Source organism: Pseudomonas sp. GW821-FHT09D08, assembly GCF_059416305.1.
Genome location: NZ_JBWKOX010000018.1, coordinates 56543 through 157062, shown reverse-complemented (window position 1 = coordinate 157062; position 100520 = coordinate 56543). Strand labels below are relative to the sequence as shown.

Annotated in this window: 106 protein-coding genes and 1 pseudogene (1 of these 107 cut by a window edge); 50 read left to right on the top strand and 57 right to left on the bottom strand. The window is 62.2% G+C overall.

Annotated features, from left to right (window positions below):
• Positions 1 to 151: 151 nt before the first annotated feature.
• Both rhlE1 and yedA read right to left on the bottom strand, forming a co-directional pair.
• Positions 152 to 1483, bottom strand: a complete 1332-nt coding sequence (gene rhlE1, locus AC07OP_RS25150) for an RNA helicase RhlE1 (RefSeq protein ID WP_495102469.1) — start codon at positions 1481 to 1483, stop codon at positions 152 to 154.
• Between the two features lie 48 nt (positions 1484 to 1531).
• A complete protein-coding gene (gene yedA / locus AC07OP_RS25145) occupies positions 1532 to 2428 on the bottom strand; it encodes a drug/metabolite exporter YedA (RefSeq protein ID WP_092358242.1) in 897 nt (298 codons plus the stop codon).
• Between the two features lie 161 nt (positions 2429 to 2589).
• On the opposite strand from yedA, the gene AC07OP_RS25140 reads away from it, so the two are divergent.
• A complete protein-coding gene (locus AC07OP_RS25140) occupies positions 2590 to 3051 on the top strand; it encodes an Lrp/AsnC family transcriptional regulator (RefSeq protein WP_065924993.1) in 462 nt (153 codons plus the stop codon).
• A gap of 294 nt (positions 3052 to 3345) precedes the next feature.
• Here the strand turns inward: AC07OP_RS25140 and AC07OP_RS25135 are convergent, their stop codons facing one another.
• The 3 genes from AC07OP_RS25135 to AC07OP_RS25125 form a co-directional block, all read right to left on the bottom strand.
• A complete protein-coding gene (locus AC07OP_RS25135) occupies positions 3346 to 3957 on the bottom strand; it encodes a 3'-5' exonuclease (protein ID WP_495102470.1) in 612 nt (203 codons plus the stop codon).
• Between the two features lie 46 nt (positions 3958 to 4003).
• Positions 4004 to 4480 (bottom strand): NYN domain-containing protein, encoded by a 477-nt coding sequence (locus tag AC07OP_RS25130; RefSeq protein ID WP_065938345.1) that lies wholly within the window; start codon positions 4478 to 4480, stop codon positions 4004 to 4006.
• A 117-nt stretch (positions 4481 to 4597) separates the two neighbouring features.
• The gene (locus tag AC07OP_RS25125; RefSeq protein WP_065938346.1) at positions 4598 to 5341 is read right to left on the bottom strand and encodes a DUF2076 domain-containing protein; all 744 of its coding nucleotides are present in this window, start codon (positions 5339 to 5341) and stop codon (positions 4598 to 4600) included.
• A 180-nt stretch (positions 5342 to 5521) separates the two neighbouring features.
• On the opposite strand from AC07OP_RS25125, the gene AC07OP_RS25120 reads away from it, so the two are divergent.
• Together AC07OP_RS25120 and AC07OP_RS25115 are read left to right on the top strand one after the other, a co-directional pair.
• Entirely contained in the window at positions 5522 to 6181 is a 660-nt protein-coding gene (locus AC07OP_RS25120; RefSeq protein WP_065925008.1) for a DUF7847 domain-containing protein, read from the top strand.
• A 40-nt stretch (positions 6182 to 6221) separates the two neighbouring features.
• Positions 6222 to 7310 carry an endonuclease/exonuclease/phosphatase family protein gene (locus AC07OP_RS25115; protein WP_495102471.1) on the top strand — a complete coding sequence of 363 codons (1089 nt, stop codon included), beginning with the start codon at positions 6222 to 6224 and terminating at the stop codon, positions 7308 to 7310.
• A gap of 80 nt (positions 7311 to 7390) precedes the next feature.
• Here AC07OP_RS25115 and hrpB read toward each other — a convergent pair whose 3' ends face one another.
• A complete protein-coding gene (hrpB, locus tag AC07OP_RS25110) occupies positions 7391 to 9898 on the bottom strand; it encodes an ATP-dependent helicase HrpB (protein WP_495102472.1) in 2508 nt (835 codons plus the stop codon).
• 110 nt (positions 9899 to 10008) lie between these two features.
• Here hrpB and pmcY point away from each other — a divergent pair, with 110 nt between their 5' ends.
• Together pmcY and AC07OP_RS25100 are read left to right on the top strand one after the other, a co-directional pair.
• Positions 10009 to 10428 (top strand): periplasmic Zn2+ metallochaperone PmcY, encoded by a 420-nt coding sequence (pmcY, locus tag AC07OP_RS25105; protein ID WP_065938349.1) that lies wholly within the window; start codon positions 10009 to 10011, stop codon positions 10426 to 10428.
• Positions 10429 to 10437: 9 nt separating this feature from the next.
• Positions 10438 to 11331 carry a cation diffusion facilitator family transporter gene (locus AC07OP_RS25100; RefSeq protein ID WP_065938350.1) on the top strand — a complete coding sequence of 298 codons (894 nt, stop codon included), beginning with the start codon at positions 10438 to 10440 and terminating at the stop codon, positions 11329 to 11331.
• Here AC07OP_RS25100 and AC07OP_RS25095 read toward each other — a convergent pair.
• Positions 11328 to 12389, bottom strand: coding sequence for a DUF6515 family protein (locus AC07OP_RS25095; RefSeq protein ID WP_495102473.1), 1062 nt, complete (start codon positions 12387 to 12389; stop codon positions 11328 to 11330). The two genes, AC07OP_RS25100 and AC07OP_RS25095, sit on opposite strands and share 4 nt — an antisense overlap.
• A gap of 431 nt (positions 12390 to 12820) precedes the next feature.
• Here AC07OP_RS25095 and AC07OP_RS25090 point away from each other — a divergent pair, with 431 nt between their 5' ends.
• Entirely contained in the window at positions 12821 to 13300 is a 480-nt protein-coding gene (locus AC07OP_RS25090; RefSeq protein WP_003194418.1) for an Lrp/AsnC family transcriptional regulator, read from the top strand.
• Positions 13301 to 13527: 227 nt separating this feature from the next.
• Positions 13528 to 13737: a DUF2788 domain-containing protein gene (locus tag AC07OP_RS25085; RefSeq protein WP_025999909.1), complete on the top strand. Its 210-nt coding sequence runs from the start codon at positions 13528 to 13530 to the stop codon at positions 13735 to 13737.
• Here the strand turns inward: AC07OP_RS25085 and AC07OP_RS25080 are convergent.
• From AC07OP_RS25080 to AC07OP_RS25065, 4 genes are all read right to left on the bottom strand, one after another.
• Positions 13732 to 14367, bottom strand: a complete 636-nt coding sequence (locus AC07OP_RS25080; RefSeq protein WP_495102474.1) for a pseudouridine synthase — start codon at positions 14365 to 14367, stop codon at positions 13732 to 13734. The two genes, AC07OP_RS25085 and AC07OP_RS25080, sit on opposite strands and share 6 nt — an antisense overlap.
• Before the next feature lie 71 nt (positions 14368 to 14438).
• A complete protein-coding gene (amn, locus tag AC07OP_RS25075; RefSeq protein WP_024077553.1) occupies positions 14439 to 15911 on the bottom strand; it encodes an AMP nucleosidase in 1473 nt (490 codons plus the stop codon).
• 114 nt (positions 15912 to 16025) lie between these two features.
• Positions 16026 to 17681, bottom strand: a complete 1656-nt coding sequence (locus AC07OP_RS25070) for an acyl-CoA dehydrogenase family protein (protein WP_495102475.1) — start codon at positions 17679 to 17681, stop codon at positions 16026 to 16028.
• A 100-nt stretch (positions 17682 to 17781) separates the two neighbouring features.
• Positions 17782 to 20172, bottom strand: a complete 2391-nt coding sequence (locus tag AC07OP_RS25065) for a hybrid sensor histidine kinase/response regulator (RefSeq protein WP_495102476.1) — start codon at positions 20170 to 20172, stop codon at positions 17782 to 17784.
• 277 nt (positions 20173 to 20449) lie between these two features.
• On the opposite strand from AC07OP_RS25065, the gene AC07OP_RS25060 reads away from it, so the two are divergent.
• The 4 genes from AC07OP_RS25060 (at position 20450) to AC07OP_RS25045 (ending at position 23986) form a co-directional block, all read left to right on the top strand.
• A complete protein-coding gene (locus AC07OP_RS25060; RefSeq protein ID WP_027605261.1) occupies positions 20450 to 21247 on the top strand; it encodes a hydroxymethylpyrimidine/phosphomethylpyrimidine kinase in 798 nt (265 codons plus the stop codon).
• A gap of 32 nt (positions 21248 to 21279) precedes the next feature.
• Positions 21280 to 21903, top strand: coding sequence for a thiamine phosphate synthase (thiE, locus tag AC07OP_RS25055; protein ID WP_169899953.1), 624 nt, complete (start codon positions 21280 to 21282; stop codon positions 21901 to 21903).
• An 18-nt stretch (positions 21904 to 21921) separates the two neighbouring features.
• The gene (gene hemL, locus AC07OP_RS25050; RefSeq protein WP_495102477.1) at positions 21922 to 23205 is read left to right on the top strand and encodes a glutamate-1-semialdehyde 2,1-aminomutase; all 1284 of its coding nucleotides are present in this window, start codon (positions 21922 to 21924) and stop codon (positions 23203 to 23205) included.
• Positions 23206 to 23431: 226 nt separating this feature from the next.
• Entirely contained in the window at positions 23432 to 23986 is a 555-nt protein-coding gene (locus AC07OP_RS25045) for a tetratricopeptide repeat protein (protein WP_065924979.1), read from the top strand.
• 8 nt (positions 23987 to 23994) lie between these two features.
• Here the strand turns inward: AC07OP_RS25045 and AC07OP_RS25040 are convergent, their stop codons facing one another.
• Positions 23995 to 24321 (bottom strand): DUF1820 family protein, encoded by a 327-nt coding sequence (locus AC07OP_RS25040; protein ID WP_003215457.1) that lies wholly within the window; start codon positions 24319 to 24321, stop codon positions 23995 to 23997.
• A 131-nt stretch (positions 24322 to 24452) separates the two neighbouring features.
• On the opposite strand from AC07OP_RS25040, the gene miaB reads away from it, so the two are divergent.
• From miaB to lnt, 5 genes are all read left to right on the top strand, one after another.
• Positions 24453 to 25781, top strand: coding sequence for a tRNA (N6-isopentenyl adenosine(37)-C2)-methylthiotransferase MiaB (gene miaB, locus AC07OP_RS25035; protein ID WP_027605252.1), 1329 nt, complete (start codon positions 24453 to 24455; stop codon positions 25779 to 25781).
• Positions 25782 to 25995: 214 nt separating this feature from the next.
• A complete protein-coding gene (locus AC07OP_RS25030) occupies positions 25996 to 27000 on the top strand; it encodes a PhoH family protein (protein ID WP_421147320.1) in 1005 nt (334 codons plus the stop codon).
• Positions 26993 to 27451 (top strand): rRNA maturation RNase YbeY, encoded by a 459-nt coding sequence (gene ybeY / locus AC07OP_RS25025; RefSeq protein ID WP_065938357.1) that lies wholly within the window; start codon positions 26993 to 26995, stop codon positions 27449 to 27451. Before AC07OP_RS25030 ends, ybeY begins: the two co-directional genes overlap by 8 nt.
• Positions 27452 to 27493: 42 nt before the next feature.
• Complete coding sequence (locus tag AC07OP_RS25020; protein ID WP_005791724.1) at positions 27494 to 28333, top strand: CorC family transporter; 840 nt, start codon at positions 27494 to 27496, stop codon at positions 28331 to 28333.
• Between the two features lie 8 nt (positions 28334 to 28341).
• Positions 28342 to 29865: an apolipoprotein N-acyltransferase gene (gene lnt, locus AC07OP_RS25015; RefSeq protein WP_495102478.1), complete on the top strand. Its 1524-nt coding sequence runs from the start codon at positions 28342 to 28344 to the stop codon at positions 29863 to 29865.
• 74 nt (positions 29866 to 29939) lie between these two features.
• On the opposite strand, the gene AC07OP_RS25010 is transcribed toward lnt, so the two are convergent.
• Positions 29940 to 30701, bottom strand: coding sequence for a YdcF family protein (locus AC07OP_RS25010; RefSeq protein ID WP_115487517.1), 762 nt, complete (start codon positions 30699 to 30701; stop codon positions 29940 to 29942).
• Positions 30702 to 30798: 97 nt separating this feature from the next.
• Positions 30799 to 31116 (bottom strand): hypothetical protein, encoded by a 318-nt coding sequence (locus AC07OP_RS25005; protein ID WP_115487516.1) that lies wholly within the window; start codon positions 31114 to 31116, stop codon positions 30799 to 30801.
• A gap of 261 nt (positions 31117 to 31377) precedes the next feature.
• Between AC07OP_RS25005 and leuS the strand changes: the two genes are divergently transcribed.
• The 5 genes from leuS to AC07OP_RS24980 all read left to right on the top strand — a co-directional run bounded on the left by leuS (position 31378) and on the right by AC07OP_RS24980 (position 37454).
• A complete protein-coding gene (gene leuS, locus AC07OP_RS25000; RefSeq protein WP_495102479.1) occupies positions 31378 to 33984 on the top strand; it encodes a leucine--tRNA ligase in 2607 nt (868 codons plus the stop codon).
• 88 nt (positions 33985 to 34072) lie between these two features.
• Positions 34073 to 34678, top strand: coding sequence for an LPS-assembly lipoprotein LptE (locus AC07OP_RS24995; protein WP_115487514.1), 606 nt, complete (start codon positions 34073 to 34075; stop codon positions 34676 to 34678).
• Positions 34679 to 34717: 39 nt separating this feature from the next.
• Positions 34718 to 35755: a DNA polymerase III subunit delta gene (holA, locus tag AC07OP_RS24990; RefSeq protein ID WP_495102480.1), complete on the top strand. Its 1038-nt coding sequence runs from the start codon at positions 34718 to 34720 to the stop codon at positions 35753 to 35755.
• A gap of 147 nt (positions 35756 to 35902) precedes the next feature.
• Complete coding sequence (arfA, locus tag AC07OP_RS24985; RefSeq protein WP_003176285.1) at positions 35903 to 36067, top strand: alternative ribosome rescue factor ArfA; 165 nt, start codon at positions 35903 to 35905, stop codon at positions 36065 to 36067.
• A 61-nt stretch (positions 36068 to 36128) separates the two neighbouring features.
• Positions 36129 to 37454 (top strand): lytic murein transglycosylase, encoded by a 1326-nt coding sequence (locus AC07OP_RS24980; protein WP_495102481.1) that lies wholly within the window; start codon positions 36129 to 36131, stop codon positions 37452 to 37454.
• Positions 37455 to 37522: 68 nt separating this feature from the next.
• Here the strand turns inward: AC07OP_RS24980 and AC07OP_RS24975 are convergent, their stop codons facing one another.
• The 13 genes from AC07OP_RS24975 to AC07OP_RS24915 all read right to left on the bottom strand — a co-directional run bounded on the left by AC07OP_RS24975 (position 37523) and on the right by AC07OP_RS24915 (position 49977).
• Entirely contained in the window at positions 37523 to 38443 is a 921-nt protein-coding gene (locus tag AC07OP_RS24975) for a S66 peptidase family protein (RefSeq protein WP_495102482.1), read from the bottom strand.
• 139 nt (positions 38444 to 38582) lie between these two features.
• Positions 38583 to 39584, bottom strand: a complete 1002-nt coding sequence (gene lipA / locus AC07OP_RS24970) for a lipoyl synthase (protein WP_057444888.1) — start codon at positions 39582 to 39584, stop codon at positions 38583 to 38585.
• 26 nt (positions 39585 to 39610) lie between these two features.
• Entirely contained in the window at positions 39611 to 40258 is a 648-nt protein-coding gene (gene lipB / locus AC07OP_RS24965; RefSeq protein ID WP_027605241.1) for a lipoyl(octanoyl) transferase LipB, read from the bottom strand.
• Positions 40258 to 40533 carry a DUF493 domain-containing protein gene (locus tag AC07OP_RS24960; protein ID WP_027605240.1) on the bottom strand — a complete coding sequence of 92 codons (276 nt, stop codon included), beginning with the start codon at positions 40531 to 40533 and terminating at the stop codon, positions 40258 to 40260. The genes lipB and AC07OP_RS24960 overlap by 1 nt, the downstream gene beginning before the upstream one ends.
• A gap of 84 nt (positions 40534 to 40617) precedes the next feature.
• On the bottom strand, positions 40618 to 41775 hold the full coding sequence (locus tag AC07OP_RS24955; protein ID WP_027605239.1) for a D-alanyl-D-alanine carboxypeptidase family protein: 1158 nt from the start codon (positions 41773 to 41775) through the stop codon (positions 40618 to 40620).
• Between the two features lie 176 nt (positions 41776 to 41951).
• Positions 41952 to 42950 (bottom strand): septal ring lytic transglycosylase RlpA family protein, encoded by a 999-nt coding sequence (locus tag AC07OP_RS24950; protein WP_259194165.1) that lies wholly within the window; start codon positions 42948 to 42950, stop codon positions 41952 to 41954.
• Complete coding sequence (gene mltB / locus AC07OP_RS24945; RefSeq protein WP_027605237.1) at positions 42950 to 43960, bottom strand: lytic murein transglycosylase B; 1011 nt, start codon at positions 43958 to 43960, stop codon at positions 42950 to 42952. Before mltB ends, AC07OP_RS24950 begins: the two co-directional genes overlap by 1 nt.
• A 17-nt stretch (positions 43961 to 43977) precedes the next feature.
• Positions 43978 to 45081: a rod shape-determining protein RodA gene (gene rodA, locus AC07OP_RS24940; RefSeq protein ID WP_051429342.1), complete on the bottom strand. Its 1104-nt coding sequence runs from the start codon at positions 45079 to 45081 to the stop codon at positions 43978 to 43980.
• A gap of 31 nt (positions 45082 to 45112) precedes the next feature.
• On the bottom strand, positions 45113 to 47011 hold the full coding sequence (mrdA, locus tag AC07OP_RS24935; protein WP_027605235.1) for a penicillin-binding protein 2: 1899 nt from the start codon (positions 47009 to 47011) through the stop codon (positions 45113 to 45115).
• Positions 47012 to 47026: 15 nt separating this feature from the next.
• Positions 47027 to 47494, bottom strand: coding sequence for a 23S rRNA (pseudouridine(1915)-N(3))-methyltransferase RlmH (gene rlmH / locus AC07OP_RS24930; protein ID WP_003176297.1), 468 nt, complete (start codon positions 47492 to 47494; stop codon positions 47027 to 47029).
• Positions 47495 to 47503: 9 nt separating this feature from the next.
• The gene (rsfS, locus tag AC07OP_RS24925; RefSeq protein ID WP_003176298.1) at positions 47504 to 47998 is read right to left on the bottom strand and encodes a ribosome silencing factor; all 495 of its coding nucleotides are present in this window, start codon (positions 47996 to 47998) and stop codon (positions 47504 to 47506) included.
• Positions 47999 to 48067: 69 nt separating this feature from the next.
• The gene (nadD, locus tag AC07OP_RS24920) at positions 48068 to 48712 is read right to left on the bottom strand and encodes a nicotinate-nucleotide adenylyltransferase (protein ID WP_065910068.1); all 645 of its coding nucleotides are present in this window, start codon (positions 48710 to 48712) and stop codon (positions 48068 to 48070) included.
• The gene (locus tag AC07OP_RS24915; RefSeq protein WP_115487510.1) at positions 48712 to 49977 is read right to left on the bottom strand and encodes a glutamate-5-semialdehyde dehydrogenase; all 1266 of its coding nucleotides are present in this window, start codon (positions 49975 to 49977) and stop codon (positions 48712 to 48714) included. The genes nadD and AC07OP_RS24915 overlap by 1 nt, the downstream gene beginning before the upstream one ends.
• A gap of 175 nt (positions 49978 to 50152) precedes the next feature.
• On the opposite strand from AC07OP_RS24915, the gene AC07OP_RS24910 reads away from it, so the two are divergent.
• Positions 50153 to 50836, top strand: a complete 684-nt coding sequence (locus AC07OP_RS24910; protein WP_495102483.1) for a DNA-3-methyladenine glycosylase — start codon at positions 50153 to 50155, stop codon at positions 50834 to 50836.
• 25 nt (positions 50837 to 50861) lie between these two features.
• Entirely contained in the window at positions 50862 to 52178 is a 1317-nt protein-coding gene (locus tag AC07OP_RS24905; protein ID WP_495102484.1) for a bifunctional DedA family/phosphatase PAP2 family protein, read from the top strand.
• Here the strand turns inward: AC07OP_RS24905 and AC07OP_RS24900 are convergent.
• The 4 genes from AC07OP_RS24900 to AC07OP_RS24885 all read right to left on the bottom strand — a co-directional run bounded on the left by AC07OP_RS24900 (position 52172) and on the right by AC07OP_RS24885 (position 54166).
• Entirely contained in the window at positions 52172 to 52387 is a 216-nt protein-coding gene (locus tag AC07OP_RS24900) for a hypothetical protein (RefSeq protein WP_495102512.1), read from the bottom strand. The genes AC07OP_RS24905 and AC07OP_RS24900 overlap by 7 nt on opposite strands.
• A gap of 100 nt (positions 52388 to 52487) precedes the next feature.
• Positions 52488 to 53078 (bottom strand): LON peptidase substrate-binding domain-containing protein, encoded by a 591-nt coding sequence (locus AC07OP_RS24895; RefSeq protein ID WP_145336742.1) that lies wholly within the window; start codon positions 53076 to 53078, stop codon positions 52488 to 52490.
• A 21-nt stretch (positions 53079 to 53099) separates the two neighbouring features.
• Positions 53100 to 53816 (bottom strand): LrgB family protein, encoded by a 717-nt coding sequence (locus AC07OP_RS24890; protein ID WP_027605228.1) that lies wholly within the window; start codon positions 53814 to 53816, stop codon positions 53100 to 53102.
• Positions 53813 to 54166, bottom strand: a complete 354-nt coding sequence (locus tag AC07OP_RS24885; protein ID WP_253492178.1) for a CidA/LrgA family protein — start codon at positions 54164 to 54166, stop codon at positions 53813 to 53815. The genes AC07OP_RS24890 and AC07OP_RS24885 overlap by 4 nt, the downstream gene beginning before the upstream one ends.
• 165 nt (positions 54167 to 54331) lie before the next feature.
• Here AC07OP_RS24885 and AC07OP_RS24880 point away from each other — a divergent pair, with 165 nt between their 5' ends.
• The 3 genes from AC07OP_RS24880 (at position 54332) to AC07OP_RS24870 (ending at position 57282) form a co-directional block, all read left to right on the top strand.
• Entirely contained in the window at positions 54332 to 54787 is a 456-nt protein-coding gene (locus tag AC07OP_RS24880) for a MaoC family dehydratase (RefSeq protein WP_027605226.1), read from the top strand.
• Positions 54788 to 54892: 105 nt separating this feature from the next.
• A complete protein-coding gene (locus tag AC07OP_RS24875; RefSeq protein ID WP_027605225.1) occupies positions 54893 to 56611 on the top strand; it encodes a C13 family peptidase in 1719 nt (572 codons plus the stop codon).
• A 29-nt stretch (positions 56612 to 56640) separates the two neighbouring features.
• A complete protein-coding gene (locus tag AC07OP_RS24870) occupies positions 56641 to 57282 on the top strand; it encodes an oxidoreductase (RefSeq protein WP_027605224.1) in 642 nt (213 codons plus the stop codon).
• Positions 57283 to 57319: 37 nt separating this feature from the next.
• Here AC07OP_RS24870 and AC07OP_RS24865 read toward each other — a convergent pair whose 3' ends face one another.
• The 4 genes from AC07OP_RS24865 to AC07OP_RS24850 form a co-directional block, all read right to left on the bottom strand.
• Positions 57320 to 57604 (bottom strand): YceK/YidQ family lipoprotein, encoded by a 285-nt coding sequence (locus AC07OP_RS24865; protein ID WP_027605223.1) that lies wholly within the window; start codon positions 57602 to 57604, stop codon positions 57320 to 57322.
• Positions 57597 to 58226 (bottom strand): flavin prenyltransferase UbiX, encoded by a 630-nt coding sequence (gene ubiX / locus AC07OP_RS24860; protein WP_027605222.1) that lies wholly within the window; start codon positions 58224 to 58226, stop codon positions 57597 to 57599. The genes AC07OP_RS24865 and ubiX overlap by 8 nt, the downstream gene beginning before the upstream one ends.
• Positions 58223 to 59572: a UDP-N-acetylmuramate:L-alanyl-gamma-D-glutamyl-meso-diaminopimelate ligase gene (gene mpl / locus AC07OP_RS24855; protein WP_495102485.1), complete on the bottom strand. Its 1350-nt coding sequence runs from the start codon at positions 59570 to 59572 to the stop codon at positions 58223 to 58225. Before mpl ends, ubiX begins: the two co-directional genes overlap by 4 nt.
• A 73-nt stretch (positions 59573 to 59645) precedes the next feature.
• On the bottom strand, positions 59646 to 61541 hold the full coding sequence (locus tag AC07OP_RS24850; RefSeq protein WP_495102486.1) for a sigma-54-dependent Fis family transcriptional regulator: 1896 nt from the start codon (positions 61539 to 61541) through the stop codon (positions 59646 to 59648).
• A 272-nt stretch (positions 61542 to 61813) separates the two neighbouring features.
• Between AC07OP_RS24850 and exaC the strand changes: the two genes are divergently transcribed.
• From exaC to AC07OP_RS24805, 9 genes are all read left to right on the top strand, one after another.
• Positions 61814 to 63334 carry an acetaldehyde dehydrogenase ExaC gene (gene exaC / locus AC07OP_RS24845; protein WP_027605219.1) on the top strand — a complete coding sequence of 507 codons (1521 nt, stop codon included), beginning with the start codon at positions 61814 to 61816 and terminating at the stop codon, positions 63332 to 63334.
• Between the two features lie 143 nt (positions 63335 to 63477).
• Positions 63478 to 64911, top strand: a complete 1434-nt coding sequence (eat, locus tag AC07OP_RS24840; RefSeq protein WP_024077594.1) for an ethanolamine permease — start codon at positions 63478 to 63480, stop codon at positions 64909 to 64911.
• A 57-nt stretch (positions 64912 to 64968) separates the two neighbouring features.
• A complete protein-coding gene (locus tag AC07OP_RS24835) occupies positions 64969 to 66363 on the top strand; it encodes an ethanolamine ammonia-lyase subunit EutB (protein WP_027605218.1) in 1395 nt (464 codons plus the stop codon).
• Positions 66360 to 67193: an ethanolamine ammonia-lyase subunit EutC gene (eutC, locus tag AC07OP_RS24830; protein WP_065938376.1), complete on the top strand. Its 834-nt coding sequence runs from the start codon at positions 66360 to 66362 to the stop codon at positions 67191 to 67193. Before AC07OP_RS24835 ends, eutC begins: the two co-directional genes overlap by 4 nt.
• Before the next feature lie 92 nt (positions 67194 to 67285).
• Positions 67286 to 67744: a GNAT family N-acetyltransferase gene (locus AC07OP_RS24825; RefSeq protein ID WP_027605216.1), complete on the top strand. Its 459-nt coding sequence runs from the start codon at positions 67286 to 67288 to the stop codon at positions 67742 to 67744.
• A gap of 301 nt (positions 67745 to 68045) precedes the next feature.
• A complete protein-coding gene (locus tag AC07OP_RS24820; RefSeq protein WP_115487505.1) occupies positions 68046 to 68702 on the top strand; it encodes a DedA family protein in 657 nt (218 codons plus the stop codon).
• Between the two features lie 6 nt (positions 68703 to 68708).
• A complete protein-coding gene (locus AC07OP_RS24815; RefSeq protein ID WP_092488456.1) occupies positions 68709 to 69524 on the top strand; it encodes a M90 family metallopeptidase in 816 nt (271 codons plus the stop codon).
• 108 nt (positions 69525 to 69632) lie between these two features.
• Positions 69633 to 70160, top strand: a complete 528-nt coding sequence (gene ppa / locus AC07OP_RS24810; protein ID WP_003176323.1) for an inorganic diphosphatase — start codon at positions 69633 to 69635, stop codon at positions 70158 to 70160.
• 214 nt (positions 70161 to 70374) lie between these two features.
• On the top strand, positions 70375 to 71148 hold the full coding sequence (locus tag AC07OP_RS24805; protein ID WP_065938378.1) for a LexA family transcriptional regulator: 774 nt from the start codon (positions 70375 to 70377) through the stop codon (positions 71146 to 71148).
• A 446-nt stretch (positions 71149 to 71594) separates the two neighbouring features.
• Here AC07OP_RS24805 and AC07OP_RS24800 read toward each other — a convergent pair whose 3' ends face one another.
• The 9 genes from AC07OP_RS24800 to AC07OP_RS24760 all read right to left on the bottom strand — a co-directional run bounded on the left by AC07OP_RS24800 (position 71595) and on the right by AC07OP_RS24760 (position 77949).
• Entirely contained in the window at positions 71595 to 72752 is a 1158-nt protein-coding gene (locus AC07OP_RS24800; RefSeq protein WP_065924894.1) for a glutathionylspermidine synthase family protein, read from the bottom strand.
• A gap of 12 nt (positions 72753 to 72764) precedes the next feature.
• Positions 72765 to 73475, bottom strand: coding sequence for a DUF1190 domain-containing protein (locus AC07OP_RS24795; RefSeq protein WP_495102487.1), 711 nt, complete (start codon positions 73473 to 73475; stop codon positions 72765 to 72767).
• Positions 73476 to 73493: 18 nt separating this feature from the next.
• The gene (locus tag AC07OP_RS24790) at positions 73494 to 73922 is read right to left on the bottom strand and encodes a DUF350 domain-containing protein (RefSeq protein ID WP_115487500.1); all 429 of its coding nucleotides are present in this window, start codon (positions 73920 to 73922) and stop codon (positions 73494 to 73496) included.
• A 15-nt stretch (positions 73923 to 73937) separates the two neighbouring features.
• Positions 73938 to 74609, bottom strand: a complete 672-nt coding sequence (locus AC07OP_RS24785) for a DUF2491 family protein (protein ID WP_495102488.1) — start codon at positions 74607 to 74609, stop codon at positions 73938 to 73940.
• Entirely contained in the window at positions 74596 to 75630 is a 1035-nt protein-coding gene (locus tag AC07OP_RS24780; RefSeq protein WP_092488452.1) for an ion channel, read from the bottom strand. The genes AC07OP_RS24785 and AC07OP_RS24780 overlap by 14 nt, the downstream gene beginning before the upstream one ends.
• 33 nt (positions 75631 to 75663) lie before the next feature.
• A complete protein-coding gene (locus tag AC07OP_RS24775) occupies positions 75664 to 76224 on the bottom strand; it encodes a rhomboid family intramembrane serine protease (protein WP_495102489.1) in 561 nt (186 codons plus the stop codon).
• Between the two features lie 56 nt (positions 76225 to 76280).
• On the bottom strand, positions 76281 to 76979 hold the full coding sequence (locus AC07OP_RS24770; RefSeq protein WP_495102490.1) for a PspA/IM30 family protein: 699 nt from the start codon (positions 76977 to 76979) through the stop codon (positions 76281 to 76283).
• Positions 76980 to 76996: 17 nt separating this feature from the next.
• A complete protein-coding gene (locus tag AC07OP_RS24765; RefSeq protein ID WP_027605205.1) occupies positions 76997 to 77578 on the bottom strand; it encodes a YjfI family protein in 582 nt (193 codons plus the stop codon).
• Positions 77579 to 77793: 215 nt separating this feature from the next.
• Entirely contained in the window at positions 77794 to 77949 is a 156-nt protein-coding gene (locus AC07OP_RS24760) for a hypothetical protein (RefSeq protein WP_495102491.1), read from the bottom strand.
• Here AC07OP_RS24760 and ycaC point away from each other — a divergent pair.
• The 6 genes and pseudogenes from ycaC to AC07OP_RS24730 all read left to right on the top strand — a co-directional run bounded on the left by ycaC (position 77948) and on the right by AC07OP_RS24730 (position 83996).
• Positions 77948 to 78580, top strand: coding sequence for an isochorismate family cysteine hydrolase YcaC (gene ycaC / locus AC07OP_RS24755; RefSeq protein ID WP_027605204.1), 633 nt, complete (start codon positions 77948 to 77950; stop codon positions 78578 to 78580). The genes AC07OP_RS24760 and ycaC overlap by 2 nt on opposite strands.
• Before the next feature lie 93 nt (positions 78581 to 78673).
• Positions 78674 to 78805 (top strand): annotated as a pseudogene (locus AC07OP_RS24750) (DUF4172 domain-containing protein); the annotation flags it as partial.
• A gap of 86 nt (positions 78806 to 78891) precedes the next feature.
• Positions 78892 to 79134 carry an exodeoxyribonuclease VII small subunit gene (locus AC07OP_RS24745; protein WP_003176346.1) on the top strand — a complete coding sequence of 81 codons (243 nt, stop codon included), beginning with the start codon at positions 78892 to 78894 and terminating at the stop codon, positions 79132 to 79134.
• On the top strand, positions 79131 to 80018 hold the full coding sequence (gene ispA, locus AC07OP_RS24740; protein ID WP_495102492.1) for a (2E,6E)-farnesyl diphosphate synthase: 888 nt from the start codon (positions 79131 to 79133) through the stop codon (positions 80016 to 80018). The genes AC07OP_RS24745 and ispA overlap by 4 nt, the downstream gene beginning before the upstream one ends.
• A gap of 110 nt (positions 80019 to 80128) precedes the next feature.
• Positions 80129 to 82027: a 1-deoxy-D-xylulose-5-phosphate synthase gene (dxs, locus tag AC07OP_RS24735; RefSeq protein ID WP_115487494.1), complete on the top strand. Its 1899-nt coding sequence runs from the start codon at positions 80129 to 80131 to the stop codon at positions 82025 to 82027.
• Positions 82028 to 82103: 76 nt separating this feature from the next.
• On the top strand, positions 82104 to 83996 hold the full coding sequence (locus AC07OP_RS24730) for a TonB-dependent receptor domain-containing protein (RefSeq protein ID WP_495102493.1): 1893 nt from the start codon (positions 82104 to 82106) through the stop codon (positions 83994 to 83996).
• Between the two features lie 18 nt (positions 83997 to 84014).
• Here AC07OP_RS24730 and AC07OP_RS24725 read toward each other — a convergent pair whose 3' ends face one another.
• From AC07OP_RS24725 to nrdR, 11 genes are all read right to left on the bottom strand, one after another.
• On the bottom strand, positions 84015 to 84803 hold the full coding sequence (locus AC07OP_RS24725; RefSeq protein WP_495102494.1) for a cobalamin-binding protein: 789 nt from the start codon (positions 84801 to 84803) through the stop codon (positions 84015 to 84017).
• Complete coding sequence (locus tag AC07OP_RS24720) at positions 84800 to 85219, bottom strand: hypothetical protein (protein ID WP_027605198.1); 420 nt, start codon at positions 85217 to 85219, stop codon at positions 84800 to 84802. The genes AC07OP_RS24725 and AC07OP_RS24720 overlap by 4 nt, the downstream gene beginning before the upstream one ends.
• Positions 85216 to 85833 carry a GTP cyclohydrolase II gene (gene ribA / locus AC07OP_RS24715; RefSeq protein ID WP_065924905.1) on the bottom strand — a complete coding sequence of 206 codons (618 nt, stop codon included), beginning with the start codon at positions 85831 to 85833 and terminating at the stop codon, positions 85216 to 85218. The genes AC07OP_RS24720 and ribA overlap by 4 nt, the downstream gene beginning before the upstream one ends.
• Positions 85834 to 85962: 129 nt before the next feature.
• Entirely contained in the window at positions 85963 to 86691 is a 729-nt protein-coding gene (locus AC07OP_RS24710; RefSeq protein ID WP_495102495.1) for a substrate-binding periplasmic protein, read from the bottom strand.
• A gap of 64 nt (positions 86692 to 86755) precedes the next feature.
• The gene (gene thiL / locus AC07OP_RS24705) at positions 86756 to 87721 is read right to left on the bottom strand and encodes a thiamine-phosphate kinase (protein ID WP_495102496.1); all 966 of its coding nucleotides are present in this window, start codon (positions 87719 to 87721) and stop codon (positions 86756 to 86758) included.
• A gap of 18 nt (positions 87722 to 87739) precedes the next feature.
• On the bottom strand, positions 87740 to 88240 hold the full coding sequence (nusB, locus tag AC07OP_RS24700) for a transcription antitermination factor NusB (protein WP_027605194.1): 501 nt from the start codon (positions 88238 to 88240) through the stop codon (positions 87740 to 87742).
• Positions 88237 to 88713: a 6,7-dimethyl-8-ribityllumazine synthase gene (gene ribH / locus AC07OP_RS24695; RefSeq protein ID WP_003176356.1), complete on the bottom strand. Its 477-nt coding sequence runs from the start codon at positions 88711 to 88713 to the stop codon at positions 88237 to 88239. The genes nusB and ribH overlap by 4 nt, the downstream gene beginning before the upstream one ends.
• 88 nt (positions 88714 to 88801) lie before the next feature.
• Positions 88802 to 89893 carry a bifunctional 3,4-dihydroxy-2-butanone-4-phosphate synthase/GTP cyclohydrolase II gene (gene ribBA / locus AC07OP_RS24690; RefSeq protein ID WP_065924907.1) on the bottom strand — a complete coding sequence of 364 codons (1092 nt, stop codon included), beginning with the start codon at positions 89891 to 89893 and terminating at the stop codon, positions 88802 to 88804.
• A 15-nt stretch (positions 89894 to 89908) separates the two neighbouring features.
• Positions 89909 to 90571 carry a riboflavin synthase gene (locus AC07OP_RS24685; RefSeq protein ID WP_065946586.1) on the bottom strand — a complete coding sequence of 221 codons (663 nt, stop codon included), beginning with the start codon at positions 90569 to 90571 and terminating at the stop codon, positions 89909 to 89911.
• 47 nt (positions 90572 to 90618) lie between these two features.
• On the bottom strand, positions 90619 to 91755 hold the full coding sequence (ribD, locus tag AC07OP_RS24680) for a bifunctional diaminohydroxyphosphoribosylaminopyrimidine deaminase/5-amino-6-(5-phosphoribosylamino)uracil reductase RibD (protein ID WP_065942243.1): 1137 nt from the start codon (positions 91753 to 91755) through the stop codon (positions 90619 to 90621).
• Entirely contained in the window at positions 91752 to 92222 is a 471-nt protein-coding gene (gene nrdR / locus AC07OP_RS24675; RefSeq protein ID WP_027605190.1) for a transcriptional regulator NrdR, read from the bottom strand. The genes ribD and nrdR overlap by 4 nt, the downstream gene beginning before the upstream one ends.
• Positions 92223 to 92362: 140 nt before the next feature.
• Between nrdR and AC07OP_RS24670 the strand changes: the two genes are divergently transcribed.
• From AC07OP_RS24670 to trxA, 4 genes are all read left to right on the top strand, one after another.
• Positions 92363 to 92818 carry a YbaY family lipoprotein gene (locus tag AC07OP_RS24670; protein ID WP_027605189.1) on the top strand — a complete coding sequence of 152 codons (456 nt, stop codon included), beginning with the start codon at positions 92363 to 92365 and terminating at the stop codon, positions 92816 to 92818.
• Entirely contained in the window at positions 92815 to 93468 is a 654-nt protein-coding gene (locus AC07OP_RS24665; protein WP_495102497.1) for a class I SAM-dependent methyltransferase, read from the top strand. Before AC07OP_RS24670 ends, AC07OP_RS24665 begins: the two co-directional genes overlap by 4 nt.
• Positions 93469 to 93732: 264 nt before the next feature.
• The gene (locus AC07OP_RS24660; protein ID WP_495102498.1) at positions 93733 to 94755 is read left to right on the top strand and encodes an Abi family protein; all 1023 of its coding nucleotides are present in this window, start codon (positions 93733 to 93735) and stop codon (positions 94753 to 94755) included.
• Positions 94756 to 94806: 51 nt separating this feature from the next.
• Positions 94807 to 95679: a thioredoxin gene (trxA, locus tag AC07OP_RS24655; protein WP_495102499.1), complete on the top strand. Its 873-nt coding sequence runs from the start codon at positions 94807 to 94809 to the stop codon at positions 95677 to 95679.
• A 101-nt stretch (positions 95680 to 95780) separates the two neighbouring features.
• Here the strand turns inward: trxA and AC07OP_RS24650 are convergent, their stop codons facing one another.
• Positions 95781 to 96122 (bottom strand): hypothetical protein, encoded by a 342-nt coding sequence (locus tag AC07OP_RS24650; protein ID WP_495102500.1) that lies wholly within the window; start codon positions 96120 to 96122, stop codon positions 95781 to 95783.
• A 131-nt stretch (positions 96123 to 96253) separates the two neighbouring features.
• On the opposite strand from AC07OP_RS24650, the gene AC07OP_RS24645 reads away from it, so the two are divergent.
• The 5 genes from AC07OP_RS24645 to AC07OP_RS24625 all read left to right on the top strand — a co-directional run bounded on the left by AC07OP_RS24645 (position 96254) and on the right by AC07OP_RS24625 (position 100163).
• A complete protein-coding gene (locus tag AC07OP_RS24645; RefSeq protein ID WP_092358196.1) occupies positions 96254 to 96853 on the top strand; it encodes a DUF2796 domain-containing protein in 600 nt (199 codons plus the stop codon).
• 6 nt (positions 96854 to 96859) lie between these two features.
• On the top strand, positions 96860 to 97570 hold the full coding sequence (locus AC07OP_RS24640; protein WP_495102501.1) for an ABC transporter ATP-binding protein: 711 nt from the start codon (positions 96860 to 96862) through the stop codon (positions 97568 to 97570).
• 1 nt (position 97571) lies between these two features.
• Positions 97572 to 98837, top strand: a complete 1266-nt coding sequence (locus tag AC07OP_RS24635; RefSeq protein ID WP_027605183.1) for an ABC transporter permease — start codon at positions 97572 to 97574, stop codon at positions 98835 to 98837.
• A gap of 11 nt (positions 98838 to 98848) precedes the next feature.
• Positions 98849 to 99370: a DUF3299 domain-containing protein gene (locus tag AC07OP_RS24630; RefSeq protein WP_495102502.1), complete on the top strand. Its 522-nt coding sequence runs from the start codon at positions 98849 to 98851 to the stop codon at positions 99368 to 99370.
• Between the two features lie 94 nt (positions 99371 to 99464).
• Entirely contained in the window at positions 99465 to 100163 is a 699-nt protein-coding gene (locus AC07OP_RS24625) for an OmpW/AlkL family protein (protein ID WP_027605181.1), read from the top strand.
• 125 nt (positions 100164 to 100288) lie between these two features.
• Here AC07OP_RS24625 and AC07OP_RS24620 read toward each other — a convergent pair whose 3' ends face one another.
• Positions 100289 to 100520 carry the 3' end of a sugar nucleotide-binding protein gene (locus tag AC07OP_RS24620; RefSeq protein WP_027605180.1) on the bottom strand. 653 nt of this gene lie beyond the right edge of the window, so 232 of the gene's 885 nt are visible here — the last part of the coding sequence; its start codon lies beyond the right edge, outside the window; it ends in the stop codon at positions 100289 to 100291.

Here is a 100520-nt window from a genome sequence, read left to right as displayed (position 1 = left end):
TTAGCCTGTAAACCATGTCCCCGGTTAGAAATGTAAACGATGTCCCCGGTTTGTACCGGGGCAAGCCCCCTCCCACAGTTTGAATGTATTCACAGATCAAAAATGTGGGAGGGGGCTTGTCCCCGATTAGGCCATCAGCCACCCCGCAAAATCACTTCTTCTTACGCGGCCCGGTATTAAACACCGGTACCTTGCGCACCGGCTTGATCGAAGGCTCCACCGGCGCCACTTCACCACTGTCCACCCACTTGCCGAGGTTGCGCTTGCCACCACCGGATGCCTTGGGCTTCTTCGGTTTTTTCGGCTTCTTCACCACCTGACCGCTGGCATCGGTATCCGGCACGCGGTGTTCCGGCTCGAAGTCCTGTTCCATCTTGCGGGTCAAGGTCTGGCGGGTCAGCATCTCGATGGCCGACAGCATGTTGACTTCATCGGCACACACCAGGGAAATCGCCTCACCGGTGTTGCCCGCGCGACCGGTACGGCCGATGCGGTGGATGTAGTCCTCGGCCACGATCGGCAGGTCGAAGTTGACCACCAGCGGCAGGTCTTCGATATCCAGGCCTCGGGCCGCTACGTCGGTGGCGACCAGGATCTGCACTTCGCTCGATTTGAAACGGTCCAGCGCGCGTTGGCGCGTGGCTTGCGGCTTGTCGCCATGGATGCCATCAGCGTTGATGCCCAGGCCCTGCAACTTATCCACCAGCGCATCCACGCCGTTACGGGTCTTGGCGAACACCAGCACCTGCTTCCAGCGGCCTTTGCGCATCAGGTGCACAAACAGCTCCGCCTTGCGCTTCTTGTCCACCGGCACCACCCATTGCTTGACGGTGTTGGCAGCGACGTTACGCGGGCTGACTTCGATGCTCAGCGGGTCGTTGAGCATCTGCCCGGCCAGCAGGCGAATGTCATCGGAGAAGGTCGCGGAGAACAGTAACGTCTGGCGCTTTTTCGGCAGCATGCGGTAGATGTTCGCCAGCTCTTCGGAGAAGCCCAGGTCGAGCATGCGGTCGGCTTCGTCCAGCACCAGGGTTTGCAGCTGGTTGAGTTTCAGCGCGTTCTGGCGGAACAGGTCGATCAGGCGGCCCGGCGTGGCGACCAGGATGTCGACGCCCTTGCGCAGCTTCATCATCTGCGGGTTGATGCTCACGCCGCCGTACACCGCGTAGGTGGTGAGCGGCAGGTGCTGGGCGTATTCGGCAACGCTGGCGTGAACCTGCTCGGCCAGCTCGCGGGTCGGGCACAGGATCAGCGCGCGCGCCGAGTTGGCGGCGACTTTCGGCCCTTCCAGGGTCAGCAGTTGCAGCAGCGGCACGGCGAAACCGGCGGTCTTGCCGGTGCCGGTCTGGGCCGCGGCCATCAGGTCGCGACCGGCGAGCACCGCCGGAATGGCTTGCGCCTGCACCGGCGTCGGGGTCTGGTAGCCGAGCGTCTCAAGGGCGCGCAGCAAGGGTTCGATCAGGCCAAGTGTGGCGAAAGTCATGTAGTTACCGTAGGAAAAATTCAGCGCAAGGGCGTAATGCGCGGCAGTTTACCTTATTTCCGGCTTGGGCTTTCGCCACTGGGGCAGGCTGATCAACAGCACGGCGCTGATAATCACCAGCATGGCCAGGGCCTCTTCCACACCGATGGTCTCGCCGATGAACACAATCCCCAGCAAGACTGCGACGGCGGGGTTGACGTAGGCATAGCTGGTCGCAGCTGCCGGGCGTACGTGCTTGAGCAGGTACATATAGGCGTTGAAGGCGATGATCGAGCCGAACACGGCCAGGTAAGCCAGGGCCAGCCAGCCTTCCAGCGGCGGCATGGCTTGCAGGCGCTCACCGGTCAGCGCGCTGGCGATCAACAGTGTCACCCCGGCCACCAGCATTTCTGCGGCACTGGCCATAGCGCCCGGCGGCAACGGCAGGCGCCGGCTCCACACCGAACCAAACGCCCACGACGCCGCTGCAAACAACAATAAAGCGGCGCCCATGGGGCTAGACTGCAACGTGCTGCCCATGTTGAGCATGGCGATACCGATCATGCCCAGGATCACCCCGGCCCATTCCAGCCGGGTATTGCGCGCGCCCCAGAAATACCCGCACAGCAAGGTGAACAACGGCACGGTCGCCACCGCCAGCGCCGCCACGCCGGACGACACCCCAGTGTGCTCGGCCACACTCACCGCGCCATTGCCGAAGGTCAGCAGCAAAATACCGATCTTGGCAGCAGCCTTCCACTGCTCCCAGGTCGGCGCCGGCGCCCCACGCCAACGCAAAAATCCATACATCGCCGCACCCGCCAACAAAAAGCGAATACCGCCCAGCATCAGCGGTGGCCAGTATTCAACGCCGATGCGAATCACCAGGTAGGTGGAACCCCAGATCACATACAGTGCAAAAAAGGCGGCGATCAACGGTAGGGGAAAGCGACGTGTGCCAGGCATTGGGCGGCTCGAAGGCAGAGATAAGAGAGGCTTATTCTAAAAAGGCAGGCCGTTAAACATAAGTTACAAAACCTGTTTAAACCGCCAGTACACTTTCCAAAGCATGGTTATGAGGGCTATAAATCGTGTTTTCGAAAGCCATCCCCGAGTAGAGCCTTATCATGGACAAATACGACCGCATGCTCCTCAGCGCCCTGCTCGAAGACGGCCGCGCCTCCTACGCGCAACTGGCCCGCACGGTAAACCTCTCCGCCCCCGCCGTGGCCGAACGCGTGGCCAAGCTGGAAGCCAGCGGGGTGATCACCGGGTACCAGGCCAAGGTGGATTTTTCGAAAGTGGGCTTGCCGATTCAGTGCGTGATCGAACTGCGGCTGACCAACCACGGCAACCAGAAGGTCTATGACGCACTGGCCGAAATCCCGGAGTTGACCGAATGCCACCGGGTAACGGGCGATCCGTGCGTGATCATGCAAGCGGCGGTGGGCTCGATGCCGGAGTTGGAGAACCTGATCAATCGGCTGGCGAAGTTCGGGTTCAGCAAGACCTCGATTATTTTGTCGAGCGCGATAGAGCGGCGGGTGCCGTTGGGGCAGTTGGAGGTCAATGGCAAAACGGTTGCCTGATCTACCGCCATCGGGGCATGGGTATCTACACAACTTTTCAGATCCTGACAAATCTCCCTGTGGCGAGCGGGCTTGTCCCGCGTTGGGCTGCGAAGCAGCCCCAAAACCAGCCTCTACAGAGTGTCTTATACACCGCGTTCTTCTTTACTGGGGCTGCTGCGCAGCCCAACGCGGGACAAGCCCGCTCGCCACAACAGCGCTATCTGCCGGGCGTTGAGCGTTGAGCCAAAGTTGTTTAGATACCTATGTCCATCGGGAGCAAGCCCCCTCCCACATTTGAACGGCGTTGTTCTATCAGAACCCGCGATGTTTCTTCAAATGCTCATTGATCTTCGCCGCCGGCACTTTCTGCAGGGTGCACAGCAGGTCGTGGGACAGTTCACGCAAGCCATGGGTACGCCGCAGTTCCTGGGCCAGGTGCGCCGTGAGGTTGGCGGCCATTTCCGCATCCGCCAGCGCGCGGTGAGCCTGGCCGGTGTGGGGCAGTTGGGCATAGGTGTTGAGGGTGCCGAGCTTGTGGTTGGGCGCAGCCGGCATCAGGCGGCGGGCCAGCAGCAGGGAGCAGGCGAATTTTTGCAGGCGGGTGCGGCGGATCAGGCCCAGTTCGAAATCCCAGAACTTCTGGTCGAACGCGGCGTTGTGCGCCATCAACGGCGTGGTGCCGACGAATTCGTTGACTTCGTTCATCACCCGCTCGGCCGGCGGGGCGCTGCGCAGCATGGCGTTGTTGATGCCGGTGAGTTGCTCGATAAAACCGGGCACGCGCACACCGGCGTTCATCAGGCTCTGGTAGCGGTCCACGATCTGGCCACGTTCGAGGATAACCACCGCGATTTCCGTGGCCCGGCAGTGGCTGCTCGGGGTGATGCCGGTGGTTTCAAAGTCGATGACCGCTATACGTTCCAAACCTGTTCCAACTCCGTCTAACCCTTTATTTATTAAGCCGCCGTGCTTATTTGAGCAGCAACGCGCCTTCGATCGGCACGTAGCGGCTGGCGGCGCGTATCAATGAGTTGGCCGTCAGCCCCGGTACACCGTAGGCCACGGCGTCGACGCCGTGTTTGTGGATGATGCGGTCGAGCAGCATATCGAAATCGCCGTCACCGGAGGCCAGCACAATTTCGTCAACGTGGTCGGCGGCGTCCATGATGTCGATGGTGATGCCCACGTCCCAGTCACCCTTGGCCGAACCGTCGCTGCGCTGGATATACGGCTTGAGCTTCACCGTGAACCCCAGGTTGCGCAGGATCTGCTGGAACTGCTGCTGCTTGCTGTCACCGCGGTCGATGGCATACGCATAGGCCTCGACGATCTGCCCACGCGAACTGATATCAGCCCACAGGGCGGCGTAGTTGAAATGGCAGCCATAGGCCTGGCGGACGGTGTAGTAGAGGTTTTGTACATCGGCGAACACTGCAATTTTCTTCACCGCACTTCCTCATGACAGCCAGGCGCCAGGGCCCGGAAAGGGTGCCAGTATGCCAGCCACGAGAAGGTTGCCGGGAAAAATCAGACCGGGGCGGCTCAGCGCCCCGGGCCGGGAGGGTCAGACGAAGGAATCGTCGTCACCGAAGGAGGAAGAATCGTCGGAATAGTCGCTGTCGGCAAAGCTGTCCGAGGCGTTGTCGCTGCCCCAGCTGTCATTGCCGGCGAACTTCTGGTCATCGTTGCCCCAGTTGCCGTTGTCACTGGCGGGCGCCGGCTCTTCACGGATGATTTCTTCCACCACCTGCGGCTGTTGCGAGTTGTGGTTGAACAGGCTGCTGATGCCTTCGGCCAGCAACACACCACCGGCCACGCCCGCGGCGGTTTTCATCGCGCCACCGAGGAACCCGCTGCCAATGGGGGCAGCGGCCGGTTGCTGCGGCTGCTGATAGTTCTGTTGCGGCGCTGGCTGGCCAAAGGACGGCCGCGCCGGTTCACGCCAGCCGCCGCCGGAAGAGGCCGGAGCGCTCTGGGCCGGTTGCGGGTCACGGGAACCGCCGCCAAAGATGCTCGACAGGAAACCACCGCTGCTCGCCGGGGCCGGTTGCGCCGACTTGGCCCGCTGCAACTCATCCTGCAATTGCTGTATCTGCTGCGCCTGTTGCTTGTTCTGCGCGTCGAGACTCTTGAGCGCGTGTTCCTGCACCAGGATCGACTGGGTCATGTAGTACCCGGCGGCCGGTTGGCGAGTCATATGCTCCTTGATCCGCGCTTCTGCTTGCGCATCGCGCGGGGCTGAGTCCGTTTCGGCTTGCTGCAACCGTGAAAACAGTCCATCGATCAGGGTTTGCTCTTCGCTGTTCATGGCGACCTCGTTAGATTGCCGGTAGAAATCGTGGCCTTGCCTGTGATCAGGCCAGGTGCTTAACCGTTATGGGGGTGTTACGAGTTGTTTCAATGGTCTTTACTCAAGGTTTACATTTGCTTACCGCTGGCCATGATCGGTTAAAGTGTTGCCCTTGCTTTCAGGCCTGCGATGAACCCGATGAATCCGTTAGACGTATTGCGCGACTCCTTCCGTTTTACCCGAGGCAACCTGGGCGCAATCGTCCAACTGTGCCTGCCATTGGTGATCCTCGAAGCCCTGCTGCAACAGTTGCTCGACCACACGCTCGGCGCGGATGCGTTCCCCGGCTATAGCGTGGTGGTGGGTTTGCTGGTGTACCCGCTGTACACCGGTGCCTTGATCCTGTTTCTCGACGCGCGCACCCGTGGCGAGTCGCCGCGCACCAAGGACATCTGGGCCATGGCCCTGACCCTGTGGCCGCGCTTCGCCCTGCTGACCGCCATGAGCACCCTCCTGATTTTGCTGGGCCTGTCGCTGTATTTCCTGCCGGGCCTGTGGCTGATGGTGGTGTTGGCGTTCGCCGAGTACCTGCTGGTATTGCGCGGCATGCCGGCGCTGGAGGCGATGAAGGAAAGTTTGCGCCTGACCCGTGGGCATTTCTGGCGAATCCTGGTGTGCCTGCTGTGTGTCATGACGCCCCTGTGGCTGCTCAAGGGCGCCAGCGTCGCGGCCTATCCCAACCCCGCGCCGTTGCTGGGGCTGTTGATGGACAGCGCCCACAGCTTCCTGCAACTGTTCACCAGCGTGGTGCTGTTCCGTTTATTCATGCTGATCGGTGGCGATGCCGACGCGCGGTGATATGCTCCACGCCACTCCTGAAACGCCATAAGCCGAGCCGATGACCCGTTTATTGCGCATCACCCTGCTGGGCCTGCTGATCGTCGCAGGCCTGCTGACGGCCCTGATCTACAGCCTGACCTGGCGCCCCGCCGCCAAGGAGACCCTGCCCGTCAGCTGCGTCGCGCCCCGTGCGCCAACCCTGTTGCCCGGGCAGGCGCTCAAGGTCATGACCTGGAACGTGCAATACCTGGCCGGCAAGAACTACGTGTTCTGGTACGACACTGCCGACGGCAGCGGCCCGGACGATCGCCCCACCGTAGAGGATATGGCCGCCAGCCTCGACGAAGTGGCACGGGTGATTCGCGACGAACAACCCGACATCCTGCTGTTGCAGGAACTCGACGAAAACGCCAAGCCTTCCCACTATCAGGACCAACTGGCGCTTTTGCAGGAACGCCTGGTCGACCTCTACCCGTGCAGCGCCCAGGCCTTCGACTGGAAAGCCGACTTCGTGCCCGACCGGCATATCTTCGGCAGCGTCGGCCGCAAGCTGGCGACCCTGAGCCGCTACCAGATCGAACACGCCGAACGCCTGCAATTGCCGGCGCCGGAGGCCAATATCATCAGCCGCCAGTTCCAACCCAAGCCGGCCTTGCTGCTGACCTACCTGCCGCTGAGCGATGGCGGCCAACTGGCGGTGCTCAACACCCGCCTGGATGGCGACGCGCCGGGGCGCAGTGCGGTGCAGGAGCAGGTGCAAACGACGGTGAAGCTGCTGGACAAGTTCGAAGGCCGTGGCACGCCCTGGCTGATCGGCGGGGATTTCAACCTGCTGCCCCTGGGGCAATTCCTGCGTTTGGAGGCGGGTAAGCGCGGGCAGTATTCGCCGGACAGTGAGCTGCATTTACTGTGGGACAAGTACCCGATGATCCCGAGCAACAGCCAATCCAGCGGGATTGATCGTGAGAAATGGCTGACGTACTTTCCCAATGACCCGAGCATCGACGGCCCGGATCGCACCGTCGATTACCTGTTCTACAGCCCGCGGATCAAGCGGGTGGAGGCGAAGGTACGGCAGGAGGATACGTTGCGTATCTCCAACCATCTGCCGGTGATTGCGCGTTTCCTGTTGCCCGCCGCGCAATAACCCACACAACAGGATTAATGTGGGAGGGGCGGTGAGACGATTCGACTTGCCCCCCTCCCACATTTGAATCTCTGCCACGCTTACTTCCGGGGTTTGATCCGCGCGGTCGGCTCGGCTATCAGCGGATCATCCGGCCAGTAATGCTTGGGATACCTGCCCTTCAGATCCTTCTTCACTTCGGCGTAGGTACTGCGCCAGAAGTTCGCCAGATCCTGGGTCACCTGCACCGGCCGCCGTGCCGGGGACAACAGGTGCAACTTCACCACCTGGCGCCCGCCGGCAATGCGCGGGGTGTCGGCCAGGCCGAACAGTTCCTGCAAGCGCACCGCCAGGATCGGCGGCTGTTCGCTGTAGTCCAACCGCACCGATGAACCCGATGGCACCTTCACATGCTGCGGTGCCAGTTCGTCCAGGCGCTGGGGCAGCGGCCAGGGCAGCAGGTTGTGCAGGTAGCTGGAGATATCCAGGTTGGCGAAGTGACTCAGGCGCGAGACTTTGCCCAGGTAGGGCATCAGCCAGTGCTCCAGGCTGGCGAGCAAGGCGCTGTCGCTGACGTCGGGCCATTCGTTGGTGTTGCCGGCGTCCAACTGGCGCAGCAGCAGGACGCGGGATTGCCATTGGCGCAGTTCCGGGGTCCAGGGTAATAGCTCCAGGCCTTTGCGCCGCACCAGGTTGACCAGCGCCTGGCTGCGCGCGGCTTCGTCGAGGCCGGTGAGCGGTTCGCGGCTGAGCACCAGTTCACCGACTTTGCGCTGGCGTTCGGCGCGCAGCACGCCTTCGCGCTCGTCCCAGTCCAGTTGATCGACGTTGCGCACTTGTTCGGCGAGGACCGTGTCGAACAGCGTCGGGTCAAAATCTGCCGCGAGGTAGATGCGTTCTTCGCGCTGGCCTTGGCGGCTGCCGAGGTCGGCGATCACCAGCCATGGCTGTTTCATCAGGCTGTCGGCCTCGGCGAATAATGCCGCGCGGCCATTGGCCAGGCGATATTCGGCACCCCCGGGGCGACGTTGCTGGGCGACACGGTCCGGGTAGGCCAGTGCCAGCAAGGCGCCGAGCCAGCGCGGGTGGTCGGGGTCGGCCACCGGCCGGGTCGCCTGGCCTCTCAAATAACCACGGTATTGCCGCGCCAGTTGCTTGGCGCATTGCACGCCGCCTTGAGTACCGCGCGCACGCTCTTCACCGGACATCAGCGCCAGGCGGCTGTGCAAATCCGCGCCGCCACCGCGCAAAATATCGCGCTCGCCCAACAGTGCCGCGACATCACAGGCCGTGGCCGCCAGCCCCAGGTCCTGCCCGCGCAACAGCAAATGGGCGATGCGTGGATGGGCCGGCAACTCGGCCATCTTCTGGCCATGTGCCGTGAGTTTTTCGTCATTCAAGGCCCCGAGGCGTACCAGCAAATCCTGGGCCTGGGCATAGGCGGCGGTGGGTGGCACGTCGAGCCACACGAGCTGCGTGGGCGTGACGCCCCAGCGCGCCAGCTGCAAGGCCAGGCCGGCGAGGTCTGCGGCGAGGATTTCCGCACTGCCATACGCGGCCAGCCCTTCATGCTGGTCTTCGGACCACAACCGATAACACACCCCTGGCTCCAAGCGCCCGGCCCGGCCCGCGCGCTGGGTGGCGCTGGCGCGGGAGATGCGCTGAGTGTCGAGGCGGGTCATGCCGCTGCCGGGGTCGAAACGCGGCACCCGCGCCAACCCGGCATCGATCACCACACGCACGCCATTGATGGTCAGGCTGGTCTCGGCGATGTTGGTGGCGAGCACCACTTTGCGTTTACCGGCCGGTGCCGGATCGATGGCCGCGCGCTGGGCGTTGAGGTCCAGCTCGCCATGCAGCGGGCAGAGCAACACGTCAGGGCTGTGCCCCAGGGCGTCGGCCAGTTGCTGATTGACCCGGCGAATTTCCGCCTGGCCCGGCAGGAACACCAGCACGCTGCCGGTTTGGTCATGCAAGGCTTCGAGGATGGTTTGCACCACGCGCGGCTCGATAAATTCACCGGCCTGGTGCGGCCGCCCCCAGCGCATCTGCACCGGGAACATGCGCCCCTCACTGCGCAGGATCGGCGCGTCGTCCAGCAGGCTGGCCAGACGCTCGCCTTCGAGGGTGGCGGACATCAGCAGGATTTTCAGCGGTTGCTCGTCGCGAAACAGGTCGCGGCCGTTCAGGCTCAGGGCCAGTGCCAGGTCGGCGTCGAGGCTGCGCTCGTGGAATTCGTCGAAGATCAGCAGACCGACACCGTCCAGTGCCGGATCGTCCTGCAAACGACGGGTGAGGATGCCTTCGGTGACCACTTCGATGCGCGTGTTGGGCCCGACCTTGCTGTCGAGACGGATGCGATAGCCGACGGTTTCACCGACTTTCTCCCCCAGTTCGCTGGCCAGGCGTTCCGCGGCGGCGCGGGCGGCCAGGCGCCGGGGTTCGAGCATCAGGATGGTCTGCCCGGCCAGCCAGGGCTCATTCAACAAGGCCAAGGGCACGCGGGTGGTTTTACCGGCGCCGGGCGGCGCTTCCAGCACGGCTTCATGGCGATTCGCCAAGGCGTCACGCAGGGCGGGTAAAACATCATCGATCGGCAACGAATTCATACTGGCTCCAAAGCAGAGCGGCGAGTATAACGGCGAACTGCCGGATGCCGACGCTGGTCTCAATGGCAGTGCTATATAGTCCCGTATCAACCGTGTTCAGGAGAGCCTCCATGCGTATCGCTTCCCGTGTCATCGGCGGTGTCCTCGCCGTCACCCTGCTGAGCCAACTCACCGCTTGCGGGTCGATTTTCTACCCCGACCGCCGCGGCCAGATCGACGGCAAGATCGACCCGACCATTGCCGTGCTCGATGCCGTTGGCCTGCTGTTCTACGTGATCCCTGGCCTGATCGCGTTCGGCGTCGACTTCGCCACGGGCGCGATCTATTTCGAACCCGGCAAGACCGCCCAGGTCGACCCGGAAAAACTCCACGAAGCCATCGGCGCCGACGGCAAGGTCGACAACGCCAAGCTGCAAAGCATCATCCAGAAGGAAACCGGTCGCACCCTGCCGCTGGACGACCCACGCATGATCCAGTTCAAGGGCAGCGTGCAACAACTTGCGCTCCTGGGCCTGAAACCCGCCGCCTAAGGAACGTTTATGACCAGCAGTCCCGAACACGCCCGGCTGTTGCGCCTGGCCACCCGCGCCTCGGTGGGCGTGGCCTGTGCGTTGATCGTCACCAAGGCGATTGCCTGGTGGCTCAGCGGCTCGGTGAGCATGCTCGCCGGGTTGACCGACTCACTGCTCGATGGTGTGACCTCGCTGCTGAACCTGCTGGCGGTGCATTACGCCCTGCGCCCGGCCGATGACGATCACCGTTACGGCCATGGCAAGGCGGAGTCGCTGGCGGGCATGGCCCAGGCGCTGTTCATTGGTGGCAGTGCGGTGTTGATCGCCTTGCAGGCCTACGAGCGCCTGCAGCATCCGGAACCGGTTGGCGCGCCGTGGCTGAGCATCGGGGTGATCGTGTTTTCCCTGGTACTGACCGTGGCGCTGCTGATGCTGCAACACCGGGTTGTGCGCGAAACCGGCTCCAATGCCGTGCGGGCGGACTCGTTGCACTACCGCTCGGACCTGCTGCTCAACGGCAGCATCCTGGTGGCGCTGGTGCTGGCGGGCATGGGCTTTCATCAGGTCGACGCCTGGTTCGGCCTGGGCATCGCTGCCTACATTTTGTGGAGCGCGATCCAGATCGCCAGGGAAAGCTTTGCGGTGTTGATGGACGAGGAACTGCCGCCGGACGTCAGCCAGCACATGCTGGAACTGGCGCGAGGCGTACCGGGGGTGTTGGGTGCCCATGACCTGCGCACGCGCATCTCCGGCAACCATTGGTTCGTGCAGTTGCACCTGGAACTGCCGGGGGAGTTGACGCTGTCAGTGGCCCACGGCATCAGCGACCAGGCCGCCGATGCCATTCACGCAGCCTACCCGCGCGCCGAAGTGCTGGTGCACGCCGACCCACGGGAAGTGGTCACGGGCGCCAAGGCCTAGTACTGCACCTGATACCCGCGACTGCTCAGGCAGTTGCCCTGGGCCTGGCGGTAGGTTTGCACCACCGCCGGGTCAGGGGCGTAGGTGACGGCCTGCGGGTCGAAGCCGCTTTGTTGCACCGCCCAGCGATAACAGTCGTAACCGTCCTGCTGCACTTGCGCCGGTGACTGCCCGTTGGCGGGATAGGCCACCACGTCATAACCATTGCCTTGCGGTGCTGGCTGCGGCGCCGGCACTTGCGTCGGCGGTTGCACCACCACGTATTGCTGGGTGCTTTGTTCGTAGGCGTAGTAGGCGCCGGCGGCCAGGAACAGCAGCGAGCCACCTACCCACACTTCGCGCGCATAGTCCGGCAGGTAATGCACGCGGATGCCATACGGCGGCGCCACGACCACATAGCGCGGGCCTTGGGGGCGGTACCAGTAGCCGCCGGAGAAGAAGTAATCCTGGCCACGGTACGGCACCCGGTAGTTGCGGTCGGGGAAGCGGTCGACGACATAGCCAGGCCGATACTGGGGGCCGGGGCCCCAGCCGTTGCCATGGCCGTCGGGGCGACCTGGCCAGCGGTTATCGTTGGGATGCCCGTTGTAGCCCGGCCGCGAACCTGGGCCGCCGGCCTCCCAATTGCGGTTATCGTCGTTGCGTCGAGGAATGTCACGGTAGTAACCCTGACGGGGTTCCTGGGTCTGGCGCACGGTATCGGGGCGACTCTGGATCGGCAGGTTATTCGCAGGCTGCGGGGCTGGCCGAGGCTGTTCGGCACCTTGCGGGCGACCTTGCCACTGCCCGCCACCGTGGGGCGGTTGCTCGGCACGATCAAAATGCGGGTTCTGTGGACGTGGCTGATTGTTTTCCGGCCGGGGTTGAGTGTTCTGGGGCTGCGGGCGCGGTTGGTTATTTTGCGGGCGCGGTTGTTCGTTACCTTGACCTTGCCGACCACCCTCCGGCCCTCTTTCATGCTGGCCGCCACCCTCAGGGCGCGGCTCGTCGGCCATCACTTGCGTGCCGACGGTGACCATCAGCAAACCTACACCTGCCATACGCCAGATGCGCTTCATGCTATTCCTCACTGCGGATAAGGGCCTGGAAGGTCCGGCCTCATAGATGAGACTGGAAAAGCCTCGCCCGGTTCTGAGACAGGTTATCAGTCACAAGAACAATTTTCTTAAGGCAAAAGAAAAGGGGTGACCCGTCGGCCACCCCTTGAGAACTTCGTCCATGCTCAACGCTTTTGACGTTGGCTCACCTCACGCCGTCTTGTGGACAGTGTGCAGCCTGGAGGCCGGCTCGACCCTGCTGGGGTGGCGGCCGCAGCAAGCCTGATTGGGCGAGCTGCTGTGGACTGTTGTCCAGGCGGTGATTCTGTTGATAACGATACAGGCCAGAGCCGGACAGATGATTGCGAAGATTGCGTCAATAAACAGTGCTTGCGCAATTTTTAACCCTTCATGGATAATTCACCGCAATAGTTACGACAAAGGCCAACCCAATGAGCAAGCTTGACCGATACGACCTGAGTATTTTGGCGGAATTGCAGCGCGACGCGAGGATCTCCAACCAGGAGTTGGCCGAGCGTATCGGCCTGTCGCCTTCGCCCTGCTCGCGCCGGGTCAAGCAGTTGGAGGACGACGGCTACATCGCACGCCAGGTCGCCCTGCTCGACCGCAAGATGCTCGGCCTGAGCCTCACCGCCTATGTGCTGATCGGCATGGACCGCCACACCCCCGAGCGTTTCGAGAACTTCGAAGCGGCCATCCGCACCCTGCCCCAGGTGCTGGAATGCAGCTTGGTGACGGGGATGGATGCTGACTATCAGTTGAAAGTGGTGGTGCCGGACATGGACCACTATCAGAAACTGCTGCTGGGCCACCTCACCCGGATCGAAGGCGTGACCAGCGTGCGCTCGAGCTTTGTGCTGAACCAGGTGCTCAACAGCACCGAGCTGCCGCTGACCCACCTGCGCACCTGATCTCATGAACAATGAAGATCAAATGTGGGAGGGGGCTTGCCCCCGATGGAGTATCAGTCACCAGATACACAGCCTGACACACCGCTATCGGGGGCAAGCCCCCTCCCACATTTGGCCTGTGTTTCAACAGTGAAGCCTGCGTGCGACGCACCGACGCAGGTCAATGTTGCGCCTGTGACGCTGCCGTATACTTGCCGCTTGCCCCGTTGGAAGAGCCCATGAACAACATCGACCCCGCCCTGTTCGAAGAATGGATGATGACCGGCCTGGTCACTATCCTGATCATTTTCATGGGCTTTATCGTCTGGGACCTGGCAAAGAAATCCAAGGCCGGGCGCTTTGGTTCGTTCATCCTGTTTTTCGTACTGGGCCTGGGCGTGGCCGCGTTCATCATCAAGAGCGTGGTGATCGGCCTGATCGAATCCGGCGCGTTATAAACGCGCCGGCACTTCCTTCCATTGGCCTTGGTCCAGGCCGTCGATTGTCCAATCGCCGATACGCACCCGCACCAGGCGCAAGGTCGGCAGGCCCACGGCGGCGGTCATGCGCCGAACCTGGCGGTTACGCCCCTCTCGAATCACCAGTTCAAGCCAGTACGTCGGTAGGTTTTTGCGAAAGCGCACCGGCGGGTTGCGTGGCCATAACGCCGGTTCATCCAGACGCCGGGCCTCGGCGGGCAAGGTTTTGCCGTCGTTGAGCTCTACGCCGTCGCGCAGGCGTTGCAGCAATGCTTCGGTGGGTTCGCCTTCCACCTGCACCCAGTAGGTTTTCGCCAGCTTGTGCTTGGGGTCGGCAATACGCGCCTGCAACTGGCCGTCGTTGGTCAGCAACAACAGACCTTCGCTGTCACGGTCCAGGCGACCTGCCGGGTAGATGCCGGGGACGTCGATAAAGTCCTTGAGCGTCGCGCGCCCGCCTTCGTCGCTGAACTGGGTCAGCACATCGAAGGGTTTATTGAACAGGATCAACTTCGGCTCGGCCGGCGGCGCCTTGGCAACACGGCGCGCGGCAGAATACGGAGGTTTCACGCCAGGGCGGCGCGAATCGGGACGGGTGGGACGGGACATGGCAAAGGAACATCTAACGGTCAGGACCGACAATGCTAGTGGCCTGACCGCTAAATGACCATCCCAACCGCTTAGCGGAACGGCGGCTCGTCGAAGCTGCGCAGTTTGCGCGAGTGCAACGAGTTGAGTTCGGTGCGCAACAGGTCCACCGCCTCGATGCCGATCTTCAAGTGCTGGCTGACCGCACGTTCGTAGAACGCGTTGGCCGAGCCCGGCAGCTTGATCTCGCTGTGCAGCGGCTTGTCCGACACACACAACAACGTGCCGTACGGTACGCGCAAGCGGTAGCCCTGGGCAGCGATGGTGCCGCTTTCCATGTCCACCGCCACGGCGCGCGACAGGTTGATCAACGGCCGTTCCTGGGCCCAGCGCAGTTCCCAGTTGCGGTCGTCGTAGGTCAGCACGGTGCCGGTACGCAGGCGTTTTTTCAGTTCTTCGCCTTTCTCACCGGTGACATTCGCCGCCGCCTGCTGCAAGGCCATCTGCACTTCGGCCAGGGCCGGGATCGGGATGTTCGGCGGTACCACCCGGTCGAGAATCCCATCGCGGCGCATATAGGCGTGGGCCAGTACGTAGTCGCCGATGGTCTGGGATTGGCGCAGGCCGCCACAGTGGCCAATCATCAGCCAGCAATGCGGACGCAGCACCGCCAGGTGGTCGGTGATGTTCTTGGCGTTGGACGGGCCGACACCGATGTTCACCAGGGTCACGCCGTGGCCATCGCTGGCCTGCAGGTGATAGGCCGGCATCTGGTAGCGGTGCCACACTACGCCGGCGGCAATCGCCGAGGCTTCGCCGTGGTCCATGCTCTTGTCGATGATGACGTTGCCCGGCAGCACCATGCGGATAAAACGCGGGTCGCTGCGCAGTTGTTCCAGGCCATGCAGGATGAACTGGTCGACATAGCGGTGGTAGTTGGTCAGCAGGATCCACGGCTGCACATGGCGCCAGTCGCTGCCGGTGTAATGCACCAGCCGACGCAGGGAAAAGTCCACGCGGGCCGCATCGAACAGGGCCAGGGGCAGCGGGTCGGTGTTTTCCCAGTCGTAAAGGCCATCGGCGATGCCGTCGGTGGCGGCCGACAGGTCGGTGCTGGGGAACACGCGCGCCAAGGTCGCGGCGGTCACACCGGAGCCGGCCAGTTCGTCGCCCTGCTCCACCACGTACGGATAAGGAATGTTCTGCTGGCTGACGCCCACTTCCACGGTCACGGTGAAGTCGTGCATCAGCGGCACCAGTTGTTCCAGCAAATACTTACGGAACGCCGCCGGATGCGTGACGGTTACGCTGTAGGTCCCAGGTAACTGGACCTTGGCATACGCCCGGGTAGTCTGTGGGACTTCGCCGTGGCAGTGGTAAGTCAGGCGCAGTTCCGGGTAGCGAAACAGCGCGCGTTGTTCGGCGTCGGGTTCGACGCGGTCCTTGAGGTATTGCTTGAGGGCTTGATTGAGCGCGCCGGTAGCCCGCTCATGCAGGGCCGCCAGCCGATCCACGGCTTCTTCGGCGGTTTGAACGACAACAAAAGCTTCGGTCACGGTAAGCATCCTGTGTTCTGACTTGCAGGCCTTTATCTTGCCTGTATCCCTGTCAGACGCAAACCTTGAATTGGAGTGCCCTCTCAAGATGGCTGCAAGCCCCTTCCCACATGTGGACCGTGTTTATTCAGATACATTGGGGCTTGAGCGCGCGACGATGGCCCCGACATCGACGCCACGTGGCAAGGTGCCGTAGACGCGGCCAGACGACTGGCCCAAACGGCTGGCGATAAAACCATCGCTGACCGCCGCATGACCGGCCTCCAGCAGCAACTTGGCCTGTAGCGCCACGGCAATATCTTCGGTCAACTGCCGCGCGCGGTACTGGATGTCCTGGGTGTCCATGAACGCCGACTTCAGGTGTTCGATCTGCCGTGCCAGTTGCCTATCGCCATGCCCGTCACCGAGTTCGACAAACAGCGCTTCCAGCACGCCGGGCTCCTTGGACAGTGCGCGCAGCACGTCCAGGCATTGCACATTGCCGGAACCTTCCCACGTCGAATTCACCGGCGCCTCACGGTACAGGCGCGGCAGGATGCTGTCCTCCACGTAGCCCGCGCCGCCCATGCATTCGGCGGCTTCGTTGATCATCGCCGGGGCGCGCTTGCAGATCCAATACTTGCCCACCGCCGTTACCAGCCGAGCGAACTTGGCTTCGCGCTCATCGCCCAGGTTGTCCAGGGCGCAGCCCATGCGCATGCTCAAGGCCAGCGAGGCTTCGCTTTCCAGGGCGAGGTCGGCCAGCACGTTTTGCATCAGCGGCTGCTCGCTGAGCACACGGCCACCGACCCGGCGATGAGCACAGTGATGGCTGGCCTGGGTCAGCGCCTGGCGCATCAAGGCGCTGGAACCGACCATGCAATCGAAACGGGTCATGGCAACCATCTCGATAATGGTGGGCACGCCACGCCCCTCTTCACCGATCATCCAGGCCAGGGCCCCACGAAACTCCACTTCACTGGACGCATTGGAGCAGTTGCCCAATTTGTTTTTCAGGCGCTGGATATAGAACTCGTTGCGGGTGTCATCCGGGCGGTGCCGGGGCAGCAGGAAACAGGTCAGGCCTTTGTCGGTCTGGGCCAGGGTCAGGAAGGCATCGCACATCGGCGCGGAGCAGAACCACTTGTGACCGACCAGTTCATAGGCTTGCCCGGGCCCGCCGGCGCCCACCGGATAGGCGCGGGTGGTGTTGGCGCGCACGTCGGTGCCGCCCTGCTTCTCGGTCATCGCCATGCCGATGGTTGCACCGGCCTTGTGGGCAATGCCGACATTGCGCGGGTCATAGTGGGTGCTGAGGATTTTCGGCAGCCAGGTCTGCGCCAGGTCCGGTTGCAAGCGCAGGGCCGGGACGCAAGCGAAGGTCATGGTCAGTGGGCAGCCGGTGCCGGCCTCAGCCTGGCTGTGCAGGTAGGTCAGGGCAGCACGCGCCACGTGGGCGCCGGACTGTGGATGGGCCCACGGCAGCGACGGCAGGCCATGCTCGACCGCGGTGCCCATCAGCTCGTGGTAGGCCGGGTGAAACTCCACCAGATCGATGCGATGCCCATACCGGTCATGGCTGCTGAACACCGGTTTGTTCTGGTTGGCCAGGAACCCGGCCGCCATCAGCGGCCCGCCGGCCAACGCCCCGTAGGCATCGATGCGCGCCTGCGCCCAGCCGGCGCCAAAGCGCCGTGACCAGTCTTGCAGGGGCACGTCGATGCGGTACAGATTGGTGCCGTCCAGGGAGGGCGGCTGGTTGGTGACGTCGTGGGTTTCGGCGAACTGATGCAGGTTCATGACGGGCCTCCTGGAAAAAAGGCCTTGTCGAATGCGCACCTCCCCATAAAGGCGCAGATCGATTGAGGCCGGTTTTTTCAGTTAAGCACCGTCATCCGGGTTAAAAAAGTGGCATACGCGCCGAATGCCCGGCGCTTTCGCCCTCGAGCGCGCTCAACAAGTGGCGCTCCAGTACCGCCTGCAACGCCTCGAAGCGCACCGGCTTGGCCAGGCGGTCGGTGATGCCGATGCCATGACCGCGCTCGCGCTCGGACGTATTCAGCGACGTACTCAAGGCGATCACCGGCAATTCACCGCAGCCAGGCAGTGCACGGATCTGACAACACAACGAGAAGCCGCCTTCGGGCACATCCAGCAAGACCGCGTCGAAGCTTTGCCCCTGCAAGGCCGCCAACGCCGCCGAGCCACTGTCCACGATTTTCACCCGGTAACCCAGCTTGAGCAACATGCCGCGCACCACCAACTGGCCGACGCTGTTGTCATCCACCAGCAATACCGCGCAATCCTGGGGCGCGCGTTGCCGGCCGGGCGCCGGTTTTGCTTCCGGCGGCACCGGGCTGACGTTCACGTCCAACTGGAAGCGGCTGCCCTTGTGCGGCTCGGAATGATGGGTAAGGCGTCCGCCCAACAGCTCGATCAATTGCCGGCAGATGGCCAGGCCGATACCCAGGCCGCCGTATTCGCGGGTCATGGAGCCATCGAGCTGGAAAAAGCGCTGGTACAAGGTCGCCTCGTCAAGGAAGGCGAAGCCAATACCGGTGTCGGTCACAATGAAGCTCAGGCGCACGTCGCCATCACTGTGAGGCACACCCACCACCCGCAGGCGCACGGAACCTTCGCGGGTGAACTTGAACGCATTGTCCAACAGGCAATCCAGGCACTGGAGCAGTTTGTCGGCGTCGCCCACCATGCGGTCCGGCAGCTCATCGGCCACATCAATGGAAAACGCCAGGCCTTTGCCTTGGGCACTGGTGGTGAATTGCTGGCGCAAGGTGTCGAGCACGCCCCGCAGGCTGAATACCCGAGGCTGGGCACTCAGGCGCCCGGCCTGCAATTCGGTGAGGGTGAGGATGCCATTGACCATGCGCATCATGTCCCGTGCCGAACCGGCGGCCGTTTGCTGGTACTGCGCCAGGTCGTCGTCCAGCGGCACCGTTTGCATCAGCTCAAGGGAGCCGATCACACCGTTCATGGGCGTGCGCAGTTCGTGGGTCAGCGTCGCGAGGAATTCATCCTTGAGACGGTTGCTGCGGGCCAGTTGCTGGTTGAGCACTTCGAGCTTCTGGCTGGCATCGAACAGGATCTGCGCCTGCTGCTCACGCATGGCATTGATACGGTCGGCGAGGGCCAGGGATAACAGCGCCACTTCAATTGCCGAGCCGATCTGGCTGGCGTACATGGTGAGGAACACATTGGGCAAGTAGCCCAGCACCATCAGCGTGTTCACCACGCCACCCAGCAGGAACGCCGACCAGGCGATGATGAAATACCGCGCCACTCGCTGGCCGCAGTACCAGGCCTTGATGGCGGCGACGAAGATGGTCACGGTGAATACCAGCGCCAGGCCGGTCGCCAGGCGCAAGGCCAGGGCGTAGCTGGTCAGCAGCGCCAGCGCCATCACTGCGCCGCCGCACACCGCCAGTGCCAGCAAGAGCCGGTTGAGCCAGCGGCTGTGCTGCGCGGTATGCAGGAAGCTGCGGGCAAACAGGCTGCCGAACAGCGCCGCCGAACCGATCAGCAACGGCACCGCCGCATTCGCCCACCACGGGTTGTTCGGCCAGAAGTACTGCACGGCCACGCCATTGACCGACAGCTGGTACAGGCCAAACGAGGCGATATAGAGGATGTAATACAGGTAGCTGGTGTCGCGCACGCTCAGGTAGATGAACAGGTTGTAGACCAGCATCCCCAGCAGGACGCCATAGATCACCCCCAGCACCGACAGGCGCAGCGGTTGTTGCTCCAGGTAAGCGGTGCCGGCCCAGAGCGTCAACGGCGCCTGTATCGAGCCCTCGCTTTGCAGGCGCAGGTAGAGCGTTTGCTGCTGGTCGGGCACGAAATTGAGCTTGAACAGGTAGTTGCTCTGGCTGACCTCACGGCTGGAAAAAGGCAGCGCACTGCCGGTACGGCTGGCCAACCGATAGTTGCCGGTGCCATCGTTCTGGTACAGGTCCAGATGATTCAGCGGCGGGTAAGCCAACTCCAGGAACCAGGTGCGGGGGGCACGGGGGTCCTTGGCCACGTAATGCAGGTCGACCTTGAGCCAGAACACCGAGCGCGAATAGCCGGCGTTGAGGGTGGCTTTGTCATGGTGCTTGAATTGAGCGGCGTAGGCGGGGGAGCTTACTTCGGCGATGGTGAGGGCATCGGTGGGGTCTTCGAGCACTTGCATGGCTCGGCCCAGCGGCAGGCTTCGGGTGTCCTGGTTGAACTCGATGGCGCTGGCGAGCATCGGTAGCCCGCACAACAATAAGATCAGCAAATAGCGCATGCGAGCCCCAGCGTGGCCTGTCCGGTTATGTCAAAAGCCCCCCATTCCTTTTGAGAAGACGTACACCGGCGGTACAGTTAAGTTGTTTGAATCCACTTTAGCATAGCCGCTAAAGGCCATTGGACACCATTGAAATAATTTTTTGAAAGGCTCTAGAACAAGGCTTTCAGAGCGTTTTCGCAGCCGAGCACACGCCAAAAAAGCGGCGTTTGCGCGACAACATTCAACCATCGCCCGAAGGCCCCGCCAAAAGCGTTTGGTGGTAAGCTCGCGCACCATGAATATCTACAGCTCTCGCCCCGTTGTCCTCTGTCTCTCCGGCCATGATCCCAGTGGTGGCGCCGGCTTGCAGGCAGATATCGAAGCCCTGCTCGCCCAAGGCTGCCATGCGGCCCCGGCCGTCACTGCCCTGACCGTGCAGAACACCGTCAATGTCAGCGATTTCCGCGTACTGGACCGTGAGTGGGTAATGGCCCAGGCCAATGCCGTCCTCGGTGACTCCGACGTGGCGGCGGTCAAGCTGGGCATGCTCGGCTCCACCGCGATGGTCGACACCGTGGTCGAACTGCTGCAGGCGCACCCGCACCTGCCGGTGGTGTGCGACCCGGTGCTGCGCGCCGGCGGCGGTGGCAGCCTGGGCAAGGACGAAGTCGGCTACGCCATGCGCGAGCGGCTGCTGCCGTTATCGCTGATCGCCACGCCGAACCTGCCTGAAGCCCGCATCCTCGCCGAACTGCCCGAGGGCACCGCCGACGAATGCGCCGCGAAGCTGTTGCCGTTCATCAAGCACCTGTTGATCACCGGCGGCCATGGCGATGAGCATGAAGTGCACAACCGTCTCTACAGCCGTGATGGCACGCGCCAGACCTTTACCTGCCAGCGTCTGCCCGGCAGCTATCACGGTTCGGGCTGCACCCTGGCCAGCGCCCTGGCCGGACGGATCGCCCAAGGCGAAGGGCTGGTGAGTGCGGTGCAGTCGGCACTTAACTACACTTGGCGCACCCTGCGTGATGCCGAACAACTCGGCCAGGGCCAGTTCGTACCGCGCCGGCTGCCGCTGGATTTCTGCTCGTAACTATCTGCTCTTAACAGCAAGAGGCCTGCCCGATGAAACTACGTGGCCTTTACGCCATTACCGACAGCCAACTGTTGGCCGGCAAGTTCCTCGCCTACGTCGAAGCGGCATTGGACGGTGGCGTGACCCTGCTGCAGTACCGCGACAAAAGCAGCGACGAAGCCCGGCGCCTGCGCGAAGCGGAAAAACTGCGGGAGCTGTGCTCGCGCTACAAGACCCAGCTTATTATCAATGATGACTTCGACCTGGCCGCGCGCCTGGGCGTCGGCGTGCACCTGGGCCAGACCGATGGCCCCCTGACGCCGGCCCGTGCGCTGCTCGGTTCCAAGGCGATCATCGGCGCCACCTGCCACGGCCAGATCGAACTGGCCGAACAGGCAGCAAGGGAAGGCGCCAGTTATGTCGCCTTCGGCCGCTTCTTCAATTCCAACACCAAGCCGGGCGCTCCGGCCGCCACCGTTGAAATGCTCGCCGAGGCCCGCAAGCGCCTGCATGTGCCGATCTGCGTGATCGGCGGCATCACCCTGGAAAACGCCGGACCGCTGGTGGCCCAGGGTGCCGACCTGCTGGCCGTGGTCCACGGCCTGTTCGGTGCCGACAGTACCCAGGAAGTCACGCGCCGCGCCCGCGCCTTCAACGCATTAATCAAATCCTGAATTCAGAGAGCCCTCACCATGTCTCGTTCCGAAACCCTGTTTGCCGATGCCCAGAAACACATCCCCGGCGGTGTGAACTCCCCCGTGCGTGCGTTCAAAAGCGTGGGCGGCACGCCGTTGTTCTTCAAGCATGCCGAAGGCGCCTACGTCATCGACGAAGATGACAAGCGCTACGTGGATTACGTCGGCTCCTGGGGCCCGATGATCCTCGGCCACAGCCACCCCGACGTGCTGGACGCCGTGCGCAGGCAACTGGAGCACGGCCTGTCCTACGGCGCGCCGACCGCCATGGAAACCGAGATGGCCGATCTGGTCTGCAGCATCGTGCCGTCGATGGAGATGGTGCGCATGGTCAGCTCCGGCACCGAAGCCACCATGAGTGCGATTCGCCTGGCCCGTGGTTTCACCGGCCGCGACAGCATCATCAAGTTCGAAGGCTGCTACCACGGCCATTCCGACAGCCTGCTGGTCAAAGCCGGTTCCGGCGCGCTGACCCAAGGCGTACCCAGCTCGGCAGGCGTACCGGCAGCGTTCGCCAAACACACCCTGACCCTGCCGTTCAACGACATCGGCGCCGTCGAGCAGATGCTCAGCGAAGTCGGCCAGGACGTAGCGTGCATCATCGTCGAGCCGGTGGCCGGCAACATGAACTGCGTGCCACCCGCCCCGGGCTTTCTGGAAGGCCTGCGCGAACAGTGCGACAAGCACGGCGTGGTGCTGATTTTCGACGAAGTGATGACCGGCTTCCGCGTTGCCCTCGGCGGCGCCCAGGCGCACTACGGCGTCACGCCGGACCTGAGCACGTTCGGCAAGATCATCGGGGGCGGCATGCCCGTGGGCTGCTTCGGCGGCAAGCGCGAAATCATGCAGCACATCGCGCCGCTGGGCCCGGTGTACCAGGCCGGCACACTCTCGGGTAACCCGCTGGCCATGGCGGCCGGCCTGACCACCCTGCGCCTGATCAGCCGCCCGGGCTTCCACGCCGAGCTGACCGACTACACCACCCGCCTGCTGGACGGCCTGCAACAGCGCGCCGACGCCGCCGGTATCCCGTTCGTGACCACGCAAGCGGGCGGCATGTTTGGGCTGTACTTCAGCGGTGCCGATGACATCGTCACCTTTGATGATGTGATGGGCAGCGATGCCGACCTGTTCAAGCGCTTCTTCCACCTGATGCTGGAGGGCGGCGTGTACCTGGCACCGAGTGCCTTCGAAGCCGGCTTCACCTCGATCGCCCATGGCGATGCCGAGCTGAAACTGACTCTGGATGCCGCCGAGCGCGCCTTCGCCGCCCTGAAATAAGCCGGAGCAAAAACCTGACGTCGCTGTGGGCGGCGTCAGATTTGCTACTTTGCCTACAGGGATTTCCTTATTTTTCCGAGAATTTACCTGCGATCCGGCAGATAACTTGCCTAAGCAGCAGAAAAACGAGTAAAGACTTTGTAAGCAGAGGCCTGCTTATTTCATAATGCGCGCTTATTGGATCCCCCGAGGATCCGCGCGCCCCGTCAGAGGTAAGTCGATTCCCATGAAACGCACCGGCCGCACCCTGGTACTGGGCTGCCTGTTGCTCCTTCAGCCGCTGCTGGCACATGCCCAGGCAGGCGGCAACTCGTTGTTAATCCCAGCGATGGGTCGTTGCACCCTCAATACCCAGCCGGACAGCCAGGCCGAAGCCCTGAGCGCGTGTCAGAAACAGGCCGACGGCGGGGATGCGCAGGCGCAATACGAGTTGGGCGAGTACTACCACGACAGCAAGAACCCGGCCCGTGATCTCAACAAAGCCTTGAGCTACTTCGAGAAAGCCTCGCTGCAGGGCCACGCCCAGGCGCAGTTCCAGCTCGGCACCATGTTCTTCAAAGGCGAAGGCGTGCCGGCCAATAACGTCCAGGCCTATATCGTGCTGAAAATGGCCGCGGTCAACGGCGCCGAAGACGCGCTGGACACCGCCGACGAAGTCGCCGAGCACATGCAACGCGATGAATTGGAAGTGGCCACCCAGGTCCTGGGGCAGATTTTCCGCAACTACCTGCTGGAGCTGCAGAGTGCCGATGGGCGCTCGCCCTTCTCACCCCTGCCCTGACACCCAGCCTATTTCTCAGGCATCGGCATCGGAAACGGCATGACATTGCTCATGCCCCGGGCTTCGCTGATTTTCGGCGTGCCCAGGCGCTCGACTTCGTCGATGCGCACGATCGAATGCATCGGCACAAAACTGCGCACCACGCCTTCGAACTGGGCCTTGAGCTTTTCCTCGCCCGGGTCGACGACCAGCTGTGTGCGCTCGCCAAAGACGAACTCTTCCACTTCCAGGAAACCCCACAGATCACTTTGATAGATCTGCTTGGCGTACATTTCGAACACCTGGCCCTGGTTGAGGAAAATCACCTTATAGATTGGAGCTTCACGTTTGGTCATGGTGGGTGAGGAACACATGGGGGATATAAAAGAGGGCGCGAACTATAGCATGGCACCCGATGCACAGTGCTAGGAACCGATGGGCATGCCCCCTATAATGCGCGGTTCTTTACCACCAGTTGACGATTCCCATGGCCAAGAAGCTTTATATCGAAACCCACGGTTGCCAGATGAACGAGTACGACAGCTCGCGCATGGTCGACCTGCTGGGTGAACACCAGGCCCTGGAAGTCACCGCCCGCGCCGAAGATGCCGACGTGATCCTGCTCAATACCTGCTCGATCCGCGAGCGGGCCCAGGACCGTGTGTACTCGCAGCTGGGCCGCTGGCGCGAATTGAAACTGGCCAACCCGGACATGGTGATCGCCGTCGGCGGTTGCGTGGCCAGCCAGGAAGGCGCCGCGATCCGCGACCGTGCGCCGTATGTCGACGTGGTCTTCGGCCCACAGACCCTGCACCGCCTGCCGGAAATGATCGACGCCGCACGCATCACCAAGCTGCCCCAGGTCGACGTCTCGTTCCCGGAAATCGAAAAATTCGACCACTTGCCTGAACCGCGCATCGACGGGCCGAGCGCCTACGTGTCGGTGATGGAAGGCTGCAGCAAGTACTGCACCTTCTGTGTGGTGCCCTACACCCGTGGCGAAGAAGTCAGCCGGCCGTTTGACGACGTGCTCGCAGAAATCATCCACCTGGCCGAAAACGGCGTGCGCGAAGTGACCCTGCTGGGCCAGAACGTCAACGGCTATCGCGGCCTGACCCACGACGGGCGCCTGGCTGACCTGGCGGAGTTGATCCGCGTGGTCGCTGCGGTGGATGGCATCGAACGCATTCGCTACACCACCTCGCACCCGCTGGAATTCTCCGACAGCCTGATCCAGGCCCATGCCGACGTGCCGGAACTGGTCAAGCACCTGCACTTGCCGGTGCAGTCGGGCTCGGACCGCATCCTCTCGGCGATGAAACGCAACCACACCGCCCTGGAATACAAATCCAAACTGCGCAAATTGCGCGCAGCGGTGCCGGGCATCTGCATCAGTTCGGACTTTATCGTCGGCTTCCCTGGCGAAACCGAGAAAGACTTCCAGCAGACCATGAAGCTGATCGAAGACGTCGGTTTCGACTTCTCCTACTCGTTCGTCTACAGCCAGCGCCCCGGCACCCCGGCGGCAGACCTGTTGGATGAAACCCCGGAAGCGCTGAAAAAAGAGCGCTTGAACGCGCTGCAACATCGCCTCAACCAGCAGGGTTTCGAGATCAGCCGACAAATGGTCGGTTCGATCCAGCGCATCCTGGTCACCGACTACTCGAAAAAAGACCCTGGCGAATTGCAGGGCCGTACCGAGAACAACCGGATCGTCAACTTCCGTTGCGATAATCCAACATTGATCGGTCAGTTTGCCGATGTGCATATCGATGCGGCGCAACCGCACTCGCTGCGCGGCTCGCTGGTGCAATAAACCAAGTTTCTGTAGGAGCGAGCTTGCTCGCGAAAAACCTGAGGGCACCGCGTATATTCAGGCTGCACGCGTTATCGTTGACGTTTTTCGCGAGCAAGCTCGCTCCTACAGAATCGCCGTCAGCCAATATGCTCCGTTTAAGTGCTTTCGCACCCGGCGTGCTGGCGTTATCCTCTCTTTCACCTAAACAGCCAAAGGGCGGCTAAAAGCAACCTTGAACGCACCCATAGCAGAACCCCATCGTTTTCTCCTCGAGCCCTTTGAGGCTCGCCGTTTCGCCAACCTGTGCGGACAGTTCGACGAGCACCTGCGCCTGATCGAACAACGCCTGAGCATCGAGATCCGCAATCGCGGCAATCAGTTCGAGCTTATTGGTGAACCCCAACACACCACGTCTGCAGAAAACCTGCTGCGCCGTCTCTACCGTGAAACCAAGGGTAGCGAGCTGTCGCCGGAAACGGTGCACCTGTACCTGCAGGAATCCGCCGTGGAAGACCTGGCCAACAACCCGGTGGCCGAAGCCAGCGTGGCCCTGCGTACCAAAAAAGGCATGATTCGCCCGCGCGGCTTGAATCAGCAGCGCTACGTCAAGGAAATCCTCGGCAACGACATCAACTTCGGCATCGGCCCCGCCGGTACCGGCAAGACCTACCTGGCCGTGGCCTGTGCGGTCGACGCCCTGGAGCGCGAACAAGTACGCCGCATCCTGCTGGTGCGCCCAGCGGTCGAGGCCGGTGAAAAACTCGGCTTCCTGCCCGGCGACCTGGCCCAGAAGATCGACCCGTACCTGCGCCCGCTCTACGACGCGCTGTACGAGATGCTCGGCTTTGAATACGTGGCCAAGCTGATCGAGCGCCAGGTGATCGAGATCGCCCCGCTGGCCTACATGCGCGGCCGCACCTTGAACAACAGCTTCATCATCCTCGACGAAAGCCAGAACACCACCGTCGAGCAGATGAAGATGTTCCTCACCCGGATCGGTTTCGGCTCCACCGCCGTGATCACCGGTGACGTCACCCAGGTCGACCTGCCCAAGGGCACCAAGTCCGGCCTGGCCCAGGTGATCGAGGTGCTCAAGGACGTGCCGGGTATCAGCTTCACGCACTTCATGCCCAAGGACGTGGTCCGCCATCCGCTGGTGCAGCGCATTGTCGAAGCCTACGAGCGCTTCGACCACCGCGATGACGCAGCGGCCAAGGACGTTCGCCGCGATGCTTGAGCTTGACCTGCAGCTGGCCACCGAAGCCCCCGCCCCCAGCGAAGCCCAATTCCGCGAGTGGTGCGCCCTGGCCCTGCGCCAGCGCAGCGCCGACTCGGAACTGACCATCCGCCTGGTGGACGAGCCCGAGGGCCGCGAGCTGAACCACACCTGGCGCCAGAAGGACTACGCGACCAACGTGCTGTCGTTTCCCGCCGACGTACCCGATGAGTTGCTGGATATCCCCCTGCTGGGCGACCTGGTGATCTGCGTCGAGGTGGTCGAGCGTGAAGCGAAGGAACAAGGCAAGGAACTTGAGGCCCACTGGGCCCATCTAGTCATCCACGGCTGCTTGCATCTCTTGGGTTACGACCATATAGACGATGAAGAAGCCGAGGAAATGGAAGCACTGGAACGAACGTTGCTTGCAGAATTGGGTCACCCGGATCCATATGCAGACGACGAAAACTGATCAACACTCAACTGTCACATCAAAGGATTTAGAGTAATCGCTATGAGCGAAGACCGATCGAGCAACGGGCAAAAGTCATGGCTGGGTAAACTGACCCAGGCTTTTGCCCACGAGCCGAAAAACCGCCAGGAGCTGCTGGAGCTGCTGCGCGAGGCCCACCAGAACAAGTTGCTGGACAGCGAAGCGCTGGCCATCGTCGAAGGCGCCATCCAGGTGGCTGACCTGCAGGTTCGGGACATCATGGTCCCGCGCTCGCAGATGATCAGCATCAAGGCGACCCAGACCCCACGGGAATTCCTCCCGGCCGTGATCGACTCGGCGCACTCGCGCTACCCGGTGATCGGTGAAAGCCATGACGACGTCATGGGCGTCCTGCTGGCCAAGGACCTGCTGCCGCTGATCCTCAAGGAGAACGGTGACAGCTTCAACATCAAGGACTTGCTGCGTCCGGCCACCTTCGTGCCTGAATCCAAGCGCCTGAATGTGCTGCTGCGCGAATTTCGCGCCAACCACAATCACATGGCCATTGTGATCGACGAATACGGCGGCGTGGCGGGCCTGGTGACCATCGAAGACGTGCTGGAACAGATCGTCGGCGACATCGAAGACGAACACGACGTCGAAGAAGACAGCTATATCAAGCCGCTGCCCAGCGGTGACTTCCTGGTCAAGGCGCTGACGCCGATCGAGAACTTCAACGAGTTCTTCGACAGCGAATTCTCCGACGACGAGTTCGACACCGTCGGTGGCCTGGTGATGAGTGCGTTCGGGCACCTGCCCAAGCGTAACGAAACCACCGAGATCGGCGCCTATCGCTTCCGCATCCTGAATGCCGACAGCCGCCGCATCCACTTGATTCGCCTGACACCTATTGCCCGCTAAGGATTGATATGCAGCGCCTAACCCGCCCCGGCTGGCCCGGTAACCTGCTGGCCGTGGTGGCCGGCGCCATCACCACCCTGGCGCTGGCGCCGTTCGACCTGTGGCCATTTGCACTGGTCGCGGTCGGATTGTTTTATATCGGGCTGCGGGAACTGACGCCGCGCCAGGCCCTGGGCCGTGGCTGGTGCTTCGGGTTCGGCCTGTTTGGCGCCGGCACCAGCTGGATCTACTACAGCATCCACCACTTCGGCGGCGCTTCGGTGCTGCTGGCGGGGTTCCTGATGCTGTTGTTCACCGCCGCCATTGCCTGGTTCTTCGCCCTGCCCGCGTGGCTGTGGGCGCGCTGGTTGCGTCGCAATGAAGCGCCGTTGGCGGATGCGCTCACGTTTGCCGCGTTGTGGGTCGGCCAGGAAGCCTTTCGCGGCTGGTTCCTCACCGGATTCCCGTGGTTGTATTCCGGTTACAGCCAGCTCGACGGCCCCCTCACCGGCCTGGCGCCAGTGGGCGGGATGTGGCTGATTTCCTTTGCCCTGGCACTGACGGCGGCCCTGCTGTGCAACCTGCCACGCCTGCTGGCCGGCAAACGCAACGGGTTTATCGGTGCCAGCCTGGTGTTGCTGGTAGCGCCCTGGGCCATCGGCCTGGCACTCAAGCATCATGCCTGGACCACGCCCTCCGGCGCGCCGCTGAGCGTTGCCGCGATCCAGGGCAACGTCGAACAAAGCATGAAATGGGACCCGGAGCAGTTGAATGCGCAGCTCGCGCTGTACCGCGACATGAGCTTCAGCTCCAAGCCGGTCGACCTGTTGGTGTGGCCGGAAACGGCGGTGCCGGTGCTCAAGGAGTCCGTCGAGGGCTACCTGGGGATGATGGGCAAGTTTGCGGCCGACCGGCACACCGCGCTGATCACCGGCGTGCCGATTCGCCAGGAAGTGCATCACCAGAAGCGCTACTTCAACGGCATCACGGTGGTGGGTGAAGGTGACGGTACCTACCTCAAGCAAAAACTGGTGCCGTTTGGCGAGTACGTGCCGCTGCAGGACATGCTTCGCGGCCTGATTGCCTTCTTCGACCTGCCCATGTCGGACTTCGCCCGTGGCCCTGCCGACCAACCGATGCTGCAAGCCAAGGGCTATCAGATTGCGCCGTTCATTTGCTACGAAGTGGTGTACCCGGAATTCGCCGCCGGCCTGTCAGCCCAGAGCGACCTGCTGCTGACCATCAGCAATGACACCTGGTTCGGCCGCTCCATCGGCCCCTTGCAGCACCTGCAAATGGCGCAGATGCGTGCGCTGGAGGCTGGCCGCTGGATGATCCGCGCCACCAATAATGGCGTGACCGGGTTGATCAACCCGTTTGGGCAGATCACCGTGCAGATCCCGCAGTTCGAACGCGGCGTTCTCTACGGCGAAGTGGTGCCTATGCACAACCTGACGCCGTACCTGCAATGGCGCTCGTGGCCGCTGATCATCGTGTGCCTGGCGCTGTTTGGTTGGGCGTTGTTGGCAGGCCGGATGGCCAAAACCGTTTAACAGCCAACGCGAAACAAAATGTGGGAGGGGGCTTGCCCCCTCCCACACTTTGATCTGCATTTTAATCAGCAGGGTTATCGATAGAACAACCGGTAGCCTAGCTGCCCCACCGCTTCATTGATCAACTGCCCGCTCTGCCACACCGACTTGAACTCCGGCATCCAGCCGCCCAGCGGCCGGGCGTTGTCCACGCCGAGGAACCCCACCGGCGCCGGTACCACGGTGAAGCCGGCCTTTTCAAAACTCCACACCGACCGCGGCATGTGCCAGGCCTGGGTCACGACCACCACACGCTTGATGCCCTCGGGCAATAGAATCCCGGCACTCATCTGCGCGTTTTCCCAGGTGGTGCGGCTGCGTTCTTCCTTCCAGTGCACAGCAACGCCGAAGTCATCCTGCATCGACACCGCCATCAACTGCGCCTCGCTGGGCGGCGTGCCGTAATGCAGGCCACCGGTGGTCAGCACCGGCAGCCCGGAGGCCTTGGCCAGTCGCGCGGCATACCGCTGGCGCTCCAGGCCGATACCGGTCGGCTGATCAGAACCCCAGGCCGGGTCGCCGCGCTCGCGTCCCGAGCCCAGCACCACAATGGCATCGGCGCGCTGGGCCAGGGTCGACCAGTCTTCACGGGCCAACGGTGGTTCGGTCTCCAGGGCACGTGCGCCCCACTCCACCGCCACCGGCAGGCTGATCAACCACATGCCGCCAAACCCGAGGGCAAAGCAGCAGCCGGCCAAACGGGGGCGGCTACGACGAAACCACCAGGCAAGGGCCAGCAGCAGCAAGAGAATGCCGGGTGGCAGGAGCAGTTGTTTGATGAAATAACGAATAGGCATCGGGCATCTCCATAGATGCCCGAAGCCTAAGGTGTAACGGGGTTTAGCGACAATCTTTACAGTGACATGGCACGATGATGTGTTCCTGGGGAGTGAACTACTTGAAGCGGGCGGACCGGAGCCTTTCCGGGCCACGACCGGCCGACAAGTCCTTGAGCCACACCACCTTGGCTGAGTGCGTAGGCTCTTTGGCTGGCGGGGTTGCCACCCAAGGAGGCGCACTGCGCCTATTACGTTCCAGGTAAGCTTTGATCAGTTCCAGCTCCGCACGGCTCAAGCCGCGCAGTTCCAACTCGACGGGCCGTTCATCACGCAATCGGCCCGCGGTCCTCGCTGCATCCAATGCACGACCCAATCGGTCGATCAGTCCTTCGTAGATTTCCGGTTTCGTTGCGATTCGCTGCGATTCAACCATCCCCTCACCTCATTGAAGAAAGACTTGCTCCCCAATAAACAGCGTAGTCCCCGTGGGTGCGCCTGCCCGGCGCCGCGACAGACGGCCCTTGCCGCGCAATCAGGGTTTCCCTCGATAGAGTGGGGTCATGTATGCTACGGCGCTTCCTGTAACTCCACTTCCCGCAGGGTTTGGGCACGGACGCGCCGCTTTTTGGTGTCGAACAACCTGAACGTTGCACCGAAGAGGATTAGGCCACCCCTATTCAGTTCAAAAGTAGCCATGCACGAACAATATCAGCCCCGTGAAATAGAAAATGCCGCCCAAACCTTCTGGGACGAGCAAAAGTCCTTTGAAGTCAGTGAACAGCCAGGCAAGGAGACGTTCTACTGCCTGTCGATGTTCCCTTACCCCAGCGGCAAGCTACACATGGGGCATGTGCGCAACTACACCATCGGCGACGTCATCTCCCGCTACCAGCGCATGCAAGGCAAGAACGTCCTGCAACCCATGGGTTGGGACGCCTTCGGCATGCCGGCGGAAAACGCCGCGATGAAAAACAACGTGGCCCCCGCCAAGTGGACCTACGAAAACATCGCCTACATGAAGACCCAGCTGCGCAGCCTGGGCCTGGCGGTGGACTGGTCCCGCGAAGTCACCACCTGCAAGCCGGATTACTACCGTTGGGAACAGTGGCTGTTCACCCGCCTGTTCGAAAAAGGGGTGATCTACAAAAAAAGCGGCACCGTGAACTGGGACCCTGTCGACCAGACCGTCCTCGCCAACGAACAGGTGATCGACGGTCGCGGCTGGCGGTCCGGCGCGCTGATCGAAAAGCGCGAAATCCCGATGTACTACTTCAAGATCACCGCCTACGCGGATGAACTGTTGTCGAGCCTCGACGATTTGCCGGGCTGGCCTGAACAGGTCAAGACCATGCAGCGCAACTGGATCGGCAAGTCCAAGGGCATGGAAGTGCAGTTCCCCTACAACGTCGACTCCATCGGCGAAGCAGGCGCACTCAAAGTCTTCACCACCCGTCCGGACACCTTGATGGGCGCGACCTACGTCGCCGTGGCCGCCGAGCATCCGCTGGCTACCCAGGCCGCACAGAACAATCCTGAGCTGCAGGCGTTCATCGCCGAATGCAAAGGCGGCAGCGTGGCCGAAGCCGACGTCGCCACCCAGGAGAAAAAAGGCCTGCCGACCGGCCTGTTCGTCGAGCACCCGCTGACCGGCGAGAAGTTGCCGGTATGGGTCGCCAACTACGTGCTGATGCACTACGGCGATGGCGCAGTAATGGCTGTGCCGGCCCACGACGAGCGCGACTTTGAATTTGCGGTCAAATACAACCTGCCGATCAAATCCGTGGTCCGGACCAGTTCGGGCGACACCAACCCGGCCCCATGGCAGGACGCTTACAACGAGCACGGCACGCTGATCAACTCCGGTGAGTTCGACGGCCTGGACTTCGCCGGCGCCTTCGACGCCATCGAAGTGGCACTGATCAAGAAGAACCTGGGTGCCTCGCGCACCCAGTTCCGCCTGCGCGACTGGGGCATCAGCCGCCAGCGCTACTGGGGCTGCCCGATCCCGATCATCCACTGCCAGACCTGCGGTGACGTACCGGTGCCGGAAGACCAGTTGCCGGTCGTCCTGCCGGAAGACGTGGTGCCGGACGGCGCCGGTTCGCCATTGGCGCGCATGCCCGAGTTCTACGAATGCAGCTGCCCGAAATGCGGCGCGCCGGCCAAGCGTGAAACCGACACCATGGACACCTTCGTCGAGTCCTCGTGGTACTACGCCCGCTACGCCTCGCCGCACTATGAAGGCGGCCTGGTGGAAAAATCCGCAGCCGACCACTGGTTGCCGGTGGATCAGTACATCGGCGGTATCGAACACGCCATCCTTCACCTGCTATACGCGCGCTTCTTCCACAAGCTGATGCGCGACGAAGGCCTGGTGAGTTCCAACGAACCGTTCAAGAACCTGCTGACCCAGGGCATGGTGATCGCCGAGACCTACTATCGTCGCGAAGCCAATGGCGCCTACACCTGGTTCAACCCGGCGGACGTCGAGCTTGAGCGCGACAGCAAGGCCAAGGTCATCAGCGCCAGACTGATCGCCGACGGCCTGCCGGTGGAAATCGGCGGCACCGAGAAGATGGCCAAGTCGAAGAACAACGGCGTCGACCCTCAGTCGATGATCGACCAGTTCGGCGCCGACACCTGCCGCCTGTTCATGATGTTCGCCTCGCCGCCTGACATGAGCGCCGAATGGTCCGATTCCGGCGTCGAAGGTTCGCACCGTTTCCTCAAGCGCGTCTGGCGCCTGGCGCACGCCCATGTCAGCCAGGGCCTGCCGGCCAAGCTGGACGTGGCGTCGTTGAGCGACGAGCAGAAACTCATTCGCCGCAGCACCCACCTGGCCATCAAGCAGGCCAGCCAGGACGTGGGCCAGAACCACAAGTTCAACACCGCCATCGCCCAGGTGATGACGCTGATGAACGTGCTGGAAAAAGCCCCGCAAGCCACCGCACAGGATCGCGCACTGGTACAGGAAGGCCTGGAAACGGTCACCCTGCTGCTGGCGCCGATCACGCCGCACATCAGCCACGAACTGTGGAGCCGCCTGGGCCATAGCGACGCGGTCATCGATGCGCGCTGGCCGGTACAGGATGACAGCGCCCTGGTACAGGACACGCTGCAACTGGTGATCCAGGTCAACGGCAAACTGCGCGGCCAGATCGACATGCCCGCCAGTGCCAGCCGTGAAGAAGTCGAAGCGGCCGCACGGGTCAACGAGAACGTGCTGCGCTTTACCGAAGGCCTGACGATCCGCAAAGTGATCGTGGTGCCTGGCAAACTGGTCAATATCGTCGCTAGCTAATCGGATCGGGCGTGGGGCTCGAGCCCTGCGCCGAACAAAGCCTTCAGGGCCTCGATAAGGCCCACATGGTTTCAAGGGGAGCAACAAAATGATCAAACGCAATCTGCTGGTTATGGGCCTTGCCGTACTGCTGAGCGCTTGCGGCTTCCAGCTGCGCGGCACCGGCACCAATGACCTGACGATCAAGGAACTGGACGTCAGCGCTCGCGACGCCTACAGCGAGACAGTGACCCAACTGCGCCAGGTCCTGGAAAACAGCGGCGTGCACGTCTACACCGGCGCGACCTACAAGCTGTTCCTGGCCAACGAGAAAGAAACCCAGCGCAACCTGAGCTACGCCAGCGCCGGGCGTGCATCCGATATCGAACTGAGCACCGAACTGAACTTCGAGATCCAGGGCCGCGACCATCTGCCGTTGATGGGTGACAAGATCCAGATACAGAAAGTCGTCAGCCATGACGGCAACAACCTGGTGGGCTCGGATTCCGAAATCATCCAGGTACGCAAGGAAATGCGTCGCGAGCTGGTGCAACGCATGGTCCTGCGCCTGTCGCTGCTCACCCCACAACAGCTCGAAACCTTGCAGCAACGCGCTGACGATAAGGCCAAGGCCGATGCCGACGCGCTGAAAGCAGCGAAAGAGTACGAAGACAACACGCCGAAACAATCGCCTGTTGAAGTCCCTGTCGAGTAAGCCAGACGGGGCGCCCCTGGCGCCCCGTTCGCCCTGCCTATGAAACTCGCCCCCGCCCAACTCGCCAAACACCTGCAAGGTGGCCTCGCGCCTGTCTACATCGTCAGCGGTGATGACCCGCTGCTGTGCCAGGAAGCCGCCGACACCATCCGTAGCGCCGCACGCCAGCAAGGCTTCGATGAACGCCAGGTATTCAGCGCCGACGCCAGTTTCGACTGGGGCACGCTGCTGCAAGCCGGTGCAAGCATGTCGCTGTTCGCCGAAAAACGCCTGCTGGAGCTGCGCCTGCCGTCGGGCAAGCCCGGTGATAAGGGCGCGGCTGCACTGATGGAATACTGCTCGCGGCCCGCCGAAGACACGGTGTTGCTGATCAGCCTGCCCAAGCTCGACGGCAGCGCGCAGAAGACCAAGTGGGGCAAGGCCCTGGTGGAAGGGGCGCAGACCCAGTTCATCCAGATCTGGCCAGTGGACAGCAATCAGCTGCCGCAATGGATTCGCCAACGCCTGTCACAGGCGGGACTGTCCGCAACACAGGATGCAGTGGAGCTGATCGCCGCGCGGGTCGAAGGCAACTTGCTTGCCGCTGCCCAGGAGATCGAAAAGCTCAAGCTGATGGCCGAAGACGGGCAGATTACCGTCGAGACCGTCCAGGGCGCCGTGGCAGACAGTGCACGTTTTGACGTGTTCGGGCTGGTGGATGCGATCCTCAACGGCGAGCCCGCCCATGCCCTGCGCATGCTCGAAGGCCTGCGTGGCGAAGGTGTGGAGCCACCGGTGATTCTCTGGGCCCTGGCCCGGGAGCTACGGGTATTGGCCAATATTGCCCTGCAATACAGCCAGGGCACGCCGCTGGACAAGTGCTTCAGCCAGGCGCGACCACCGGTGTGGGACAAGCGCAAACCCCTGATGAGCAAAGCCCTGCAACGGCACTCGGCGCAACGCTGGGCGCAGCTGTTGCTGGAAGCGCAGCGCATTGATGCACAGATCAAGGGCCAGGCGGCGGGTTCGCCGTGGATGAGCCTGAGCCGTTTATCGCTGTTGATGGCCGGTCAGCGCCTGACATTACCAGCGGAATAAGCCTGATTTCCAAACACCACAGAACCCATGTGGGAGGGAGCAAGCCCCCTCCCACATTTTTGAGTGCGTTTACAATTCATGGGCTTTACAGCGACCTGACTTCGGCAGATTATTTGCGCCGCACCTCCCCTATCAAGAGCATCGACCATGAGCAAAAAGCCATCCAAGCATGGCCCCAACAAGGCCAAATCCATCATCGCCCAGCCACTGTTCCGCAGCCGTCAGGAACGCGCCGGCAAGGGCAAAGGCAGCTACCGCCGCGAAGCCTTCCAGTCTAATAGCTGGGAGGCTTCTTACTTTCTGGCCGCCTGAAGGCAAGCGCCCCTCTGGCATGATAAGGTCTGTGCCTGATTTGTAATTCCTGGACCTGTGCATGCCCTCTTGTCTTTCCCGTCGTTGGCACCTTCGCCAATTGATCGCTGCCTCCAGCCTCATTCTGCTTGTCGCCTGCGCGGAAAAACCCACCGCCGCCGATGCCCAACCCTTGCCGAAGCTCCAGACCGCCCCCGTGGTGGCCCCTGCCGTCGTAGCCCCGCTGGCCGTGGACAATCTCGACATCCAACCAACCCAGACCTTTGCTGAATGGCAGGCCGGTTTTCGCGCGCAAGCCCTGCAAGCCGGCATCACGGCCGACGTTTTCGACACCGCATTCGCCAATGTCACCCCCGATATGGCGGTGATCCGCGCCGACCGCAGCCAGCCGGAGTTTTCCCGCCCTGTGTGGGAATACCTCGACGGTGCCCTGTCGCCCGTGCGCGTACGCAATGGCCAGGCACTGCTGGTCAAGTACGCTGACATCCTGCAAAGCATCGAGCAGCGTTATGGCGTCGACCGCCAGGCGCTGGTCTCGGTATGGGGCATGGAAAGTAACTTCGGCCAGTTCCAGGGCAATAATTCGGTGATCCGCTCCCTGGCGACCCTGGCCTATGAAGGCCGTCGCCCGGCCTTTGCCCAGGCGCAATTGCTGGCGGCGTTGCAGATCATCCAGCACGGCGACATCGCCGCCGACCAGATGAAGGGCTCCTGGGCCGGGGCCATGGGCCAGACCCAGTTCATTCCGACCACTTATAACACCCACGCGGTGGACTTCGATGGCGACGGTCGTCGCGACATCTGGAACAGCCCGGCCGACGCCCTCGCATCGACCGCGCACTACCTGCAAAGCTCCGGCTGGCAGAAGGGCCAGCCGTGGGGCTTTGAAGTCAAGCAATTGCCGGCGAACTTCGACTACGCCCTGGCTGACGGCGGCGTGCGCAAGAACATTGCCGATTGGATGAAACTGGGCATTCAGCTGCCACCGGGCGCGAGCATGCCGCCGAACGTCGACCAACTGTCCGCTGCCCTGCTGCTGCCGGCAGGCTACCGTGGCCCGGCGTTCCTGGTGCTGGATAACTTCCGTGCGATCCTCAAGTACAACAACTCGTCGTCCTACGCACTGGCGGTGGGCCTGTTGTCGGAGCGCTTTGGCGGCGGCGGTGTGATCCGTGGTGACTGGCCCAAGGATGAGCTGCCGCTGAGTCGCTCCCAGCGCATTGATCTGCAGACGGCGTTGAGCGCCAATGGTTATGACGCGGGCAACCCGGATGGGATTATCGGCGCCAATACGCGCAAGGCGATTCGGGCCGCACAGCAGGCGCTGGGCTGGCCGGCGGATGGGTATCCGACGGTGAAGTTGCTGGAGTCGCTGCAAAACCGATAGATCCGCGTATGGCGACTGCCGCAATCGGGGGCAAGCCCCCGATTGCGGTTTAGCAAACGCCAGCAGATTCAGGACCTGAAGACCACATCCTGCTCCAACACCACCCGCTGCTCCCCCGCATCCAGTCGTACCAAGGCGCCCATGGGCAGCGTCAGGTTCGGATCGCAATGCCCGCTGCGCCAGCCGGCCAGCACCGGTATGCGCAATGGCTCGAACGTCTGCGTCAGCAAGCGCTCCAGCGCCACGTTATCCACACCCGCCACATCCCCGACCAGTACACCGGCGACCTGGGCCAACTTGCCCGCCAAGCGCAGGTGGGTCAGCAGACGGTCGATGCGGTAGATCGGCTCGTTGACGTCTTCGATAAACAGGATGATGCCTTCTGCGTCGATTTCGTATGGCGTGCCCATGACCGCCGCAATCATCGACAGATTCCCCCCCAGCAAGCGCCCACAGGCAATGCCAGGCTCGATCGTGGTCAGCGGGTACGCCACCGGGTGCGCAAGCACGCTGCCGGCGCCCAACTGGCCGCGCAGAAGGCTGAACAATGACGACTCGGTAGGAGGTTGCTTGCCGCCGAGCAGGTCGGCGTTGAGCATCGGGCCGTGAAAGGTCACGAAACCGGCGTAACGGTTGATTGCCAGGTGCAGGGCGGTGATATCGCTATAGCCGACGAACGGCTTGGGATTGGCACGCAGCAGGTCGAAATCCAGCGCGTCGAGCAGCCGTGGCGTGCCGTAACCACCGCGCAGACACAAGATAGCGTCGATATGCGGATCGGCAAAAGCCGCGTGCAGGTCACGCAGGCGCACGGCATCGCTGCCGGCGAGGTAGCCGTCGCGCTCATAGACACCGGGGAAAATTCGCAGATCGTAGCCGCGCGTGCGCATCCATTGGCCGGCCTTTTCAACGTCCAGCACGGCGGGGCCGGCGGGGGCGATCAGGGCGATGGTGCCTTCAGAACGAAGGGCTGGAACGGCAGCGGTCATACACAACTCTCCCTAACTAACGCGGAGCGAAATGTGGGAGGGGGCTAACCCCCGATAGCGGTGGATCAGCCAGCACATGTAGCGACTGACATACCGCAATCGGGGGCAAGCCCCCTCCCACACTGGGTCTGAACCCCGATCAGGAAACCAGGCTAGCCTTGACCAGCTTGGCCTGCTCATCGGCGTGGTACGAAGAACGTACCAGCGGGCCCGAGGCGACGTTCTTGAAGCCCATCTTGTAGCCTTCCTCAGCGAACCAGGCGAAGGTGTCCGGGTGCACGAAACGCTGCACCGGTAAGTGGCTGCGCGACGGTTGCAGGTACTGGCCCAGGGTCAGCATGTCGATGTCGTGTTCGCGCATGCGCTTCATGACTTCGATCACTTCTTCGTCGGTCTCGCCCAGGCCGAGCATCAAGCCGGACTTGGTCGGGATGTGCGGCATCATCTGCTTGAATTTCTGCAGCAGGGTCAGCGACCACTGGTAGTCCGAACCTGGACGCGCAGCCTTGTACAGGCGAGGCACGGTTTCCAGGTTGTGGTTGAACACATCCGGCGGCTCGGCAGCGGTGATTTCCAGCGCGACGTCCATGCGGCCACGGTAATCAGGCACCAGGGTCTCGAGCATCACGTTCGGCGACAGCTTGCGGATTTCGCGGATGCAGTCGGCAAAGTGCTGGGCACCGCCGTCGCGCAGGTCGTCACGGTCAACCGAGGTGATCACAACGTATTTGAGTTTCAGGTCGGCGATGGCGATGGCCAGGCTTTCCGGTTCGTTGACGTCCAGTGGCTTCGGCCGGCCATGACCGACGTCGCAGAACGGGCAACGACGGGTGCAGATGTCACCCATGATCATGAAGGTGGCGGTGCCGCCGGAGAAGCATTCGCCCAGGTTCGGGCAGGAGGCTTCTTCGCACACGCTGTGCAGCTTGTGCTTGCGCAGCAGGGCCTTGATACGGTCGACTTCCGGCGAAACCGGGATGCGCACGCGGATCCAGTCGGGCTTCTTCGGCAACTCGGTGGTCGGGATGATCTTGACCGGGATGCGTGCAACCTTCTCGGCGCCGCGCAGCTTGACGCCGGCTTCCACCTTGGCACGCGGGGCCGGGGCCGGACGCTCGGTGATGTCCAGCGTCGGGATCATGGTTTGCACTGCATCAGTAGTCATAATCAGTCGATTCCGCCCGTGAGGGTCGTCTGCTCAGCATAGTCGAGGTGTTTGACGAGCTGCGCACGCAGCCGGGCACTTACCTCGGCAAATTTAATCGGTGTGGCGTGGTCGCTCAGTTGGGTCATCGCCAGCCCGGCATAACCGCACGGGTTGATGCGCCGGAACGGTGCCAGGTCCATGTCCACGTTCAGGGCCAGGCCATGAAAGGAACAACCGTGGCGAATGCGCAAACCGAGGGAGGCGATTTTCGCGCCGTCCACATACACACCGGGTGCATCGGGCTTGGCCGCGGCGCTCACGCCATAACTGGCCAACAGCTCGATCAGGCAAGCCTCCATGCGGCTCACCAGGTCGCGCACGCCAAAACCCAGCTTGCGCACGTCCAGCAGCAGGTACGCCACCAGTTGACCGGGCCCATGGTAAGTCACTTGGCCACCTCGGTCGACCTGCACCACCGGAATATCCCCCGGCAGCAGCAGATGTTCGGCCTTGCCGGCCTGGCCCTGGGTGAACACCGGTGGATGTTCCACCAACCAGATTTCGTCGGGCGCCGAAGTACCGCGTTCATTCGTGAACCGCTGCATGGCGTGCCAGACGGGCTCGTAGTCCATCCGGCCGAGCTCGCGAAAGCCCAGGACCTGTGACATCACAGCACCATGTGCACGAAGCCGGTGGCCCGCAGTTCGCTATTGATGTCGTAGAGCTGGTCTTGACCGGTCGCAACGATGTGCAACTGGATCGTGGTGTACTTACCGTTGGTGCTCGAACGCTCGTCCACCCGGTTGTCATTGATCGTCGCGTGTTTACGCACGATATCCAGGATTCTGTCTTTGTTGCCTACACCGGTATCGCTGATCACCTTGACGGGATAATCCGTCACCGGGAATTCGATCTTTGGCGCCTTTACTTCTTTATCGGTCATGGCAGAACGGCCTCGTAAGCGGTAAGCCGTGGCGACGGCAAAGCCCCGCGTCGGATCAACGCGGGGCTTTGCAGGTGCACACAATCAGTTGAACAAGCCGTAGAAGAATAGACGGATGCTATCCCACACGCGGCGGAAGATACCACCTTCGTCGACGGCGTCCAGCGCGATCAGGTCGGCGCTGTGCACCACCTTGTCGTCCAGCTTGACTTCGACTTTACCGATCACGTCGCCCTTGGCGATTGGCGCAACCAATTGCGGGTTCATGGTCATGCTGGCGGCGAGCTTTTTCAGCTGGCCTTTAGGCATGGTCAGGGTCAGGTCTTCAGCCAGGCCGGCCTTGACTTGCGAGGTCGCGCCTTTCCACACCGGCGCGGTCGCCAATTCAGCACCCTTCTGGTAGAAGGTCTGGGTTTCGAAGAAGCGGAAACCGTAGGTCAGCAGTTTTTGCGTCTCGGCCGCACGGGCCTGCTCGCTGTTGGTACCGAAGACCACGGCGATCAGGCGCTGGCCATCACGTACCGCGGACGACACCATGCAGTAGCCGGCTTCGTCGGTGTGGCCGGTTTTCAGGCCATCGACAGTCTTGTCGCGCCACAGCAACAGGTTGCGGTTAGGCTGCTTGATGTTGTTCCAGAAGAATTCCTTCTGGGAGTAGATCGCGTAGTGCACCGGGTCGACACGAATGATCGCGCGCGCCAGGATCGCCATGTCGTGAGCCGACGAGTAGTGCTCAGGGTTTGGCAGGCCGGTCGGATTCATGAAGTGGCTGTTGGTCATGCCCAGGTCGGCCACGGTTTTGTTCATCATGTCGGCGAACGCGTCTTCGCTGCCGGCGATGTGCTCGGCCAGGGCGACGCTGGCGTCGTTACCGGACTGGATGATGATGCCGTGCAGCAGGTCGCTCACAGTGACTTGCGAGCCGACCTTGATGAACATCCGCGAACCGCCGGTACGCCAGGCGTTTTCGCTGACGGTCACCGGGTCGTTTTCGCCGATCTGGCCGCGACGGATTTCCAGGGTCGCGATGTAGGCGGTCATCAGCTTGGTCAGGCTGGCCGGTGGCAGGCGCTGGTCACCGTTACTCTCGACCAGCACGTTGCCACTGGCGGCATCCATGAGGACCCAGGACTTGGCGGCCAGTTGCGGTGAAGCCGGTACCATTTCAACCGCCCAGGCGGCCGGGGTGATGATCAGCGAAAGAAGCAGGCACGTGCGTTTGGCTAAGGTGGTGATGTTCATCCGTCTCTCGAAATTGCTTATGGAAACTTGCCCTCGCGGGCAAAACTTATTCAGACAGCCCGCTACCAGACTGTCACGTGTTCGGTTGCCCGCTCACCCCTTGCCCCTGGGTTTTATTGTTCAACGAGCCAACAACCAGGGTCCAGGCCCGCATGCGAGCCTCAACCATCAATTTATTATTCGGCAGTGACCACGCTGGGTTGCCCCAGGTTGGCCAGGCGCACGCTGTTCTGCACTTGCGCAACCTCGCTCGGCGAACCGATCGGGCCCATGCGCACACGGTGCAGGGTTTGCTGGTTACGCACGATGGAGCTGATGAATACCGGCGCGCTGACCATGCTGCTGAGCTTGGACCTTAACAGTTCTGCCGCATCCGGGTTGGCGAAAGCCCCCACTTGCAGGTATTGCCCGCCCGCAACCGAGGCGCCCGGTGCTGCATGGGGCACGACCACCGTATCCGGTGCGTGCTGCTGCGGTGGCGGTGTCCATTGTTCGATCTTGCCGGTGGATGCCGTCACTTGCGGCTGCGCACTCTGCGGCTCGTTGAGCATCAACGGCGCGGGCTTGCCACGCTGGGCCCAGTACTGCGCCGGATCGATGCCTTCTACCTTGACCCGCGCGGTACCGGTTTCGGCATAGCCGAGTTTTTTTGCGGCGGCGTAGGACAAGTCGATAATGCGATCCGAATAGAACGGCCCACGGTCGTTGACCCGCAGGATCACCGTGCGGTTGTTGTCCAGGTTGGTCACGCGAACATAGCTGGGCAGCGGCAAGGTCTTGTGGGCCGCGCTCATGCCGTACAGGTCATAGACTTCGCCGTTGGCGGTGTTCTGGCCGTGGAACTTGGTGCCATACCAGGACGCCGTGCCGGATTGCACGTAGGTCTTGGAGTCCTGCAGCGGGAAGTAGGACTTGCCCAGCACCGTATAGGGGTTGGCCTTGTACGGGCCGGTGTGCAGGGTCGGCGTGGCGTCCGGGATCTTCGACACGTCGACATCCCACCACGGTGCGCCATCTTTGTGCGCGCGGTTGATGTCCAGCCCTGGCTGGGAACGCACCGCGGTGCCGCCGGACTTCTGTACCGGGCCACGGCTGGTGGAACAACTGACGACGAGCAGGGACAACGCGGCGAACGCCACCAGCTTGAGCGGTTGATTGAACGGCGATGCCCGCATTACTTGTTGCCCCGTGCTTGGACCAGCATGTCTGACAGCTGATGCACGGCCATGGCGTACATCACACTGCGGTTATAACGCGTGATTGCGTAGAAATTCTTCAGGCCCATCCAGTATTCAGGGCCGTTTTCACCTTCGAGTCGGAATGCCGTCACCGGCATATCGTCGCGTGGCGCATTCTGACTCGACCAGCCCAGCGCCCGCAACTCCCCGACGGTCTTGGCCGGCTCGATACCCTGGGTCAGGCCTTCATCGGCACGCTCCCCGCTGACGTCGGCGCGGATCACCACCGGCTCGCCACCGACCCAGCCATGGCGCTTGAAGTAGCTGGCCACACTGCCGATCGCATCGTCCGGATTGCTCCATATATTGATGTGCCCGTCACCGTCGAAATCCACCGCGTAGGCGCGAAAGCTGCTCGGCATGAACTGCGGCAAGCCCATCGCACCGGCGTAGGAACCCTTGAGGGTCAGCGGGTCGACCTGCTCTTCACGGGCCAACAGCAGGAACTCACGCAGTTCCTTGCGGAAAAAGTCGGCGCGCGGCGGGTAATCGAAGCCCAGGGTCGACAAAGCGTCGATCACCCGGTAACTGCCGGTATTGCGCCCGTAGAAGGTTTCAATACCAATGATCGCAACGATGACCTGGGCCGGCACGCCGTATTCCTGCTCGGCGCGGGCCAACACGGCCTCGTGCTGGCGCCAGAAGTCCACCCCCCGGGCCACCCGGGCGTCGGTGAGGAACATCGGACGGTATTCCTTCCACTGTTTCACGCGCTCGGCGGGGCGAGAAATCGCGTCGAGGATCGCCTGCTTGCGCTGGGCTTCGCGGAACACGCCCATCAGCTGTTCACCGGCGAAGCCGTAGTCGCGGGTCATTTCACCGACGAATTCGGCGACCTGGGGTGAGCCATCGTAGTCACCGGCCTGCGCCTCGTGCGTTGCCCCCAGCAGCCCGATCAGGCCCATCCAGGACGCATGCCGAGTCGCCCAGCCGCGCATTACTTGCATTGACATCTTCACCTTATTCAAACCTGTGCGATCCACTTGCGATGCGTATGAATCGACATCAAAACCCCAAACGCTGACAGCAATGTCACCAGCGAAGTTCCGCCGTAGCTAATGAACGGCAACGGCACCCCAACCACCGGCAGCAGGCCACTGACCATACCGATGTTGACGAAAACGTAAACAAAAAAAGTCATGGTCAGGCTGCCGGCGAGCAATTTGCCGAACAGCGTCTGCGCCTGTGCGGTAATCACCAGGCCACGACCAATCAATAGCAAATAGATCAGCAACAACGCGCAAATGCCCACCAGGCCGAACTCTTCGCCCATCACCGCAATGATGAAGTCGGTGTGGCTTTCGGGCAGAAAGTCCAAATGCGACTGGGTGCCGAGCAGCCAGCCCTTGCCAAATACACCGCCGGAACCGATGGCCGCCTTCGACTGGATAATGTTCCAACCGGTGCCGAGCGGGTCGCTTTCGGGATCCAGGAACGTCAGGATCCGCTGTTTCTGGTAGTCGTGCATAAAGAAGAACCACATGGCCACGGCCACCGGCACTGCCGCCGCCAGCACGCTGAGGATCCAGCGCCAGCGCAGCCCGCCCATGAACAGCACGAACGCACCGCCGGCCAGGATCAGCAGCGAAGTACCGAGGTCCGGCTGGCGCACGATCAGCACAAAGGGGATGCCGATCAGAATCAGGCTGATCCCCACATGCTTGAGCTGCGGCGGCAAGGTGCGCTTGGACAGGTACCAGGCGATCGTCGCCGGCATCAGGATTTTCATGAATTCCGACGGCTGGAAGCGAATCACCCCCGGAATGTTGATCCAGCGGGTCGCGCCCATGGCGTTGTGGCCCATGACGTCCACCACCACCAGCAGCAACACCCCGGCCACATAGCCAAGCGGCACCCAGCGCGCCATGAAACGCGGCTCCAGCTGGGCGATCACCACCATGGACAGCAGGCCCAGGCCAAACGACGAAGCCTGCTTGATCAGCAAGTCCCAGTTCTTGCCGCTGGCCGAATACAGCACGAACAGGCTGCCGGCCGCCAGGGTCAGCAGCAGGATCAGCAACGGGCCATCAATGTGCATGCGCTGCAACAAAGTCGCGCGGCGACGCATCACATCCTCGCTGGAGAGGATGCGGTCAAAATTACTCTTCACTGGCCGTAACCTCTGGGGTTGAAGGGGGGCCGCCATATTCGGGCTTGAGCCTGCCGTCGTCGGCCAGCAACCAGGCGTCCATCACCTGGCGCACCACAGGCGCCGCCACACCGGAGCCGGACTCGCCGTTCTCGACCATCACCGCCACCACGATTTTCGGGTCGTCGGCCGGGGCAAAACCCACAAACAAGGCGTGGTCGCGGTGGCGTTCCTGGACCTTGGAACGGTCGTACTTCTCGCCCTGCTTGATCGCCACCACCTGGGCGGTACCACTCTTGCCGGCGATACGGTATTGCGCACCGATCGCCGCCTTGCGCGCGGTACCGCGTGCGCCGTGCATCACCTGCTGCATGCCGTGGTTGACCTTGGTCCAGTCGGACGGGTCGCGCAGTACGATGTCGGGGATCGGGTTTTCATCCACAGGCTTTTCGCCTTCGATGGTCCGGGCCAGGTGCGGACGGTTCCAGATGCCTTTGTTGGCCACCAGCGCCGTGGCCTGGGCCAGTTGCAAAGGCGTGGCCTGCATATAGCCCTGGCCGATGCCGAGGATCAGGGTTTCGCCCGGGAACCATGCCTGGCGGCGGGTCGCACGCTTCCACTCCCGCGATGGCATCAGGCCAGGGGATTCTTCGAACATATCCAGGGAGACTTTCTGACCGAGGCCGAACTTGCCCATGTAGGCGGACAAGCGGTCGATCCCCAGCTTGTGGGCCAGGTCGTAAAAATAGGTGTCGTTGGAACGCATGATCGCGGTATCCAGGTCGACATAGCCGTCACCGGTACGGTTCCAGTTGCGGTACTTGTGGTCGTAGTTGGGCAGCATGTAGTAGCCCGGGTCGAATACCCGGCTGGAAGCCGTGACCACGCCCGCGTCCAAACCGGCAATCGCCACCGCCGGCTTGATGGTCGAACCCGGCGGGTACAGGCCGCGCAACACGCGGTTGAACAGCGGCCGGTCGATGGAGTCGCGCAACTCGGCGTAGGCCTTGAAGCTGATCCCGGTCACGAACAGGTTGGGGTCGAAGCTCGGCTGGCTGACCATGGCCAAGACTTCGCCGGTCTTCGGGTCCAACGCCACCACTGCACCACGCCGGCCGCCCAGGGCCATCTCGGCCGCTTCCTGCAGCTTGATGTCCAGGCTCAGCACAATGTCTTTGCCCGGCACCGGGTCGGTACGCTTGAGCACCCGCAGCACACGGCCGCGAGCGTTGGTCTCGACTTCTTCGTAACCCACCTGGCCGTGCAGTTCGGGCTCGTAGAAACGCTCGATGCCGGTCTTGCCGATATGGTGGGTGCCGCTGTAATTGACAGGATCGAGGCTTTTCAGCTCTTTCTCGTTGATCCGCCCCATATAGCCGACGGAGTGGGCAAAGTGCGGCCCTTGGGGATAGTGGCGCACCAGTTGCGCCACCACTTCCACACCCGGCAGGCGGAACTGGTTCACCGCGATCCGCGCAATCTGCTCTTCGGTCAGCTCGAACAGGATCGGCACCGGTTCGAAAGGCCGACGCCCCTGCTTCATGCGTTTCTCGAAGATCACCCGGTCTTCCGGGGTCAACTGCAGCACCTCGACGATGACATCGAGGACCTGCTGCCAATCGCCGGAACGCTCACGGGTCATGCTCAGGCTGAAGCTGGGCCGGTTATCCGCCACCACCACGCCATTACGGTCGAAGATCAGCCCACGGGTCGGCGGAATCGGCTGCACATGCACGCGGTTGTTTTCCGACAGCGTGGAGTGGTAGTCGTACTGGATCACCTGCAGGAAATACAGGCGCGCAATCAGCACCCCGATCAGCGCCACCACCATGATCGCGCCAAACACCACCCGCGCGCGTACCAGACGTGCGTCTTTCTCGTGGTCCTTGATGCGGATCGGCTGGGTCATCGGGAGGGGCGCAGATTATTTGTGGTAAGGGTGCCCGGACAGAACTGTCCAGGCGCGATACAGCTGTTCACCGATCAGGATCCTTACCAACGGGTGCGGCAGCGTCAGCGCCGACAGCGACCAGCGCTGGTCCGCCCGCGCGCAGACTTCCGGCGCCAGCCCTTCGGGGCCGCCGACCATGAAATTGACGGTGCGCGAGTCCAGGCGCCAGCGATCCAGTTCCACCGCCAATTGCTCGGTGCTCCAGGGTTTGCCGTGCACTTCAAGGGTGACGATGCGCTCGTTGGGGCCGACCTTGGCCAGCATGGCTTCGCCTTCCTGACGGATAAAGCGCGCCACGTCGGCATTCTTGCCCCGGGTGTTGAGCGGTATCTCCACCAGTTCCAGCGACAGCTCGGCGGGCAGACGCTTGGCATACTCGTGCCAGCCTTCTTCCACCCACTTGGGCATGCGTGAACCGACAGCAATCAGACGCAGGCGCACAGCCGTTCCTTATTCCTGGTCTTTGTTGAGCTTGTCGAAGTGCGCGTGGCCCACTTCCGGGCTGTGGTGCTTGCCATCGGCGGCACGGCTCTGCTCGGCGCCTTTCCACAGACGCTCCAGGTCGTAGAACTGGCGGGCATTGCTGGTCATCATGTGAACGATCACGTCGTCCATGTCCAGCAGCACCCAGTCGCTGTCGCCCTTGCCTTCTTCACCCAGTGGCTTCACGCCTTGGGCTTTGACGGCTTCGCGAACCTTGTCCAGCATCGCGCCGATCTGGCGGTTGGAGGTACCGGTGGCGATGATCATGAAGTCGGTGATGCTCTGCTTGTCGCGAACGTCCAGGACCTGGATGTCCTGGGCCTTCACGTCTTCCAGGGCGGCAACGGCGACTTTCACCAACTCTTCGCCAGCCAGTTCCGGGCCAACGTGGGCTTCAACCGGCAGCGGGGCGCTTTTGAACGTGCCTTTGCGTTTTACTTTGCTTACGTCTTTGTTCGTCATAAAAAACTCGTTTTGCTCATATGTTCGGGCGCTCGCTGCACGAGTGTTCGTGCGTTCAAGCGCGCCTTTTCAGTTCGACGCACGGTAAAGCCCGTGCGCATCGATGTAGGCCAGGACCGCGTCAGGCACCAGGAAACGTACCGACTTCCCGCTGGCCAGCAGTTGACGGATCTGGGTGGCGGACACCGCAAGCGGGGTCTGCCAGACGAATGCAATATTCCCGTTCGGCCCGGTCAGGGCCAAGGGGTCACTTACCGACCGCGCGGCCAGCAGGTTGCGCAAGGCATCCGGCGGTTCGCTGTCGGCATCCGGGCGTTGCAAAACCAGGATGTGGCAGTGCTGGAGGAGTTCCTCCCAGCGATGCCAAGAGGGCAGGCCGCAAAATGCGTCCCAGCCCAAAAGCAGAAACAACTGGTCATCCGCGGCCAACTCGGCGCGCATCAGCTCCAGGGTGTCGACAGTGTAGGACGGTTTATCGCGCTTGAGCTCACGATCGTCCACCACCAGCGGCGGTATGCCTTCTACGGCCAGGCGCACCATTTCCAGGCGCTGCTGCGGCGACACCTGCGGGGTATCGCGATGGGGCGGCCGGAAATTAGGGATCAGGCGCAGCTCATCCAGCGCCAAGGCATCCGCGACTTCCAGGGCACTGCGCAAATGGCCGATGTGCACGGGGTCGAAGGTACCGCCGAGCAGCCCGATGCGTTTAGCCATCAAGTGCGCACATGACCGTCGCCGAACACCACGTACTTCTCGCTGGTCAGGCCTTCCAGGCCAACCGGGCCGCGTGCGTGGAGCTTGTCGGTGGAGATGCCGATCTCCGCCCCCAGGCCGTACTCGAAGCCGTCGGCAAAGCGCGTCGAGGCGTTGATCATCACCGAAGCGGAGTCCACTTCGGTGAGGAAACGCCGGGCATCGCTGAAATGCTCGGAGACAATGGCGTCGGTGTGCTTGGAGCCGTATGTGTTGATGTGTTCGATGGCCTGGTCCAGGTCGTCGACGATGCGGATCGACAGGATCGGCGCCGTGTACTCGGTGTACCAGTCCTGTTCGGTGGCTTCGATCACGTCCGCGCCCAACAGCGCACGGGTGCGTTCGCAACCGCGCAGTTCCACGCCCTTGTCACGGTAGATGGCAGCCAGCGGCGGCAGCACGCGCTCGGCGATGCCGACGTGCACCAGCAGGGTTTCCATGGTGTTGCACGGCGCGTAGCGATGGGTCTTGGCGTTGTCGGCGATGCGGATCGCCTTGTCGATGTCGGCGGCGATGTCGATGTACACGTGGCACACGCCGTCCAGGTGCTTGATCACTGGCACCTTGGCATCGCGGCTGACGCGCTCGATCAGGCTCTTGCCACCGCGCGGCACGATCACGTCGACGAATTCCGGCATGGTGATCAGCGCGCCGACAGCGGCACGGTCGATGGTTTCCACCACTTGCACCACTTCGGCCGGCAACTCGGCCACGGCCAGGCCCTGCTGGATGCAGGCGGCGATGGCGCGATTGGAATTGATCGCCTCGGAACCGCCACGCAGGATGGTGGCGTTACCCGACTTGAGGCACAGGCTCGCGGCGTCGATGGTCACGTTCGGGCGCGACTCATAGATGATGCCGATCACGCCCAGGGGCACGCGCATCTTGCCGACCTGGATACCGGACGGCAGGTAACGCATATCGCGAATTTCACCGATGGGGTCAGGCAGCTTGGCGACCTGACGCAACCCTTCGATCATGTCGTCGATACGTGCCGGCGTCAGCGCCAGGCGGTCCAGCAAGGCGGGCTCGAGGCCATTGGCGCGGCCATTGGCCAGGTCCAGTTCGTTGGCGGCAGTCAGCTCGGAGCGCGAAGCGTCCAGAGCATCGGCGGCGGCCAGCAGGGCACGGTTCTTCTGCGCAGTGCTCGCACGGGCGATCAACCGCGAGGCCTGACGGGCAGCGCGACCCAGGCGGGTCATGTAGTCAAGAACGGACTCAGTCATGGTCAGGGAGTCTTGGCAAAGAGGAAAGCGGCAGATTATAGCTGTGACGCCGCCCGACTGACAGCGGTGAGGGGCGGATGGTCGAAATGAACTGTAAAAACCTGGGGTTCAGCCGTAATTAAGGTGGGAGTTGTTATTATTCCGTCACATTTAGCCGTATTAACCCCAGGCCACCATGCCCAGTTCTTCGCCCCAACTCCCCGCCAGCGCCCTGCCCGACAGCTTCTTCGACCGTGACGCGCAAATACTCGCGCGAGATTTGCTTGGAAAAGTCATCCGCCATCGCGTCGGCGATAGCTGGCTTTCGGCGCGAATTATTGAAACCGAAGCCTATTACGTGGCCGAAAAAGGCAGCCACGCCTCACTCGGCTACACAGAAAAGCGTAAGGCTTTGTTTCTGGATGGCGGGCATATCTATATGTACTACGCCCGTGGCGGCGATTCGCTGAACTTCAGCGCGCAGGGGCCGGGCAATGCCGTGCTGATCAAATCGGCCTATCCCTGGGTCGATGAGACCTCCGGGCCCGCCAGCCTGGCGCAGATGCTGCTGAACAACCCGAATGCCGACGGCAGCCCCCGCGCGTCGCAGAAGCTGTGTGCCGGCCAGACGTTGCTGTGCAAGGCGCTGGGCCTGAAGGTGCCGATGTGGGATGCCAAGCGCTTTGATCAAGAAGGGCTCTATGTCGAAGACGTCGGCCAGACACCGACACAGATCATCCAGACCACCCGCCTGGGCATCCCCAGCGGCCGTGACGAGCACTTGATGTACCGCTTCGTCGATGCTGGCTATGCGCCCTACTGCACGCGGAACCCGCTGCGCCGGGGCCAGGTCGAAGGCCGCGACTATTTCCTGATTTGAATCTGTGGCGATGGAGTAACGATTTATGGGCCAATGGCTCGATAGCATTACCGGCTGGCTGACCCTCAACCCGCAATGGCTGGCGGCGGCGGTGTTTATCGTCGCGTGCGTGGAATGCCTGGCCATTGCCGGGCTGATCGTGCCGGGCACGGTGCTGCTGTTTGCCATTGCGGCAATGGCTGGCAGCGGCGCCTTGTCCCTGAGTGAAACCCTGCTGCTGGGGTTCCTGGGAGGCTTGTTGGGCGACGGGGTTTCCTACTTCCTGGGCCGACACTTCCATCAGAACATCCGCCGCCTGCCCGGCCTGCGGCACCACCCGGAATGGATGAGCGGCGCGGAAACCTACTTCCACAAATACGGCATCGCCAGCCTGCTGGTGGGACGTTTCATCGGACCATTGCGGCCAATGCTGCCGATGGTGGCCGGGATGTGCGACATGCCGTTCCCGCGTTTCGCCCTGGTCAGCCTTCTGGCGGCAGCCGGTTGGTCGGTCGCCTACCTGCTACCAGGCTGGGCAACCGGCGCTGCGTTCCGCCTGCCATTGCCGGAAGGGTTCTGGCCTGAGGCGGGGGTTGTTACAGCCTGCCTGGCAGCCATGCTGGGACTGAGCCTGCACACCAGCGTGCGCGGCCATCGTCGCGCGACCTTGTGGATAGGGTGCGCCAGCCTGACATTATTGATCGCTCTGTTTATCGGCTATACCCACCTGGATGACTTTGACCAGGGCCTGAGCGCGCTGGTACAGGAACATCGCAGCCCCTGGCTGGACCACACCATGGTGATGGTGACCCAACTGGGTGAGTTCAAGAAAATGTTCTTCGCCAGCGCCGTATTCACCGGGTTGCTGCTAGTCGCGCGGCAATGGCGTCATGCCGTGTTTGTCGGTGCAACACTGGCCGGGGCGGCGGTGATCAATACCGGGACCAAACTGTTTTTCGCCCGTGGCCGCCCGGAAATCCTCACCGACCCATTGACCAGCTTCAGCATGCCCAGCGGCCACGCCTCCGGTGCGTTTGCGTTTTTTCTGGCGTTGGCGGTGCTGGCCGGTCGCGGACAACCCACGCGCCTGCGCCTGACCTGGATGTTGCTGGGCTGTATTCCTGCGGCCTTCATCGCACTGTCACGGGTCTACCTCGGCGCCCATTGGCCCACCGACATCCTGGCTGGCACGCTGCTGGCAATGACTGTGTGCGCATTCAGCCTTACCGTCTGCCAGTACCGCAGCCCACTGCCGCCGATGCCGCAGAAGGCCTGGTGGCTGGTATTACCCGCGGTGGTGGCGGTGCTCGGTTTCATTGCCTTTACCGGCACCCCCCACGCGCTGCTCAGGTATGCCTATTGACCCTGGGCCGGACCGAGCCAGTCAACGGGTGCGGAGCGGCGTTCAATACACCGCTCGCGTCGTTCCAGCAACATCTCATCCGCTATTTCCGCGGCGCGTTCAGCGATGTATTCCGGACCGCGCTTGGCGTCCAACCGCAGCAATTGCACGGCAATATTGCCAAAAAAAGCGTCCCAGGCTGCCTGCTCCGATTGCGCTAGCCGAATCATGCTCATCCCCGATCATTGTTGAGTGATCGGCGACTATTTCAGCCCTCGCACCGGGAGCAGCGAAGAAACGTCTGAACGTGGTGCAGGACTGATCCGAAACTCAGGTGAACAACTCCCCCTGAAGCTCATCGAGCAGCATCTGGATCGCATCCAGCCGCTGCTGCGGGTCGTCGAGTTGCAGCAGGTCGATCTTGTCGGCCTCAGTGAACGGCAAGAGATAAGCCAGTTGATTGCCCAAGGCTTGCTGGCCATCGGCGTGAGTGCCCATGTCCAGCGACGCGACCATCGGGTGTTCGGCCAGGGCCTGGAGCAAGGCCAGCAGGTCGGCATCCTCTTCTTCCAGCGCCTGGTCCGGCAGTTCTTCCAGCCATTGCACCTCGGCCACCAGCAGCTGGTCCTTCTGCACGCCGGCGTCTCGCACGCGGAAGCGCCGCCCGCCTTCGACGCGAATCCCCAGCAGGCCGTTGTCCTGCTGCTTGAAGTCGCGAATCAACGCTTCGCAGCCGATCAAGGCATAGCCATCCGGGGCCATGCCCACCTCCTTGCCATCGAGGATGCACACCACGCCGAAGCTTTCGCCCTTTTTCATGCAGCGGCTGATCATGTCCAGGTAGCGCGCCTCGAACAGTTGCAGGTCGAGGGTGCAGCCAGGGAACAGCACAGTATTGAGGGGGAACAGCGCCAGACTCATAAAGGCTTCCTTAAACCCGGTTTAAACAATCACTGACACGGCCAGCGGCAGGAATACCGCTGTGGCTACGCCCATCAGACTCATGGCCAGCGCCGCAAAGGCGCCACACTCTTCGCTTTCCTGCAGGGCCACCGAGGTGCCGACGGCGTGGGCAGTCATGCCCAGCGCCATACCGCGCGCCTCGGGACTGTGCACCCCAAGACGCGAGAGTAACGCCGGGCCAACCATCGCGCCCACCACCCCGGTAATCAGCACAAACACCGCCGCCAAGGCTGCCACACCGCCGATCTGTTCGGCCACCAGCATGGCAATCGGCGAGGTCACCGACTTCGGTGCCATGGTCATCAACATCCTGTGTTCGGCGCCGAACCACCAGCCCAGCAGTACGCACAGGCCGGTGGCCAACACGCCGCCTATCACCAGCGTAGTAAAAATCGGCCAGAACAATTGCCGAATCCGCCGCAGGTTCAGATAGAGCGGCACCGCCAGGGCCACCGTCGCCGGGCCCAGCAGGATCCCCATGATCTCCGTGCTCTTGCGGTACTCGGCGTAGCTCAGGCCGCACGTGAGCAACACGCCGATCACCAGCAGCATGGAGACCAGCACCGGTTGCAGGAAAATCCAGCGGGTTTTCTCGAAACCCGCCAGCACCAGCTGATAGGCGCCCAGGGTGATCCCGATACCGAACAGCGGGTGATGAATCACCGCCGTCCAGGCGCCGTGCCAGTCGAAGATCATTGATCCTGCTCCTTGCGCTTGACCATGCGCTCCATCAACAGCCCGACAAAGCCCATGGCGATCACCAGCGACAACACCAGTGCACCGACGATGGCCCAGAAATCGGCGGCAATATCCCTGGCATACACCATCACCCCCACCGCCGGCGGCACCAGCAGCAACGGCAAGTAGCGCAGCAGGCTGCTGGCCGCCAGGCTCAGGGGCTCGCCGACTTCGCCACGCCACACCAGGTAACCGAGCATCAACAGCAGGCCGATGATCGGCCCCGGCAGTACCGGCAGCAGCAAATGATTGATCGCCGTGCCGATCAATTGAAACAGCACCAGCCATGTCAGACCACGTAACAGCATCCGTCCTCTCCCCCCTCAAGACCCGCCCGCATTATAAGCATGCCCGCCCTATGCTCCGGCATTCGCCAAAAGCATGGTGGGTTGACCGGGCTGGTTGGCCATGATGATCTACATTGGTTCTCTGTACCCCATAACAACAGCACCGATGAACCAAGGAGAGACGCAATGCCCTATGTACCCGTAGCGCAGCTCAAAGATTATGTCGGCAAGGAACTGGGACGTTCCGAATGGCTCACCATCGACCAGGCACGTATCAACCTGTTCGCCGAGGCCACTGGCGATCATCAGTTCATCCACGTCGACCCGGTCAAGGCCGCGCAAACCCCGTTCGGCAGCACCATTGCCCACGGTTTCCTGTCGCTGTCGCTGATGCCCAAGCTGATGGAAGATATCCTGATCGTGCCCGAAGGCCTGAAGATGGCCGTCAACTATGGCCTGGACAGCGTGCGCTTTATCCAGCCGGTGAAAGTCAATTCCAAGGTGCGCCTGAACGTGACGCTCACCGACGTCACCGAGAAAAAGCCCGGCCAATGGCTGCTCAAGGCCACCGCCACCCTGGAAATCGATGGCCAGGAAAAACCCGCTTACGTCGCCGAGTCGTTGTCGCTCTACTTCGTGTAAGCCCATCCCTGTGGCGAGCCACTGAAACTCGCCACAGGGTATGTAAATTTATGTATGAATCTCGCAGCTGCGGCATACTCGGCGCTCAATTATCCGGATCCCGCTATGCGCCCACTCGCTCCCCTTGCCCTTGCCCTGTTGCTCACCGCTTGCGGAGACGGCGAATCGCTGTTGCCGCCCGATGCGCGCCTGCCCGATGGCGGTCGTTACCGGGGCGATGTGGTCAATGGTCTGCTGCAAGGCCAGGGCCGCGTGGATTATCCCAACGGCAGCTGGTACGCCGGGCAGTTCGACAAAGGCCAGTGGCACGGCCAGGGCGAATGGCATGGCAGCAACGGCGAAGTCTATAAAGGCCAGTTCCAGCAAGGTCTGTTCGATGGCCAGGGCAGCCTGACCACGGCCGGCAGCCACTATGTGGGCGGGTTCAAGAACGGTCGGCGCAACGGCGAAGGCACCCTCAAAGAAGGGCAGATGACCTATCGCGGCGAATTCAAGGACGACCAGTATTCCGGCCTCGGCCGCCTGGAACTGGCGGATGGCAGCCAGTATCAGGGCCAGTTCGCCCACGGCAAGCCGAACGGTGAAGGCCAGCGCAATGACGACAGCGGCAACCAATTCAGCGGCCACTTCGTCGACGGCCAGTTGGAGGGCAACGGTACATTCAACAGCGCCGACGGCGACATCTATGTCGGCCAGTTCAAACAGAACCAGCTCAACGGCAAGGGCCGTTATGAAAACGCCGATGGCGACGTGTGGATCGGCCAGTTCAAGGAAGGCGCCCTGAGCGGCAAGGGCGAGCTGATCGGCGTGGATGGCAGCCACTACGTCGGCCAGTTCAGCGACTGGCGCTTTACCGGCGAAGGCCGCCTGAACCTGACTGACGGCAGCTTCTATATCGGCGGCTTCGACAGCGACAACTATCAAGGCCGCGGCACCCTGGTACTCACCGACGGCACCGTGCAGGCCGGTACCTGGGTCAACGGCATGCGCGTGCGTGATGCCGACGGCAAGCTGTTGCCCGACCCGCTGGAAATCGGCGTACTGGCTCAGGGCCGCCTGCTGGACACCGCCCTCGCCGCCGTGCCCGCCTCCACCTCGGCCGTGGAGCTGTACACCCTGGCCGTGGCCGGCGACGGTAAACAAAGCGTGTTCCTGCGCGAAGCCGATTACGTCAGCAATATGCTCGCCACCCGCTTCGGCGCCCGTGGGCAGATCCGCCTGGTCAACCACCGCGACCATATCGCCGACCGACCACTGGCCACCCGCGAAAGCCTGCGCCGGGCCGTGCAGACCCTGGCCGAGCGCACCGGCCCGGAAGACCTGGTGTTTATCTACATGACCAGCCACGGCACCCACGAACACGAACTGGTGCTGGACCAACCGCGCATGGAGCTGGCCGACCTGCCCGCCGATGAACTGGCCGCCGTGCTCGCGCCGCTGAAAAACCGCGACAAGATCGTGGTGATTTCAGCCTGCTACTCCGGCGGCTTCATCCCGGCGCTCAAAGACGAACGCACCCTGATCATGACCGCCTCGCGTGCCGACCGCGTGTCCTTCGGCTGTTCCGAAGAGGCCGACTTCACCTACTTCGGCGACGCCCTCTTCGCCCAAGCCTTCAACCAGACCGACGATTTGCAGCAAGCCTTCAAGCTGGCGCAGCTGCATGTGAGCGAACGCGAACAGGCAGACAACTTCGAAGCATCCGAACCGCAGATCTGGGCCCCCAAAGGCGTGATCGCCCATTGGCAATTATTACGCAAACAGCAGGCACGAAAGGCGCTGGAAAGCGTCTCAATGAATAGCAAGGAAGCCAAAGGCAACTAAGCTGTAACGTGTAACGAGGGGGAAACACCATGTACCTGACACCTCAGCATATCCTGCTCGCTGGCGCCTCTGGCCTGACCGGCGAACACCTGCTCGACCGCCTGCTCAACGAACCCACCGTGACCCGCGTGCTGGCGCCCAGCCGCAAGCCGCTGGCCGAGCATCCGCACTTGGAAAACCCGGTGGGCGACCCGGCGGTGTTCCTGCCGCAACTGAGCGGCCAGGTGGATATTGCCTTCTGCTGCCTGGGTACCACCATCAAGAAAGCCGGTTCGGAAGAAGCTTTTCGTGCCGTCGACCTGGATATGGTCGTGGCCTTTGCCAAGCGCGCGCGGGAGATGGGCGCGCGGCACCTGATCGTGATCAGTGCGATTGGCGCCGACCCGAAATCCTCGGTGTTCTACAACCGGGTCAAAGGGGAAATGGAACAGGCACTCAAGGCCCAGGACTGGCCGCAACTGACCATCGTGCGGCCTTCGTTGCTGCTGGGGGAACGGCTGGAGCCCCGCTTGGCCGAGCAACTGGCCGGGCCGCTGTCACGGTTGATTCCGGGGAAATACCACGGCATTGAAGTCTGCGAACTGGCCCGGGCCATGTGGCGCCTGGCGCTGGAAGAGCAGGATGGGGTGCGGGTGGTGGAGTCGGACGAACTGCGCAAGCTCGGTAAGTAAGGCCTCCCACATTAGTTTTGTGGTGCCCAGGTCAGCGCTAGAGCCCGCCCGTGGCGTTAAATCCCACACCGAGCACCGTCAACACTGACAGCGGCAATAAAAGCGTGTCGAGCAACGCGCTGGCCGGCAGGTCGACGCCGGGATAGCTGGGCGCCTCGGCACCGAACCGGTCCTTGGCGCAGCAACCTCCGTTCATTGCATACAAATCCAATCGCGTGCCGGCATACACCACCGGCGCGCCGGGCTGCGCGGCGTCCAGGGTCCGCGCGGTGGCGCAGCCGGCCAGTTGCAGCGCCAGTATCACCAACAGCGCCTTATTCATCGCTGCTCAAATGGTGTTCGCCCCAACGCGGCAGCATGTCCTGGGGGATATTCAACAGATTGAGAATGCGCGCCACCACGAAATCCACCAGGTCATCGATGGTCTGCGGCTGGTGATAGAAGCCGGGCGACGCCGGCAGGATGGTCACCCCCAGGTTCGACAGCTTGAGCATGTGCTCCAGATGAATGCTCGAGTACGGCGCCTCGCGCGGCACGAGGATCAACTGGCGACGCTCCTTCAACGTCACGTCGGCGGCGCGTTCGATCAGGTTGTTGCAAGCGCCGGTAGCAATCGCCGACAGCGTACCGGTGGAACACGGCACCACGACCATTGCCGCCGGCGCACCGGAGCCCGAAGCCACCGGCGACATCCAGTCTTCCTTGCCGTAGACCTTGATCTGTCCCGCCGCCGCACCGGTGTACTCGGTGAGGAAGGCTTGCATCATCTGCACCTTGGCTGGCAGCGCGACATCAGTCTCGGTGGCCATCACCAACTGCGCGGCCTTGGAGATCAGAAAGTGCACCTCACGGTCTTCACGCACCAGGCAATCGAGCAGGCGCAAGCCATAGGGCGCGCCGGATGCGCCGGTCATCGCCAGGGTGACGCGCTCCGGGCCACTCATTTCAGGGCCTCGGCCAGTTTGCCGTGCAAGCCGCCGAAGCCGCCGTTGCTCATCACCACCACATGGGTGCCAGGCTTGGCCTGGTGCTTGACGAACGCAATGATGCCCTCGATGGAGTCACAGACTTTCGACGGCACCGTGCACTGCGCCGCAATCGCCGGCAGGTCCCAGCCCAGGTTGGCCGGGGCATACCACACCACCTGGTCGGCATCGTTAACGCTTTCCGGCAGGCCGTCGCGGTGTGCGCCGAGCTTCATGGAGTTTGAGCGCGGCTCGACAATCGCAATGATCGGGGCATCGCCAACGCGTTTGCGCAGGCCGTCGAGGGTGGTGGCAATGGCCGTCGGGTGGTGGGCAAAGTCGTCGTAGATGGTAATCCCATTCACGTCGGCGACCTTTTCCATACGGCGCTTCACGCTCTTGAATGCGCTCAATGCAGCAATGCCCATGGAAGGCACCACGCCCACATGCCGCGCGGCCGCCAGGGTGACCAAGGCATTGGCGACGTTGTGCTGTCCAGTCATGTCCCATTCGACGATGCCTTGCGCCTCGCCGTCAAACAGCACTTCAAACCGGGAACCGTCTTCACTGAGCAACTTGACCTGCCATTGCCCACCCGCACCGGTGGTTTGCACCGGGGTCCAGCAGCCCATCTCGATCACGCGTTGCAAGGCCGGCTCGGTGGTCGGGTGGATGACCAGGCCTTCGCTCGGAATGGTGCGTACCAAATGGTGGAACTGCCGCTCGATGGCCGCCAGGTCGGGGAAGATGTCAGCGTGATCGAACTCAAGGTTGTTGAGGATCGCCGTGCGCGGGCGGTAGTGGACGAATTTGGAGCGCTTGTCGAAAAACGCACTGTCGTACTCGTCGGCTTCGATCACGAAGAACGGCGTATCACCCAGGCGCGCCGACACCGAGAAGTTCTGCGGCACGCCGCCGATCAAGAAGCCCGGGCTCATGCCCGCGTGTTCCAGCACCCAGGCGAGCATGCTGCTGGTGGTGGTCTTGCCGTGGGTGCCGGCAACGGCCAATACCCAGCGACCTTGCAGCACATGGTCGGCCAGCCACTGTGGGCCGGACACGTAAGGCAAGCCTTTGTTGAGCACGTATTCGACCGCCGGATTGCCCCGGGACATGGCATTGCCGATCACCACCAGGTCCGGCACCGGGTCGAATTGCGCCGGGTCGTAACCCTGGGTCAGCTCAATGCCCTGGGCCTCGAGTTGCGTGCTCATGGGTGGGTAAACATTGGCATCGGAGCCCGTTACGTGATGGCCCAGTTCTTTGGCCAGAACCGCCATCGAACCCATGAAGGTGCCGCAAATACCAAGAATATGAATGTGCATAGTCGACCTCGTAAACATCGAGGCAGGTTAGCGCAGGGGGGCGAAAATCGCACTCTTTAGCTGTAGGACCGATCTATGGAGCCGCCCGTGCAATGCCGTGCCGGCGCAGCTTTCTATACAGCGTGTTACGGCTGACACCCAGCTGCTCCGCCGTATGGGTCATGTGCCAGCGTTGTTGCTCCAGGGCCGTGAGCAGGGCGAGTCGCTCGGCGTCGCCCAGGGGCGACTCTGCAAGCCTGGCCTCGGCCACTGCTTGCGGCCGTGCCTGGCGAATCAACGCGGGCAAATCCTCAAGGCCGACCCGCCCGTCGTCGCACAGCGCCGCCAGCGTACGCAACACCGTGCGCAGTTGCCGGACGTTGCCGGGCCAGGGGTAGGTCAGCAGCGCCGAGCGCGCCGCCGGGTCGAGTTGTAGACTCTGCCCGCCCGCCTCCTGCGCCAGCAGGAAATCCAGCAACTGAGGCTTATCGCTGCGTTCACGCAACGCTGGCAAACCGACTTCCAGGCCGTTGAGGCGGTAATACAGGTCTTCCCGAAAACTTCCGTCCTGCACGCGCTCCAGCAAATTCCGGTGAGTCGCGCTGATAATTCTGACATCAACCGCCTGGGGCTCACCGCCGATGGGCACCACCATGCGGTCCTCCAGCACCCTTAACAGGCGCGTCTGCAGCGCCAACGGCATATCGCCGATTTCATCGAGGAACAGCGTACCGCCGTCGGCCTGCTGCAACTTGCCCTGCATGCCGTCCTTGCGCGCGCCGGTAAAGCTGCCGCCGCGATAGCCGAACAGCTCGCTTTCGATCAGGCTTTCCGGGATGGCTGCGCAGTTGAGGGCAACGAACGCCTTGTCGGCACGCTGGCTGGCGTGATGCACCGCCTTGGCGAAGGCCTCTTTGCCGGAACCGGTTTCGCCGTTGATCAGCAAGGGTACATCGCGCTCGAATACCCGCAGCGCTTTGCGGAAGTCACTCTGCAGCGCCGGGTCGCCCAGGCAGATACTGGCCAGGCGCACGGGCTCAGGCTTGGCGATGGGCGCGGGCACACTGCGCGATTGACCACGCAAGGCCGCGAACAAGTGCCGGCCATCCCGCGTGCGCAATGGCCAACTGGCGGTGGCATTGGCACTGGCGCGACCGAGCAGTTGGTCCAGGGAACACTCGAACAACGCCTCCACCGGTTGCCCCAGCAACCCGCCACGCACCTGCCCCAGCAGGTTGAGTGCGCTCTGGTTGACGGCACATATCCGCCCTTCGCCGTCAAACGCCAACAACCCTTCGCTGAACAGGCCCACCGACTCGGCCTGCAGGTGAAAGCGCAGCAGCCAATGGTTTTCGAAGTGACGCAGGAAGTAGCAACTCTCGATCATCTTCGCCGACAGGTTGACCAGCGCCATGGTGTGGAACTGGCTCTGGCGCGACACCTCCTCCCGGGCCGACGACACGTCCAGCACCGCCAAAAGGTCGCCGTGGGGGTCGAACACCGGGCTCGCCGAACAGGTCAGCCCGGTGTGGCGCCCACGAAAATGTTCATCGCGATGAATGGTCAACGACTGGCGTTCCACCAGGCAGGTGCCGATGCCGTTGGTGCCCTCGCACGCTTCGCTCCAATCGGCACCGAGCCACAACCCGGCGCGTTCGAAAATCTTGCGCTCGGACGGCGCCGTGACACAGTTGAGGATCACCCCACGGGCATCGGTCAGCAGCACCGCATGGCCCGCGCCCGACAGCTGCTGGTGCAGGCTGTTCATCTCGCTGCCGGCGATATGCAGCACCTGTTGCAGGCGCTCGCGGCTTTCCAGCAGACGGCCGTGCTCAAGCACCGTAGGGGCGATGGTCTGGGCAGGATCGAGGTGGTAGTCCTCCAGGCAGCGCAGCCAGGATCGGGCGATGGACGGGTCACTCGACGGGTCGCGCCCACGGGCCACAGTGAGGACTTGCTGGGCATGGCGACTGAAATGATCGTTGTGCATGTTCTTATTATTCTCCCTGCGTGAGAGCCCCCAGCATCCCCCAGGCACCCAGCCAATGCAATCCCGGACCGACTCGCCGGTCACGGTCTGTACCGTTTATGGCACAAACTGTCACAGCGCCTGTACCACCCGTGTCACAGCAATGCCTTGCAACAAACCCCAAGCCCTTGATTTTCCTGGCCTGCAAAGCAGTGGCCCAACCTTTGCTCTACGCTTTATCAAGCGCTTGCGCGCTGCACTCCAATAAACATAAAAGCCAGGAGATACCCACCATGCGTTACGCACACCCCGGTACTGAAGGCGCGATCGTTTCGTTCAAGGCCAAGTACGGCAACTACATTGGTGGCGAATTCGTTGCCCCGGTCGATGGCAACTATTTCACCAACACCTCGCCGGTCAACGGGAAGCCTATCGCCGAATTCCCGCGCTCCACTGCCAAAGACATCGACAAGGCGCTGGACGCCGCCCACGCTGCCGCTGACGCCTGGGGCAAGACCTCGGCCCAGGACCGCTCGCTGGTGCTGCTGAAAATCGCCGACCGCATCGAACAGAACCTCGAACTGCTGGCCATCACCGAAACCTGGGACAACGGCAAGGCCGTGCGTGAAACCCTCAACGCCGACATCCCCCTGGCCGCCGACCACTTCCGCTACTTCGCCGGTTGCATACGCGCCCAGGAAGGCACCAGCGCCGAGATCAACGAACACACCGCGTCCTATCACTTCCACGAGCCGCTGGGCGTGGTCGGCCAGATCATCCCGTGGAACTTCCCGCTGCTGATGGCCGCGTGGAAACTCGCCCCGGCCCTGGCCGCCGGCAACTGCGTGGTGCTCAAGCCTGCCGAGCAAACACCGCTGGGCATCAACGTGCTGCTGGAAGTCATCGGCGACCTGCTGCCACCGGGCGTGCTGAACGTGGTGCACGGCTTCGGCAAGGAAGCCGGCGAAGCCCTGGCCACCAGCAAGCGTATCGCCAAGATCGCCTTCACCGGCTCCACCCCGGTGGGCTCGCACATCATGCATGCGGCGGCCGAGAACATCATTCCGTCGACCGTCGAGCTGGGCGGCAAGTCGCCGAACATCTTCTTCGCCGACATCATGAAGGCCGAACCGTCGTTCATCGAAAAAGCCGCCGAAGGCCTGGTGCTGGCGTTCTTCAACCAGGGCGAAGTGTGCACCTGCCCATCCCGTGCGCTGGTGGAAGAGTCCATCTACGACGACTTCATGAAAGTGGTGATGAAGAAAGTCGAGCAGATCAAGCGCGGCGACCCGCTGGACACCGACACCATGGTCGGCGCCCAGGCGTCCGAGCAGCAGTTCGACAAGATCCTGTCCTACCTGGAAATTGCCAAGGGCGAAGGCGCGCAATTGCTCACCGGCGGCAAGGTCGAGCAGCTCACCGGCGATATGGCTGGCGGCTATTACATCCAGCCGACCCTGCTCAAGGGCACCAATGAAATGCGCGTGTTCCAGGAAGAAATCTTCGGCCCGGTGGTGAGCATCACCACCTTCAAGGACGAAGCCGAAGCCCTGGCGATTGCCAACGACACCGAGTTCGGCCTGGGCGCCGGTGTGTGGACCCGCGACATTAACCGCGCCTACCGCATGGGCCGCGCGATCAAGGCGGGCCGCGTGTGGACCAACTGCTACCACCTGTACCCGGCGCATGCCGCGTTTGGCGGTTACAAGAAGTCCGGCGTGGGCCGTGAGACCCACAAGATGATGCTGGATCACTACCAGCAGACCAAGAACCTGCTGGTGAGCTACGACATTAATCCGTTGGGCTTCTTCTAACTAACCCCTCCCACAGTTGAAATGCACTCAAATGTGGGAGGGGCTTGCCCTCTCCCACACTTAGCTCTCCACAAGTACTTGCCAATTGCATTCGGCACACAGAGGCCGAGTTAAAAAACAATAACAATGAAAGGTACTTTCCCATGCCTAGCGAACCGACTGGATCTTCTGTCGACTTCGAAAAAGTCGACTCCCAATACTTCCAACAACGCGAACTGAAAAAAGGCGCCGCCGGCTGGGTCCTGCTGGTTGGCCTTGGCGTTGCCTACGTCATCTCCGGCGACTACGCCGGCTGGAACTTCGGCCTGGCCCAGGGTGGCTGGGGCGGGATGTTCCTCGCCACATTGCTGATGGCCACCATGTACCTGTGCATGTGCTTTTCCCTGGCCGAACTGTCTTCCATGATCCCCACCGCCGGCGGTGGCTACGGTTTTGCCCGCAGTGCCTTCGGGCCCTGGGGCGGGTTCCTGACGGGCACCGCCATCCTGATCGAATATGCCATCGCCCCCGCCGCCATCGCGGTGTTTATCGGCGCCTATTGCGAGTCGCTGTTCGGCATCGGCGGCTGGATGATTTACCTGGCGTTCTACATCATCTTTATCGGCATCCATATCTTTGGCGTCGGCGAAGCCTTGAAGCTGATGTTCGTGATCACCGCCATCGCCGCGATTGCGCTGGGCGTGTTCCTGGTGTCGATGGTGCCGCACTTCAATGTCGCCAACCTGCTGGATATTCCGGTGACCGAGGCCAAGGGCGCCAGCACCTTCCTGCCATTCGGCTATGTCGGCGTGTGGGCGGCGATCCCCTATGCGATCTGGTTTTTCCTCGCCGTAGAGGGCGTGCCCCTGGCCGCCGAAGAAACCAAGAACCCCAAGCGCGACCTGCCCCGGGGCCTGATCGGCGCCATTGTGGTGCTGACCAGCTTTGCCCTGTTGATCCTGGTGATCGCACCGGGCGGCGCGGGCACCTATGCGCTGGTCAAATCCGGCAACCCGCTGGTGGAAGCGCTGGCGCTGTCCTATGGCGGTTCGACCTGGATGGGCAGTTTCGTCAACCTGGTCGGCCTGGCCGGCTTGATCGCCAGCTTTTTCTCGATTATCTACGCCTATTCGCGGCAGATCTTCGCCTTGTCCCGTGCCGGCTACTTGCCGCGCAAACTGTCCCAGACCAATAAGAGCAAGGCCCCGGTACTGGCGCTGGTGATCCCCGGGATTATCGGCTTCGGCCTGTCGCTGACCGGCCAGGGGGACTTGTTGATCCTGGTGGCGGTGTTTGGCGCGACCATTTCCTACGTGCTGATGATGGCCGCGCACATCACCCTGCGCATCCGTCGCCCCAAAATGGACCGTCCTTATCGCACGCCAGGCGGCATCTTCACCTCCGGTGTCGCCCTGGTACTGGCCTGCGTGGCCGTGGTGGCGGGTTTTCTGGTGGATCCACGGGTGGTGATTGGCGCTGCGATCATCTATGGAGTATTAATTGCTTACTTTGCTTTCTACAGCCGGCATCACTTGGTAGCAGGCACGCCCGAAGAAGAATTCGCCGCGATCCAGGCCGCAGAGGCCGCCTTGCACTAACTGCCGTAAACCTCGACGCGGGTTCCTCTCCTGCCCGCGTCGTCAAGGAGACACTGTATGGCAAGCTTTTCCCACGCGGTCGGTGCACAGACCTACCGCTTCGACAGCCTCAAGGACGTGATGGCCAAGGCCAGTCCCGCCCGCTCCGGGGACTTCCTCGCCGGCGTTGCCGCGCAGAACGACGGTGAGCGGGTGGCGGCACAAATGGCCTTGGCCAATATTCCGCTCAAGCACTTCCTCGAAGAAGCGCTGATCCCCTATGAAAGCGATGAAGTCACGCGGCTGATCATCGACACCCACGACAAGCAGGCTTTCGCCGTGGTCAGCCACCTGACCGTCGGCGGCCTGCGCGACTGGCTGCTCAGCGACGCCGCCGATGAACAATCCCTACGCGCATTGGCGCCGGGGCTGACACCGGAAATGGCCGCGGCCGTGTCCAAGATCATGCGCGTGCAGGACCTGGTCCTGGTGGCGCAGAAGATCCGAGTGGTTACCCGGTTTCGCGGCACCCTGGGCCTGCGTGGGCGCCTGTCGACCCGCCTGCAACCCAACCACCCGACCGACGAACCGGCGGGCATCGCTGCGAGCATTCTCGATGGCCTGCTTTACGGCAACGGCGACGCCATGATCGGCATCAACCCGGCCACCGACAGCATCGCCTCGATCTGCGCCATGCTGGAGATGCTCGACGCAATCATCCAGCGCTACGAAATCCCCACCCAGGCCTGTGTGCTGACCCACGTCACCACGTCCATCGAAGCCATCAACCGCGGCGTGCCGCTGGACCTGGTGTTCCAGTCGATTGCCGGCACCGAGGCGGCCAATGCCAGTTTCGGCATCAGCCTGAGCGTACTGCAGGAAGGTTACGAGGCGGGTTTGAGCCTGAACCGGGGCACCTTGGGCCAGAACCTGATGTATTTCGAAACCGGCCAGGGCAGTGCCTTGTCGGCCAACGCGCACTTTGGCGTCGACCAGCAAACCTGCGAAACCCGCGCCTATGCGGTGGCCCGGCATTTCAAGCCGTTTCTGGTCAACACCGTGGTCGGCTTTATCGGCCCCGAGTACCTGTACAACGGCAAGCAGATCATCCGCGCCGGCCTTGAAGACCACTTCTGCGGCAAGCTGCTGGGCGTGCCCATGGGCTGCGACATCTGCTACACCAACCACGCCGAAGCCGACCAGGACGACATGGACACCCTGCTGACCCTGTTGGGTGTTGCCGGGATCAACTTCATCATGGGCATCCCCGGCTCCGACGACATCATGCTCAACTACCAGACCACCTCGTTCCACGACGCCTTGTACGCTCGCCAGACATTGGGTTTAAAGCCGGCGCCGGAGTTTGAACAGTGGCTGGCCAAAATGGGCATCTTTACGCAAGCCGACGGCAAGGTGCGCTTCGGCAACAGCCTGCCACCGGCGTTTCGCCACGCCCTGGCGCAATTGGGATGAAGGAGCCGCCTGTGCAACTCGACCTGCCTGAAAACCCGTGGCTGGAACTGCGCCGCCTGACCCCGGCGCGAATTGCCCTGGGCCGCACCGGCACCAGCATTCCCACCAACGCCCAACTTGATTTCCAATTTGCCCACGCCCAGGCACGGGACGCGGTGCACCTGCCCTTCGACCACGGCGGCCTGAGCAGTCAACTGGCCGAACGTGGGCGCGATAGCCTGTTGCTGCACAGTGCCGCAACCGACCGGCACAGCTACCTGCAACGTCCGGATCTGGGGCGGCGCCTGAGTGACGAGTCGGCCCAGCGCCTGCGGGATTACGCGGCTGCGCATCCGGGCGGCATGGACCTGGCAGTCGTGGTGGCGGACGGTCTGTCGGCGCTGGCAGTGCATAAACATACGCTGCCATTTCTGACGCGCATGGAAGAACAGACCCACGCCGAAGGGTGGTCCTTGTCGCCGGTGATCCTGGTGGAGCAGGGCCGCGTGGCAGTGGCCGACGAAATCGGGCAACTGCTCGGCGCCAAGATGGTGGTGATCCTTATCGGTGAACGGCCGGGGCTCAGTTCGCCGGATAGCTTGGGCCTGTACTTCACCTACAACCCCAAGGTCGGCCTCACCGATGCCTATCGCAACTGCATCTCCAATGTACGTTTGGAAGGACTGAGCTATGGCATGGCGGCCCATCGCCTGCTGTACTTGATGCGAGAGGCGTGTCGCCGGCAGCTGTCGGGGGTCAACCTGAAAGACGAGGCGCAGGTTCAGACCCTTGAATCCGACGACCCGGACCTGATGAAGGGCAATTTCCTGCTCAGCCCACCCACCGACTGATCCCGGCACGATTGCGCTTTTTCGCGCCTTTAGGCAGCATCAAGTCACGGCCGCTCGTGTGGTCATACCCCATTTGGAAGTTGAGGCCTGGCATGCGGATTACTCAAGCGACCCTGGAACACCTGGACCTGTTGACCCCGTTGTTCGTCAAGTACCGCGAGTTCTACGGGGCCCTGCCCTTTCCGGATTCGTCACGGGCCTTCCTGGAAAAGCGCCTGCGCCGCAAGGAGTCGGTGATCTACCTGGCCCTCGCCGATGACGACGACAAACGCGTGCTCGGGTTTTGCCAGCTTTACCCGAGCTTTTCCTCGCTGTCGCTTAAACGCGTGTGGATCCTCAACGACATCTATGTGGCCGAAGACGCGCGCCGGCAACTGGTGGCGGATAACCTGATGCGCACGGCGAAGAAAATGGCCAAGGAAACCCACGCGGTGCGGCTGCGGGTATCGACCAGCAGTGATAACCAAGTGGCGCAGAAGACGTACGAGTCCATCGGGTTTCGTGAAGACACCGAGTTCAAGAACTACACCTTGCCGATCAGCGAAGACTGACGCCCTGACACCATGGACACCTTGTGGGAGGGGGCTTGCCCCCGATGGCGGCTAGTCAGTCAGACTATTTATAACTGACCCACCGCTTTCGCGAGCAAGCCCGCTCCCACATTGAATTTCTGGCGATCTTCAGACCTCACGCCACGACATCCCCCGCTACAAAACCAACAGGCTTTTCACCTCTCAATCCGTATAATGCGGACCTTTCAGGGTTGTAAGAAACACTACATACACGTGTAGCCTTATTACCCGAGCTTCCGCACAGGCCTGCCGAGTCGGGCCGTTCACACAGGTGCCATCCATGGATTTCAACCCGCTCGACCTTATCCTGCATCTCGACGTGTACCTCGACATGCTGGTAACCAATTATGGTCCGTGGATATACGCCATTCTGTTCCTGGTCATCTTTTGCGAAACCGGCCTGGTGGTCATGCCGTTCCTGCCGGGTGATTCGCTGCTGTTTATCGCCGGTGCGGTCGCTGCAGGCGGCGGCATGGACCCGGTATTGTTGGGCGGGCTGCTGATGCTGGCGGCAATCCTCGGCGACAGTACCAATTACGTGATCGGGCGAACGGCGGGAGAACGCCTGTTCAGCAACCCGAACTCGAAAATCTTCCGCCGCGACTACCTGCAAAAAACCCACGACTTCTACGACAGGCACGGCGGCAAGACCGTGACCCTGGCGCGCTTCCTGCCGATCCTGCGCACCTTTGCGCCGTTCGTCGCCGGCATCGCGAAAATGCCCTATGCACGGTTCTTCGGTTTCAGCGTGCTGGGCACCATCCTCTGGGTCGGCGGCCTGGTGACCCTGGGCTACTTCTTCGGCAACGTGCCATTTATCAAGAAAAACCTCTCGCTGCTGGTGGTGTTCATCATCCTGCTGTCGCTGGTGCCGATGATCATTGGCGTGTTCCGCAGCCGCTTTGGTCGCACGTCTTCAGAAGCCAAGCCGCAGTAACCTGGCATGTGGTCCCTCAGCGCCTGGCGGCGCCGGCGCCTGCTGGCCAAGCACCCGATTGCCGATGACACCTGGCAGCGGGTGCGCGACCACCTGACCTTCCTCGACGGCATCAGTGCCGAGCAGGACCAGTGGCTGCGCGAAGCCTGCGTGGTGTTCCTCGCCGAAAAACACCTCACCGCCCTGCCCGGCGTCGAGCTGCACCAGGAACAACGCCTGCTGCTCGCCGCCCAGGCGCAATTGCCGCTGATGAACCTGGGCGACCTCGACTGGTACCAGGGTTTCCATGAAATCGTGCTGTACCCCGACGACTTCCTCAGCCCCCAGCGCCATCGCGACAGCAGCGGCATCGAACACGAGTGGGACGGCGAACACAGCGGCGAGGCCTGGCAGCAAGGCCCGGTGATTCTTGCCTGGCCCGGCGTGCTCGCCAGCGGTCAGTGGGAAGGCTACAACCTGGTGATCCACGAACTGGCCCACAAGCTGGACATGCTCAACGGCGACGCCAACGGCCTGCCGCCGCTGCACCACGACATGCGCGTGCAGGAGTGGGCCAGCGTGATGCAGGGTGCTTATGACGACCTCAATCGCCAGCTGGACGCCAACCCCGACGCCGAGACGGAGATAGACCCGTACGCGGCGGAAAACCCGGCGGAGTTCTTTGCGGTCACCAGCGAATATTTTTTCAGCGCCCCGGATTTACTCGTCAATAGTTATCCACAGGTGTACGCCCAACTCAGCCGCTTTTATCGCCAGGATCCCTTGGCCCGCCTGACCCGACTGCAAGCGCACGACCCGCGTTATCAGCCGCAAGGCGAATGACCGTACGACGTCTGGCGCATGGCATCGCCGTCAGAATATGCCTATAATCGCCGCCACTTTTAGGCCAATCCGGCCATGTCATATGGCCAACTACGGGGGCAACGCCCAATGAGCTACAGCAAGATTCCGGCTGGCAAAGACCTGCCGAACGACATCTACGTCGCCATCGAGATTCCGGCCAACCACGCGCCGATCAAATACGAAATCGACAAAGACAGCGACTGCCTGTTCGTTGACCGTTTCATGGCCACCCCGATGTTCTACCCGGCCAACTACGGTTTTATCCCGAACACCCTGGCCGACGACGGCGACCCCCTCGACGTGCTGGTCGTAACCCCTTACCCGGTTACCCCAGGCTCGGTCATCCGCGCTCGCCCAGTCGGCATCCTGAACATGACCGACGACGGCGGTGGCGATGCCAAAGTGATCGCCGTGCCACACGACAAGCTGTCCCAGCTGTACGTGGACGTGAAGGAATACACCGACCTGCCGCCACTGCTGCTGGAACAGATCAAGCACTTCTTCGAGAACTACAAAGACCTCGAAAAAGGCAAATGGGTGAAGATCGACGGTTGGGGCAACGCAGACGCCGCCCGCGCCGAAATCATGAAGTCGGTCGCTGCCTACAAAGGCTGATACCGGCTACTCATTGCCTCGGCAATTGAAAAAGCCCCGATTACTCGGGGCTTTTTTTGTGGGAAAAATTAAACTCAAAGTTCAACACCTTAAAAACTTAGTTTAATTCAACTTAAAATCCGAAGTAACGAGCTACAACTAAGCAAAAACCTACAGACCCAACTCAACGCATGGTTTATTTGATGTATTTTTCCGGCCAGTAAACTCTGCGTTTATGAATACATCAGGTGATCGCTTAAAAGCGCTATTACGGGAAGTTCATCTTTCCGCTTCCGACTTCGCCAAGAACCGTGGTGTCACACCTCAACACGTGAACAACTGGTTCAAACGCGGTGTACCCATGGGCCGACTCAACGAGATCGCAGAACTGCTGTGCATCTCCAGCCGTTGGCTACGCACCGGCGAAGGCCCCAAACACCCACCGGCCAACTTCCTGCTGGAAGGCCCCGGCACCAGGAAAGGACTCCTCACCCGCGAAGAAACTGGCAAATACCTCACAGGCCCCGCCTGCCGCCCGGAAAAAATCGACGTGGAAATCCCCCTCCACCCCACCTTCACCTCAACCGAACGCATCCGCGTCTCCCTGCACACCCTCGAAACCCTCAACGTCAACCCCGACCGCGCGCTGGGCGCCTACATGGTCGACAACAGCATGATCGACATCATCCAACAAGGCGCCACCCTCGCCATCGACAAAGGCCGCACCCAAATCATCGACGGCGAAATCTACGCCGTCGAACACGATGGAATGCTACGCATCAAATACCTCTACAACCGCCCAGGGGGTGGCTTGCGCATGCGCAGCCACAATGCTGGCGAACACCCGGATGAATACCTGACCCACGAGCAACGGTTTGAGCAGAACTTCCAGATCGTGGGGTGGGTGTTCTGGTGGTCCACGTTGAATAACCGCCGACCGCCGGTGCCGCTGGATGAGCATTTATTGGGCTGGGAAGGCTCTAAATCGGATCCGGAGGTGGGCAACTGAAGTGAATGTGGGTATCATGCGCCGCACATTTGGCAGGGGGGTTGCGTTGCGCGATCCACCCTGCTCGGCGATGCGGAGGATTTCCCGCGGATGCCCCTACTATTCAGCCCGACGCAATGTGGGCTGAGCGATTTGAAGGCTGCTGAGGTTTGTCAAAAACAAGCTGAGGCAGTCCCCGAGAAGCCGGCCACAAGCCGGCTTTTTAATGCTCACAAGAACCACAAACCAAATTTATCCAACAGCTGTTGGATCATTGAATAGCCAAAGCGGGCGAGACTATCGCCTCGCCTGTCTCTCAGCGGCATTATCTATGCTGCATGCCTCTAGAGCACGATCCGCCACCAACTGCGTCATGTCTACAATAAAGGCAATACGGTCACCCGAGGCGCACCATCGATTCAATGCGCACTGAGAGATCAGCCCTGCTGACCCCTTAAGCTCCAGCCTCAATCCAATATCAAATGCGGCAAAAACCGGCTCGAATCCTTGGTAATCAAACTATTATCCTCCCGCACCCCAATCCCCGCCGCCTGGTCCCCAATCACCCAAGACCCAATCAACGTGTAGCTGTCCCCGAACCGCGGCAGCGGTGCGAACTCCTGAAGAATAAACGGCGCATCCGTATAAGGACCGTCCTCCTTCACGATCAGCCCATCAGCCGTTTGCAACTCGATGTTCGCCCCTTCCCGCGAGAAGAACGGCTTGCGCACCCAGCCCTTCGGCACAGCTTTACCCGGTTCGGTATCCAGGTGGGCCGCGAGCAGATTCGGGTGGCCTTTGTTGAATTCCCACAGCAGCGGCAGGATGCCTTTGTTGGAAATGATGGATTTCCACGCAGGTTCGAAAAACTGGGTGTCGCTCTCGGCAATCGCGGCGCCGAAGGGTTCGTGGAAGATGAATTCCCAGGCGTGCAGTTTGAACAGGTGGGGAATCCAGCGGTCCTGGAGATCGACGAAGCGGCCTTCGCTGGTGAGGCCGATGTCTTCGATGTCGATGTGGCGTGATTCGATGCCGACTTTTTCCGCGACGAGGCGCAGGTAGTCGGTGGTGCCTTTGTCTTCGACCGAGTCTTTCATCGAGGCGAAGTAGAACGGCTGGTTGATCTGCAGTTGGGCGAAGGCCTGGTGCAGTTTGGTGTCGATGCTGTTGAACTGGTCGGCATGCTTGGGCAGCAGGCCGCGTTCGATGCATTGCTCGAGCCAGCCCCACTGAAATGCCGCGGCCTCGTAGAGGCTGGTCGGTGTGTCGTAGTTGAGTTCCAGCAGCTTGGCGGGGCCGGTGCCGTTGTAGGAGAAGTCCATGCGCCCGTACAGGTGTGGGTGGCCTTCGAGCCATGAGGTTTTGATCATGTCGAAGAAGGGCGCGGGGATGCTCAAGCGTTCGAGCAGTTCTTCGCTCTGGACCACGCGGGCGACGAGGTCCATGCACATGTCATGGATCTCGGTGGTCGGGTCTTCGAGGTCGTGCTCGATTTGCTTGAGCGTGAACTGGTAATACGCGCGCTCGTCCCAGTAGGGTTCGTTGTCGATGGTATGGAACAGAAAGCCGAGGTTTTCAGCCGTCTGTTTCCAGTCATGACGTTCTGCACAATGGATTTTCTTCATGGCCCGGTTTCCTTAACTGCTCGATCCGCCACCGCCCCAGCCGCTGCGTGCGCTGGCCTTGCTGCCGAAGCCGCCACGGGAGGTGGCCGACGCCACGGAGCTCGACTGGTTGGAGGAGCGCAGCGTGTTGGTGTAGTTGCTGCTGCCGTACCGGGCCTGGTTGGAGCGGCCAAACGTCGCGCCATTGGAGACGCGCTGGTTGAGCGTGGAGTTGCCGTAGTTACCGCGATCATCGCGATAGCGGTACACCGGCTCGGAGCGGTAGCTGTTGCGATTGTTGCTCAGCATATTGCCGATGAGCAGGCCGGTCAGCAGGCTGCTGGTGGAGAAGCCGGAGCCGCCGCTTGCCTGAGCGTTGCCCGCCTGGGCGTTGGCCGCGTCTACCTGGGATTGTGTCACCTGGCCTTCGGCGGTCAGTTCGAAACCGCCCAGCTTGGGAATGAACTGGCCATTGGAGTCCAGCTGGCACCAACCGGCGACAAAGTCGGCATCGCAATCGGCCTGGCTGGCGTACACCGGGGCGATGCGGCGATGCTCGGCCATGGCCGTCATGTAGGCATCCGAACAGACGTCCACCGGAAGCTTTTCATCGGCACATTGCTGCACCGACTGGAAGTTGTACTTCTTCTGCAAATCGTAGGTTTTTTCCGTCGGCCCGCAGCCGGATATCGCCATGGCGACCGACGCTGCCAGCGAAAGCTGGACGTACTTGCTTCGTTTCATCGGGAGCTCCGTGCGCAATCAGTTCTGGGTAGGTGTCATGCAGGCGGCATTCAACATGCCGACGCTGATGGCCACCGCCGCCACGTAGATGCCCGCTGCAAGCTCGCCTCTCTTGATGCGCTCGGAAGTGCCCTTGAGCACGAGGCTGGTGAGCAGAAACGCCAGGAGCTGGACGACGGCTGCGATCACCGCCCAGACGACGAAGTCGAGGACGCTGATCGAATAGGCAATCACGTTGCTGGCCGGAATGGCGAAACCGACGATGGCACCGCCCAGGGCGACCGCTGCGGAAACGTTGCCCGCCCGGATCAGCTCGAATTCCTTGTGCGGGGTGACGCGGGTGTAGATGAACTGGAACAGCGCAAACAGTACGGCAGCCCCCAGGATGTAGGTGACAAACCCGAGCACGGCGGCTTTGTTCAGGGAGATGGAGAGAGCTTCTAGCATGGACTTCTTCCTTTTTTAGATCGCATTCAAGTCGGTTGTGTACAGCGAAATGCCCAGGGAGGTGCTCAGGCTGACGGTGCCTTCAGCGTCTTCTTCGACAGAGAACAGCAGAAACTCGCGGCGATCGGTCAGGCCGGTGTCACGGGCATATAGCATCGAACGGTGCTCGACGCTGTAGGAGTCCTCGGGGTTTATCACGTGCTCGCTCATGGCCACCAATTCCGTCTGGCCAGCCTCGCTGCCCCACACGCGCGCGTATTCGACGCCGTTGTGGGTGTAGGTCGGCAACCCGATCGGACTCTGCGGCCCCGCCAGCCGGCGCAATTCAGCTTCGCTGCTGATAGTGACGCAGCTCAGGTAGTTGAACAGGATCACAGACTCGACCTGCCCGGCGATGTCGCCCGTGGTGTGCACCTGCAGCCAGTAATCTTCGTCGTTCATGTAGTAGCGCGACAGCCAGGTCGACTGCCCGAGGTCAACGGTGCCGTTACTCCAGATTTCCTGGGCGCCGGGGATAACCACTGTGGTTTTCCCGTCGAGCAACAACTTCAGGGTCGTGTCGAATATCACGCCTTTGCCCGGCGCCAGGCCAAGCGGCCCGGTGGTCGGCAGCGGTTCGGCGGCGCCTTTCGAGTGTGTATTCGCTTGCGGGGCCTCAAGCCCCATTAACTGTTTAAACCATCCCATTGGAGATTTCCTTGAGGCGGGTGGAGGCAATGTAGAAGAGTTCGCCGCCTTCAACGCGTGTGGCGCTGGGCGGGTTGATCGACGGTTGCGGCGCACCTTTGGCGCGATAGCCAATGAGGGTGGCGTTATGGCGCTCTTTCATCTGGGTGTACAGATCGCCAAACGTGGCTTCAAACGCCTCGGGCAATCTCATCAGGTATTGGGTAGCCCCCTGCCCCACACACAGCAGCTCATTAATGACCACCGACGAGCCCGGGTCCTGAGAGGCGCGCACCAGCATTTCGATAGCCATGCTTGAGGTGCACTCCAGGCTGGGGGCGTAGGAACTGGCCAGGGCGGCGATCTCACTTGCATTAAAGTGGGCGACCACGTGCCCGACCGGATTCAATTGATTCACCGCCAGCACGGTGGCCAGCGTCAGATCGTCGGACGGGGTTCGCACCAGCACACGCTCGGCACCGGGCACACCGGCACGCAGCAACAGCGCTGTGGAGGACAAGCTCTCACCACGGATAAAGGCCGCCTTGCCCGGCATCGGGTTTTCTTCGAGGGTGCAATCGCAGATGACGATCAGGTTGTCGTTCGAGGTTTCGTCTTGCAGCAACAACTCGATGACCCGTTCACTGGACGCGCCCTCCCAGCCAATGAGCACGGTATGGCCGATTTTGCCGGTGAAATCGCCTTTGCCCTTCATGCCTTTTCTCCATGCATCGATGACAGTGCTGGTGGTTTTGCCGATGGCTGCCGTCAGCAGCGCAATGCCCCCGAGCATGACCCAGGTCGCCACGAACAAGCGTCCCAAAGAGGTCTGCGGCGATAGATCGCCATAGCCGACGGTCAGCGTGGTGGTGAGATAGAAGTAAACAAACGTGGCGGGCGCGGTGAGGTGTTGTTCGCCCAGAACCACCAGGCCCAGATAAGCCGTGCTCAGGTGTACCGCCAAGGCGATGACCAGGCCTGCCCAGCCGAAGCGGTGAAAGAGGGAAGCGGCGTACCTGCGCAACAAAAGAAAAATCGGCATTGCGTCCCTGACTCCCTGGGTGCTCACGTGCGTTCAGCCGGCATTAAACCTGCTGCGTGGTTGAGAGAGAAGTACCTTGGCGGCAATAAATCCGGCGAAGGCACCAAACAGATGCCCTTCGAAGGAAACGCCTTGGCGAGGCAGGAAGCCAAGGACCAGTCCGCCATACAGTACCGCCACGACACCAGCCGTGATCAGGTTGCTCCAGCTCCTGTGGAACCAGGCGCGAGACAACAGGTAGGCCCACAACCCGAACACCCAGCCGCTGGCCCCGACGTGCACACCCGCAAAACCGAACAGCCAGACCAGCGAACCGCCCAGCAGGATGATGATCGCGCTGACGGTCACAAACCGATTGAGCCCTTCGATCATCACCAGGCTGCCCAGGATCACAAAGGCAATCAGGTTGGCGCTCAGGTGGGCAAACGACCCGTGCAAAAACGGTGAGGTGAGGATGCCGGGCAGGCCCTGCAGCGTTCTCGGGATCAGGCCGAACGTCATCAGGCTGTAACCGGTAGCGGCATTGAACAGTTGCAGCGCGACCATGAACAGCGCCAGGCCTGCGATTGTCTTGAAACCCTTCAGGGCATCCATCCTGACCTCGAGGTAAAAAAGAAGGGCAGACACTGCCCTTCCTGCGGCGACGTTGCTTACTCGGCCGACTTTTGCTTCAGACGCTCCAGAATCGCATTGGCGCTGCCTTCGTTCGGCGTGATGCCGGCGTCGCGCAGCTTGCGCTCCAGGTCGGTCCCGGTCGATGCATCTGCCAGCTCATCCTGGGCTTGCAGTTCAGCGGCGCGTTGCTGCTGCTTGGCCTGCAAACGATTCAGCGTACCGACGGCGGTTTCCAGCTTGCCGTTGGCACCGCCGCTGGCGATGGAGGCGCTGACCTGGGCCTTCTGTACGCTGTCGCGCGCCTTGGCCATGTCCACTTGCTGGCGCAGGCTTTTGATCCGGCTTTCGGCCTTGGTGATGTCCTTGCGCATGCCTTCCGCATAGCCACCGAACTCGGTGGTTTGCTTATGCTCGACATCCCGCTCGTTGGTCAGGGTCGAGATGGCTTCGGCGACTTCCAGGGCGAGGTCTTCACGATTGGCCTGCAGGGCAGCCACGGCCTTGGACTCCAGGTCCTTGATCTTGGCGTCGTACTCGTTGACGCGATCAGTCGCCAGTTTGTGCTTGGCCATGATGCTCACCAGCTCACGCTTGGCGTTGGCCAGCGCGGTGTCGGCATCGCGGATTTCCTGATCGAGGATGCGCAGGGCCTGTTGGTCGACGATCGATTCGCCGACTTCGTTGGCACCGCCACGCAGCGCGGTGAACAATTTGCTCCAGATGGACTGAGTCATTGGATACTCCCGAATACTTAATTGAAGAAACGTTCGAAGGCTTCGCTGGCGCGCTGCACGTTGTCGACCAGGGTTTTCACCTCGGTGACGATATTGGTCAGGCTGGAGTCGGAGCTCAATGCACCGAACATGTTGTAGACCACTTGCCCGTTAGGCATGGACTCGATGCCGATGGAGGACAGCGGGAACATTTCCCGGCTGCGCAACACCGCGTCATTGAATTTAGCGACATCGTTGATGGACTCGACATCGACCAGCACGGTGTCGACGATGATCTGCTCGCCCACCACCGCGATGTAAATCGGCAGGCCACCGAAGTCGTTCATTTCCAGCTTGATGCTGGACTCGGAGCCTTGAACCAGAGAAAGCGTAATGTCCTTGGACACCACGTCGTCCAGGGCCTGAAGAGCGGTGAAGAGGCGATCGATATTCCAGTTGGTACCTGCGCTCATGAAATTCTCCGACATGAATGAGCCAGCCAGAATCGGCTGGCGAAGCTGTTTCTCCATCTGCTTGAGCAAGCTTCGGTTTTCGGGAAGCACCCAAGTCTCGTGTTTCACATAGCCGGCGGCCGCCAGGCCTGCACGCATCTGCTTCATGTAAAAGCTCGATGGCTTTTTGGCGGACGGCTTCAAGCGCTCTCCCTTGAGGCTTGCTGAATCGGTATCGGGCCCTTTAGGCGGACTCGATGGAGAGCTGCTTTCCATGGTACTGACCTCGCTGTGAAAAACTCACGCGTGAGAAAATCTACAGGCATTTTTTGCCACACTCAATAGCTCACGCGTGAGATTTTTTGACTTACTTTTTCGGCCATCTAAAGGACAAATCCTGCTGACAACTCATGAATTGTCGCCTTTGAGTTGACGGTATTACCCATTCCAGCCGATTTATCCCCCAGCATCCACCCATTAATCTGTGCCCATGTTGAACGCAACGCCCAACCAACCTGAACAAAAAAGGATTCAACCATGAGCACTCCAACCTACAACCGCTTGAACAAAGACGACGCCGTAGTCCTGCTGGTCGACCACCAGACCGGCCTGATTTCCCTGGTGCAGGACTTCTCGCCCAACGAGTTCAAGAACAACGTGCTGGCCCTGGCCGACCTGGCCAAGTTCTTCAACCTGCCGACCATCCTCACCACCAGCTTCGAACAAGGCCCCAACGGCCCGCTGGTACCGGAGTTGAAAGAGATGTTCCCGGACGCGCCGTACATCGCCCGCCCCGGCCAGATCAATGCCTGGGACAACGAAGACTTCGTCAAGGCAATCAAAGCCACCGGCCGCAAGCAGATCATCATCGCCGGCGTGGTCACGGATGTATGCGTAGCGTTCCCGACCTTGTCGGCGCTGGCGGAAGGGTTCGAGGTATTTGTGGTGACCGATGCCTCCGGCACGTTCAACACCACGGTGCAGCAGGCGGCGTGGAGCCGGATGACCCAGGCCGGTGCACAGTTGATGAATTGGTTCTCGGTAGCCTGTGAGCTGCACCGCGACTGGCGCAACGATATCGAAGGCCTGGGCAATCTGTTGTCCCAGCGCATTCCCAACTATCGCAACTTGATGAATGGGTATGCGGCGCTGACGGCTCATCAGAAGTAAGCCAGCCGAGATTCGCGATAAGCCTGCTTTGAAAAGCAGGCTTTCGTTATTCAACCGAGCGTCCAACTCGAGTGGTTCCTTAAAACCCTGTTACGCAGCGTGCAGCAGGTATCCAAGGCGACAGCGACGCGACACCTGGCGGACCTGCTGGAAAAAAACTGCCTGGTCCGCCTCCCCGGAGGCGGCCGCAGCACGCGATATCAGGTCAATACAGGGGGCGAGTGACACCCCACTCATGTGCCCGCTCATTTGCCCAGAATCCCCATGTCTGCTAGTGTCGCGCCGGTTTACCGTCTACCGGAATAGCCGCCATGGCCCGCAAAAAAGTTGCACTCGATTTCGAACAATCCCTCGCCGACCTGCAAACATTGGTCGAGCGTCTGGAGAACGGCGAGTTGTCGCTGGAGGACTCGCTGACGGCGTTTGAGCAAGGCATCGGCCTGACCCGTGACTGCCAGAGCGCATTGGCGCAGGCGGAGCAGAAGGTCCAGGTATTACTGGAGCGTGACGGAGAGTTGGCCGAAGAACCTTTCGATGCGGAACAGCCGGAATGATCGACGCGTATCAGGCCAGTAGCCAAGCCCGGGTGAACGCGGCGCTGGAGCCCTTGTTTGTTGCGCCAAGCCCGGAAATGAAGCGTCTGTATGAAGCCATGCGCTACAGCGTGATGAATGGCGGCAAGCGCGTGCGCCCGTTGCTGGCGTATGCGGCCTGTGAAGCGCTGGGCGCGCCGGCCGAACAGGCCAACGGTGCCGCCTGTGCGGTGGAGTTGATTCACGCCTATTCCCTGGTACACGACGATTTGCCGGCCATGGACGACGACGACCTGCGTCGTGGCCAGCCCACCACCCATAAAGCCTTTGATGAAGCCTATGCGATCCTCGCCGGCGACGGCTTGCAGAGCCTGGCGTTCAGCGCGTTGCTGGACCCACGCTTGAGCAGCGTCAACGCCGAGATCCGCCTGCGCATGGTCACCGCACTGGCCCTGGCTGCCGGCCCTGCGGGCATGGTGGGCGGGCAGGCGATCGACATGGGTTCGGTCAGCGTCAAGCTGGATCAAAAAGCCCTTGAGCACATGCACCGCCACAAGACCGGTGCACTGATCGAAGCCGCCGTGCACTTGGGCGCCCTGGCCAGCGGGCGTGCCGAAACCGCGCAATTGGCGGCGCTGCAGACCTATTCCCGGGCCATTGGCCTGGCGTTCCAGGTGCAGGACGACATTCTCGACGTGGAAAGCGATACCGCCACCCTGGGCAAACGCCAGGGCGCCGATATCGCACGGGACAAACCGACTTATCCTGCGCTGCTCGGGCTGGAAGCCGCCAAGGCCTACGCCCTGGAACTACGCGACCAGGCGCTGGACGCCCTGCGACCTTTCGACGCGGCGGCCGAGCCGCTGCGTGACCTGGCGCGGTATATCGTCGAACGTCGCCACTGATTACGGCGGCCATTGCAGCCGCATATCGGCCAAGTTCGGCGCTCTGCGTGGGCAGTTTGCGATGCTTGAGGTAAACTGCCGCCTCTTCTATACCTATAACGATTCGCCTGATGCCCACGACGTTTCAAGAGATTCCCCGCAAGCGCCCGTCCACGCCCCTGCTCGACCGTGCTGCCACGCCGGACGGCCTGCGTCGTCTGGGTGAAGCCGAGCTGGAAACCCTGGCCGATGAGTTGCGCCTGGAATTGCTCTACACGGTCGGCCAGACCGGTGGGCATTTCGGTGCCGGCCTGGGTGTCATCGAGCTGACCATCGCGTTGCACTACGTGTTCGACACCCCGGATGACCGGCTGGTGTGGGACGTGGGCCATCAGGCGTATCCGCACAAGATCCTCACGGGCCGCCGCGAGCGCATGGCGACTCTGCGCCAGAAGGACGGCGTTGCCGCCTTCCCGCGCCGCGCCGAAAGCGAGTACGACACCTTTGGCGTCGGCCACTCCAGCACCTCGATCAGCGCAGCGCTGGGCATGGCGATTGCCGCCCGCCTGCAAGGCAGCGACCGCAAGGCAATCGCCGTGATCGGTGATGGCGCGCTGACTGCCGGCATGGCCTTCGAAGCGCTGAACCATGCGCCGGAAGTGAACGCCAACATGTTGGTGATCCTCAACGACAACGACATGTCGATCTCGCGCAATGTCGGTGGCCTGTCCAATTACCTGGCCAAGATTCTCTCCAGCCGCACCTACGCCAGCATGCGTGAAGGCAGCAAGAAGGTGCTCTCGCGCCTGCCTGGCGCGTGGGAAATTGCCCGGCGCACCGAAGAATATGCCAAGGGCATGCTGGTCCCCGGCACGCTGTTCGAAGAGCTGGGCTGGAACTACATCGGCCCCATCGACGGCCATGACCTGCCCACGCTGATCGCCACGCTGCGCAATATGCGTGACCTCAAGGGCCCGCAGTTCCTGCACATCGTCACCAAGAAAGGCAAAGGCTTCGCCCCGGCGGAAGTCGACCCGATCGGCTACCACGCGATCACCAAGCTGGAACCCCTGGACGCCCCCGCCGCCGCGCCGAAAAAAGCCAGCGGGCCGAAGTACTCCGGTGTATTCGGCGAATGGCTGTGTGACATGGCCGCCGTCGACCCACGCCTGGTGGGCATTACCCCGGCGATGAAGGAAGGCTCCGACCTGGTGGCGTTCAGCGAGCGTTTCCCGCTGCGCTATTTCGACGTGGCCATTGCCGAGCAGCACGCGGTGACCTTCGCCGCCGGCATGGCCTGTGAAGGCGCCAAGCCTGTCGTGGCGATCTACTCCACCTTCCTGCAGCGCGGTTATGACCAGTTGGTGCATGACGTCGCCGTGCAGAACCTCGACGTGCTGTTTGCCATCGACCGCGCCGGTCTAGTCGGTGAAGACGGCCCGACTCACGCGGGCAGCTTCGACCTGTCCTACTTGCGTTGCATCCCCGGCATGCTGGTGATGACGCCGAGCGACGAAAACGAACTGCGCAAGATGCTCAGCACCGGCCACCTGTATAACGGCCCGGCCGCCGTGCGCTACCCACGGGGCAACGGCCCGAACGCGCTGATCGAGAAGGACCTGGAGCCGATCGAAATCGGCAAGGGCATTGTGCGTCGCCAGGGCAGCAGGACCGCGTTCCTGGTGTTTGGCGTGCAATTGGCCGAAGCGCTCAAGGTGGCCGAGAAGATCGACGCCACCGTGGTCGACATGCGCTTCGTCAAGCCGCTGGATGAAGCCCTGGTGCGCAACATCGCCGGCAGTCATGAGCTGCTGGTGACCGTCGAGGAGAACGCCATCATGGGCGGTGCCGGTGCGGCGGTCAGTGAGTTCCTGGCGCGGGAAAACATCCTCAGGTCGGTGCTGCACCTGGGCTTGCCGGATACCTACGTCGAACACGCCAAGCCGGCGCAGATGCTGGCAGAGTGCGGGCTGGATGAAGCAGGGATAGAGGCTTCGGTGCGCGAGCGCCTGGCGCTGCTGGCCCTGTAGAAACCGGGACCCAATGTGAGAGGGGCTTGCCCCTCCCACATTTGATTGGAGCCATCCTCAACGCCATGGACAGCCCATGAAACACCTGTACCTTGCCCTGCCGCTTCTTCTGCCCTCCCCTGAATTGCTCGCCGACACCCGCGACAACGCCCTGAAACTCCCCGACGTCGTCATCAGCGCCAACCGCCAGGTCCAGGCACGCAACGACAGCAGCGCCGCCAACACCGTCTTCACCCGCGACGACATCGACCGCCTGCAACCCACCAGCCTCACCGACCTGCTCAGCCGTGTGCCCGGCGTACAAGTCGCCCCCTCCGGTGGCCGTGGCAGTTTGCCGGGCATCTACCTGCGGGGCACCAAGTCCGCCCAAAGCCTGGTGCTGGTCGACGGCCAACGCATCGCCAACACCACGTCCGGCGACAGCGGCCTGCAATACCTCAACGTCGACCAGATTGAGCGGGTGGAAGTGCTGCGCGGCTCGCGCTCGGTGATCTACGGCAGCGACGCGATTGGCGGGGTGATCCAGGTATTCACCCGGCGCAATGCCGCGCAAGGCGTGCAACCGCGAGTGAAACTCGGGTTCGGCAGCCACAACACCTGGGAGCGCAGCCTTGGCCTTTCGGGCGGTGACAAACAGACGCGCTTCAACCTGGGCGCGAGCCTGGATGACACGGCCGGCATCAACTCAACCCGCCAGTCGTTCCCCAGCGACGGCGACTATGATGCCTATCGCAACCAGTCCGTAAGCCTGAACCTCAGCCACTCCTTCAGCGATGAACTGGAGGTGGGCTTCAATCTGTTGGATAACCGCGGAAAATCGGAGTACGACAACAGCTTCGGCCGCTACGACGCCGCCACCCGGCAAACCGTCGGCCAGAAACCCTACACCGACTACGCCGTGAGCAGCGCCGGCGGCTATGTCGACGCCACGTTCAATGAGCACTGGCAATCGCGCCTGGAGCTGGGCCACAGCGAGAACCGCGACACCAAGCGCGACACCCTCAGCGATGATTTCAGCGTATTCAACACCTACCGTGATTCGGTCAACTGGCAGAACGACCTGAGCCTGGACGACCAGAACAGCCTGATCCTCGGCGGCGACTGGTACGAGGACCGCTTCCACGGCTCCACCACCTTTACCGAAAACAGCCGCTGGAACCGCGCCGCCTTTGTGCAGCATCGCTTTCACAGCGCGTGGTTTTCCACCGAACTGGGCCTGCGTCACGACCAGAACCAGCAGTTCGGCGGGCAGAACAGCTGGAGCGGCACCCTGACCTTGCCGGTCAACCCCGACAATGACCTGCTGCTGAGCTACAGCGAAGGCTTCCGCGCGCCGACCTTCAACGACCTCTATTATCCGGACACGAAGTACAGCAACCCCCACCTGCAGCCCGAAACATCAAAGAGCTACGAACTGCAGTGGCGCAGCCAGTTGAGTGACAGCACGCGCCTGGAGGCCTCGCTGTACCGCACCGACTTGAGCGATGCGATCATTCTCGACCAAACCGGCAAGCCGCAGAATGTGGCGTCGGCACGCATCAACGGTGTTGAGGCGGCGCTCAAGCAGGACCTGTTCGGCTGGCAAGGCAACCTCGGGCTGTCGCTCATCGACCCGCGCGACCGCGACAGTGGCCACACCCTGGCCCGCCGGGCGCGGCGTACGTTGAGCCTGGACCTCGACCGGCAATTCGACCAGGTGGGCGTGGGCGCCAGTTGGCAGGCGATCAGCCACAGCTATGACGATGAAGCCAACACCCAGCGCCTGGGCGGCTATGGGCTGCTCGGGCTGCGCGGGAGTTGGGCGGTGACGCGGGAAGTGGCGTTGTCGCTGAAGGTCGATAACCTGCTGGACAAGTCCTATGCACGGGCGCGCTACAGCTACAACGATCCGGCATTCGTCAACAATCACGATTACCGTGAAGAAGGCCGGACGTGGATGTTTGGCGTGACCTGGACACCTGAAATCTGATTGTGGCCTGGACCGGCCTCAGCGGCCCGGAGCAATCACCTGACACAGCCGCGCCAGCGCTTCCAGCATCTGCCCGCTGGGCCGTTCAAGGCCTTTGTCCGGAACCAGCCGCACCCGCGCCGCCATCGCTGGCCAGACCTTCCAGGCTTCCTTCTGAGCCTGATCGCCCACCAGGATCATCTCGGGACTGCGCTGCAATACCGACTCGATGCTGACCTGCGGCGCGGGCAGCTTCAGGTCATCAAATACGTTGCGCGCACCGCACACGCTCAACGCGTCGCTGATGATCTGGCCGCCGCCCACGGTGTACAGCGGCTGGTTCCACACCTGGTAGAACACCCGCACCGGTTCGGCCCGCTGATAACGCTGACGCAACTGCGCCAGGCGCTGGCGCAGGTGCGCGGCCAATTGCCGGCCGGCGTCGGCACGGCCCAGTTGCTCGGCGATGGCCTGGACCTGGGTGGTGAGTTGTTCGAGGCTATGGGGTTCGGCGACGTACACCGGGATATTCAGGCGCTGCAGCTGCTCGCGCTGGGCGGGGCCGACGCTGCCGGGCCAGAGCAGGATCAGGTCGGGCTTGAGGCTGAGCAGGCGCTCCATATCGAGTTGCCCGTAACGCCCAACCGACGGCACGTTCGCCAGCGCCGCTGGCCGCTCACCGCCATCGAGCACGCCCACCAGCAAGTCGGCAGCACCCAGTTCAACCACGATTTCAGACAGGGAGGGCGCCAGGCTCACGACCCGCTCGACCGCCAGTGCCGGGGCACCGAACGCCAGCAGCAGGAGCGCCAGCCAGCGGACCCTCATCCCAGCTGGCGCGGGATGCGGTAGAGGTAAAACAGCACCGTCGTCGACAGCGCCAACAGGAAAAGCGGCACCGCCTCCAGACCGACGAATACCGCCAATGCGCCCACCCACGCCGGCACGGCCGCCACCATCAAGGCCGTGCGCCGACGCGCCGCCAGGGTGATCCAGGCAGCCGGTTCTTCAGCGGTATCGAGGGCTTTGGAGGTGGCGATCAGGGCGTGTTTATAGCCGTTGAAGTAGCGCAGGCTGAGGAACATCGACGCCACGCCGGCGATAAAGAACGGCATGGCCAGCACCGGTAACAAGGGCTCGGCCTGGCCAAACACCAGGTTGATCACGAACAGTGGGAGCAGCGCCAGGGCCAGGTACTGCCACCAGCTGAAGGACAGTCGCCGTTTCACCTGGCCACGGGTCACGCGCGGTCGACCTCGCCTTGATGCTCATTGCCCATCATGTGGTCGAGCTTGCTGGCCTTGGTCGCCAGGTAGAGTTTGTTATGCGGGTTGTGCCCGGTGTGCAGCGGTACGCGCTCGGCCACGGTGATGCCCATCTCGGTCAAGGCCTTGACCTTGCGCGGGTTGTTGGTCATCAGGCGCAGGGACTTCACGCCCAGGTGTTCCAGCATCGGCAGGCAGATCGCGTAGTCACGCTGGTCTGCGGCGAAACCCAGGCGCTCATTGGCCTCGACGGTATCGGCACCGCCGTCTTGCAGCTCGTAGGCGCGAATCTTGTTCAGCAGGCCAATGCCACGGCCTTCCTGACGCAAGTACAACAGCACACCACGGCCTTCACGGGCGATGGCGCGCATCGCCGCTTCCAGTTGCGAGCCGCAGTCACAGCGCTGGCTGAACAGCGCATCGCCGGTCAGGCACTCGGAGTGCACGCGACCGAGAACCGGTGCGCCATCGGCGATATCGCCGAGGCTGAGCACAACGTGCTCGCGCCCGGTGGCTTCTTCGAGAAAGCCGCTCATGGTGAACGTGGCAAAAGGGGTAGGCAGCTTGGAAGCAGCGACGAAAACGACGGGCACCGTGTGCTCCTGATTTCAGATTTCACAGAGGCGGGCATTGTAACAGCAGGTTCCTACAGACGCTTAAGCTGAATTATCGCTGATAAAGATCAATCAGTTTGATTGGCCTTCGTCCCGGTTCTATGCAGGTCAGAACGGATACGGCAGTTTCCAGCGCAGGAAAATCGGCTTCAGTTCGCCGCTTTTCACCAGGACTGCCATGCGCTGGTCAAACACGGTGCGTAATGCCCGCCCACGCTCGGTATCGGCAAAACCCACGTAGAGCGGCAGGTCGATGATATGGGTGAGCCGGAACTGGGACGGGGCGTCCGCCTGAGTGAGGACGTATCGGGCTTCGGTGAGCGCATCAATGTAGAAGTCGGCACGACCATGTTGCAGCATCGGCAAGATGCCATCGCGCCGCTGGATCTGATTGAAACGGCGTACATGGGGCAAATACGCCTCGTACTTGTAGCCCCGCACCCAGGCCAGGCGATAATCCCCCAGCGTCGCGGCGCTCGGTATCGGCGAGGTCGCCAGTCCAAGGGCGTAGATGGGGTCGGAATCGAAGTTCCAGTGCGGGTAGAGCACACCCTTGACTTCATCGCGGTAGGAGCCGACCCAGCCATCCACTTCACCGCGCTGGGCCAGGCCGACCGAGCGGGTATAGGGCTCAATGCGGGTTTGCAGGGTGATCCCGACCGGTTCGAAGACGTGCCGCAACACATCCCAGGCCAGGCCGCTGCCGTCGGCATTGGTGTAGTCGTCCCAGGCCTCGCTGGCCAGCATGACCTTGCCGGGCACCACCGGCATCTCCTGCGCCTGGCCCCATGCCGGAAGGACACACAGCAGCATCAGCAGCCAGCGGCGTACATCCATGGCGATGATCTCCTGCAAATCCAGCATCCAGAACGACGTAATAGAGCGTAGCGCAGCACGCGATTCAGGGTGCCGGGCAAAAATGTTGATAGCCACGGATGGCCGGGGTGATGTCTTGCCCGAGAGCGTCAAGCAGCGTGACGCCCTGCCCCGCCTGAACCTGGCCGATAACATGCACCGGCCAACCGCCAGCCAGCAACGGCGCCAACTCGACGGGCGGCAGGGTGAACACCAGCACGTAGTCATCGCCGCCGCTCAATGCGGCGACCCGCGCCTCGTCATCACCGACAAACGCCAGCAACGCGTTGGACAGCGGCAGCTTCTGGCGCTCGATCAACAGGCTGACAGCCGAGGCCTTGGCGATATGCCCGCAATCGGCCAGAAGACCGTCAGAAATATCCATCGCCGATGTGGCCTTGCCCCGTAGAGCCAGGCCCAGGGCCAACTGCGGTTGTGGCGACCAGTAATGGGCCAGCAGCGGGTCGGCAATCGCGGCATCGGCGCTGCGCTGCCCCAATACCAGCGGCAAGGCACCGGCGGCATTACCCAACTCGCCGCCGACACACAAGAGATCGCCCGGCTGTGCGCCGCTGCGGGTCAACGCTTGACCGGCCGGGACACGTCCAAACACGGTCAGGGTCAGGCTCAGCGGACCGCGCGTGGTGTCGCCGCCCACCAGGCCCACACCGCAGTTTTGCGCCATGGCGTTCAACCCCTGGGCATAGCGTTGCAGCCAATCGGCATCGACGGTCGGCGTAGTGAGTGCGAGGGTAAACGCGAGGGGGTGGGCGCCCATGGCGGCCAGGTCGCTGACCGCCACGGCCAGCGAGCGCTGGCCGAGCAGGAACGGGTCACAGGGGTCGGCAAAGTGCACGCCGGCCACCAAGGTATCGGTGGAAATTGCCAGCTGCTCCCCGGCGGGGAGCGCCAGCAGGGCACAGTCGTCGCCGATCCCCAGGGCAATGCCCTCGCCGCCCTGTGCGCACGGCGCGGCGGCGAAGTACTGGTGGATCAGCTCGAACTCGCCCATTCAGGACTCAAGCGCAGGTTAGCGCTTGTACGCCTTCACTTCGGCTTCACGCAGGCGCGGGGCCAGCTTGTCGAGCACGCCGTTGACGAACTTGTGACCGTCGGTCGAACCGTAGACTTTCGCCAGTTCGATGCCTTCGTTGATCACCACGCGGTACGGCACGTCGACGCGCTTGAGCAGCTCCCAGGTGGACAGGCGCAGGACGGCCAGTTCAACCGGGTCCAGCTCTTCGAGGGTCAGGTCCAGGCACGGCGTCAATGCCGCATCGATCTCGGCCAGGTTGGCCGGAACGCCGTGCAGGATGTCGTGGAAGTAGCTCTGGTCGGCAAACGTGAAGTCGTTATCGACGCGAAACTGCGCTTCGATCTCGTTCAGCGAGGTGCCAGCCATGTGACGCTGGTACAGCGCCTGGGTGGCGAGCTGGCGGGCAGCACGGCGCTTTTCGCTTTTCGAAGGCTTGCCGGCGTCCGCTGGACGCTCGTCGCGTGGGTTGAAGCAATCGCTCTCGTCGGAAATCACTTGGCCTCCAACTGCGACAGCAGGCTGACCATTTCCAGGGCGGACAGGGCAGCTTCAGCGCCTTTGTTGCCGGCCTTGGTGCCGGAACGCTCGATGGCTTGCTCGATGGAATCCACGGTCAGTACGCCGAAAGCGACTGGCACGCCGAACTCCATGGACACCTGGGCCAGGCCCTTGGTGCATTCGCCGGCCACGTATTCGAAGTGCGGAGTACCGCCACGAATGACCGCGCCCAGGGCGATGATCGCCGCGTATTCACCCTGCTGAGCAACTTTTTGCGCAACCAGTGGAATTTCGAAGGCGCCAGGGGCGCGGATGATAGTGATGTCGCTCTCGCTCACACCGTGGCGAACCAGGGCATCCACGGCACCGCTTACCAGGCTTTCAACCACGAAGCTGTTGAAGCGGCCAACCACCAGGGCATAGCGGCCTTTGGGGGCGATGAAGGTACCTTCGATGGTCTTCAGGGTCATTCGACAAATCTCTTAAAGAGCCGGGACGCGAAAAGTGCGTCCCTCAGTGATGATTTAACCGCGAACAAGGGGCAAAAAGCGCCGGCCTTTATTCGGAGGGCACGTATTCTACAACTTCCAGATCGAATCCGGATATCGCATTAAATTTCATCGGTGCGCTCATCAGGCGCATTTTGCGCACACCGAGGTCACGCAGGATCTGCGAACCGGCACCGACGATGCTGTAGGTGGTCGGCGTTTTCACCTGGGTCTGTTCGGCAGTTTCGCGAATATGCGCGAGCAGCACGTCGCCATCCACCGGGTTACCCAGCAGCAGCACCACACCGCTGCCGGCCTCGGACACCGCAGCCATGGCGGCGCGCAGGCTCCAGCGGCCCGGTTGCTTGACCATCAGCAGGTCACGCAGCGGGTCCATGTTGTGCACGCGCACCAGGGTCGGCTCGTCGGCGCAGATGCTGCCCAGAGTGAGGGCCATGTGCACGTCGCCTTCCACCGAATCACGGTAGGTCACCAAATTGAATTGGCCCAGTTCGCTGTCCAGTGGCTGCTCGGCAATCCGCTGAACGGTACGTTCGTGGATCATCCGGTAGTGAATCAGGTCGGCAATGGTGCCGACCTTGATGTTGTGTTCGGCGGCAAAGGCTTCGAGTTCGGCGCGGCGGGCCATGGTGCCGTCGTCGTTCATCACTTCGCAGATCACGCCGCAGGGCTCGAAACCGGCCATGCGCGCCAGGTCGCAGGCGGCTTCGGTGTGGCCGGCGCGAGCGAGGGTGCCGCCCGGTTGAGCCATCAACGGGAAGATGTGGCCGGGGCTGACGATGTCTTCGGCCTTGGCGTCCTTGGCGGCAGCGGCTTGCACGGTGCGGGCACGGTCGGCGGCGGAAATGCCGGTGGTGACGCCGGTGGTCGCTTCAATCGATACGGTGAACTTGGTACCAAACCCTGAACCATTGCGCGGCGCCATCAACGGCAGCTTGAGCAGCTCGCAGCGCTCGCGGCTCATGGGCATGCAGATCAAGCCACGGGCGTGCTTGGCCATGAAGTTGATGTGCTCAGGCTTGCAGGCCTCAGCGGCCATGATGATATCGCCTTCGTTTTCGCGGTCTTCGTCATCCATCAGGATGACCATCTTGCCTTGGCGGATGTCTTCAACCAGTTCTTCGATGCTATTGAGCGCCACAGGGCACCCCCTTGGTCAGGATTTCAGGTAGCCGTTAGCGGCCAGAAAACTTTCGGTGATGTTACCGGCGGCAGGCTCTGCGGCCTTATCGCCCATAAGCAGGCGCTCCAGGTAACGGGCAAGCAAGTCGACCTCCAGGTTCACCCGGCGACCAGGCTGGTAAGACGCCATGATGGTCTCGCTCAGGGTGTGGGGAATGATGGTCAGTTCGAATTCGGCGCCATTCACGGCGTTCACGGTCAGGCTGGTGCCGTCGACGGTGATCGAGCCTTTGTGGGCAATATACTTGGCCAGCTCCTTGGGCGCGCGGATGCGGAATTCCACGGCGCGCGCATTTTCGCTGCGGGCCACCACTTCGCCGACGCCGTCGACGTGGCCACTGACCAGATGGCCGCCCAGGCGAGTGGTCGGGGTCAGGGCTTTTTCCAGGTTGACCGGGCTGCCGGCCTTGAGGTCGTTCATCGCGGTGCAGTCCAGGGTTTCCCGGCTGACGTCGGCGGCAAAGCCGTTGCCCGGCAGTTCGACGACGGTCAGGCACACGCCGCTGACGGCGATGCTGTCGCCCAGCTTGACGTCGCCGAGGTCGAGCTTGCCGGTTTCAACCAGCAGGCGCACGTCGCCGCCCTTGGGGGTCATGGCGCGGATGCTGCCGATGGATTCGATAATGCCGGTGAACATGGCCTTCTCCTGGAAAACGGTGCGGGCACTTGAGCGCCCGGTCAGAATTATACGCTCGCTGCTGGCACAGGGATGGCAGTGACTCGCCAGTCGTCGCCTACAGCGCGCATTTCAGTGATCTTGAGTTGGGGAGCGTCGGCCAGCTTCTCAAGTGGCCAGTCCAGCAAAGGCCGGGCAGCGGAGCCGAGGAACTTGCCGGCGACGAAAATCACGTATTCGTCCACCAGGCCCTGCTGGGCAAACGCGCCCGCCAGGCTTGGGCCGGCTTCCACCAAGACGTCGTTGACACCACGGGCGGCCAGCGCCACCAGCGCCGAGCGCAGGTCGACCTGGCCGTCCACGCCCGGCACCACCAGGCACTCGGGGCCACGGGGGAACTGGTTTTCCGCGGTGACGCAGGTGATGACCAGCGCCGGGCCGGCCTTGAAGAAGGGTGCGTTGAGCGGCACGCGCAAACGGCCGTCGATCAGCACACGCAGCGGCGGGCGCGACATGGCCAGGGCCGTGGTGGCGTCGTCCAGGCCGAGTTCGGCGGCGCGGACGGTCAGGCGTGCGCCGTCGGCCAATACGGTGTCGGCACCGGTCAGCACCACGCTGGCTTCGGCGCGCAGGCGCTGCACGGCGGCGCGGGCGGCGGGGCCGGTGATCCATTGGCTTTCGCCGCTGGCCATGGCAGTGCGGCCGTCCAAACTCATCGCCAGCTTGACCCGTACAAACGGCAGGCCATGCTCCATACGCTTGAGGAAGCCCTTATTCAGGGCCCGCGCTTCACCTTCCAGCACGCCGCTGCGCACCTCGATCCCGGCCTGGGCCAGGCGCTGCATGCCGCGCCCGGCGACTTCCGGGTTGGGGTCCTGCATCGCTGCGACCACCCGCGCCAACCCGGCACTCACCAGCGCATCGGCGCACGGCGGGGTGTGGCCGTAGTGGCTGCAGGGCTCGAGGGTTACGTACGCCGTGGCGCCGCGCGCCTTGTCACCGGCAGCTCGCAAGGCATGCACTTCCGCATGGGGCTCGCCGGTGCGCACATGCCAGCCTTCGCCGACAATCTGCCCAGCGCGGACAATCACGCAGCCCACACGCGGGTTGGGGTGGGTGGTGTACAGGCCGTTGCGCGCCAGTTCGAGGGCGCGGGCCATGTAATGGGCGTCCAGCACAGCCTGTTCAGCAGAAAGTGGGTTCATTCTTTGACCGGCTCACGGGCCAGGCGGTCGATCTCTTCACGGAACTCGTTGAGGTCCTGGAAGCGTCGATACACCGAGGCGAAACGGATATAGGCGACTTCGTCGAGCTTTTGCAGCTCGCCCATCACCAGCTCTCCCACCACCAGGCTCTTGACCTCGCGCTCGCCGGTGGCGCGCAGCTTGTGCTTGATATGCGCCAGCGCCGCCTCCAGCCGCTCGACACTCACCGGGCGTTTTTCCAGGGCGCGCTGCATACCGGCGCGCAGTTTTTCTTCGTCGAAAGGCTGGCGGCTGCCGTCGGACTTGATCAGGCGCGGCAATACCAGTTCGGCGGTTTCGAAGGTGGTGAAACGTTCACCGCAGCCAGAGGCCAGGCATTCGCGCCGGCGACGCACTTGATCGCCCTCGGCGACCAGACGCGAGTCAATGACCTTGGTGTCGTTGGCACCGCAGAAGGGACAGTGCATGGTGGCAGGCAACAAAAAAAGGGAGGGCCATGGTAGCGCATCCCTGTGGCAAGACAAGCCATAGCCTTTACGGTATATAGGCAGGCCTATATGTTTCTTATATTTCAAGCCACGGATTTTGTCCTTTTCTGGAGCCGTACATGCAGTTACGACCACTTGTTTTGCTCACCGTGTTCAGTGTCCTGGTCGCCTGCAGCAGCGAAGCCCCCAAGCCGGCCGCCCCTCAACCGACGCCCGCACAAGAGAAAAAAGTCCCCGGCATTGAAGACCTCGGTCCCCTGCCCGCCTATCAACGCGAAATCAGCGGCAGCCTCACCAACGTACCGGCCGGCGCCGAAGTCGAGATGGCGCTGCTGGTGATCGATGACCGTTCGCGCCCGCAACAACTGTTGGCGAGCAGCGTCTTGACCGGCAACGGCAAGCCCCTGGCCTTCCGCCTGCGCTACAACCCCGAGGCGTTCCCAGCCGGTGCGCGGGTTGAATTGCGTGGCCGTGCCAGCCAATCCGGCCAGTTGATCCTGCACCTGCCTGCCGTGCGCATCACCCAGGCGATCACCCAGACCACCGGCCCTCTGGAACTCGTCAAGGCGCCATGACGCCGCCGCTGGACTTGCAGCGCGCCCTGAGCGCGCTGATCGGCGACGCCCAACTGGTGCCCTGCCCGCTGCCGGGTACTGCGCTTTCATTGTGGCTGCTGGATGCGGACAACATGGACCGCGCCTTCAGCCCCGAGGAAACCCGGCGCATCCTGCATGAACCGCCCTACTGGAGTTTTTGCTGGGCCAGCGGCTTGGCGCTGGCGCGGTATCTGGCGGCGAACCCGCAATGGGTAAAAGGCAAGCGCGTGCTGGATTTCGGCGCGGGCTCCGGTGTGGCCGGGATTGCCGCGGTCAAAGCCGGCGCGCTGGAAGTGGTGGCCTGCGACCTGGACCCGCTGGCGTTAGCGTCCTGCCGGGCGAATGCCGAACTCAACGGTGTGGAACTGAGTTACTCGGCAGACTTTTTCGCCGAAGCCGACCGCTTCGACCTGATCCTGGTCGCCGACGTGCTCTACGACCGCGCCAACCTGCCGTTGCTCGACCACTTCCTCAGGCGAGGCCGCGAAGCGCTGGTGGCGGACTCGCGCGTGCGGGACTTCCAGCACCCGGCTTATCAACGGCTGGAGATACTCGATGCACTGACGTTGCCGGACCTGGCCGAGCCTTGGGAGTTTCGCAAGGTGAGCCTGTACCATTCGCAGCGTTAAACCTGCACCTTACAAATGTTCAGCAATAGATTGGTTAAGACAACGAAAGGAGGCGCATGGAAAATGCCCTCCTTTTCGCACGCGGCGTGGACAATCGACCTGCATGCTTTTCCAAACAGTTTCACTCAGTGCTGACCATGCAACCCCCTTGCAAAAAAACGGGCAGCTCACTAGTCTTTGCGGCAATACACCCGCCATGCCTCTGGTTGCGTCAGTAGCCAAGCACAAATTGTGCGGGTTTTTTATGCCCGGTATTTTTTGGGTATGAGGACATTCAGCAAACCCGCCATTGACGTTCCTGCCCAGCTTGAACTGCTCAAGCACCGCGGCTTGAATGTTCAGGACGAGGTTGGCGCCGCGTCTTTTTTGCAATCGGTCAGCTTCTTTCGGCTCACCCCCTATATGCGGCCGTTTCAGCAGCCGGAGGATGTCAACCATCGTTTTCGTGACGGTAGCCAGTTTGATCAGTTAACTCGTCTCTACGACTTCGACCGACAGCTTCGCTTGCTGACCATGGACGCCATCGAGAGAGTCGAAATAGCATCGCGCTCGGCCATCAGCAACCACATGGGGCCCACCCATGGCAGTCACTGGTATATAAACTCGCAGATGTTCCATCAGATGTTCGATCATCAGCGGCTGCTTACGACGCTGTCCCTCAAACAATCCACAGCCATGCGTCACTTCCAGCGCGAATGCGAGAGCATCGATCGATTGCGCGCGGACGACATGAGAAAACGCCTCCTTAAACGCCAAAGAGCTAAAGAAAGCTACGCCCGTTACTACCCAGCAACCTACGTCCACCCACCTCTTATGCCAGGCTGGGCCATGCTGGAGGAACTGACGCTGGGTGATTTATCCCACTTATATAAGGGCTTGGCGAAAGATGCGGATAAAAAGGCCATTGCCAAGCGCCTGGGACTTGCGGCCCCCCTCATGCAGTCCTGGCTACACACCCTGACCACCATTCGAAACATGTGCGCCCATCATTCACGACTGTGGAACCGAGAGTTAGGCATTCGTCCCGAACTGCCAAGGAAAGCCAGCTTCTTATGGCCGGGACAGCTGTTTCAGCCAGGGCCACACACCCGCATTTTTGCGGCACTCTGCATTCTGAATCACTTGATGCATCAAGTGAGCCCCCACAGTAACTGGGATCAACGCCTGCATCGCCTGATTTGCGAATTTCCCGAAGTTAGCCTGAAAGCGATGGGCTTCCCTCTCGATTGGTATCAGGACCATTTTTGGCATGCGCTTGGAAACAGAACTCCCCGCTGCTTCCGGTAGCCTTCGCCAGCCCTTATAGTTGCCCCATTCCCGCTTTATTCGAGACGCCCCATGAGTGAACCCACGCCGTACATCTTCGACGTCAACAGCGCCAATTTCGACCAGGCCGTGATCCAGAACTCCTTCGAAAAACCCGTGCTCGTGGATTTCTGGGCCGAATGGTGCGCGCCGTGCAAGGCGTTGATGCCGATGCTGGCGCAGATTGCCCAGAGTTATCAGGGTGAGCTGCTGCTGGCCAAGGTCGATTGCGAGGCGGAGCAGGACATCGTCGCGCGCTTTGGCATTCAAAGCCTGCCAACGGTGGTGCTGTTCAAAGATGGCCAGCCGGTGGATGGGTTTGCCGGGGCGCAGCCGGAGTCGGCGGTGCGGGCGCTGCTGGAGCCTCACGTGAAGATGCCACCACCGGCGGCGGCTGACCCACTGGAGCAGGCCCAGGCGCTGTTTACCGATGGCCGCATCAGCGAAGCCGAGACCGTGCTGGTGGCGCTGCTGGGTGAAGACAACACCAACGCCGCCGCGTTGATTCTGTACGCCCGTTGCCTGGCCGAACGCGGTGAGTTGGGTGAAGCCCAAACCGTGCTCGATGCGGTGAAGAGCGATGACCACAAAGCCGCCCTCGCCGGCGCCAAGGCGCAAATCACCTTCCTGCGCCAGGCCGCCGATCTGCCGGACGCCGCCGAGCTGAAAAGCCGCCTGGCGCAAAACCCACAGGACGACGAAGCCGCCTATCAACTGGCCATCCAGCAACTGGCGCGCCAGCAGTACGACGCGGCGCTGGAAGGCTTGCTCAAGCTGTTTATCCGCAACCGCAGCTACAGCGAAGGCCTGCCGCACAAGACCTTGCTGCAGGTATTCGAACTGTTGGGCAATGATCACCCACTGGTGACCGTGTACCGCCGCAAGTTGTTTGCCGCGCTGTACTAATCGCGCTGTAGGAGCGAGCTTGCTCGCGAAAAACTCAAGGGCGCCGCGGTCATCCAGAATGCCCGCGTTATCGTTAACGACCTTCGCGAGCAAGCTCGCTCCTACAAGGGTTCGATCCAGGTATACAGCGGCGTATCCCCGCCGCTGGCCACCTTGACCTTGGCGCTGTGGCGCAGGCGCACCAACAGGCGCTTGCCCGCCGCGGCATCCCCCGCCAAACCTTCCAGTCGATCAAGCAGTTCCAGGCCGCTGAGTTGCCCGGCGTTGCGCAACAGGTCCTGGGCGGTCTGCCACAGATCATCGTTCGGCTTGACCGGCGCGACGGTCGCGCTTGCCACTGGCGTCGCCTGCAACTGCGCGCCGAGTCGTGCCCAATCGCCGTCGTCCAGCTCCAGGGTCAAGTCCACCGGCAGGTCGCCGATGGTTCCACGAATTCGCAACATCGTCCTTACTCCTGCATTTTTTCTGACGAGCATGCTCCCATGCGGCTTGCGCAACGCCAAGCGGGCGGGCAAACTCTCGGCACTATTGTTATAAGATCACATAACAAAACTTTCATCTCTGGAGCTTTCCCATGCGCCGTCTGTTGCTTGCTTTGCCGTTTGCCCTGTTGCCACTCGCCATCGCTCAAGCTGCCGACGAGCATGACCACGATCACGAACACGGCAGCCTCGGCGCCCACGAACACGGCGTCGGCCGCCTTAACGCGGTACTCGACGGCCAGGCCCTGGAGCTTGAACTGGACAGCCCGGCGATGAACCTGGTGGGTTTCGAACACCTCGCCACCAGCGCAGCCGACAAAGCCAAGGTCGCCGCTGCACGCAAACAACTGGAGAACCCACTGGCGCTGTTCAACCTGCCCAAGGCCGCCGGTTGCGTGATCAGCTCCCAGGAACTCAACAGCCCGCTGTTCGGCGACAAACCGGAAGCCGACCACGACGACGATGATGACCACGACGCCAAAGACGGTGCCCACGAGCATCATCACGATCACAGTGAAATCCACGCCCACTACCAATTCACCTGTGCCACGCCGACCGCCCTGGGCAACCTGGACCTGACCCAGGTGTTCAAGACCTTCCCCGCCACCCAGAAAATTCAGGTACAACTGATCGGCCCGAGCGGCCAGCAAGGTGTTGAAGCGACGGCCACAGCAGCCACCCTGAAGTTCTGAGTGCCCATGACCCACCCATTGATCGAACTGTCTGACCTGGGCTTCAACTGGCCCGGTCACCCACAGTTACTGGACATCCCCGCGTTCCGCCTGGAAGCGGGGGAAACCCTGTTTCTCAAGGGGCCGAGCGGCAGTGGCAAAACCACCTTGCTCGGCCTGCTCGGCGGTGTGCAGAAGCCCAGCCAGGGCAGCATCCGCCTGCTCGGCCAGGAGCTGACCGAACTCTCGGCCGGCGCCCGGGACCGCTTTCGTGTTGACCACACCGGCTATATCTTCCAGCAGTTCAACCTGCTGCCGTTCCTGTCGGTGCGCGAGAACGTCGAGTTGCCCTGCCACTTTTCCAAGCTGCGCGCGCAACGGGCAAAGCAGCGCCACGGCAGTGTCGACACAGCCGCCGCCACATTGCTGGCGCACCTGGGCCTGAAGGATAAGGACTTGCTGGAGCGCCGCGCCGACTCGCTGTCCATCGGCCAACAGCAACGGGTGGCCGCCGCCCGTGCGTTGATCGGCCAACCGGAGTTGGTGATCGCCGACGAGCCCACCTCGGCCCTGGACTACGACGCCCGCGAAGCCTTCATTCGACTGCTGTTCGCCGAATGCCGCGAAGCCGGCGCCAGTCTGTTGTTTGTCAGCCATGACCAGAGCCTGGCGCCGTTGTTCGACCGCGACCTGTCGCTGGCCGAACTCAATCGCGCCGCCACGCCCGCAGAGGTTTGAGATGTATCTGTTTCGTCTAGCCATGGCCAGCCTGGCTAACCGCCGCTTTACCGCGATCCTCACCGCCTTCGCCATCGCCTTGTCGGTGTGCCTGCTGCTGGCGGTGGAACGCGTGCGCGTTGAGGCCCGCAACAGTTTCGCCAGCACCATCAGCGGCACCGACCTGATCGTCGGCGCGCGCTCCGGTTCGGTCAACCTGCTGCTGTACTCGGTGTTCCGCATCGGCAACGCCACCAACAACATTCGTTGGGACAGCTACGAGCACTTCGCCGCCAGCCCCCAGGTGAAATGGGCCATCCCGATTTCCCTCGGCGACTCCCACCGCGGCTACCGCGTCATGGGCACCAACGAATCCTACTTCGAGCACTACCAGTACGGGCGCAAGCAAAACCTGGAGCTGGCCAGCGGCCGCGCCTTCGCCACCGACCCGTTCGAAGTAGTACTAGGCGCCGAAGTCGCCGATGCCCTGCACTACAAGCTCGGCGACAAGCTGGTGCTGGCCCACGGTGTGGCGGTGGTCAGCCTGGTAAAACACGATGACAAACCGTTCACCGTGGTCGGTATTCTCAAGCGCACCGGTACACCGGTGGACCGCACGCTGCATATCAGCCTCGGCGGTATGGAGGCGATCCATATCGACTGGCACAACGGCGTACCGGCCCAGGGCAAAGGCCGCATCAGTGCCGACCAGGCGCGCAACATGGACCTCACCCCGCAAGCCATCACGGCCTTTATGCTCGGCCTGAACAACAAGATTTCCACCTTCGCCCTGCAGCGGGAGATCAACGAATTCCGTGGCGAACCGATGCTGGCGATCCTGCCCGGCGTGGCGCTGCAAGAGCTGTGGAGCATGATGGGCACCGCCGAAAAAGCCTTGTTCGTGATCTCGCTGTTCGTGGTGCTGACCGGTTTGATCGGCATGCTCACCGCGATCCTCACCAGCCTCAACGAACGCCGCCGCGAAATGGCGATCCTGCGCTCGGTGGGCGCGCGGCCGTGGCATATCGCAACCTTGCTGATTTTCGAAGCCTTCGCCCTTGCCCTGTCCGGGGTGATCGCAGGCGTGGGCTTGCTGTATGTGTGCATCGCCGCATCGCGCGGGTATTTGCAGGCCAATTACGGCCTCGACCTGCCGATGTCGTGGCCCAGCGAATATGAATGGACCCTGCTCGCCGGTATCCTGGCTGCAGCCCTGCTCATGGGCAGCGTGCCCGCGTGGCGCGCCTACCGACAATCCCTGGCCGATGGCCTGTCCATACGTTTATGAGGAAGGCTTCGATGCGTCGCGCTCTGTTTGCGTTATTGCTGCTGGTGACGGTGCCGGCTTGGGCGCAGGACCAGCCCAGGGATTTGTCCTGGCAGGAGATGATCCCGCCGGACGCGCCGCCGGAAATCCCCAACATGAAACCGCTGCACGACCTGTCGAACATGGCCGATGCCTTGTCCGTCGAAGCAGCACCAGCGGCCAAGCAGGATCTGCCCAATGCGCCGGTGGTGCAGAGCCTCGATGGCCAGCACATCCGCCTGCCCGGGTATATCGTGCCGCTGGAAGTCAGCGAAGAAGGCCGCACCACCGAGTTCCTGCTGGTGCCGTATTTCGGCGCGTGCATCCATGTGCCGCCGCCGCCATCGAACCAGATCGTGCACGTGAAAAGCGAAGTCGGCGTGAAGCTCGATGAGCTCTACCAGCCGTACTGGATAGAGGGGGCGATGCAGGTCAAACCGTCCACCAGTGAACTGGCCGACGCCGGCTACCAGATGGATGCCGAGAAAATTTATATCTACGAACTGCCGGAATAACGCTGATCGCCCTTTCATTGAGCTGAGTCAAAAGACCGGACGGAACGATCTTTACCATTGGACGTACAACTTCTAAACGTCCTCTGGAGCTCCCATGAACAAGTCTCTGCTCGGCGCGTCCCTCTTCGCCCTCGCACTCGCCGCCCCTGCCGTCCACGCTCACGAAGCGGGCGACATTCTGATTCGTGCCGGTGCAATCACCGTGAACCCGAAGGCAGACAGCAGCACCGTCAAAGTTGACCAGGGCCCACTGGCCGGCGCCAACCTGGGCGGCAAGGCGACCATGAGCAGCGACACCCAGCTGGGCCTGAACTTCGCCTACATGCTCACCAGCCATGTCGGTATCGAACTGCTGGCGGCCACGCCGTTCGAGCATGACGTGAAGATCAAGGGCACCGCCCTCGGCGCCGCCAACGGCAAGCTCGGTACACTGAAACACCTGCCACCGACCCTGAGCGTCGTGTACTACCCGCTGGACAATAAATCCCCGTTCCAACCGTACGTCGGCGCCGGTATCAACTACACCTGGATCTACGACGAACACGTCGGCAGCCGCGCCTCCGAAGCCGGCTTCAGCAACTTCAAGGCCGAGAACTCCTGGGGCTGGGCTGCGCAGATCGGCGCGGACTACATGATCAACGACAAGTGGATGATCAACGCCCAGGCGCGCTACATCGACATCAGCACCAAGGCCACCGTGGAAAACAACGCCGTGGCGCCTGGCACCCGTGCCAAGGTCAATGTGGACGTTGACCCGATGGTTTACATGGTGGGTATCGGCTACAAGTTCTAAGCAACACTGCATAACCCATGTGGGAGGGGGTTTGCTCCCGATAGCAGCGTGTCAGTCAACAGATTCATTGACTGATACACCGCTATCGGGAGCAAGCCCCCTCCCACATTTGGTTTTGTGTTGTATCAGCTGTGGCGATAGAACCGGTCGAGCAACGCCGGTAGCCCCGCCCGCCACGCCCGCGGCTTGATGCCGAAGGTGTGGAGGATTTTCTTGCAGGCCAACACCGCATGCTGCGGTTCGTCTGCCGCATCCGGCCGTGCCGCGTGGGCCTGGGCGGTGGGCGCTTCAATGGCCAGCGCATGGTAGCTGCGCGCTTCGGTGAGGATCGCCTGGCCCAGCGCCAGCGGCGTGGTC

Bases quoted from the DNA above. Each gene is read 5' to 3' on its own strand.
- AC07OP_RS25115 (WP_495102471.1), top strand. From the start codon at position 6,222: ATGACCCGTTTATTGCGCATCACCCTGCTGGGCCTGCTGATCGTCGCA.
- AC07OP_RS24775 (WP_495102489.1), bottom strand. From the start codon at position 76,224: ATGGATGCCCTGAAGGGTTTCAAGACAATCGCAGGCCTGGCGCTGTTC.
- AC07OP_RS24915 (WP_115487510.1), bottom strand. From the start codon at position 49,977: ATGACTGAGTCCGTTCTTGACTACATGACCCGCCTGGGTCGCGCTGCC.
- AC07OP_RS24635 (WP_027605183.1), top strand. From the start codon at position 97,572: ATGTATCTGTTTCGTCTAGCCATGGCCAGCCTGGCTAACCGCCGCTTT.
- AC07OP_RS24745 (WP_003176346.1), top strand. From the start codon at position 78,892: ATGGCCCGCAAAAAAGTTGCACTCGATTTCGAACAATCCCTCGCCGAC.
- arfA (WP_003176285.1), top strand. From the start codon at position 35,903: ATGAGCAAAAAGCCATCCAAGCATGGCCCCAACAAGGCCAAATCCATC.
- AC07OP_RS24765 (WP_027605205.1), bottom strand. From the start codon at position 77,578: ATGAAGCAGATGCGTGCAGGCCTGGCGGCCGCCGGCTATGTGAAACAC.
- AC07OP_RS24900 (WP_495102512.1), bottom strand. From the start codon at position 52,387: ATGATTCGGCTAGCGCAATCGGAGCAGGCAGCCTGGGACGCTTTTTTT.
- hrpB (WP_495102472.1), bottom strand. From the start codon at position 9,898: ATGAATTCGTTGCCGATCGATGATGTTTTACCCGCCCTGCGTGACGCC.
- AC07OP_RS24880 (WP_027605226.1), top strand. From the start codon at position 54,332: ATGCCCTATGTACCCGTAGCGCAGCTCAAAGATTATGTCGGCAAGGAA.
- AC07OP_RS25080 (WP_495102474.1), bottom strand. From the start codon at position 14,367: ATGTCCCGTCCCACCCGTCCCGATTCGCGCCGCCCTGGCGTGAAACCT.
- AC07OP_RS24875 (WP_027605225.1), top strand. From the start codon at position 54,893: ATGCGCCCACTCGCTCCCCTTGCCCTTGCCCTGTTGCTCACCGCTTGC.
- AC07OP_RS24685 (WP_065946586.1), bottom strand. From the start codon at position 90,571: ATGTTCACCGGCATTATCGAATCCATCGGCAGCATCCGCGCCATGACC.
- AC07OP_RS24805 (WP_065938378.1), top strand. From the start codon at position 70,375: ATGAATACATCAGGTGATCGCTTAAAAGCGCTATTACGGGAAGTTCAT.
- AC07OP_RS24780 (WP_092488452.1), bottom strand. From the start codon at position 75,630: ATGCCGATTTTTCTTTTGTTGCGCAGGTACGCCGCTTCCCTCTTTCAC.
- nrdR (WP_027605190.1), bottom strand. From the start codon at position 92,222: ATGCACTGTCCCTTCTGCGGTGCCAACGACACCAAGGTCATTGACTCG.
- lnt (WP_495102478.1), top strand. From the start codon at position 28,342: ATGCAGCGCCTAACCCGCCCCGGCTGGCCCGGTAACCTGCTGGCCGTG.
- AC07OP_RS24760 (WP_495102491.1), bottom strand. From the start codon at position 77,949: ATGGTTGAATCCTTTTTTGTTCAGGTTGGTTGGGCGTTGCGTTCAACA.
- AC07OP_RS24950 (WP_259194165.1), bottom strand. From the start codon at position 42,950: ATGCGGGCATCGCCGTTCAATCAACCGCTCAAGCTGGTGGCGTTCGCC.
- eutC (WP_065938376.1), top strand. From the start codon at position 66,360: ATGAAGGAGCCGCCTGTGCAACTCGACCTGCCTGAAAACCCGTGGCTG.
- AC07OP_RS24770 (WP_495102490.1), bottom strand. From the start codon at position 76,979: ATGACTCAGTCCATCTGGAGCAAATTGTTCACCGCGCTGCGTGGCGGT.
- AC07OP_RS24730 (WP_495102493.1), top strand. From the start codon at position 82,104: ATGAAACACCTGTACCTTGCCCTGCCGCTTCTTCTGCCCTCCCCTGAA.
- rhlE1 (WP_495102469.1), bottom strand. From the start codon at position 1,483: ATGACTTTCGCCACACTTGGCCTGATCGAACCCTTGCTGCGCGCCCTT.
- mltB (WP_027605237.1), bottom strand. From the start codon at position 43,960: ATGCAAGTAATGCGCGGCTGGGCGACTCGGCATGCGTCCTGGATGGGC.
- dxs (WP_115487494.1), top strand. From the start codon at position 80,129: ATGCCCACGACGTTTCAAGAGATTCCCCGCAAGCGCCCGTCCACGCCC.
- AC07OP_RS24650 (WP_495102500.1), bottom strand. From the start codon at position 96,122: ATGTTGCGAATTCGTGGAACCATCGGCGACCTGCCGGTGGACTTGACC.
- AC07OP_RS25070 (WP_495102475.1), bottom strand. From the start codon at position 17,681: ATGAACCTGCATCAGTTCGCCGAAACCCACGACGTCACCAACCAGCCG.
- AC07OP_RS25005 (WP_115487516.1), bottom strand. From the start codon at position 31,116: ATGGTTGAATCGCAGCGAATCGCAACGAAACCGGAAATCTACGAAGGA.
- AC07OP_RS24670 (WP_027605189.1), top strand. From the start codon at position 92,363: ATGCAGTTACGACCACTTGTTTTGCTCACCGTGTTCAGTGTCCTGGTC.
- AC07OP_RS24960 (WP_027605240.1), bottom strand. From the start codon at position 40,533: ATGACCGATAAAGAAGTAAAGGCGCCAAAGATCGAATTCCCGGTGACG.
- pmcY (WP_065938349.1), top strand. From the start codon at position 10,009: ATGCGTATCGCTTCCCGTGTCATCGGCGGTGTCCTCGCCGTCACCCTG.
- AC07OP_RS24640 (WP_495102501.1), top strand. From the start codon at position 96,860: ATGACCCACCCATTGATCGAACTGTCTGACCTGGGCTTCAACTGGCCC.
- ubiX (WP_027605222.1), bottom strand. From the start codon at position 58,226: ATGAGTGGCCCGGAGCGCGTCACCCTGGCGATGACCGGCGCATCCGGC.
- mpl (WP_495102485.1), bottom strand. From the start codon at position 59,572: ATGCACATTCATATTCTTGGTATTTGCGGCACCTTCATGGGTTCGATG.
- holA (WP_495102480.1), top strand. From the start codon at position 34,718: ATGAAACTCGCCCCCGCCCAACTCGCCAAACACCTGCAAGGTGGCCTC.
- lipA (WP_057444888.1), bottom strand. From the start codon at position 39,584: ATGATCCCGACGCTGGACATCACCGAGCGTCCGGCCCCGGCCCCGCGT.
- AC07OP_RS24910 (WP_495102483.1), top strand. From the start codon at position 50,153: ATGCCCAGTTCTTCGCCCCAACTCCCCGCCAGCGCCCTGCCCGACAGC.
- AC07OP_RS24975 (WP_495102482.1), bottom strand. From the start codon at position 38,443: ATGACCGCTGCCGTTCCAGCCCTTCGTTCTGAAGGCACCATCGCCCTG.
- AC07OP_RS24660 (WP_495102498.1), top strand. From the start codon at position 93,733: ATGAGGACATTCAGCAAACCCGCCATTGACGTTCCTGCCCAGCTTGAA.
- AC07OP_RS25140 (WP_065924993.1), top strand. From the start codon at position 2,590: ATGGACAAATACGACCGCATGCTCCTCAGCGCCCTGCTCGAAGACGGC.
- AC07OP_RS24980 (WP_495102481.1), top strand. From the start codon at position 36,129: ATGCCCTCTTGTCTTTCCCGTCGTTGGCACCTTCGCCAATTGATCGCT.
- ribD (WP_065942243.1), bottom strand. From the start codon at position 91,755: ATGAACCCACTTTCTGCTGAACAGGCTGTGCTGGACGCCCATTACATG.
- AC07OP_RS25060 (WP_027605261.1), top strand. From the start codon at position 20,450: ATGAATATCTACAGCTCTCGCCCCGTTGTCCTCTGTCTCTCCGGCCAT.
- AC07OP_RS24955 (WP_027605239.1), bottom strand. From the start codon at position 41,775: ATGAACATCACCACCTTAGCCAAACGCACGTGCCTGCTTCTTTCGCTG.
- AC07OP_RS24820 (WP_115487505.1), top strand. From the start codon at position 68,046: ATGGATTTCAACCCGCTCGACCTTATCCTGCATCTCGACGTGTACCTC.
- AC07OP_RS25045 (WP_065924979.1), top strand. From the start codon at position 23,432: ATGAAACGCACCGGCCGCACCCTGGTACTGGGCTGCCTGTTGCTCCTT.
- AC07OP_RS24885 (WP_253492178.1), bottom strand. From the start codon at position 54,166: ATGCTGTTACGTGGTCTGACATGGCTGGTGCTGTTTCAATTGATCGGC.
- lipB (WP_027605241.1), bottom strand. From the start codon at position 40,258: ATGTCACAGGTCCTGGGCTTTCGCGAGCTCGGCCGGATGGACTACGAG.
- trxA (WP_495102499.1), top strand. From the start codon at position 94,807: ATGAGTGAACCCACGCCGTACATCTTCGACGTCAACAGCGCCAATTTC.
- AC07OP_RS25040 (WP_003215457.1), bottom strand. From the start codon at position 24,321: ATGACCAAACGTGAAGCTCCAATCTATAAGGTGATTTTCCTCAACCAG.
- AC07OP_RS24895 (WP_145336742.1), bottom strand. From the start codon at position 53,078: ATGAGTCTGGCGCTGTTCCCCCTCAATACTGTGCTGTTCCCTGGCTGC.
- ybeY (WP_065938357.1), top strand. From the start codon at position 26,993: ATGCTTGAGCTTGACCTGCAGCTGGCCACCGAAGCCCCCGCCCCCAGC.
- AC07OP_RS24800 (WP_065924894.1), bottom strand. From the start codon at position 72,752: ATGAAGAAAATCCATTGTGCAGAACGTCATGACTGGAAACAGACGGCT.
- mrdA (WP_027605235.1), bottom strand. From the start codon at position 47,011: ATGACCCAGCCGATCCGCATCAAGGACCACGAGAAAGACGCACGTCTG.
- AC07OP_RS25065 (WP_495102476.1), bottom strand. From the start codon at position 20,172: ATGCGCTATTTGCTGATCTTATTGTTGTGCGGGCTACCGATGCTCGCC.
- thiE (WP_169899953.1), top strand. From the start codon at position 21,280: ATGAAACTACGTGGCCTTTACGCCATTACCGACAGCCAACTGTTGGCC.
- AC07OP_RS25010 (WP_115487517.1), bottom strand. From the start codon at position 30,701: ATGCCTATTCGTTATTTCATCAAACAACTGCTCCTGCCACCCGGCATT.
- AC07OP_RS24890 (WP_027605228.1), bottom strand. From the start codon at position 53,816: ATGATCTTCGACTGGCACGGCGCCTGGACGGCGGTGATTCATCACCCG.
- AC07OP_RS25125 (WP_065938346.1), bottom strand. From the start codon at position 5,341: ATGAACAGCGAAGAGCAAACCCTGATCGATGGACTGTTTTCACGGTTG.
- AC07OP_RS25095 (WP_495102473.1), bottom strand. From the start codon at position 12,389: ATGAAGCGCATCTGGCGTATGGCAGGTGTAGGTTTGCTGATGGTCACC.
- AC07OP_RS24725 (WP_495102494.1), bottom strand. From the start codon at position 84,803: ATGAGGGTCCGCTGGCTGGCGCTCCTGCTGCTGGCGTTCGGTGCCCCG.
- AC07OP_RS24795 (WP_495102487.1), bottom strand. From the start codon at position 73,475: ATGAAACGAAGCAAGTACGTCCAGCTTTCGCTGGCAGCGTCGGTCGCC.
- AC07OP_RS25120 (WP_065925008.1), top strand. From the start codon at position 5,522: ATGAATCCGTTAGACGTATTGCGCGACTCCTTCCGTTTTACCCGAGGC.
- ycaC (WP_027605204.1), top strand. From the start codon at position 77,948: ATGAGCACTCCAACCTACAACCGCTTGAACAAAGACGACGCCGTAGTC.
- ribH (WP_003176356.1), bottom strand. From the start codon at position 88,713: ATGACCCTGAAGACCATCGAAGGTACCTTCATCGCCCCCAAAGGCCGC.
- nadD (WP_065910068.1), bottom strand. From the start codon at position 48,712: ATGGCTAAACGCATCGGGCTGCTCGGCGGTACCTTCGACCCCGTGCAC.
- ispA (WP_495102492.1), top strand. From the start codon at position 79,131: ATGATCGACGCGTATCAGGCCAGTAGCCAAGCCCGGGTGAACGCGGCG.
- exaC (WP_027605219.1), top strand. From the start codon at position 61,814: ATGCGTTACGCACACCCCGGTACTGAAGGCGCGATCGTTTCGTTCAAG.
- leuS (WP_495102479.1), top strand. From the start codon at position 31,378: ATGCACGAACAATATCAGCCCCGTGAAATAGAAAATGCCGCCCAAACC.
- AC07OP_RS24850 (WP_495102486.1), bottom strand. From the start codon at position 61,541: ATGCACAACGATCATTTCAGTCGCCATGCCCAGCAAGTCCTCACTGTG.
- AC07OP_RS24630 (WP_495102502.1), top strand. From the start codon at position 98,849: ATGCGTCGCGCTCTGTTTGCGTTATTGCTGCTGGTGACGGTGCCGGCT.
- AC07OP_RS24645 (WP_092358196.1), top strand. From the start codon at position 96,254: ATGCGCCGTCTGTTGCTTGCTTTGCCGTTTGCCCTGTTGCCACTCGCC.
- miaB (WP_027605252.1), top strand. From the start codon at position 24,453: ATGGCCAAGAAGCTTTATATCGAAACCCACGGTTGCCAGATGAACGAG.
- eat (WP_024077594.1), top strand. From the start codon at position 63,478: ATGCCTAGCGAACCGACTGGATCTTCTGTCGACTTCGAAAAAGTCGAC.
- yedA (WP_092358242.1), bottom strand. From the start codon at position 2,428: ATGCCTGGCACACGTCGCTTTCCCCTACCGTTGATCGCCGCCTTTTTT.
- AC07OP_RS24790 (WP_115487500.1), bottom strand. From the start codon at position 73,922: ATGCTAGAAGCTCTCTCCATCTCCCTGAACAAAGCCGCCGTGCTCGGG.
- AC07OP_RS25020 (WP_005791724.1), top strand. From the start codon at position 27,494: ATGAGCGAAGACCGATCGAGCAACGGGCAAAAGTCATGGCTGGGTAAA.
- AC07OP_RS24995 (WP_115487514.1), top strand. From the start codon at position 34,073: ATGATCAAACGCAATCTGCTGGTTATGGGCCTTGCCGTACTGCTGAGC.
- AC07OP_RS24665 (WP_495102497.1), top strand. From the start codon at position 92,815: ATGACGCCGCCGCTGGACTTGCAGCGCGCCCTGAGCGCGCTGATCGGC.
- AC07OP_RS24835 (WP_027605218.1), top strand. From the start codon at position 64,969: ATGGCAAGCTTTTCCCACGCGGTCGGTGCACAGACCTACCGCTTCGAC.
- rodA (WP_051429342.1), bottom strand. From the start codon at position 45,081: ATGCGTCGCCGCGCGACTTTGTTGCAGCGCATGCACATTGATGGCCCG.
- AC07OP_RS24825 (WP_027605216.1), top strand. From the start codon at position 67,286: ATGCGGATTACTCAAGCGACCCTGGAACACCTGGACCTGTTGACCCCG.
- AC07OP_RS25090 (WP_003194418.1), top strand. From the start codon at position 12,821: ATGAGCAAGCTTGACCGATACGACCTGAGTATTTTGGCGGAATTGCAG.
- AC07OP_RS24815 (WP_092488456.1), top strand. From the start codon at position 68,709: ATGTGGTCCCTCAGCGCCTGGCGGCGCCGGCGCCTGCTGGCCAAGCAC.
- AC07OP_RS24865 (WP_027605223.1), bottom strand. From the start codon at position 57,604: ATGAATAAGGCGCTGTTGGTGATACTGGCGCTGCAACTGGCCGGCTGC.
- amn (WP_024077553.1), bottom strand. From the start codon at position 15,911: ATGCTTACCGTGACCGAAGCTTTTGTTGTCGTTCAAACCGCCGAAGAA.
- AC07OP_RS25100 (WP_065938350.1), top strand. From the start codon at position 10,438: ATGACCAGCAGTCCCGAACACGCCCGGCTGTTGCGCCTGGCCACCCGC.
- AC07OP_RS24710 (WP_495102495.1), bottom strand. From the start codon at position 86,691: ATGGATGTACGCCGCTGGCTGCTGATGCTGCTGTGTGTCCTTCCGGCA.
- thiL (WP_495102496.1), bottom strand. From the start codon at position 87,721: ATGGGCGAGTTCGAGCTGATCCACCAGTACTTCGCCGCCGCGCCGTGC.
- AC07OP_RS24625 (WP_027605181.1), top strand. From the start codon at position 99,465: ATGAACAAGTCTCTGCTCGGCGCGTCCCTCTTCGCCCTCGCACTCGCC.
- AC07OP_RS24785 (WP_495102488.1), bottom strand. From the start codon at position 74,609: ATGGGATGGTTTAAACAGTTAATGGGGCTTGAGGCCCCGCAAGCGAAT.
- AC07OP_RS24870 (WP_027605224.1), top strand. From the start codon at position 56,641: ATGTACCTGACACCTCAGCATATCCTGCTCGCTGGCGCCTCTGGCCTG.
- rsfS (WP_003176298.1), bottom strand. From the start codon at position 47,998: ATGACGAACAAAGACGTAAGCAAAGTAAAACGCAAAGGCACGTTCAAA.
- hemL (WP_495102477.1), top strand. From the start codon at position 21,922: ATGTCTCGTTCCGAAACCCTGTTTGCCGATGCCCAGAAACACATCCCC.
- ppa (WP_003176323.1), top strand. From the start codon at position 69,633: ATGAGCTACAGCAAGATTCCGGCTGGCAAAGACCTGCCGAACGACATC.
- AC07OP_RS24905 (WP_495102484.1), top strand. From the start codon at position 50,862: ATGGGCCAATGGCTCGATAGCATTACCGGCTGGCTGACCCTCAACCCG.